Below are 86,750 nucleotides of genomic sequence, written 5' to 3'. Positions count from 1 at the left end.
GCGGGGGATGTGCTTGGGGTTGTCGGTTGGGGGGGCCCCGCGGGGGGGTTCCGCGCGGGCCGCGGCCCCCGCGTCAGCGGCGTACGCCCCGGTGCAGTGCCACGACTCCACCAGTGAGGTTGCGCCAGGCGACGTCGGACCAGCCGGCCTTCTGCAGCAGGCCGGCGAGGCCCGCCTGGTCGGGCCAGGCGCGGATCGACTCGGCGAGGTAGACGTACGCGTCGGGGTTGGAGGACACCGCGCGGGCGACCGGCGGCAGGGCGCGCATCAGGTACTCGGTGTAGACCGTGCGGAACGGCGCCCACGTCGGCTGGGAGAACTCGCAGATCACGACGCGTCCGCCGGGCCTGGTCACCCGGTACAGCTCGCGCAGCGCCTCCTCCGTCGCCTGGACGTTGCGCAGCCCGAAGGAGATAGTCACCGCGTCGAAGGTCTCGTCGCGGAACGGCAGCTTCGTGGCGTCGCCCGCGGTGAAGGGCAGCCAGGAGTTGCGCTTCTTGCCCTCGCGGAGCATGCCGATCGAGAAGTCGCACGGCACGACGTACGCGCCGGTCGCGGCGAACGGCAGCGAGGAGGTCGCCGTGCCCGCCGCGAGGTCGAGGATCTTCTCGGCGGGCCGCGCGTGCACCGCCTTCGCGACCTCCTTGCGCCACAGCCGGGCCTGGCCGAGCGAGAGCACGTCGTTGGTGAGGTCGTACTTCGCCGCCACGTCGTCGAACATCGAGGCGACTTCGTGCGGCTGCTTGTCCAGGGATGCTCGGGTCACCCGCCCATTCAAGCAGCCCGGCACCCCTCGTTCCGCAGCGGCGTACGACGGCTTCGACCTTTTGGGTCCGTCGTCACTCAGTACCGGGGTGAGACGGCCGGACAACGGAGAGGGGCGCGGATGTCCGTCACACGCGGCCGGGACCCGGCTCGTGATGCCGGCTTCGGGGATTTCGCCCGGGCCGACCAGCGACCCCTGTACCGGGGGTCGACATCAGGAGGAGCGGAACACCAGCCGCCCGCCGAGGACGGTCGCGACGCAGCTGCCCGCGCCCGCGGCGACGAGCTGCTCCGCGTCCCGGACCGCGAAGACCGCGAGGTCGGCGGGGGCGCCGACGGCCGGTGCCCCGGCGAACGCGTCCGCCGGGGCCCGTACCCCCGCCAGCGGGTCCAGGGAGACGGGGACGTCCATGGCGCCCGTACGCGGGGCGTGGACGCGCAGGCCCGAGCGGACGACCACGGTACGCACGGCGGGGCGGGTGAAGGTTCCGGCGACGGCGGTCGTGCCGTGGCGCAGCATCCGTTGCAGTCCTCGGCGGGCGCTGGCACCCCAGCGGGCGTCGTCCATGCCGAGTGCGGTGACCGCGTCGCCGGTCAGCGGTTCGGTGCCGAGGACGTCCGCCTCCCGGGGGTCCGGGTGGTAGGCCGTCTCCAGCAGTGCCGTGGCGGTGACGTTGACCAGGCCCGGGGTGATCAGGCCGGACCAGCGCCGCACCCTGGCCTGCGGGCGGGCCGCGGCCAGTTCCGCGTACGGGCCGACCGCGACGACCACCCCGCCGTCCACGGCCACGGCGTCCGCCCCTTCCGGGGCGCCGAGTACGGCGTCGGCGGCGTGGATCGTCAGCAAGACGGACCTAGTTGGCGCTGAGGAGCTTGAGCTCCGGGTGGGCCGTGCCGCCCTTGATGGCGGTGGACGAGATGTGCGAGGCGACGCGCTCGTCGACCGGGTCGTTCGCCGGGTCGTCGTGCACGAGGAGGTGTTCGTACGTCGTGGCGCGCTGGGCGGGGACCCGGTCCGCCTTGCGGATCAGGTCGATGATCTCCATGCGGTTGGAACGGTGCCTGGCACCGGCGGAGGAGACGACGTTCTCCTCCAGCATGATCGAGCCGAGGTCGTCGGCGCCGTAGTGCAGGGAGAGCTGGCCGACCTCCTTGCCGGTGGTCAGCCAGGAGCCCTGGATGTGGGCGACGTTGTCGAGGAAGAGCCGGGCGATGGCGATCATCCGCAGGTACTCGAAGAGCGTGGCCTGCGTCTGGCCCTTCAGCTTGTTGTTCTCCGGCTGGTACGTGTACGGGATGAACGCGCGGAAGCCGCCCGAGCGGTCCTGTACGTCACGGATCATGCGCAGGTGCTCGATGCGCTCGGCGTTGGTCTCGCCGGTGCCCATCAGCATGGTGGAGGTCGACTCGACACCGAGGCCGTGCGCGATCTCCATGATCTCCAGCCAGCGCTCGCCGGACTCCTTGAGCGGGGCGATCGCGGTGCGCGGCCGGGCGGGCAGCAGTTCGGCGCCGGCGCCCGCGAAGGAGTCGAGGCCGGCGGCGTGGATCCGCTGGATGGCCTCCTCGGCCGAGACCTTGGAGATCCGGGCCATGTGCTCGATCTCGGAGGCGCCCAGCGAGTGGATGACCAGCTGCGGGAACGCCTTCTTGATCGCGGAGAAGTGCGTCTCGTAGTACTCGACGCCGTAGTCCGGGTGATGGCCGCCCTGGAACATGATCTGGGTGCCGCCCAGTTCGACGGTCTCCGCGCAGCGGCGCAGGATGTCGTCGAGGTCGCGGGACCAGCCCTTGGCCGTGTCCTTCGGCGCCGCGTAGAACGCGCAGAACTTGCACGCGGTGACACATACGTTGGTGTAGTTGATGTTGCGCTCGATGATGTACGTGGCGATGTGCTCCGTACCCGCGTAACGGCGGCGGCGTACGGCGTCGGCCGCAGCTCCCAGCGCGTGCAGCGGTGCCGACCGGTAGAGGTCGAGCGCCTCCTCCGGGGAGATCCGCCCACCCTCGGCGGCGCGTTCGAGGACGGTCTGAAGGTCGGCCTTCTCGGTCACCGGGCTGTCACCTTTCGGTGGTTTTACAACGAATCCACGGACCGATCCAGCCTACGCCAGCCCCCGTCGGGCTCAGTCGCCGGACCGGGTGAGCGTGCCGTGGGGCTTTCCGGCGGCCTCCTCGTCCGACTGGTAGGCGAGGGTGCCTTCCGGTGTCAGGGTGAAGGTGAGGTCGGCGGGTTCGCCCGTGCACAGGCCCGTGCTGCTCGCCCTGTCCGGGTCGAGGCGCTCGCGGATCTTCGCCACCCGGCCGGTGGCGGAGGCGAGTTCACCGATGCTGTGGCAGGTGACGGTGGTGCCGAGGACGGTCAGCGACACCTGCATCCGGGCCACGTCCGATCCCTTGCGGCCCTGGGTGAACACCGCGGTCAGCGTGCCGTGCGGGGCACCGCTCCGTTCGGTCACCGGGCCCTTCCAGGTGCCGGTGAACGCCGCCGGGAGCGCGCCCCCCTGACCCGCCGTCGCACCCGGCGAGGGCCTCCCCGAACGGGTGGGTCCGGGCGGTGTCCCCGCCGCGTTCTCGTTCTTCTTCGCGTCGTCGCCGTCCGGCAGCAGGCCCGACAGCACCCCGCTGCCCACGGTCACGGCGGCGAGGGCGCCGGCCACGGCAAGCGCCACGGTGCAGCTCACCCGCCGGCCACGGCGGGCACCGGGCGAGGAGTCGGCGTTCACGGTTACGGAGAGCCGGGGGTCGGGGGTACGCGGCCCGGGCACGCCACCACCGGGACCACCCGGACCGCCCGGGCCACCGGTCGACGGCGGGACGGTCGGCCGGGGCGGCACGGCGGCGATCGGCGGCCCGAACACACCGAGCACCGGATTTCCCAGCGAGGCGTTACTGAACGGCACCGGACCGGACTGCTCCGGGTCGTCCTGCGGCTCCAGGTCCAGCAGCGCCACGGCCGCCCGGCTGACCTCACGCACCAGCGAGTTCGGCAGCCAGCCCGAAGCCACCATCGCGGCGGCGCCACCCGGCGCGAGCTGCCGGGCCAGGTCCGCCGGACCGGGCCGGCCGGCGGGGTCCTTCGCCAGACAGCCGGCCACCACCTCACGCAGCTCGCCCTCCAGATCACCCAGCTCCGGTTCCTCGTGCACCACCTTGTAGAGGAGTACGGCGGAGGAGTCACCGGGGAAGGGGGCGCTGCCCGTCGCCGCGTACGCGAGGACCGCGCCGAGCGAGAAGACGTCGGCCGCACCCGAGATGTCCAGGCCGCGGATCTGCTCGGGCGCCATGTAGCCCGGCGAGCCGACCGAGACTCCGGTGGAGGTGAGCGAGACGGTGGCGCCGGTGGCGCGGGCGATGCCGAAGTCGATCAGCCGGGGACCGTCGAGGGCGAGCAGCACGTTGGACGGTTTCACGTCCCGGTGGATGAGGCCCTCGGCATGGACGGCGGCCAGCGCCTCGGCGAGGCCGGCGCCCAGGGTCCGCACGGCGTACTCGGGCAGAGGCCCGTGCGTGGTGACGGCCTGCGACAGCGGGGGGCCCGCCACATAGCCGGTCGCCACCCACGGCACGGGGGCGTCCGGGTCGGCGTCCAGGACCGGGGCCGTCCACTGCGCACCGATCCGCCGGGCCGCCTCGACCTCGCGGCGGAAGCGGGCGCGGAACTGCTCGTCGAGCGCGAAGTGCGGATGCACGACCTTGACGGCGACGGTGCGTCCGCCCGCGCTGCGCCCCAGATAGACCCGGCCCATCCCGCCCGCACCGAGCCTGCCGAGGAGCCGGTAGGCGCCGATGGTGCGCGGTTCGCCGGCTTCCAGCGGCTGCATATGGACTCCCCCTGTGGACCGTCCCGACCTGCGAACCGAAGCCTAGGCGCATGGGTCACCCGGTCACAGGGAAACGTTCTGCCGATTTCACCCCTATAGGGAACGAACGGCGGTTTTCGCCACCGCGAAAGGCGTGAATGTGTCGTTGATCCGGTCGATACCGGGGCGCGCGCGGGACTCCCGCCGGAGGCCGCCCCCTATTCGGCGTCCCGGTACACCCCACGGACGCGTATCGCTTTCGTTCCATTCACCGGAAGGGAATGCCCCGGCCCGCCCCGGGCGCTAAGGCGATAAACATCCGGAGGGTCCGGGATTCCCCCATTCCCGGCCCGGGCCATTACCCCCGTACCGTCCCGTCGTACGGGGAGGGCCGCACCGTCAGCCGCCGAGCAGTTCGACCTTCACGTCGGCGGGGAAGCCGGTCGTCGCGCCGGTCCGCCGGGCGAACTCCCGCACACCCTTCAACTGGTCAGGTCCGAAGCGGAAGTCGAGCGTCGTGAAGTACCGCTCCAGGAGCTCGGCGTCGAACGCCTCCCAGCGCGCCGCCTGCTCCGCCACCTTGGTGACCTCCTCCAGGGAGACGTCCCGCGAGGCCAGGAACGCCTCGTGGACCTTGGTCACGTACTCGGGATGGGCGGCCAGATAGTCCTTGCGGGCCGCCCAGACGGCGAAGACGAACGGCAGCCCGGTCCACTCCTTCCACATCTGCCCGAGGTCGTGGACCTGGAGGCCGAGGCGGGGGGCGTCGTGCAGATTGGCGCGGAGCGCGGCGTCCCCGATGAGGACGGCGGCGTCCGCCTCCTGCATCATCAGGCCGAGGTCGGGCGGGCAGGTGTAGTAGTCGGGCTCGACCCCGTGCCGCTCGGAGAGCAGCAGCTGCGCCAGGCGTACGGAGGTGCGCGAGGTCGAACCGAGGGCCACCCGGGCCCGGTCGAGCTGTTCCAGCGGGAGCTGGGACACGATCACGCACGACATGACGGGGCCGTCGCAGCCGACCGCGATGTCGGGGAAGGCGACCAGGTCGTCGGCGTTGCGCAGGAACTCGACCAGCGTGACGGGGCCGATGTCGAGCTCGCCCCTGATCAGTTGCTCGCTGAGCCTCTCCGGGGTGTCCTTCGAGAGCTCCAGGTCGAGCAGGGTCCCGGTCCGTGCCAGTCCCCAGTACAGCGGGAGGCAGTTGAGGAACTGGATGTGGCCGACGCGCGGCCGGCTGCGACGGTCGTCGCCTTCGACGGGAGAGACGGTTGAATTGTCCACATCGCGAGGCTAGACCCGTGCCGGCCGGGCGGCACCGGCGGGGCATCCCGGGCACTGCCCCGAGACGGCCGCAGCCCCCTCCCGGAGTCCCTCTCCGCAAGCCCGTCCGTGCCTCTAATCAAACATCCGGGTGAAGTGATCTTTGCCCCTACCGCTCCCCGCAGAGTGCGTGCTAGGCTCGCCGCAAGTTGCAGTTTGGTTTCCCTTGCAGTACAGAGCCTGCGGAGCATGTAACCCGCAGGCTTTTGTAGTTTTCAGACTTGTTTGCAGGTTCTGGAGCAGGGCAACCCTTTGGCCCAAGGAGGGCTTATGGCTACCGGAACCGTCAAGTGGTTCAACGCTGAAAAGGGCTTCGGCTTCATCGCCCAGGACGGCGGCGGCCCGGATGTCTTCGTTCACTACTCCGCGATCAATGCGTCCGGGTTCCGCTCCCTCGAGGAGAACCAGGTCGTGAACTTCGACGTCACTCAGGGACCCAAGGGTCCGCAGGCTGAGAACGTCACCCCGGCCTAGTTGCCCGGGTCGGTCGATCGCGGCCGGCATAGCAGTACCCAAGGAGCCCCGCTCCTCCGCCTCGGCGGGGAACGGGGCTCCTGCCTTTTCTCCTGCACGGGGGTCGGGCGCCCCCTTTCTCCGGCTCGGGCGCCTTCTCGGCTCAGACGCGTTCTCCGGCTCAGGCGCGTTCCCCGGCTCAGGCGCGTTCCCCGGCTCAGGCGCCCCGGACCGCCATGGCCGCCCTCGCCGTGCCAGGCCGGGGGCCCTCTTGACCTTCACACCGTGTGAGGCCCTGCACTGGGAGACATCATGTTCACCATCGGAGACTTCGCCAGGTACGGGCGGGTGTCGGCCCGGATGCTGCGTCATTACGACGCCATCGGGCTCCTGCGCCCCGACCGCACCGACCCCGTCACCGGGTACCGCTTCTACGGCGCCGCCCAGCTCGCCCGCCTCAACCGGGTCATCGCTCTCAAGGACCTCGGCTTCACGCTCCAGCAGGTGCGGTCCATCCTCGACGAGCAGGTCGGCCCCGAGGAGCTGCGCGGGATGCTGCGGCTGCGGCACGCGGAGCTGGAGGCGGCCGTGGCCGCCGCGGCGGCCCGGCTGGCACAGGTCGAGGCGAGGCTCCGGTCTATCGAGAGCGAGGGACACATGTCCGGAGACGATGTCGTCATCAAGCACGTGCCGGCGGTACGGGTCGCGGAGCTGACCGGGACCGCGGCGAGCTATGAGCCACAGGCCATCACCCCGGTGATCGGCCCGCTGTACGACCGGTTGTTCCCGCTGCTGGAGGCGGCCGGGATCAGCCCGACGGGGCCGGGTGTCGCACGCTACGAGGACGACCCGGCGGGTGAGGGCGCGATCACCGTGCACGCGGGGGTGACGGTCTCCGCACCGGCCGGTCCGGTCGGTGACACGGGCGTCACGGTGGTCGACCTGCCCGCGTTCGAGGCGGCGACCATCGTCCACCGCGGCGCGATGGACGAGATCCTCACCGCCGAGCAGACACTGGCCCGCTGGCTGGACAGCAACGGATACCGCTCGCTGGGCTACACCCGGGAGGTCAACCTGGAGTGCCCAGCGGACCGGGACGCGTGGGTGACGGAACTCCAGGAACCGGTGGCGAGGGCCTGACGCGGGCGGACGGGGGCCTTCTCCGTTCGGGAGGCCCCCGTCCGCTCCCCCTCACGCCCCCGCCCACAGCCCTTCGTCGGTCAGCCCCAGCAGATCGATCGCGTTGCGGCGCACGATCCGGTCCACCACGTCCGCGTCCAGGTGCGCCATCTGCGACTCCCCCACCTCGCGGGAGCGGGGCCAGGTCGAGTCGGAGTGCGGGTAGTCCGTCTCGTACAGGACGTTGCCGACGCCGATCGCGTCGAGGTTCTTCAGCCCGAAGGGGTCGTCGAAGAAGCAGCCGAAGACGTGCTCCGTGAACAGCTCGGACGGCGGCCTGTGCACCTTGTCGGCGACGCCGCCCCAGGCCCGGTTCTCCTCCCAGACCACGTCGGCGCGTTCCAGGATGTACGGAATCCATCCGATCTGGCCCTCCGCGTACATGATCCGGAGGTTGGGGAAGCGTTCGAACTTGCCGCTCATCAGCCAGTCGACCATCGAGAAGCAGCAGTTGGCGAAGGTGATGGTGGACCCGACGGCGGGCGGGGCGTCGGCCGAGGTGGACGGCATCCTCGACGACGAGCCGATGTGCATGGCGATCACCGTCCCCGTCTCGTCGCAGGCCCGCAGGAACGGGTCCCACTCGTCCGTGTGGATGGACGGCAGCCCGAGGTGCGGGGGTATCTCGGAGAACGCGACCGCGCGCACGCCCCGCGCGGCGTTGCGCCGGACCTCGTCCGCCGCGAGCCGGGCGTCCCAGAGCGGTACGAGGGTGAGCGGGATGAGCCGGCCACGCGCGTCGGGGCCGCACCACTCCTCGACCATCCAGTCGTTGTACGCCCGCACGCCCAGCAGCCCCAGTTCACGGTCCTTGGCCTCGGTGAAGGTCTGGCCGCAGAAGCGCGGGAACGTCGGGAAACAGAGCGCGGACTGGACGTGGTTGACGTCCATGTCGGCCAGCCGCTCGGGCACCGAGAACGAGCCCGGACGCATCTGTTCGTACGTGATGACTTCGAGCCTGATCTCGTCGCGGTCGTAGCCGACGGCGGTGTCCAGCCGGGTGAGCGGGCGGCGCAGGTCCTCGTACACCCACCAGTCACCGACCGGCCCGTCGTCCCCCTTCTCACCCATGACGGGCGCGAACTTGCCGCCCAGGAAGGTCATTTCCCTGAGCGGCGCCCGGACGATCCGCGGACCGGAGTCCGCGTACCTGGACGGGAGCCGGTCCCGCCAGACATGAGCGGGCTCCACTGTGTGGTCGTCCACCGAGATGATCTTCGGGAAGGTCTCCATGTGCTCCACGGTAGCGCCGATCTGACGAACCGTCAGCTTTTTCTACGGCACTCCGGTTCCCAATCGTTGTCGAGGGGTTGTGCAGAGCGTCACCCATTGCTGACGACTCGGCCCAGAACAAGGCAGACTGTTGACCGCGATACCAGTGGTAAGGAGCGATCCGGATGCACGCCGCAGATCAGCACACGGGCGGGCATAACCGAACAGGCGCGATCGGGCAGGACCGGCGGGCAAGCAGGACAGGGGGCATCAATGGACCGTGATCACGGGCCACGCGTGCGCGTTCCGGAGCAGCGTGCACCGCAGGGCGGGGAATCCGGCACCGCACTGCGCTTCGCCGTACTCGGACCCGTACGCGCCTGGCGCGGCGGGGAGGCGCTGCCCTCCGGTTCGCCCCAGCAGCGCGCCCTCCTGACGGCACTGCTCCTGCGCGACGGCCGGACGGCCACCGCGGCGGAACTCATCGACGCGTTCTGGGGCGAGGACCCGCCCTCCCAGGCGCTGGCCACCATCCGGACGTACGCCTCCAGGCTCCGCAAGATCCTCGGCCAGGACACCCTGATCAGCGAGTCCGGCGGGTACGCGATCCGGATCGGCCGCGACGCCCTCGACGTCACGCTCGCCCAGGATCTGGCCGCCGATGCGGAGAAGGCCCGGACCGCCGGGGACCGGCACCGGGCCCGCGCGCTGATCAACAAACTCCTGGGCCTGTGGGACGGCGAGGCGCTCGCCTCCGTACCCGGCCCATACGCCGAGAACCAGCGCACCCGGCTGGAGGAGTGGCGCCTCCAGCTCACCGAGACGCGGCTCGATCTGGACCTGGAGCTCGGCTGTCACGCGGAGGCCGTCTCCGAGCTGACCGCCCTCACGGCCGCGCACCCGCTGCGGGAGCGGCTGCGCGAGCTGCTGATGGTCGCCCTGTACCGCAGCGGCCGGCAGGCCGAGGCGCTTGCGGTGTACGCCGACACGCGCCGGCTGCTCGCCGAGGAGCTGGGCGTCGACCCGCGCCCCGAGCTGGCCCAGCTCCAGCAGCGCATCCTCACGGCGGACGAGGAGCTGGCCCGCCCCGCCGATGATCCGGCCCCGGCGCCCGCCGCGGTCCGCCCCGCCCAGCTCCCGGCCACCGTCCCGGACTTCACGGGCCGCGCCTCCTTCGTACGGGAACTGGGCGACCGCCTCGCCACCGCCGAGGCGTCCGTCATGGCCGTCTCCGCGCTGGCCGGTATCGGGGGCGTCGGCAAGACGACCCTCGCCGTGCACGTCGCCCACGAGGCCCGCCCGCACTTCCCGGACGGACAGCTGTACGTGGACCTCCAGGGCGCCGGTGGGCGGGCCGCCGAGCCGGAGACGGTCCTCGGCGCGTTCCTGCGGGCGCTGGGCACCCCGGACTCCTCGATCCCGGACTCCCTCGACGAACGGGCCGCGCTGTACCGCTCCACCCTGGACGGCCGCCGCATCCTGGTCCTCCTGGACAACGCCCACGACGCGGCCCAGATCCGCCCCCTGCTCCCCGGCACGGCGGGCTGCGCGGCCCTCGTGACGAGCCGCGTCCGCATGGTCGACCTGGCGGGCGCTCATCTGGTGGACCTGGACGTCATGTCCCCCGAGGAGGCCCTGCAGCTCTTCACCCGCATCGTCGGCGACGAACGCGTCAACTCCGAGCGCGAGGCGGCCCTGGACGTGGTCGCCGCCTGCGGCTTCCTCCCCCTGGCCATCCGCATCGCCGCCTCCCGCCTGGCCGCCCGCCGCACCTGGACGGTCTCGGTCCTCGCCGCCAAGCTCGCCGACGAGCGCCGGCGCCTGGACGAACTCCAGGCGGGCGACCTCGCGGTGAAGGCCACCTTCGAACTCGGCTACGGCCAGCTGGAACCGGTCCAGGCCCGCGCGTTCCGCCTCCTGGGCCTGGCGGACGGCCCGGACATCTCCCTGGCCGCGGCAGCGGCCCTGCTGAACCTTGAGGTGCACACGGCGGAGGACCTGCTGGAGTCCCTGGTCGACACGAGCCTGCTGGAGTCGGCGGCCCCGGGCCGCTACCGGTACCACGACCTGGTACGGCTCTACGCGCGTGCATGCGCGGAACGGGACGAGCAGCCGCCGGTCGAGCGGGAGTTGGCGCTTTCGCGACTGCTGGACTTCTATCTGGCGACGGCGGCGGGGGTGTACGCGCTGGAGCGGCCGGGGGACCGGCTCGTGGACCACCTGGAATCGACGGAGTACGAGGGCCTGTCGTTCGCGAACCGGCACGCGGCCCTGGACTGGCTCTACGCCGAGGCCGGTCCGCTCCTCGCCTGCGTCCGCCAGTCGACCGGGCCGGGCACCCTGCGCCGGGCGGTCGATCTCCTCTGGGCGGCACTCGATCTCGGAGAGTCCGGGGCCAACTCGAAGCAGTACGAGTCCACCGCCTTCGCCGTGCGGGACGCCGCTCGGGCCTGTACGGACCGGCGCACCGAAGTCCGGGCACTGGTCACCCTGACCGATGTGCACCACACGTCGGGGCGTTTCGACCAGGCCGAGCAGGAAGCGGAGGAAATCACGCGACTCGTCGAAGCCGAGCGCGATCCGCTGCCCGGTTGCTGGGCTCCCAACGCCCGTGGAATCATGGCGCTCTACCAGAGCCGCCACGATGACGGCGAGACCTATCTGACCCAGGCCATCGAGAGCTTCCGTCGCATCCAGGACCGTCCCGGCGAAGCCAGCGCCCTGTGCAACCTCTCGCGCATCCATCTGGCAACCGGGCGGACGAGCAGCGCGGTGTCCCTCGCCCAGCAGGGCATAGACATCTACGACAGCATGGGCCACGCCCTCCGGAGCGCGAACGGTCGCTATGCGCTGGGCATGGCGCTCACGCAGAGCAAACAGTTCACCGACGCCACGGACCGGCTTCTGGAAGCCCTGGACGTCTTCAGGGAAAGCCGCCAGCGCCTCTGGGAGGGGATGACGCTCTTCCGGCTGGCCGAGGTCGACCTGGCCGCCGGCAGGTCGGCCGACGCCGCCACCATGGCCGAGCAGGCTCTGACCGCGCTGCGGGGTATCGGTGGCGAATGGCGCCGGGGGAACGTACTCACCGTGCTCGGGCGCGCCCTTGACAACATCGGGCAGTTCGGACGCGCTCAGGTCTGCTGGCGCGAGGCTCTGGGGATCTACGACGGACTCGGTTCGAACGAGGCCGGCGATGTCCGCGCCCTGCTCTCGTCCGTGGCCTCGGTAGCACCCGCGTAGGGCCGCAACGGACGGCGTTCATCGTTCGTTTATCGCGAACCGCCACTCTCATGCATGTCAGTCCGTCGCGTCGGGGGGCAGACGGGGTGGCCGAAAGGCCGTAGCACTATGGTGAACGGCCCTGGGAGGCCCGTCCGGCAGTCCACGGGGGAACAGCCGGGCGGGCCTCGCCCAACCAATACGAAGTACGCCAACGGGAGCAGATCATCATGGCTGATGCGACGAAGAAGGACCCGGTAGTCAAGCCGACGGACATGCACGCCACGGGCGGCGACGCCGACCAGATCACCACCATGGACATGCACGCCACAGGCGGGACGATCAAGCCTCTGGACATGCACGCGACGGGCGGCGAGGCGACGACCAACGACATGCACGCCACGTCCGAGCCCGCGAAGTAGCTTCTTTCCGGCGGGGGTACGGGGGAGCGGCCGCGGCGGCGCGGAGGGGGAGCCGTCGCGGCCGCTGCGTGTCTCCCTGCGGTTCACGCACGCGCGCCACCGTACGGCCGGTCGGTCCGGCCACCCGGGACCGCGCGGTCTCCCGACCCGCGCCTACCCCCTCCCCCGCAGTTCCCCCTTCAGGACCTTGCCGCTCGCGTTCCTCGGGAGCTCGGCCACGAACTCCACCGTCCTCGGGACCTTGTAGTTCGCCATCTCGCGCCTCGACCAGGCGATCAGGTCGTCCGCCGTGAGCGTGGTGTCCGGGCGGCGGACCGCGTACGCCTTGCCGACCTCGCCCAGTCTCGGGTCCGGGACTCCGATCACCGCCACGTCCGCCACATCCGGGTGCAGGCCCAGGAGTTGCTCGATCTCGGCCGGGTACGCGTTGAAGCCGCCGACGATGAACATGTCCTTGACGCGGTCCGTGATGCGGAGGTTTCCCGAGTCGTCCAGGACGCCGATGTCGCCCGTGCGGAGCCAGCCGTCAGGGGTGATCGTGGCGGCCGTCGTGTCCGGGTCCTCGAAGTAGCCCGCCATGACGTTGAAGCCCCGGACCAGCACCTCGCCGGGGGCGCCCGGGGCCGCCAGGACGCGGACCTCCGTGCCGGGGATCGCGCGGCCGGACGTGGAGGCGATGACGTCCGCCGGGTCGCCGGTGCGGCACATCGTGACGATGCCGCTCGCCTCGGAGAGGCCGTACGCGGTGAGGACCGTCGCCGTGCCGAGCTCGGCTCGCAGGCGTTCGACCAGTTGGAGGGGGACCACCGCCGCGCCCGTGACGACCAGGCGGAGGGTCGAGAGGTCGTGGGTGGTGCGGGACGGGTGGTCCAGGAGGGACTGGTGGAGGGTGGGCGGACCCGGCAGCACCGAGATGCGTTCGGCGACGATGTTCGCGAGGACCGTGTCCACGTTGAAGACCGGCTGCGGGACCATCGTCGCCCCGCGCATGAGGCAGGCGATGATCCCCGCCTTGTAGCCGAAGGTGTGGAAGAACGGATTCACGATGAGGTAGCGGTCGCCCTCGCGGAGACCGGCCAGCTCGCTCCAGATCGCGTAGCACCGCAGCGTCTGGGCGTGGGTGATGACCGCGCCCTTGGGGAGGCCCGTCGTGCCCGAGGTGTAGATGATGTCGGAGGGGGCGGCGGGCGTGATCGCGGCCGCCCGCTCCCGTACCGCCTCCGGTGATATCCCCTCCCCCGCGGCCAGGAAGTCCTTCCAGGTCAGGTAGTCGTCCGGGGCGCTGTCCGCCAGCACCACCACCCCGGCCAGGTCCGGGAGTCCGACATCCGCCCGGCGCAGGGACGCCACGTACGACGTGCCCAGGAACGTGCCGGTGACGAACAGCAGCTTCGCCCGGCTCCGTCGCAGGATGTGCGCCGCCTCCGTGCCCTTGAAGCGGGTGTTGAGCGGGACGAGGACGGCGCCCGCGGTGACCGCCCCGAGCGCAGAGACGATCCAGTCCAGGGTGTTCGGCGCCCAGATCGCGACCCGGTCGCCCGGCTCCACGCCGGAGGCCATGCACGCGGCGGCGGCCCGTTCCACGCGTTCGCCGAGTTCCGTGTACGAGACGCGGGCGCGGCCCTCGACGACCGCCTCGCGGTCCCCGTACCGCTCGGCCGCCGCCCGTACCAGCTGCGGGATGGTGGACCATTCCTCGTCGCCGCGCATCGCCTGTCCTCCCCGCCGAACCGCACAGTAGCTGACTATCCGTCAGATTAGCTGTAGCCTCTGGCGCTGTCAGCAGTCATGACGGTCCCGGAGGTGGCGGTGGCGACGCTCAAAGACGTGACAGCGATAGCCGGCATAGGGCAGACGGCCTTCGCGAAACAACTCCCCGAGAGCGAGAAGGTGCTGGCCTGCCGGGCCATCGTCGCCGCCCTCGACGACGCGGGGATCGCGGCCTCGGAGGTCGACGCCTTCGCCTCGTACACGATGGAGGAGACCGACGAGGTCGAGATCGCCAAGGCCATCGGCGCAGGTGACGTGACCTTCTTCAGCAAGGTGGGCTTCGGGGGCGGCGGCTCGTGCGCGACCATCGCGCACCTCGCAGCCGCCGTCGCCACCGGGCAGGCGAGCGTGGGGGTCGCCTGGCGGTCACGGAAGCGCGGCTCGGGGCCCAGGCCCTGGAAGAACACCGCCGTCCAGTTGCCGGCCCCGGCCCAGTGGACCCGGCCGTACGGGCTGCTGCGGCCCTCGGACGAGATCGGGATGCTCGCGCGGCGCTACATGCACGAGTACGGGGCCACCCGCGACCACCTGTTCAACGTCGCCCTCGCCTGCCGCAACCGCGCCAACCAGAACCCGGACGCGGTGATGTACGAACGGCCGCTGACCCGCGACATGTATATGACCTCCCGCTGGATCAGCGAACCGCTCTGCCTCTTCGACAACTGTCTGGAGACGGACGGGGCGCTCGCCTGCGTCATCGTCTCCGCCGAACGCGCCCGCGACTGCCAGCAGCAGCCCGTCTACATCCACTCCGTCGCCCAGGGGCTCCCCGCCCAGCACCACGGGATGGTCAACTACTGGAACGACGACCCGCTCACCGGGCCCGCCTGGACGGCGGCCCGACAGCTGTGGAAGCAGGCCGACTTCGGCCCCGGTGATGTCGATGTCGCCCAGATCTACGACGCGTTCACCCCGCTCATCCCGCTCTCCCTGGAGGGTTACGGCTTCTGCGGGCGCGGTGAGGGTGCCGCGTTCACGGAGGGCGGCGCGCTGGAGAGCGGCGGGCGGCTGCCCATCAACACGGGCGGCGGCGGACTGAGCGAGGCGTACGTGCACGGCTTCAACCTCATCAACGAGGGCGTGAAGCAACTGCGCGGCGTCTCCACCGCCCAGGTCCCCGACGCCGCGACCTGCCTGGTCACCGCCGGGGAAGGCGTCCCCACCTCCGCCGTCCTGCTGAGGAGCTGACATGTCGGACAGCCTGCTGTCGCCCGTCGTCGACGAGGACGGGGCGCCCTTCTGGGAGTACGCCGCCCTCGGTGAACTCCGGGTCCAGGCGTGCGCCGCCCCCGGCTGCGGCGAGCTCCGCTTCCCGCCCCGGCCCTGCTGCCCGCGCTGCCAGTCCTTCGACAGCGAGTGGCGGCCGATGAGCGGGCGCGGCCGCATCTGGTCGTACGTGGTCCCCCATCCGCCCCTGCTGCCCGCGTACGCCGAGCAGGCCCCGTACAACGCCGTCGTCGTCGAGCTGGCCGAGGCCCCGAAGATCCGGCTGGCCGGGAACGTGGTGAGCGGCCCGGACGCGGCGCTGAACTCGGTCGATCCGGGGAGACTGCGGATCGGGGCGGCGGTGAAGGCGGTCTTCTGCCCGGCCGGACCCGATGCCCCCGGCGTGACCGTGGTCCGCTGGCTGCTGGAGCGGTGAGCGGCGGTGCTGCGTACGGAGACGGATCACGGGACCGGGGTCGCGCTGGTCACCCTCGACCGGCCGGAGAAGCTCAACGCGATCGACCTCGCGACGGCGGACGAACTCCCCGCGCTCTGGAGGGCGTTCCGCTACGACGAGGGCGTACGGGCCGTCGTCCTCACCGGGGCGGGCGGGCGCGCCTTCTGTACGGGGATCGACCGGGGGGCGGAGGTTTCGCAGCCCCCTTCCCCGTACGCGATCGACGATCCGCTGATCGCGATCGGGCCGAAGGCGAACGATCTGTGGAAGCCCGTGATCGCGGCGGTGGAGGGGATGGCCTGCGGCGGGGCGTTCTATCTGCTGGGCGAGGCGGACTTCGTGATCGCGTCCGAGGAGGCGACGTTCTTCGACCCGCACACGACCTACGGCATGGTCAGCGCCTACGAGGCGATCTCGATGGCGCAGCGGATGCCGTTCGGTGAGGTCGCCCGGATGTCACTGATGGGGACCGCCGAACGGGTCACGGCCCGGCGTGCGTACGAGACCGGGCTGGTCAGTGAGGTCACACCGGCCGGCGGGGCGGTGGACGCGGCGCTGCGGGCGGCGGCCGTCATCGCCTCGTACCCGACGGCCGCCGTCCAGGGCACGGTACGGGCGGTGTGGTCGGCGAGGGAGGCGGCGCGGACGCAGGCGCTGGCCCACGCCCCGCATCTGATCGCCCTCGGGAATCTGGCGCCTGAGCGGCAGACGGAGCTGTTCGAGAAGCGGGGCGGAGGTGGGCCCGGGGGCGGGACGTATCGACTGCGGTGAGCGGGCGCCCCGGTCAGGGGCGGGCTTCCGCCGTGACCTTGCACTTCTTCACCTTGGACACCTTGCGGGGGCTGTCCATGCGCACGGTGAGGCTCGTGACGTCGCCGTACGCCAGCTCCGCGGTGGTCTCACCCGTGTCGACGGTGTTGCCGAGCGCGTCCAGGAAGGTCACCTCGACGTCGTACGTCTTCGCCGTGCCGGACGCCGTGGACCTGAGCTGGATGACGGACGAGGTGACGGCCTTGCGCTTGCCCTTGCGGGCCTGGGCGCAGCGGATGACCCGCACCTCGGGAGCGCCCGAGGCAGTGGAGACCGGGGTGGGCGTGCCGTAGCCGCCGCCCGAGGAACTGCTGGAGGAGTCGTCGTAGGAGCTGTCGTCGTAGTCGTAGTCGTCGTTGCTCTTCTTCGAGCTGGAGCAGCCCCCACCGCCCGATCCGCTGCTCTTGCCGCTGCGGCTCTTGCCGCCACTGCCCTTGCCTCCGCTGCTGGAGGTCGAGAAGCCGGTGAGCGCGAGCACCACCACGACCAGTACCGCCGCGAACCTCATACGTCGCCGCATCATCGATGCAGCCCCCCTTGGGTTGGTGACACGTCCTTCGGCCGTCGAGCGGACCGCGCGACGCCATGACGCACAGCATTCCGGACAGGACCGGCAGGCCGGTCATGACCCTGTCACGGTCTTGTCATCGTGTGCGCCGCCGGGCCCCCGGCGCGGTGATCGGCTCCGGTCGCGGGTGGGTTCGGCCCGGCGTAGCGTCGGTTTTCGGGGAGGTGCGTACGCCGTTCGGCGTGCGCCGCGCGCGCCCGCATCTCGCGCAGCCCGCGCAGGCCGCAAGCTCCGCGGGAGGCCCCTCATGATCCGCAACGTCATCGGCTCCGTCGTCGCTCTCGTCGGGGCGGCGGCAGCTGTCGTGAGCCCCTTCCGTGCCTGGTACGAGGGCCGGCTGGGGCGCCACTACCGCATCCAGGACCTCTTCGAGGGCATCACCGATACCGGGGCCGCGGTCATGGGCTCGATCCTGTTGCCGTTCCTCTTCGCCGCGGTGGTGGCCCTGGTCGGAGTGGTGCTCCGGTCGCGGCTCGCGGTGGCGTTCGCGGGTGTGGTGGTGCTGGGCTTCACCGTGCTGTGGATGGTCCGCCAGGGGCAGGCGGCGGGCGGCCTGACGGTGGGCGGGGAGGGTTCCGGCGTCCAGACGGGAGTGGCGATCGCGGGGGCGGGCGGACTGCTGCTGCTGCTGGGTGCGGCGTTGATGTCGGGGCGGCGGGCCCGGCCGCGTACCGACCGCACGGCGCCCTATCCTCCGCCGGGGTCGGACCATCCGGACACCTGGCCGCCCACGCAGGAGCCGGGGCCGGCCGCACAGACGTCGCCCTGGCCGGAGCGGGAGGCGGACCCGTACGTGGGACCGGATTCGCGCGACGACCAGGAGACCCGCTCGTATCCCACGCAGGGTGAGGGGCCCGACCGGCGACGCCCCCCGAACCCTTGACGCCCGCCCCTCGACGCTTCCGTCCCCGGCCCCCGGCCGGGCCGGGGCGGGCCCCTAGGCCCGTGCCCGGTTGCCCGTACCCGTTCCCTTCAGGGCGTCCAGCGCGTATACGCAGCGGTCCTTGCTGCACGCGTACACGACACCCGCCTGCGCCACCGGCGACCCCGTGATCTCGCCGCCCGTGGCGAGCTTCCAGCGGAGCTGGCCGCCCGCCGCGTCCAGCGTGTAGAGCACGTGGTCCGCGGAGCCGAAGTGCACGCGTCCGTCCGCGACCACCGGCGCGCCCACCACGTCGCCGCCGGCCGCGAACCGCCACTTCGGCGTGCCCGTCACCGCGTCCAGCGTGTACAGCGCGCTGCCACTGCCGACGTGGACGTTCCCCGCCGCCACCAGCACCGGCTCGATGGACTGGCGGGCCTCCGTCGCGATCCGCCAGCGGTCCTTGCCCGTCGAGGCGTCGAGCGCGTACACCGTGCCGAGGTAGTCCGCGAGGTACACCCCTCCCCCGGTCACCGCGGGCCCCGGGGCGAACGCGGGCGGGGAGAGGAAGACGGCAGGCGACTCGAAGTGCCACCGCACATGGCCGGAGACCGAGTCCACCGCCAGCACCCGGGTCCCCGCCGACACGTACACACAGCCGTCCGCCGCGGGCGCCACCCGTACCGGCACACCGCCGCAGGACGCCGCGTCACCGATCGGGTACGACCACCGCTCACCACCGGTACGGGCGTCGAGGGCCCGCAGCCGGGCGTCCTGCCACAGATACACCGTGCCGTCGTGTATCGCGGGCCCGGCCTCCGGCGTCTCGAAGTCCGTCTGGACGCCCGAGGTCGCCCACAGCTTCTCGCCGCTGGACGCCTCCCACGCCTGGACCCCGCCGCCCCGCGTCCCGGTCACCACCGTGCCCCGGTCCGCCTTCAGGGAGTACACCCAGGCATCCGTCTGCAGGCGCCACCGCTCGGCACCGGTGGCCGCGTCGAGCGCGTACAGGGACGGTCCGTCCGAACCGTGTATGCGGCCGCCGTCGACCGCCATCGCCCAGGCCACGTCCCGGGTCTTGAACTGGCGTCTCCCGTTGCCCACATCCAGCGCGTGGACCTCGAACGACGTCACGTACAGCAGGTCACCGGAGACGACCGGCGTGCCCCACACATCGTTCGACATGCGGAAACGCCAGGGCCGCCAGCGGTCCGGCGCGGCGGGTGCCGCATCCGGCGGGGGCGCGGGGGCGGGCACCGGGGCGGTCGGCGGGGTGGCACCGTTCAGCCCGGCCGGCGGGCGCACCCAGCCGGTGGCCGGATCGGCGTGCGCCGCGGCCGCGCCGCGGACCTCGCCGGGCCGCAGCCCAGGGCCGATCGGCACCTTCGCACCGGCCAGCTGTACGGGACCGCCGCCGGGCGACGAGGCGGGGGCCTGGCCGGGCGACGGGGAACGGAGGTCGGCGCCGCTGCGCCAGGCCGTGTCCCAGTCCGCGCCGTGCGCCGGCTGCGGCGGATTCGGCGGCGGCGGTGGCGCGGCCACCGGCGCGGCGTGCGCCGGAGCGTGCGCGGGGACCGGGGCCGCCGGGGCGATCGTGCGGCCACCGCCGCGCCGCTGCTCGATCATCGCGGTGGCCCGGTGCGGCAGCCACGCCGACGCCGTACCGCTGTCGTCACTGCCGGAGGCGAAGAGGTGCGGGGCGAGCTGGGCCTGCAGATCGGCCGGGCTGGGCCGCCGGGTGGCGTCCATCTGCATGCAGGACTCGATCAGCGGCCGCAGATCGTCGGGCAGGCCCTCCGTGTCGGGGCCCTCCCTGAGCAGCATGAACACCGTCTCGACGGGGTTGGCGCCGTGGAACGGCGCATGCCCGGTCGCCGCGAACACCAGCGTCGAGCCGAGCGAGAAGACATCGCTGGCCCCGGTCACGCTCCGGGAGTCCCGTGCCTGCTCGGGGGACATGTAGGCGGGGGTGCCGACCGCCACGTTCGTCATGGTCAGCCGGGTGTTGGAGACACCGGACGCGATCCCGAAGTCGATCACACGGGGGCCGTCCTCGACGACCAGCACGTTGGACGGCTTCAGGTCACGGTGGACGAGGCCTGCGCCGTGGATGGACTGGAGCGCCTCGGCGATCCCGGCCGCCAGCCACCGCACCGCCTGGGTCGGCATCGGCCCGCACTCATTCACTATCTCTTCGAGCGAGGGGGCGGGGACGTAGGCGGTGGCCAGCCACGGCACCGCCGCTCGCGGGTCGGCGTCCACCACGGCGGCCGTGTAGAACCCGCTGACCGCCCGGGCGGCCTCCACCTCACGCGTGAACCGGACCCGGAACAGCTGGTCCTCGGCGAGCTCCGTGCGCACCGTCTTGATCGCCACCCGCCGGCCCGACGCCGAGCGCGCGAGATAGACCAGCCCCATGCCGCCGGCGCCGAGTCGTCCCAGCACCTCGAACGGGCCGATCCGCCTCGGGTCGTGCTGCGTCAGCTGCTCCACCACTTGCCTGCCACCTCCCCGTACGGACCTCAAGAACAGAAGCCCGCGAAATCCCGCCATGTGCAGCGTCTCACCACTGGGCACCACCTGGCGGTGCGCACCCCGATTCTTCCTGTCCCAGGCCCCGGTTGCGAACCCGGGAGCGGATCGGGGTGTCCTATGTCACTTCATCCGGTACCGGGACACGGGGGATGCGGGGCGGGGCGTGTCGGACCACTCAGGGCAGGAGTTCGGTCGGCTGGAGTACGGCGAAGGCGGCGCCCTGGTCGTCCTGGACGACCGCCATCCGCCCGTACGGGATGTCGAACGGCGGTGTGGTGACCCGGCCGCCCAGCTGGACGACGGTCCCGGCGGCCCGGTCGCAGTCGGCGACGGCGAAGTAGCTGAGGAAGTAGCTGGGCATCACGGCGGGGAAGGCGTCCGTGATGACACTGCGCCCGCCGACCGCCGTATCGGGCCCCGCCTCGCTGCCCGCGGGCGACCACATCCGGTAGTCGATGCCCGGCTCGGCGGTGCCGGCCGCGCCCCCGGCGGACTCCTCCAGATCCGTCCCCAGGAAGCCGAAGACCCGCTCGTAGAAGGCATCCACGGCTTCCGGCCGACGGGTGTAGACCTCGGTCCAGCAGAAGGCACCCGGCTCGTTCTGCTTCTCGAAGCCCGCCCGGTCGCCCGCCTGCCACAGCCCGAAGACCGCGCCACCCGGGTCGGCGGCCTGGGCGAGGACTCCGGCCCGGCCCGCCCGCACGGGGTCGGTGATCACCTGGCCGCCCGCTTCCCTGATGAGGGCCACCGTGGCGGTGATGTCGTCGGTGGAGAAGTAGATGCCCCAGGCCGTCGGCATCCGGCCGTCCTGTTTGGCCGCGAGCGCGGCGACGAGTCTGCCGTCGCTGAAGGCGTCGGCGAAGGGCATGCCGTCGCCCGCGCGGAAGGTCCAGCCGAAGAGCCCGCCGTAGAAGCGCTTGCCCGCTTCGAGGTCGGAGAGCTGCACATCCACCCAGCACGGCACGGAGTGCGCGAATGCGGCCATGGGCCCGGGTCCTTCCGTAGCGGTGACGCCCGTCACAGTCAACGTAACGGCGGGCGCGGCGCAGCGCGCCCTGACGCACCCATATAGAACATTTGCCCTAATCGTGAAGGCCCTGTGCCCGGCGTGGACGAAGTTGTCCACCGAAGTTGTCCACAGGCTGTTGATAACACTTATGCCGCGCACACGACGGTGCGGTGACCCGCGGCCTCGCGCCTGGCCGAAAATCCACCACGCACCCCTCCGGTCCTGCGGCGTTCCCCATTTGCAGTCGGCCGAATCGCGCTCCGATCACCCCTCGGTAAGCTGACTGCATGACAGGACAAGTACGCACCGTCGACGGCCGCGTGGCCGGTCGACGCGGTCAGGCGACGCGGCAGAAGCTGCTCGACTGCCTCAGCGAGATGCTCAGCTCCTCGCCGTACCGGGACGTCAAAGTCATCGACGTCGCCCGGAAGGCGGGGACTTCACCCGCGACCTTCTACCAGTACTTCCCCGACGTCGAGGGCGCCGTCCTCGAAATCGCCGAGGAAATGGCCAAGGAGGGTGCCGGGCTGACCCAACTGGTCGCCGGCCGCTCCTGGGTCGGCAAGGCCGGCTGGCACACCTCCGAGGAACTGGTCGAGGGATTCCTCGACTTCTGGCGCCGTCACGACGCCATCCTCCGGGTGGTCGACCTCGGCGCGGCCGAAGGCGACAAGCGGTTCTACAAGATCCGCATGAAGATCCTGAACTCGGTCACCAACTCCCTTACGGACTCGGTGAAGGAGCTCCAGGCCAAGGGCAAGGTCGACAAGGACGTCAGTCCCGCGGCGATGGCGGGCTCTCTGGTCGCGATGCTGGCCGCAGTGGCCTCGCACCAGAAGGGCTTCACCACCTGGGGCGTCAAGCAGGCCGAACTCCGCCCCAATCTGGCCCTGTTGGTGCATCTGGGCATCACCGGCAAGAAGCCGACGAAGTAGGCGCGGCGCCGGATCTCCCTCACACGCTGGGCGCTCAGCCGCAACCCGGGCACCCACGTCGTCCTGTCTCACCGACGGCGGACCACAGCTGGGCCTGTGGTCCGCCGTCGGCGCCTGCGGCCTCGACGACGCACCGCGCGAGGCCCCGGCTGACCGGACCAGGCCCCGGCGCTCCAGATCCCCATCGCTCAGCCCCGGCGTTCAGCCCCGGCCCTCAGTTCCGGCGTTCAGTCCCGGCCCTCAGCTCCGGCCCTCCAGCCGGAACAGCCGGATCTCCCGCTCGATCCTCGCCTGGTACGTCGCGTACGGCGGCCAGAACCTCAGTGCGGCCTCCCACACCTCGGCCCGCTCCGCCCCCTGGAGCAGTCGTGCGCGCACCGGGACGTCCCGGCCCTTCCAGCTGACGACCGCGTCGGGGCAGCCGAGCAGATTGGCGGTCCAGGCCGGATGCCCCGCACGGCCGAAGTTGCTGCCCACCAGGATCCAGCTCTCGGGCGGCCCCTCCTGCGGCATGCAGGCCAGCGGAACCGTCCTGAGCTGCCCGCTCCTCGCCCCCCGCACGGTGAGGACGAGGCCCGGCAGCATCTGCGCGCTGAGCAGCACCCTGCCCCGGGTGAGCCGGTGCACCGTGCGGTCCATGACGGGGATGACGTGCGGGGCGATCCTCGCGAAGGCGCGGGTCGAGGAGACCCTCTGGACCAGCCGGACCCCGGGCGCCATCAGACGGCCACCTCTGCCCCGGCGCCCCCGGCCAGGAACAGCCCGGCCTGGTGCGCCGCGCGGTCGCGCAGCCGGTGGACGGGTCCGAAGAGCAGTTCGTCGGCGGTGGCCCGCTTGAAGTAGAGGTGCGCCTCGTGTTCCCACGTGAACCCGATGCCGCCGTGCAGCTGAATGGCCTCCCCGGCGGTGATCCGCAGCGCCTCAAGTGCCTGCGCGAGCGCCAGACCCGCGGCCGTCGGGTCCCAGGTCGCGTAGTACGCGGCCGAGCGGGCCGCCTGCACCCGTACGTACCCGTCCGCGAGGCGGTGCTTCACCGCCTGGAAGGAGCCGATCGCCCGGCCGAACTGCTCCCGGGCCTTCACGTACTCGACGGTGCGTTCCAGCGCGCTCGCCGCCGCCCCCGCCGCTTCCGCCGCGAGCACCGCCGCGGCCGTGCGCCCCGCCGCCGCCAGGGCCGCGGACGTCTCGTCGGCGCTGTCCACGCCGAGGAGTTCGGCCTCGGTGTCCCGCAGTTCGATACGCCCGAGCGGCCGTGTCTCGTCCATCGAGGTCTGCCTGGTGCGGACGAGTCCGGACGCCGTGTCCGTACGCACGAGGAAGAGGAGCGTACGGCTGCGCGGGAAGCCGCCCGTGTGCGCGGCGACCACGAGCAGTCCGGCGCTGTGGCCGTCCAGGACCTGTGCCGCCTCGCCGTACAGCCGCCAGCCCTCCTCGCCGCTGGCCGGTCTCGCCTGGACGCCGCCGGCCCGGCCGCCGCCCGCCCATTCGCCGCCCGTGTCGCCTCCGGCTTCGTCGCCGGTGAGGCCGAGGCCAGTGGAGAGGCCGGTGCCGGGGACGGCGAGGGTGGCGGTCAGCTCTCCCGCGGCGATGGCCGGCAGCAGGGCGGTGCGCTGGGCCTCGGTGCCGAGTGCGGTGATCAGGGGGGCGGCGAGGGCGGCGGTGGCGAGGAGCGGTGAGGGCAGGAGGGCCCGGCCGGTCTCCTCGCAGGCGAGGGCGAGCTCGGCGGTCCCGCAGCCGACACCGCCATACGCCTCGGGGGTCGCGAGCCCCGGCAGTCCGAGCTCGCGGGCGAGCCGGCGCCACAGGACCGCGTCGTACCCCTCGGCGGTCCGTACGGCGGCCCTGACCTCGTCGGGGCCGCAGTGTCTGGCCAGCAGTTCGCGCAGCGTGCGGCGGATCTCGTCCTGTTCCGCGGTGAAGGCGGCGTCCATCGTCGGGCTCCTTCCCCTCGGTCAGGGACCTGCGCCCCGACCTGACGGGCCGTCATGCTAGGCGTGAAGGTCCGAAAAACACAGAGCCGCGCGCGCCCGTCGCGCACGCAAACCCCTTGCCACGCACCTCATCTGATGTACCGTCAGATTCATGTCACCCTCCCTCTCCACCGCCCCGCGCCGGGTCGCCGCAGTCGGAATAGCGCTGGCGGACTGCGGACGCGCCGACGAGGCCACCCCGTACGCCCTGCACGCCCAGGCCGCCCGCCGGGCACTCGCCGACTCGGGCCTGGACCGGTCCGTCATCGACGGTTTCGCCTCCGCGGGGCTCGGGATGCTCGCACCCGTCGAGGTCGCCGAGTATCTCGGCCTCACTCCCACCTGGGTGGACTCCACGGCGGTCGGAGGTGCGACCTGGGAGGTCATGGCGGCCCACGCGGCGGACGCCATCGCCGCCGGCCACGCCAACGCCGTCCTGCTGGTCTACGGATCGACGGCGCGCGCCGACATCAGGGCTGGGCGCCGGACCTCCAGTCTGTCGTTCGGGGCACGCGGCCCCCTCCAGTTCGAGGTGCCGTACGGGCACTCACTGATCGCCAAGTACGCGATGGCCGCACGCCGCCATATGCACGAGTACGGGACGACACCGGAGCAGCTGGCCGAGGTGGCGGTCCAGGCGCGTGCGAACGCCGCGGCCAACCCGGACGCGATGTTCCGGGACCCGATCACGGTGGACGAGGTCCTATCGGGGCCGATGATCGCGGACCCGTTCACCAAACTGCACTGCTGCATCCGCAGCGACGGCGGATGCGCGGTCCTGCTGGCCGCCGAGGAGTACGTACCGGACACGGCGAAGGCCCCGGTGTGGATTCTCGGAACGGGTGAGTACGCCTCGCACTCCACGATGTCCGAGTGGGAGGACTTCACGGTCTCCCCCGCGGCGGTCTCGGGCCGGCTGGCCTTCGAGCGGGCCGGGGTGCGGCCCGCCGACATCGACCTCGCCGAGATCTACGACGCGTTCACCTATATGACGCTGGTGACGCTGGAGGATCTGGGTTTCTGCGCGAAGGGCGAGGGCGGGGCGTTCGTGGAGAGGGGCCGGACGGGTCTGACCGGAGAGCTCCCGGTGAACACGGACGGCGGCGGCCTTTCGGCCTGCCATCCGGGGATGCGGGGCCTGTTCCTGCTGGTGGAGGCGGTACGGCAGCTACGGGGTGAGGCGGGCGAGCGGCAGGTGCGCCGCGCGGGCGGACGGCTGCCGGAACTGGCCGTGGCCTCGGGGACGGGCGGCTGGTTCTGCTCCTCGGGGACGGTGGTGCTGGGGCGGGGATGAGGAGGGCGAGGGCGGGGACGAGGATGCGGGGAGGGGGACGCGCGGCCCGGCGGGGTCCCCCTGCGGTGGAATGACCCCATGCCCGATTCGCACAGCACCTTCCTCGACCTGCTCCACACCCAGCGCGTGTGGGACATCGACCTCCCCTCCTTCGACCCGGCCACCGCGCCCGCCGACCCCGTCGCCCTCTTCCACACCTGGTTCGCCGACGCGGTGGCCGCCGGGCAGCCGGAGCCGCACACCATGTCCCTCGCCACCGTCGACGAGGAGGGCCGCCCCGACGTCCGGACGCTGATGCTGCACGACGCGGACGAGCGCGGCTGGCACTTCGCCTCGCACGCCACCAGCACGAAGGGCCACCAGCTCGCCGCCCGCCCGTATGCCGCGCTCGGCTTCTACTGGCCGGCGCGGGGGCGTCACGTACGGGTGCGGGGACCGGTCGCCACGGCGAGCCCGGCGGAGAGCCTGGCCGATCTGCACGCCCGCTCGACGGGGGCACTGGCGTCGGCGCTGGTGGGACGGCAGAGCGAGGTCCTGGAGACGCGGGACGAGCTGGTCCGGGCCTCCGAGTCCGCCTGGCAGCATGCCCGGTCCGTCCCGGACGCGGAGGTGCCGAGCTGGACCCGGTACGTGGTCGAGCCGCAGGAGGCCGAGTTCTTCCAGGGCGACGCGCGGCGCCGGCACGTGCGGCTGCGCTACCGCCGGGACGGGCGTCCGGACGGCGGGGCATGGGTACGGGAGCTTCTCTGGCCCTGAGCCGCGCACCCTCGGCGACCTCGGATCATTTATTCGAATTAAACATAAAAGGGGCAGTATAGGAGGCAGGTGAGCCGAGGGAGGCACCCATGGCACGAGCCCGTTCCCGCTACGCCCCGGACCGCGGCCTGACCACGCGCATGGTGACGACGATGTTCTTCATCGGCCTGCTGTACGTGGTCTTCGTCGGCGTGCTCCTGGCGGCCCTGCGCGGCTCCTGGCCGCTCATCCTGATCATCACGGGTGGTCTCTTCGTCGCCCAGTTCTGGTTCAGCGACCGCATCGCCGCGTACGGGATGGGAGCACGGGAGGTCACCCCCGAGGAGGCGCCCGAGCTGCACGGCACCATCGACCGGATCTGCGCCCTGGCCGATATGCCGAAGCCCCGGGTGGCGATCGCGCAGAGCGACGTGCCGAACGCCTTCGCCACCGGCCGCAACGAGAAGACGGCCCTGGTCTGCGCCACGACCGGGCTCCTGCGCAGGCTCGAACCGGAGGAGCTGGAGGGCGTCCTCGCCCACGAGATGTCGCACGTCGCGCACCGGGACGTCGCGGTGATGACGATCGCCTCGTTCCTCGGCGTCCTCGCGGGCGTCATCACCCGGATCGCGCTCTGGGGCGGCTTCGCGCGCAACAGCCGCGGCAGCGACCCGGCGGGCATCATCGTGCTGCTCATCCCGCTGATCAGCGCCGTCGTCTACGCCCTGAGCTTCCTGCTGACCCGACTGCTCTCCCGCTACCGCGAACTCTCCGCCGACCGCACCGCCGCCCTCCTCACGGGCCGCCCCTCGGCACTCGCCTCGGCCCTGACGAAGATCAGCGGCCAGATGGCCCGGATACCGACGGAGGACCTGCGGAAGGCGGAGCCGTACAACGCCTTCTACTTCGTCCCCGCGTTCGCCTCGAAGGAGAGCCTCGGGCGGCTCATCTCCTCCCACCCGACGCTCGAACAGCGCCTCGACCAGCTCGCCCGCATCTCCGCCGACCTGTCCCGGCCTTAAGGAACGTCCATGGGCATCCTCGACACCCTCCTGGGCCGCAGCAAGCCGGTCCGCCCCGACCTCGACCAGCTCTTCGCCGTCCCCTCCGCCGCGCTGACCCTCCAGGCGGGCACGGGCTTCGCCCCCACAGGCCTCGGCTCCGTCTGTTTCGCGGGCGTGGAGGGCGGCGGCTTCGCCCGCCTCCAGGAGGACGTACGGGAACTGCTCGACGCGGACACCGGCCGGGGCGGAATCCCGGTGGAGTTCAGCCGGGACGCGTACGGCTACACCTGGCTGCTCGCCCGTCAGCCGCCCGACGACACGGCGGCCCTGGTCAACGACCTGCACGCGGTCAACACCCTGCTCCAGGACGGCGGCTTCGGCCCGCACCTGCTGTGCTCGCTGATCGGCTTCCACCACCCGGACGGACGCGGGCTCGCCCTGGTCTACCTCTACAAACGCGGCACGTTCTACCCGTTCGCGCCCCTGCCCGGCGCGGCCGAGAAGCGCGACAACCAACTGGAGCTCCAGGCGAGAGCGGTCCTGGGCGACGACCTGAGAGTGGAGAAGGACCTGGCCCGCTGGTTCCCGGTCTGGGGAGCCCCGGGCCTCTGACCGGCCGGCCGGTGGTGGCCGACGGTCAGGCCGTGGCCCTGGGACCGGGCGCGGGGACCGTGAAGACCGGGACCGATTCCCTGCCCTCCTCGTGGCGGAAGGCGACCACCAGCGGCATGCCGATCGTCAGGGCCGACGCCTCGCAGTCCACGAGCTCCGTCATCATCCGCGGGCCCTCGGCTAGGTCGACGACCGCCGCGGTGTACGGGACCCGGGCGCCGAACGGCGGCAGGTCGTTGCGGTGGACCACGGACCAGGTGTAGAGCGTCGCGTGGCCGCTCGCGCGTTCCCAGGTGACGTCCTCGCTCCAGCAGCGGGGGCAGAACTCGCGCGGGTAGTGGTGGGCCCGGCCACAGGCGCCGCAGCGGCGCAGCAGCAGGCGACCCTCCGCCGCGGCGCCCCAGTAGGGGCGGGTGAAGGCGTCCGGCTCCGGGAGGTCGTAGCGCGCCGCTTCCACCCCGGGCCTCGCAGGAGCGCCAGGAGTGGCGGGAGTGGCGGGAGACGGAGGATTCGCGGGAGACGGAGGAGTGGCGGGAGTCACAGGAAGAGTCCGATCGCCTCGTCGAGGGACCAGGTCTGCCAGGACATGGCGAAAAGCGCGACGAGCGAGATCAGCGCCATCATCGCGTTCTGCCCCTGCTCGGCCCAGTCATGGATCATCAGCACCAGATAGAGGAGGTTCAGGAGCAGCCCCCCGACCAGGGCGACCGGTGTGAGGAATCCGGCGATCAGCCCGATCCCCAGGGCGAGTTCGGCGTAGACGACGACATACGCCACGAGCCGGGGGCGGGGTTCGACCACGCGCCGGAATCCGGTGCGGACCACCGGCCAGCGGTGCTTCCCTGCGACGTCCGCCGCCCAGGCGATGCCCGTGCCGCGCTCGAACCAGCCCTTCCTGTCCTTGTGGCGCCAGCTCTCCAGCCACCACAGGCCGAGCCCTATGCGCAGGACGGCGAGCCACTCGGCCCCACCGAGCATGATCGTCCGCATCGGCGCTCCTTCCGGTCACGGCCAGGCAATCTGACGGTACGTCAGTTCACCTGATCAGGACCGTCTCGCGCAAGAGGTGGCCCCGTGATCAATTCGCAACCGATTCCGGCCTTGACCGAGACCCATCAAGTGAGCGCGCGATTACGCTCCATAACCATGCCCGACAGCCCGTCCACCCCCCGCAGCCCCGCATCCGCCTCCGTATCCGCCGCCGCCCAGGCCGGTCCGACCGACCGCACCGACGACCGGCCCGTCTACGTCGTCGGCGGTGGTCCAGGCGGTCTCGCCGTCGCGGCCGCCCTGCGCGAACAGGGCGTACGGGCCGTCGTGCTGGAGAAGTCCGACAGCGTCGGGGCCTCCTGGCGCCGCCACTACGACCGGCTGCGTCTGCACACCACCCGGCGCTGGTCCGCGCTGCCGGGCCTGGCGATGCCCCGCCGGTTCGGGCGCTGGGTGTCCCGCGCGGACGTGGTGCGCTACCTGGAGAAGTACGCAGAGCACCACGCGCTCGAAGTGGTCACCGGCGTCGAGGTCTCCCGTATCGAACGGGCCGCCGACGGTACCGGCTGGCAGCTGACAGCGAGCGGCGGCCGGGTCCTGACCGGGCGGGCCGTCGTCGTCGCCACCGGCTACAACCACACGCCGCGCGTCCCGGACTGGTCCGGGCGCGACACGTTCACCGGCGAGCTGCTGCATGCCTCGGAGTACCGCAACCCCACCCCGTACGCAGGCCAGGACGTCCTCGTCGTCGGGATCGGCAACACCGGGGCGGAGATCGCCGTGGACCTGGTGGAGGGCGGCGCTTCCCGGGTACGGATCGCGGTGCGCACCGTTCCGCACATCGTCCGCCGTTCCACCGCCGGCTGGCCCGCGCAGGCGACCGGCATCCTCGTACGGCGGCTGCCCGTACGGCTCGTGGACCGGGCCGGCGGGGTCATGGCGAAACTCGCCGTACCCGACCTGTCCGCCCAGGGACTGCCACGGCCCGCTACGGGCCTGTACTCCCGCGTCAAGGACGGCGCGATCCCGGTCCAGGACGTGGGCCTGATCGACGCGGTGAAGACGGGCCGGGTGGTGCCGGTGGCCACCGTGGCGTCCTTCGACGGGGACACGGTGGTCCTGGCCGACGGCACCCGGATCACCCCGGACACCGTGATCGCCGCGACCGGGTACCTGCGGGCCCTGGAGCACCTGGTCGGCCACCTCGGCGTTCTGGACGAGCGGGGACGGCCGGTGGTGCACGGGGGGCGTACGCCGAAGGACGCGCCGGGCCTGTACTTCACGGGGTTCACCAACCCGATCAGCGGCATGTTCCGCGAAATGGCCCTGGACGCCCGCAAGATCGCCAGGAGCGTGGCCGGCTCGGGCTGACGGCGGGAAGCCGCGGAACACCCGGCAGGGTCTCGCCTACGCCTACGCCCACGTCCCCTTCGCCGCGACGCGTCGCGCCCACGGGGCCAGGTCCGCCGGTTCGCGGCCGAGCACCTGCCGGACTCCGTCACCCAGGGCCGCCGTATGACCCGCCCGGTGCACGGCGAACATCCCGCTCAGGAGGTCCACCATGGCCTCCGGCCAGCCCTGGCCCAGGAGTTCGGCGCGGTACGCGTCCGGGGTCAGCTCCTCGTAACGGATCGGGCGTCCCGCCGCCCGGGCGATCGTCTCCGTGGCCTCCGCGAACGTCAGCGCGCGGGGGCCCGTGAGCTCGTAGGTCCGGCCCGCGTGACCGTCGCCGGTGAGGACGGCCGCCGCGACCCCGGCCACGTCCTCGGCGTCGACGAAGGGCTCGGGCATCGCACCGATCGGCAGGGCCAGGCGGCCCGCCTTGAGCGGCGCGAGCCACAGGTCCTCGTCGAAGTTCTGGAAGAAGTTGCTCGGCCTGATGACCGTCCACTCGGCGCCGGACCCCCGTACCGCCGCCTCGCCCGCCAGCATGCCCTGCCCGAAATCGTCCCCGGCCGCCTCGGTGCCGTGCCCGGACAGCGCCACGAAGCGGCGGACGCCCGCGCGCGCGGCCTCCGCGACGAACTCCCGGACGGCGACCGGGTCCTCGGGGGCCACCAGGTAGACGGCGGACGCGCCGCTCACCGCGGGCTCCCAGGTCGCAGGGACCGTCCAGTCGAAGGTCACCTCACCGGAGCGCGAAGCCGCCCGGACGCGGGCCGTACCGGTCTCGCGCAGCTTCCTGACGACCCGGCGGCCGGTCTTCCCGGTCCCGCCCAGGACGAGGATGTCGGAGGTGAGGGATCGCGTGCTCCGCGGGGGCTTCGTCGCCTTCGTCGTCATGGGCCGAGTCCATCGCGCCGCGGGGCCCGGAACCATGGCCGTCCGTCCGCCGTGCATAGGAGATCGTCCGCGTCGCCCGTTCGTCTGCCTATCGTTGCGCCATGGATGTGTTCGATGAACTGCTGGGCGGTGTCCGGGGCAGGGGCGCGGTGTTCGGCCGCTCGGTGCTGTGGGCGCCGTGGTCGCTGCGCTTCACGGACGGCGCGTATCTGACCCTGTGCGTGCCGCTGCGGGGAGCCGGGTGGATCGTTCCGGAGGGCGGAGCACCGCTGCGGGTGGAGGTCGGGGAGGCCGCGATCGTACGGGGGCCGGCGCCGTTCGTCTTCACCGACGACCCGGAACCCGCGGCGGGTGCCGCGGTACGGGACGTGCGCTGGTCCGGGGGCCTGGGCGGTGAGCAGGTCCCCCTGGGGGAGATCGACGCGCCCACCGTCCTGATGGCGGCCGCCTACGACGTACAGGCCGCTGTGCCGCAGCGGCTGCTGCGCGTTCTGCCGCCGGCTCTGGTGGTCGCGGACGAGCACGACTGCACGCCGATGCGGGACTACCTGGAGGCGCAGATCGCCGGGCCGGGACCGGGGCGGCAGATCGTGCTCGACCGGCTGCTGGACTGGATGCTGGTGTGCACGCTGCGCGACTGGTTCGACCGCCCGGAGGCCGAGCCGCCCAGGTGGTACGGGGCGCTCGGTGACGAGGTGGCGGGGCCGGCGCTGCGTGCGATGCACGAGGACCCGGCCCACCCGTGGACGACGGCGGAGCTGGCCGACCGGGCGGGGGTGTCGCGCACGACCCTGGCCAAGCGGTTCACGGAACTCGTCGGGGAGGGCCCGGTGGCGTATCTGACGGAGTGGCGGATGACGCTGGCCGCGGATCTGCTGGCCCGTCCCGAACTGACCGTGGCGTCGGTGGCGCGGCGCGTGGGGTACGCGGACGCGTTCGGCTTCAGCGCGGCCTTCAAGCGGCTGCGGGGCGAGAGCCCGAGCGCGTACCGGCAGCAGACGGCCGCGACCCCGCTGCCCCGGAACCGGGAGGCTCCGGCGGGCTGATCCCCAGGGCCGGACCCGAAAGGCGGGGGCGCCGCCCGCGCCCCCGCCCGCCTGCCTTCGGTACGGCCCGTCAGCGCTGCCAGGCCCCGCCCGCCGCCGCGTCCCGGACGAAGTCGGTGAAGTCGCGGGGCTCGCGGCCCAGTGCGCGGCGCACCCCGTCCGCGACCGCGGCCTCCCGGTGCGTACGGATCGGCTTCAGCGCGTCGGTCCACAGCCCCGCCTCGGCTTCCGGCATCCCCTGGGCGACCAGGCCCGCCAGGAACTCCTCCTCGCCGGCCGGCACGTACGTGGACCGGATGCCGGTCGCCTTCTCGATCTCGGCGAGCGCTTCGCCGATGCCGAGCGCCCGGGGGCCGGACAGTTCGTACACCTCGCCCGCGTGGCCGTCCTCGGTCAGTGCGGCGACGGCCACCTCCGCGATGTCCTCGGCGTCGACGAAGGCGGCGGCGCCGTCCCCGGTGGGCAGCGCGAGTTCACCGGCGTTCACGTCGTCCAGGAAGACGCCCTCGCTGAAGTTCTGGGCGAACCAGCCGGGCCGCAGGATCGTCCAGGCCACGTCCGCGGCCCGTACCGCGGCCTCCGCCTCCATGTGCGGCCCGTTGCCGTCGTAGGAGGCCCCGAAGTAACCGGGGACGTCCACGCCGCGGGCGGAGAGCAGCACCAGTCGCCGCACCCCGCTCGCCACGGCCTCCTCCACCAGGGCGGGCACCGGGGAGGGCGAGGCGTCGAGCGGGACGATGTAGGCGGCCGTGGCCCCGGCGAGGGCGGGCCGCCAGCTGGCACGGTCCGCCCAGTCGAACGGGGTCTCCCCGGAGCGCGAGGCCGCCCGCGTCTCCACCCCCTGTGCACGGAGCCGGGCCACGACGCGGCGCCCGGTCTTGCCGGTGCCGCCGATCACCACTACGGATTCGTTTGTCATGATCCGAGCGTGCATCGGGGCACCGGCCCGCGCCCATGTCCCACCGTCCGGGATGGATGTCCGGACGTCCGGCGCCGCCCGCTGCGCCGCGGCGGCCTACGCCTTGGGCGTCGGGTTCACGACGACCTTGGCGGTGTTGTTACGGGTGTTCGGGTCGAACGGGAACACGGGCAGGCCCGGGCTCTCGGGGCGCAGGTGGACGCGGCCCTTGGCGTCCGGGACGACCTCGTCGATGCGCAGCTGGAAGGCGAAGGAACGCTTCGCGGTCTCCGACACCCAGTACGGCATCGCGCAGGAGTAGCGCGGGGCGCCCAGGCGCTGCGGGTGGTGTCCGCCGGACAGCGTCCGGGCCTCGCAGCCCTCGGGTGCGCCGGTGACGGTCACGCCCTTCGGGACGGTGAAGTCGACGACCGCGGCGGAGTCGCCGGAGCCCAGGTTGCCGACCCAGGCCGGACCCCTGTTACGGAAGGTGAGCGTGGCAGCGACCGTCTCACCCGCGGCGCCCGCGACCCGTGCACCGCGTACGGCGAAGTCCGCCGTACTGGCCGCCTCGAAGGCGACGATGCCGTAGTTGTCCTCGCCCGAGAGGTCCGTGGCGCCGGCGCCGGGCTCGACGCTGATGTCCAGCCGCTCGTTCATCGCGTGCGAGGCGAGTGCCAGATCCAGCCCCTCGGGGAGCGCGAACGACTCACCCGGCTCGATGACCTGGCCGAACGTGCAGTCCACGTGAGTCATGGGCGCGTAGTCCCCGCCCGTTTCCCGGTAGGCGCACTCGGGGTGCCGTGCGGCGAAGCCGAGCCCGTACGAGGCGGACATGCGGAGGGAGAAGCCGTCCGACCTCTCGTTGCCCTTGTTCGTCACCGACAGCGGGACATCGTGGACGGCGCCCGGGAGGGTGTCCGTGACCGGGGCGAGCCCGCCGAGGGCGAGGTCCGGGCCGGACGCGACCGACAGGGTCGTGTCGAACGAGTCCAGCGGGGCCCGCATCTCGCCCTCCGGGCCGGTCGCGACGGCGGAGTAGACGATCCGGCCCCGGGCTCCGGCGGCGGCGCCGTCCGCGGCGCGGACCGTCAGGTGCACCTGCGGGGTGTAGTCGCCCCAGCCGACGGGGACCTGGGGAACGCTGCACAGGGCCGTGGTGCCGCTCGGCACGCAGTTCTCGGGCCAGGTCACTTCGGCGATCCCGGCGATGCCCGTGATGTCGACGGTGAGACGGCCGTCGGTGACGGTGTAGTTCTCGTTGTCGTGGGTGAGTCCGATGTCGAGCCGTCGCTCCTCCGGCGCACCGCCGGCCGTTCCGAGCGGCAGGCTCAGTTCGCTCGGAGCGTTGATCCACAGCGTGTCACTGGCGGCGGCCGCGGGGGTGGCGAGGCCGCCCACCAGGAGCGCGGCGGCCGCGGCGGCGCAGGTGCCGAGGTAGACGGAACGTCGGGTCGGGACAGGTCTCATGAGATCCCCCATGGGTAGTGCTCTGACGGGCAGTGCCGAAAGCCGGCACCCGTTGGACGAGCAAGGACCGCGTGAGGTTGTAGGGGGAATGGATCTCTCCCGCCCTCCGGACGGGACGGCCCGGACGCCCGCCCACACCCCGCGCTGCCGCCCGTCTCCCGCAGCCTTTGCCTGCACACCCATTCCTGACGGGCCGTCAGTTCAGTAACCTGACAAGGCGTCAGCTATGGAACGTGGGGCTCGGACACCTCCGTGGCTCCCGGTCGGACACGTCGAGCAGGAGTGGGCGGAACGATGCTTGGATCGACTCACGGCACCCTCACCACACACTTCCGCGCCAGGGTGGACGCCTGCGGCGAAGAGCCGCACGCGGCCGTCCACAGCACGGCGACAGCGACGGCGGAGGGCGGTCTCGACGTCAGCGGACGGCCGCTGCACGCGCCCGTGCCCGACCTGGACCGGTTCTTCCGGCCCGAGTCCGTCGCCGTCGTCGGCGCGTCCGACACCGAGGGGCGGCCCAATACCGGGATCACCCGCCAGCTCGTCGCCTGGGCCGGGCGGGTCGGGGCGCGGCTCCATCCGGTGCATCCCACGCGGGAGTCCGTCTTCGGAATGGCCTGCTCCCCCTCCGTCGCCGACCTGCCGGAACGGGTCGATCTGGCCGTGCTGCTCGTCGCCGACCCACTGCCCCTGATCGATGAACTGGCCGCGTCCAAGGTGAAGTTCGCCGTCGCCTTCGCCTCCGGCTTCGCCGAGACGGGCGCGGAGGGGACGGCCGCCCAGGCGCGACTGTCGGCCGCGGTCGAGCGGTCGGGCCTGCGGCTGCTGGGGCCGAACACGAACCTCAACGCCTTCGAGTCGTTCCGGGAGGACCTGGAAGGCCCCGCGATCGCGCTGATCACCCAGTCCGGGCACCAGGGCCGCCCCGTCCACACGCTTCAGGAGCTGGGCATCCGGCTCTCCCACTGGGCGCCCACCGGCAACGAGGCCGACCTGGAGACCGCCGACTTCATCTCGTACTTCGCCGGGCGCCCGGAGGTCGGGGCCATCGCCTGCTATGTCGAGGGGCTCAAGGACGGCCGCTCCTTCCTGCTCGCCGCCGACCGGGCCGCGCGCGCCGGTGTGCCGGTCGTGGCGGTCAAGGTGGGGCGTACGGAGACGGGGGCCAGGACCGCCGCCTCCCACACCGGCAAGCTGACCGGCACCGACGTGGTGGTGGACGCGGCGATGCGCCAGTTCGGTGTGATCCGGGTGGACGGGCTCGACGAACTCCAGGACACCGCGGCCCTGCTGGCCCGGGCGCGCCCGCCGCGCGCCGACGGTGTCGTCGTGTACTCGATCTCGGGCGGCACGGGGGCGCACTTCTCGGACCTGGCGACCGGCGCCGGACTCTCCCTGCCCACCCTGTCCGAGGAGAAGCAGCGCGAACTGCACACCTGGATACCCGGCTACCTGAATGTGGCGAACCCGGTCGACAACGGCGGTCACCCCGTCGGCGACTGGCGCGGCCGGAAGATCATCGACGCGATCCTCGCCGACCCGGACGTCGGCGTGCTGATCTGTCCGATCACCGGCCCGTTCCCCCCGATGAGCGACCGGCTCGCCCAGGACCTGGTGGACGCGGCGGAGGCCACGGACAAGCTGATCTGCGTGGTGTGGGGCTCGCCCGTCGGTACGGAGGAGGCGTACCGCACCACCCTCCTCGGCTCGTCCCGGGTCGCCACCTTCCGCACCTTCCGCAACTGCATCGGGGCCGTGAAGGCGTACCTGGACCACCACCGCTTCACCGCCTCCTACCGCTCGCCCTTCGACGACGCGCCACGCACGCCGTCGCCCTCGTTCCGCAAGGCGCAGGCCCTGCTGCGCCCCGGCCACCAGTTGAGCGAGCACGCCGCGAAGCAGCTCCTCCGGGCGTACGGCATCCGCGTACCGCGCGAGCAGCTGGTGACCAGCGCGGCGGCGGCGGTCCGGGCGGCGGCGCTCGTCGGCTACCCGGTCGTCATGAAGGCGTCCGGCACCCGGCTCGCGCACAAGACCGAACTCGGCCTGGTCAAGGTCAAGCTCACCTCCGCGAGCCAGGTCCGCGACGCCTATCGCGAGCTCACCGACATCGCCCGCTTCGAGTCCGTCGGCCTGGACGGCATCCTGGTCTGCCAGATGGTCGAGCGGGGCGTCGAGATGATGGTCGGCGTCACCCAGGACGCCCTGTTCGGGCCGACCGTCACGGTCGGGCTCGGCGGTGTCCTCGTGGAGGTCCTGCACGACACGGCGGTCCGGGTGCCGCCCTTCGGCGAGGACCAGGCGCGGACGATGCTCGGCGAACTCCGCGGCCGGGCCCTCCTGGACGGCGTACGCGGCGGCCCGCCCCTCGATGCCGACGCGCTCGTCGAAGTGATCCTGCGGGTGCAGCGCATGGCCCTGGAACTGGGCGACGACCTCGTGGAGCTCGACATCAACCCCCTGGTGGTCCTCGGGCGCGGCCAGGGCGCGGTGGCGCTGGACGCGCTCGCCCTCTGCCGCTGAGCCGGCGCCCACCCCCGTGAAGGAGCTCCCCCATGCCGCCCTCCCCCGACGCGTCCCAAGCATCCGATCCCGTGGGCTCGGTACTCCACCGCACCGGCAGCGGGGTCTCGTGGATCACCCTCAACCGCCCGGAGGCGATGAACGCCGTCACCTGGGACCAGCGCGAACGCGTCATCTCGCTGCTCGCCGGCGCCTCCGCCGACCCGGGGGTGCGGGCCGTCGTCCTCACCGCCACCGGCCGAGGCTTCTGCGCGGGCGCGGACCTGCGCTCCGGCCCGGCGACGGGCGGGGAGCGGGTCGCGGGTGATGTCGCCCGTACGATCCGGCTCGGCGCGCAGCGGCTGATCGCGGCGGTGCTGGACTGCGAGAAGCCGGTGATCGCCGCCGTGAACGGCACGGCGGCCGGGCTCGGCGCGCACCTCGCGTTCGCCTGCGATCTGGTGCTGGCCGCCGAATCGGCGAAGTTCATCGAGGTCTTCGTACGCCGCGGCCTCGTCCCGGACGGCGGCGGCGCCTACCTGCTCCCCCGCCTGATCGGCCCCCACCGCGCCAAGGAACTCCTCTTCTTCGGCGACGCGCTCCCGGCCCTGGACGCGGAGCGCCTGGGCCTGGTCAACCGGGTCCTCCCGGACGCCGAACTGACGGCAACGGCCCAGGAGTGGGCGCAGCGCCTGGCCGCAGGCCCGACCCGCGCCCTGGCCCTCACCAAGCAACTGGTGAACGCCTCCCAGGACACCGACCGGGCAACGGCGTTCGCCGCGGAAGCGATGGCCCAGGAGGTCAACATGACCACGCACGACGCGCAGGAGGGAGTGCGCAGCTTCGTGGAACGCCGCCCGCCCACGTACCTGGGGCGGTAGACCCGCCCCCACACCCCGCCCAGGCCGACCGGGCGCAGGCAGCGGCGGGGCCCGAGGGCCCCGGCTTTGTACCCGCCGGGATGGTGTGTCAGACCACGGCGAGCCGGTCCACCAGCAGCTCCACCCTCGGCTCGGCGTCCTCCGGTGGCAGCCGTCCCGCTCGGGTCAGGGTGGCCAGCCCGTGCAGGGCCGCCCAGAACACCTCGGTGAACAGTCCCGGGTGGACGCCGTCCCCGGCGACCTCGCCGAGGCTCTCCAGCAGGGCGGCGAAGGCGTCCTTCAGAGGTTGTGGGGTGTCCTCGTTCGCGAAGGCCAGGCCGCCGTCGAGCTGGAACATGGCGTCGTAGACCGCCGGGTTGCGTATCGCGAAGTCGAGGTAGGCGCGGGCCAGGGCGGTGACCCGGGCGCGCGGGCCGTCCGCGGCGCGGGTCGCGGCTCTCAGCGCCGCGGCCATCTCGGCGGCGCCTTCGAGGGCGACGGCGCCGATGATCTCCCGCTTACCGCGGAAGTGGCTGTAGAGGACGGGCTGGCTGTACTCGATGCGCTCGGCGAGCCTGCGGGTGGTGACCGCGTCCCAGCCCTGCTGCTCGGCGAGTTCGCGGGCCGTCGCCACGATGAGGCGCTCGCGCTCCACCCGTTCGCGCTGCTTGCGTTCCTGTACCGACATGACTCGATCCTAGCATCGCTAGACAAGCGAGCTACAGCAGTACTAGCGTTGCCTCGTCACCTAGCGGCGCTAGATCCCAGGAGGGGTCATCATGCTCAACGCACTCGAAGTCATCACCACCGTGGTCGTCGGCGTGATGGTGGGGGTGGAATTCTCCGTCGCCTTCGTCATCAACCCGATCCTCAACGCACTCCCCGAGGACAGCGGCCAACTCGGCCGCGCCCACGGAGGGCGGATGCTCGGCGCCGTGATGCCGGTCTGGTACATCGGCTCGCTCATCCTCGTCGCGGTCTGGGCCACCACCGGATGGCACCACCACGGCACCGGCCTCGTCGTCACCGCCGGCGGGCTGCTGCTCCTCAGCGTGATCATGTCGATCCTGCTGCTCGTCCCGATCAACAACCGGAACAAGACGTGGACCCCCGACAACCGGCCCGAGGACTGGAAGGAGCAGATGAACCGCTGGGACCGCTTCCACTACGTCCGCGTCGCCGTCATCATCGCCGCCTTCACCCTGCTGGTCGCCGCCCTCTGACCCCGCGGGCCGACACCGCGCACGCGGCGCACAATCCCACTCCCCGGGCGGCAGATGGCCCCGAAATCCCGACATCCAGGAATCGGCATCCAGGAACGCGGCTGCCGCTCAGAGCCCGCATCCGCGATCCCGGCCGGCACCTTCCCAACTGACGATGCGTCAGTTTCAATGGGGAGGTGATGGGACACGCAGGCATGGCCGCAACCGCAGTCCGGTACCTCCGCTCCGTCGGCGCCGCCACGGTCGCCGGACCGGCGGCGCCCGTCGAGCCACTGCCCCGGCCCGACCTCAGAGCCATCGGCGCCGACGAGCGTCCGCCCGTCGGGGCGGGCGAATTCCGGCGGGTGCTGGGGCACTTCGCGAGCGGGGTCACGGTCGTCACCGCGCACGGACCCGACGATCCGGACGGCCCCGCCGGCTTCGCCTGCCAGTCGTTCGCGTCCCTCTCCCTCGACCCGCCGCTCGTCACGTTCATGGTGGCCCGTACGTCGACGACCTGGCCGCGCATCGCCCGCGCCGGGGCCTTCTGCGTCAACATCCTCGGCGCGGACCAGGGCTCCCTGTGCCGGGGGTTCGCGGTGAGCGGGGCGGACAAGTTCGCCGGGGTCGCGTACCGGGCGGCGCCCGCGACCGGATCACCGCTCCTGGACTCCGTACCCGCCTGGATCGACTGCCGCATCCACGCCGTCCACACGGGCGGCGACCACCTCATCGTCGTGGGGCGAGTGGAAGCGCTCGGCACGTCCGGGGAGAGCGCCGGTCCACTGCTGTTCCACCAGGGGAAGTTCGGCGGATTCAGGGGCTGACGCCGACCGGCACCGAGGAGCCCTGTCGCCGCCGGATCATCAGCGCCATCATGGCCGCCGTCGCGCACAGCGCCCCCGCCGCGTACCAGACCACGTCGTACGAGCCGAACGCATCGCGGGCCACACCACCGAGGAAGGCCACCGCCGCCGCTCCGACCTGGTGCGAGGCGAGGACCCAGCCGAAGACGATCGCGCTGTCCTCGCCGTACTGCTCACGGCACAGGGCCAGCGTCGGCGGCACCGTGGCGACCCAGTCCAGACCGTAGAAGACGATGAAGAAGATCATCGGCGGGTGCACCGACGGCGCCATCAGCATCGGCAGGAACAGCAGCGAGACACCGCGCAGCGCGTAGTAGACGGCCAGCAGGCGGCGGGCGTCGAAGCGGTCGGTGAGCCAGCCGGAGAAGATCGTGCCGATCACGTCGAAGATCCCGATGACGGCCAGGAGCGAGGCGGCGGCGGTGATCGGCATGCCGTGATCGTGGGCCGAGGGCACGAAGTGGGTGCGGATCAGGCCGTTCGTCGACGCCCCGCAGACCGCGAACGTGCCCGCGAGCAGCCAGAACGGGCCCGTGCGCGCGGCGTCGAAGAGGACCCGCACGGTCCGGGCCGCCGCCCCGCGGGCGGGCGCGGGCTTCTCCACGTACGTGCCGCCGTACGGGGCGAGGCCCACGTCGGCCGGGTGGTCACGCATCAGGAGCCAGACGAACGGGACGACGACCAGCGCGGCGAGGGCGACGGTCACCGAGGCGGGCCGCCAGCCGTGCTCGTCGACGATCCAGGCGCACAGCGGCAGGAAGACGAGCTGGCCCGAGGCGCCGGCCGCGGTGAGGATGCCGGTGACCAGCCCGCGCCTGGCCACGAACCAGCGGTTGGTGACCGTCGCGGAGAACGCCATCGCCATGGAGCCCGTGCCCAGTCCGACCAGCAGCCCCCAATAGATCATCAGCTGCCAGGACGCCGTCATCCAGACCGAGGCCAGTGCCCCCGCGGCGACCGCGCTCAGCGCCACCACGACCACCCGGCGGATTCCGAACCGGTCCATCAGCGCGGCGGCGAACGGTGCGGTGAGCCCGTACAGCGCCATGTCGATGGAGACCGCGAAACCGATCTCCCCGCGCGACCAGCCGAACTCCGTGTGGAGCGGGTCGATCAGCAGACCGGGAAGGGAGTTGAAGGCCGCGCCGCCGATGATCGTCACGAAGGTGACGGCGGCGACGATCCAGGCGCGGTGGATACGCCGACGGGAGTCGCGGGCGGGCTTCACCGCGTCGGCTACGGGGGCCGTGGGGTCGGTTGTCTGGGTCACGTCACCCAGCATCGGGCCGGGCCCGCAGGCTTACGAGTGGCCCGGCGGACACGGTTCGCAGGGATCGGGCCATGACCGGTGTGGGGGAGGCGGGCGCGGGCGGCGCAACAAGACCTGAAGGGCCCGGCGCTCACCCGGCCGTACGACGGCGCGCCGCCCACGCGTGCACGCACCCGGCGCCGGCCGCCCCCACTCCGTACCAGAACAGGTCCGGGGCGTTGAAGGTCGAGCCGAGCACCAGGCGGGCGGCCGTACTCCGGGCCGACAGCTCCGCCGGCACGTGGGTCAGCTGCGCGAACTCCACGGCCCAGCTGAAGGCCAGAGCCGTCCCGGCCGCCACCAGCGGTCCCACCCGGGGCGCTATCAGCACCACGAGTGCGTAGATCAGGACCGTGTACAGCGCGTCCCCGGCGTACTTCGTCCCGTCCCCGCCCGCCACCGCCCGTACACCGAGCCCGGCGGCCACGGTCAGCGCCGCCGCCCCCGCAGACACGAGCCGCGAACGTCCCACCCCGGTCACCCGGTCCACTCCAGTCACCGATCCGCCCCCGTCACCCGATCCGCTCCAGCCGTCCGGCCCGCCGTGCCACCAGCGGCACGGCGGGAATGCAGACGCTGTCTGCGGGCTTCTCCATCACAGCGGTGACATGTATCAGCTTTTGGTCTATACCAGCTAGCAGGGAGGGAGTTCGCATGCCGCACCGCATCGTCGTCCTGGCTCTCGACGGGCTGCTCCCGTTCGAACTGGGCATCCCCCAGAGGATATTCGGCCGCACCCTGTCCGGCGGACCCGACGGCGGCCCCCGGAAGCTCTACGAGGTGGTGACCTGTTCCGTCCGCCCGCCCGGCATCGTCCGCACGGACGCGGACTTCACGATCACCGTCGAACACGGACCGGAAGCCCTCGCGGACGCCGACACGGTGATCGTCCCGACGTCGTACGGGCTCGGCCCCGTCTTCACGGAGGGCAGGCTCACCGAGGAGCTGGCCGCCGCGTTCGCGTACATCAGGCCCGGGACCCGCATGGTCTCCATCTGCACCGGCGGCTACGTCCTCGCCGCCGCCGGATACCTCGACGGCCGGCCCGCCACCACGCACTGGTCGTCCGCCGACCACTTCCAGAGGCTGTTCCCGCAGGTCAAGGTCGACCCGGACGTCCTGTTCATCGACGACGGGGACGTCCTCACCTCCGCCGGGGTCGCCGCCGGAATCGACCTCTGCCTGCACATCGTGCGCCGCGACCACGGCGCCGCCGTAGCCACCGAGATCGCCCGCCGCACCGTCGTACCTCCGCACCGGGACGGCGGACAGGCGCAGTACATCCACCGCCCCGTCCCCGAACCGCAGTTCGCGACCACGACCGCCGCGCGCGCCTGGGCCCTCGACCGGCTGGAGCGGCCCATCCTGCTGCGCGACATGGCGCAGCAGGAGTCCATGAGCGTGCGGACGTTCACCCGCCGCTTCCGCGAGGAGGTCGGCGTCAGCCCCGGCCAGTGGCTGACCCTGCAACGGGTGGAACGGGCCCGCGGTCTCCTGGAGTCGACGGACCTGTCCATCGACCAGGTGGCCCGGGACTCCGGCTTCGGCACGGCGACCTCGCTGCGCCAGCATCTGCAGGCGACGCTGGGTGTGCCGCCGACGGTCTACCGCAGGACGTTCCGCTCGACGGCCGGTTCCCCGGCAGCGGGAGAACCGCGGGCCGAGCCCCGGGCCGCCCCCTAGAACACCAGCACCCCGCGCGCCACCCGCCCGTGGTGCGCGTCGTCCGCCGCCTTGGCGAAGTCCTCCACCGGGTACGTCTCCGTCACCAGTTCGTCGAGCAGCAGCCGGCCCTCGCGGTACAGGTCCGCGTAGAGCGCGATGTCGCGCTGCGGGCGCGACGAGCCGTACCGGCAGCCCAGGATCGACTTGTCCAGGTACATGGACGAGACCAGGAACGACGCCTCCGCCGTCGCCGCCGGGACCCCCAGCAGGACCGCCTGCCCGTGCCGGTCCAGGAGGTCGATCGCCTGGCGGATCAGCTCGGTACGGCCCACGCACTCGAAGGCGTGGTCGGCGCCGGCCGGCAGGATGTCGCGCACGCCGTCCGTCGAGGTCAGGAAGTGCGTCGCGCCGAACTGCCGGGCGACCGCCTCCTTCGCCGGGTTGGCGTCGACCGCGACGACCGTCAGCGCGCCGGCGATCCGGGCGCCCTGGATCACATTGAGTCCGATCCCCCCGGTGCCGATCACGAGGACCGTCTCCCCGCGGTCGACCTTCGCCCGGTTGAGTACGGCTCCGACTCCCGTCAGCACCCCGCAGCCGATCAGGGCCGCGGAGGTGAGCGGCAGGCTGTCCGGGATCTTCACCGCCTGGACGGCGCGGACCAGCGTACGTTCCGCGAAAGCCGAGTTGGAGGCGAACTGGAAGAGCGGCTTGCCGCCCCGGGAGAACGGCCGGCCCGGCATCCCGATCGCCTTCCGGCACATCGTGGGCCTGCCCCGGTCGCACTGCGCGCACGCCCCGCAGCTGGCCAGGGTCGACAGCGCCACATGGTCACCGGGCTTCACATGGGTGACTCCCGCGCCGACCGCATCGACCACACCCGCGCCCTCGTGCCCCAGGACCACCGGCACCGGGAACGGAATCGTCCCGTCGATCACCGACAGGTCGCTGTGGCACAGCCCCGCGGCGGCCACGGCCACCAGCACCTCTCCGGGCGCCGGGTCACGTATCTCCAGATCGTCGACGACCTCGGTCCGCGTGCCGTCGAAGACGACGCCCCTCATCCGGTCTCCCTCGGTAGGCCGAGCACCCGCTCGGCGATGATGTTCCGCTGGATCTCGTCCGAGCCGCCGTAGATGGTGTCGGACCGGGTGAACAGGAACAGGCGCTGTACGTCGTCGAGTTCGTACGGGGACTCCGCCGACCAGGTACGGGGGCCGACGGCGCCGGCCGCTCCCCTGACCTCCACGGCCAGTTCGCCGAGCCGCTTGTGCCAGCCGCCCCAGAGCAGCTTGGCCACGCTGGGGGCGCCGGGGCCGCCCGCGCCGCAGAGGGTGCGCAGGGCGTTCCAGCGCATGGTCCTCAGCTCGGCCCACTGCGCGACGAGACGAGCGCGCAGGACGGGATCGGTGACGGCGCCGCCGTCGACGGCGGCCCGGAGCACACGGTCGAGCTCGGCGGCGAATCCGATCTGCTGGACGAGGGTGGAGACACCGCGCTCCAGGGCCAGCAGGCCCATGGCGACCTTCCAGCCGTTGCCCTCGCCGCCCACGGCCTCCACGGCCCGCGCCCCGTCGAAGAAGACCTCGTTGAACTCACTGGTCCCCGACATCTGGCGGATCGGCCGCACCTCCACGCGGCCCGGCTGGTCCATCTCGACCAGGAGGAACGACAGCCCGTGGTGGCGGTCCGAACCGCGTTCCGTCCGCGCGAGGACGAAGCACCAGTCGGCGTCCACGGCGAGCGAGGTCCAGGTCTTCTGACCGGTGACGGCGTACCCGCCGCGCCGGGTGTCCCGCACGGCCGCCGTCCGTACGGCGGCCAGGTCCGATCCGGCGCCGGGTTCGCTGTACCCCTGGCACCAGAGCGCCTCGCCCCGGGCCACGGGGGGCAGGTGGCGGTGGCGCTGCTCCTCGGTGCCGTACGCGATCAGCGTGGGGGCGAGCAGGTTCTCGCCGATGTGGCCGACGCGGGCGGGGGCGGCGGCGCGGGCGTACTCCTCGGCCCAGACGACCTGCTGGGCCGGGCTCGCGCGCCGGTTGCCGTAACCGGGCCCGGTCTCCTCCCACCCGAGCCCGATCCACCCGTCCCGCCCCAGCTCGCGCTCCCACGCCCGGCCGGTGCCCGGCCCCTTGTGGGCCTCCAGCCAGGTGCGGGCCTGCGCCCGGAACGCGTCGTCCTCGGGCCCGAAGCGGAAGTCCACGGTGCGCCTCCTGTCGTCATCGTGCGCGGGTGCGGACTCCGGGGCAGCGCCCCGGGTCAGGTGTTCGGCCGGGTGCCCGCGGCCGCGGCCGCCGCCATCTCCTCCAGCCGCGCCAGCATCGGCATCGGGTCGACCCCCACCGTCCCCGGCAGGAAGTCCGCGATGCGCTCGGGCGTCCACGCCCCCTCCGCGTACCCGGCCCGCAACTCCCTCGGCTGGGCCCACACCGCGATCTTCGGACCGGCCACGGTGTACACCTGGCCCGTGATCCCCTCCGCGCGCGCCCGCTCGCTCAGCAGGTAGACGACGAGCGCGGCCACATCCTCCGGCTCCCCGATCTCCTTGAGCTCCATGGGGACGTTCGCGGACATCCGGGTCCGCGCGACCGGCGCGACGGCGTTCGCCGTGACCCCGTACCTGTGCAGGCCGAGCGCCGCGCTCCGTACCAGCGAGATGATCCCGCCCTTCGCCGCGCTGTAGTTGGCCTGCGCCACGCTGCCCTGGTGGTTTCCGCTGGTGAAGCCGATCAGCGTGCCGCCGCCCTCCTGCTTCCGCATCACCGCCGACGCGGCGCGGAAGACCGTGAACGTCCCCTTGAGGTGCGTGGCGACCACCGGGTCCCACTCCTCCTCGGACATGTTGAACAGCATCCGTTCCCGCAGGATCCCGGCCACGCACACGACCCCGTCGATGCGCCCGTACCGCGCGAGTGCCGTGTCCACGATCCGCTGGCCGCCCGCCATCGTGGAGATGTCGTCGGCGACCGCGACGGCTTCCCCGCCCGCCGCCTCGATCTCCTCGACGACGGATTCGGCGATCTCGCTCGTGGGTTCGCCGCCCTCGACGGAGACCCCGTAGTCGTTGACGACGACCCTCGCCCCGTCGGCGGCGGCCGCCCGTGCGACCGCCCGCCCGATGCCGCGTCCGGCGCCCGTGACGGCGACCACCTTGCCTGCCAAGAAGTTCCCCATGCCCGGCCCCTTCCCGCGGTTTCTGACGGACCGTTAGATTTTATGGGCAGGCGGATACCCCGGCACAAGCCCCAGGAGGCCCCCATGTCCTTGCCACCCGAGTTCCACGCCCTCGCGAATCGGGTGAACAACTGGGGCCGCTGGGGCGCCGACGACGAGACCGGGACACTCAACCTGATCACCGCCGGGGTCGTCAGGGAGGCCGCGGCCACCGTCCGCACGGGCCGCCGGGTACCGCTCGCGCTCCCGCTCCAGCAGGACGGGGTGCAGAGCGGACTGATCCCGGGACGGGTCAACCCGCTCCATACGATGGTCCAGATCAACCAGGAGCTCTTCGGCCCGGGAACCGTCGCCACCAGCGACGACGCCGTGACCATGGGCCTCCAGGCTGCCACCCACTGGGACGCGCTCACCCACGCCTCGTACGGCGGGAAGATCTACAACGGGCGTCCTGCCGACACCGTCACCGCGCACGGCGGAGCGCGGTTCAGCTCGATCGCCTCCGCACCGCCGCTCGTCTCGCGCGGGGTCCTGCTGGACGTGGCCCGCGCCCACGGCGTCGACCTGCTGCCCGGCGACCACGCCGTGACGCCGGAGGACCTGGACGCGGCGGAGGAGTTCGCGGGCGTCCAGGTCCGGGCCGGTGACATCGTGCTCGTACGGACGGGGCAGATCCAGGTGTACCTGGCGGGCGACAAGCACGCGTACGCCTATCCGTCACCCGGTCTCTCGGTGCGTACGCCCGAGTGGTTCCACGCGCGGGATGTGGCCGCGGTGGCCAACGACACCCTGACCTTCGAGATCTTCCCGCCGGAGATCGAGGATCTGTGGATGCCGGTGCACGCCCTCCATCTCGTCGACATGGGCATGCTCCAGGGTCAGAACTGGAATCTCGAACCCTTGTCCACAGCCTGTGCGGAGGACGAGCGTTACGCGTTCCTGCTCTGTGCGATGCCCGAACCGTTCACCGGTGCCACCGGCACTCCCGTCGCGCCGGTCGCCGTCCTCTGAACGCCGAACGGCGCTGCGGGGACCACCACGGGCACGGCCGGGACCACGGAAGCCGCGCGGGCCGGCAGGGGCATGCCGCTGTCGACCTCGCACCAGATCTGCTTCCCGGCGCCCTCCGGCTGCCAGCCCCAGCGGTCCGCGAGGCCGTCCACCAGCTCCAGGCCGCGGCCGTTGGTGTCATCGCCTTCCGCGTGGCGCGGCTGCGGCGGACAACCGCTGGCGTCGGCGACCTCGACGCGGACCGTCCCGACCGCTCCGGCCGAGCCGAACAGCATCCGCAGCACGGCCGGACAGCCGGTGTGGACGACCGCGTTGGTGACCAGCTCCGAGATCAGCAGAATGAGCGTCTCCGCGAGCGGCTCGTCGTCTCCTATTCCGGACCCGACCAGCCTCGACCGCGCCCATCTGCGGGCCCGCCCCACTTCCGCGGGATCCGGCCCGACCTCCAGCTGAACCTGAAGCACCTGCACCGCTCACACCATCCGAACCGGCGGACACATCGCCTCGCGCCTCCTCAGGGTCACGGAACGTGATTCCCTTGCGAGACAGCATGGTTGACGTACAGTCACCGCAACAAGCGCTTCGGGCATATTCCAGCGCGAAGGAGTACGCGTGCTGCATACTGTGCGACGCGCATTGCGGGGAGTCGAACAGGAGCGCGCCGGCACCGCGGGAATCGCTTCCCGGCCAGGCCCGGCACAGCTCCTCGGACCGCGAGCAGGGCACCGCACCCGAACCGGAGTCGCCGCAAAGGCAACACCCGGATCGTCCGGTTCCAGAACCACTCGCATCCAACGGAGCGTACCCGAGCCCGGCGCCGACTCCGGCCGGTGACGAATCACGCAAAGGACACAACCCGGTATCGACGCAGACCGGCTGCACTGCGTGACAGCGCACCCCATAGCCCGGCCAAGATCCACCGGGCGCCCCTCAGCCCCGCCCCGCCTGCTGCGCGGCGCCCAGATCGTGCGCCAGAGCCTCTTCCGCTTCCGCCGCCGTCAGCCACCTTCCGGAGCGCAGCCAGGCCCGCTTCAGATGGAGGTGGACGTCTGCCTCCCAGGTGAAGCCCATGCCGCCGTGCACCTGGAGGCAGTCCCGGGCATTGCCCACGGCGGCCTCGTCGGCCAGGAGCTTGGCGCCCGCCACCTCGACCGGGTCCCCGGTCACGGCCGCCGCGTACACGGCGGCGCGGGCCAGTTCGGTACGGACCAGCATCTGGGCGCAGAGATGTTTGACCGCCTGGAAGGAGCCGATCGCCGCACCGAACTGTTCACGTGCACGGGCGTGTTGAACCGCCATTTCCGTGGTCCGGGCGGCGCTTCCGAGCTGTTCGGCGGCGGTGAGCAGGGCGCCTTCGTGCCGCAGGGTGCGCGGCGACAGCGCGGGCAGCGGCACCGTGCCGGTGACGGTCCCGGCCGGCCGGTACAGCGCCGTGAGCGGGTCGAGGGACCGCACGGCTACGGCCGTCCGCACGACGTCCCGCAAGGACTCCCCTGCCGCCAGGGAGACCACCTCCCCCAGCACCAGGAGCGCGTCCGCGCCCGCGAGGTCCGCGACCGGACCGCTCCGGTCCACGACCGTGACCACGGCCCGCCCCTCCGCGGCGCCCTTCACCACCCCGGCGGCCAGATGCGTGGCGACGAGGGGCCCCGGCAGCAGCGCCCTCCCCACTTCCTCGAACAGCAGTACGGATTCGGGCAGCCCGAGCCCCACCCCGCCCTCGGCCTCCGGCAGCCGCAGCGCGAAGAACCCGGCCGCGCCGAGCTCCGCCCACAGCCCCCGGTCGACACCTTCCCCGCCCTCCACGGCGGCCCGCATCCGCTCCCTGCCGAACCGGCCGGTGAGCAGCTCCCGCACGCCCGAGCGCAGGGCCCGCTGGTCCTTCGACAGCGAGAAGTCCACAAGCGATCAGCGCCCCTTCGGCAGGCCGAGTATCCGCTCGGCGACGATGTTCCGCTGGATCTGCGAGGTGCCCGCGGCGATCGTGTACGAGAGCGAGGAGAGCCGGTCCAGCACCCATTCCCGGTCCAGGTCACCGGCGTCCGCACCGAGCACCTCGGCCGCCGCCTCGTACAGCTCCTGGCGCGCCTGCGAGTAGCGCAGCTTGAAGACGGAGCCCCCGGCGCCCGGCACACCTCCGCCGCGCTGCGCCTCGCTGACGTTCCACTGGGTGAGCCGCCACAGGGCCCGGAATTCGGCGTTCAGCCTGCCGAGCCTCCGGCGCAGTACGGCGTCGTCCCACCGCCCCGCCGCACGGGCCTCGGCGGCCAGGGCCGCCAGCGTGCGCCGGCAGGCGACGACCTCGCCGGCGAAGGCCGTACCCCGCTCGAAGGAGAGGGTGACCATGGTGACCCGCCATCCGTCGTTCTCCTCGCCGACCCGATGGGAGACGGGCACCCGGACCTCGTCCAGGAACATCTCGGCGAATTCGGTGGACCCGGCGAGCGTCCGCAGCGGGCGGACGGTGACGCCGGGAGCGTCCATGGGCATCGCGAGCCAGCTGATCCCCCGGTGCTTCGGCGCGTCCGGGTCCGTACGCACCAGCAGTTCGCACCAGTCGGCGACCTCCGCGTGCGACGTCCAGATCTTCTGGCCGCTCACGACGTAGTGGTCGCCGTCGCGCACCGCGCGGGTCCGCAACGCCGCCAGGTCGGAGCCGGCTTCCGGTTCCGAGAAGCCCTGGCACCAGATCTCCTCGCCCCGCAGGACCGGCGGCAGCCAGCGGGCCCGCTGCCCCGCGGTCCCCTCCGCCGCGACGGTCGGCCCCGCGTGCAGCAGCCCGACGAAGTTCGCCCCGACATAGGGGGCCCCGGCCTTCTCCGTCTCCTCCAGGAAGATCAGCTGCCGGGTCGGCGTCGCCCCCTGCCCGCCCGCGTCGACGGGCCAGTGCAGACCCGCGTACCCGGCGTCGTACAGCATCCGCTGCCAGGTCGTGTCGTACGCCCTTCGCGCCGGCCAGTCGTCGGGCGAGGGCTTCGGCGGCAGCCCGGGGAGCGCACCGGCGAGCCAGGCGCGCAGCCGCGCACGGAAGTCCCGCTCCTCCTCGCTGTACGACAGATCGGTCACCGGTCGAGGTCCAGACCGAGCATGCGGATGGCGTTTCCGCGCATCAGTTTGTGGACGGTCTCGTCGTCCAGTCCCTTGACGTGGTCGAGCGCGACCTCCTTGGTGTGCGGGAACGTCGAGTCGACGTGCGGGTAGTCCGTCTCGAAGGTCGCGTTGTCCCGCCCCACGACGTCGAGGGACGCCACTCCGTGCTTGTCGCGGAAGAAGCAGCAGAACATCTGCCGGTAGTAGTACGTGGAGGGCGGCTCGGGGATCAGGTCGCGTACCCCGCCCCAGGCCCGGTGCTCCTCCCACACGTCGTCGGCGCGTTCGAGCGCGTACGGGATCCAGCCCATCTGGCCCTCGCTGTAGGCGAGTTTCAGCGTCGGGAACTTCACCAGCACCCCGCTGAACAGGAAGTCCATCATCGAGGCCATCGCGTTGTTGAAGGAGAGCGCGGCCTGCACGGCGGGCGGGGCGTCGGGGGAGGCGGCGGGCATCTGCGAGCTGGACCCGATGTGCATGTTCACGACCGTGCCGGTCTCCTGGCAGACCGCGAAGAACGGGTCCCAGTAGCCGGTGTGGATCGACGGCAGCCCCAGGTGGGTGGGGATCTCGGAGAAGGTCACCGCCCGCACCCCGCGCGCGGCGTTGCGCCTGATCTCCGCCACCGCAAGGCCGATGTCCCAGAGCGGGATGATGCACAGCGGGATCAGCCGGCCTCCGCTGTCGCCGCACCACTCCTCGACCATCCAGTCGTTGTAGGCGCGGACGCAGGCGAGCGCGACCTCCTTGTCGTGCGCCTCGGCGAAGGTCTGGCCGCAGAAGCGCGGGAAGGTCGGGAAGCAGAGGCTCGCCTCGACGTGGTTGAGATCCATGTCCTTGAGCCGTTCGGCCGGGTCCCAGCAGCCGCGCCGCATCTCCGCCCGGGTGATGCCCTCCAGCGTCATGTCGTCGCGGTCGAAGCCGACGGCCGCGATATTGCGCTTGTACGGGAACTTGAGGTCCTCGTAGATCCACCAGTCGGTGGGGGGTCCGTCCGGGTCCATCGTGATGACGTACCTGCCTCCCGTGTACGCCAGCTCGCCGATGCCGGCGGTGAGCGGTTGCGGCCCGCGTTCGCGGTACCTGGCGGGCAGCCAGGTCGAGAAGAGGTGTGGCGGTTCGATCACGTGGTCGTCGACGCTGACGATCCGAGGCAGTTCCGTCATGGCGTTCCCTTCGGCGCACTCGGCACGTATCTGATGGTCCGTCAGATTCAGATACGGCTCTCAGGCTAGCCCCGCACCCCTGGACCGACAAGGCGCGGAGTCCTACGCTCTCCGCACTATCTGACTATCCGTCAGCTACGAGGGGACCGTCGTGACCGATACCGCACACGCCCTGGGCGCCTCCCGCACCTTCTGGGAACTGATCGAGCGCCGGGCCGCCCTGACCCCGGACCGCCCCGTCCTCCTCCAGGACGACCGCACCCTGACCTTCGGCGAGCTCCGGGAGCGGTGCGAACGCGTCGCCGCCGGTCTCCACGGGCTTGGGGTGCGGCCCGCCAGCGTCGTCGCCTGGCAGCTGCCGACCCGGCTCGAAACGGTGCTGCTCTCCTTCGCGCTCACCCGCATCGGAGCCGTACAGACCCCGGTGATCCCCTTCTACCGGGACCGCGAGGTGGGCTTCGCGCTGCGCGAGTCGAAGGCCGGGTTCTTCGCCGTACCCGGCACCTGGCGCGGCTTCGACCACACCGCGATGGCCCACCGGCTGGCGGCGGAGCTCGAACGGCCCCCGCGGATCTTCGAGGCGTACGCGTCACTGCCGGACGGCGACCCCGCCGTACTGCCGCCCCCGCCCGCCGACGGCACGGTGCCGCGCTGGATCTACTGGACCTCGGGCACGACGTCCGACCCCAAGGGAGTGCTGCACACCGACCGCAGCCTCATCGCGGGCGGCTCCTGCCTGGCCCACGCGCTGCGGCTGACGGCGGAGGACATCGGCTCGGTCGCGTTCCCCTTCGCCCATATCGGCGGACCCGACTACGCCGTGATGCTGCTGCTCTACGGCTTCCCCGCCGTGCTCTTCGAGCAGTTCGCACTGCCCGGCGCGCTGGCGGAGTACCGGCGCCGCGGAGTGACCGTGGCCGGTGGCTCGACCGCGTTCTACTCGATGTTCCTGACCGAGCAGCGCAGGACCCCGGGCCGCCCGCTCGTCCCCAGCCTGCGTCTGCTCGCGGGTGGCGGGGCGCCCAAGCCGCCGGAGCTCTACCACGCGGTCGTCCGGGAGATGGGGGTCCAGCTGACCCACGGCTACGGCATGACCGAGGTCCCCATGATCACCATGGGTGCCCCGGACGACACGGCGGAGAACCTCGCCACGACGGAGGGCCGTCCGCCCGCGGGCATGGAGATACGGATCACGGACGAGGAGGGCAAGCCCCTGCCGCCCGGCACGGACGGCGAGGTACGGCTGCGGGGCGAGGCGGTCTGCCAGGGGTATCTGAACCCGGGGGCCGCCGCACCGGCCTTCGACGCCGAGGGATTCCTGCTCACCGGTGACATCGGCCACCTCCGGGAGAGCGGACATCTCGCGCTGACCGGAAGGATCAAGGACGTCATCATCCGCAAGGGCGAGAACATCTCCGCCAAGGAGATCGAGGACCTCCTGCACGCCCACCCCGGGGTGGGCGACGCGGCGGTGATCGGCCTGCCGGACCCGGAGCGCGGGGAACGCGTCTGCGCCGTCGTCGAGCAGCCGGCCGGGGCCGCGCCGCTGACCCTGCCGGAGCTCACCGGCTTTCTGCGCGCCCGGGGTCTGTCGGTCCACAAGCTGCCGGAGCAGCTGGAAGTGCTGGAGGAGCTCCCCCGCAGCGAGGCCCTGCGCAAGGTGCTCAAGTACAGGCTGCGCGAAAGGTTCGGGTGAGCATCCGCCCGGGGGCGGCCGGCGCCCAGGGGCGGGACCGGACGTGCCCCGCCCCTGTCGCCTGCGGCTACCCGTCCGGAAGGATCACCGTGAAGTACGTGGCGAACGCGCCGACCGCCTCGGCCTCCGCCACCCGCCCGTCCTGGTCGGTGTCCAGCTGCTGCGCGGCGACACGCGCGGTCTCGGCGTCGGCACCCAGCACCCGCAGCGCCCGCTCGACGGCCGCCACCGAGGCCGCCCCGTCGTTCTCGTTGTCGGCGACGGCGATCGCCGCGCGCAGGAAGGGGCGGGCGATCTCCGCGAAGCGCTCGGGGTTGTCACGCAGCCGCTTCACCGCCCCGCCGACGAACTCCTCACGGGTGACGCGCTGGTCCCCGTCCACGTCCGCGATGCCCGCCATGCCCTGCCAGAACGCCTCGGCCCCGGTGTAGAGCGACTGGCCCTTGTCGCAGCGGGCCGTCGTACCGAACTCCTTGAGCAGCCGTGCCGCTGCGGCGTTGAAATCGGCGCGATCGATATAGCCATTGCCGTCCTGGTCGAAGGCGGCGAAACGGTGCGCGATCTTGCGCTCGTACTCTGCGCTGTCCATGCGGGGAGCGTACGACGCCCACAGGCGTGCCGTGTCACTAACGCGGGCTACCGGTGTTACAACATGGTCTTGAATCGGGGTGTCAGGCCGAGAGCGGATGGGCTTCGTCCACGACGGCCGCGGCCGCGTCGGGGTAGACCTCGAAGAGCCTGCGCACTCCCAGCGCCCCGAGCACCTTGTTGACGTGGGAGCCGTCCTCCGCCCCGCGAGCCGGGAGGACCAGGCGCAGCCGGCCTCCGCAGGACTTCATCAGACGGCGGGAGGCGATCAGCACGCCGACGCCGCTGGAGTCGCAGAAGAACACACCGGTGAGATCCAGCACCACATCGTGCTGCCCCTCGGCCACGGCCCCGTGGACGGACTGGCGTACGACGGGTGAGCTCACGAGATCGAGTTCGCCGCGTATGCGCAGCACCGTCCACGTGCCCTGTTCGGATTCGTCCACCTTCAGCGTCACGCGACTGGACCTCTCGTTCAGGGGAGCCCGGCGATCCGGAAGTTTCAGTTCCTTATCGCGGCTGCCCATCTCTACCACCACGAAACGCCGAGCGGGCACAGTTTCCCTATCATCCGCTGCCGCCGCGGGGGGCGTACTTGGGCCTACTTGAGGCAAAGGCCCGTCCTGGAGGGTGCGCGCGACTACATTCGACGTGACGAGGGGTACAAGGGCTGGGGGATTCATGGCAAAGGACGCACCACCCCGCTGGGACCGCAGGATGCAGCAGCGGCTGGCACGTGGCGAGGCGGCGGCGCTCGGCGAGCTCTACGACCGTTTCGCCTCACTCGTCCACAGTCAGGCCCACCGGATGCTGGACGACGAGGACGCCGCCGACCTGGTGACCCGCGAGGTCTTCGGCTACGTCTGGGAGAACCCGGACGCGTACGACCCGAAGCAGGGCTCGATGAGGTCCTGGGTGGCCCGTCTCACCCACCGCCAGTCCGTGCGGCGCCTGCGAAACGCGGAGCTCTCCCCGTACGGGGCCGCCGGGGGCGACGAGGACGCACCGGGTCCCGAGGACCTGGAGGAGCGGGTCCGCAGGGCCACGGCGGCGGCCCGCGCCGACTACATCGTGGCGTCGATGCCCGCACCCCTGCGCGCCGCTCTGCAGCTCGCGTACATCCAGCGCAGGGACTACCGCCAGACCGCCGCCGACCTCGGAGTCACCGAGGACGAGGCCAGACGACGGCTGCGGCTCGGCCTCCAGCTGCTCTCCACGGCGAACACCCGCCCGCTGGAGGGGTCCTCCCCGCCCGGATACGGACGGTCCCTGTGAGCGGCGACGCATCCGACGGTCACGACGGCGGCGGCCGCGAGGGCGAGGGGCGGGACGAGGAGGTGCGGGGCGCCCGGCGCATACCCGGCCCGCGGGCCGCCGCCGACGACTTCGACCTCGCACCCTCCCTGCCCCCGCTCCCCGAGCCGCCCGTCACACCGGCCTCCGACACTTCCGCCCCCTCGCCTCCCTCGCCTCCCTCGCCTCCCTCGCCTGCCGAAGAGCACGCACCAGCTCCGACACCGGAACCGGAACCCCCCGTGGCACCACCGTCCGCGCCCGCCCTCTCCCACCGGGTCCTCAAGGCCCTGCTGGGCGCCTGGGCCCTGGCCGCCTGCTCCGCCGAGGAGACCGCGGCCGTCGAGGAGCACCTCACCGGGTGTGCGCCCTGCGCGGACGAGGCCCTGCGGCTGCGCGACGCGGTGGGCCTCCTGCACACGGACCGCAGCCTGGACCTCGACCCGCTGCTGCGCTCCCGGGTCATCGAGGGCTGCCTGGGCCGCCGCCCGGCCAGGATCCCGGTTCCCGTCTGGGCCGCTCCGTACGACGCGGAGACCGCCCGGCTCGACGCCCTGCTCAGCGACATCGGCGACTCGGAATGGCACGCCCCGGTCCGGCTGAGGTGGTTCGAGGGCGAGCGCGCCGTCAACCGCAAGACGACGGTCGCCGGAGTGATAGGGCATCTGATGACCGTCGACGGCCTGGTCTCCACGGCTCTCGGCCTCGATGATCCGATCGGCAGCGGTGAACGCTCCCGGTCGCCGGCCGAGCGGACCGAAACATACTGGGCAGCCGCTTATCGGCCACTGACCAGGGCCGTACGCGGACCCTGGCGCGAGCAGAGCCACACCCTCATCAGGACCGTCTCCTTCGCGGGCCGCGGCGTCGCGGAGCGCTCCGTCCCGTACGGGGACTTCGCCCTCCCGCTCCAGGACTCCATGCTCGACCGGGCCTTCGAGTGCTGGGTGCACGGCGGCGACATCGCGGCGGCGGTGGACTATCCGTACGAGGCGCCGTCCCCGACGCACCTCCACCGGATGATCGACCTGTCCGCGCGGATGCTGCCGGCCACTCTCGCCGAGCGCCGCCGCACGGGCCTGGCGGGACCGGCCCGCCAGCTCGTCACGGCCGGCTCCCCGGGCCGCTCGCTCCATCTGGAGGTCGAGGGCCTCGGCGGCGGCGACTGGTACATCGCGCTGGACTCGCCGGCCGCGGTCGGCTCCCCCGACCACACGGTCGCGCAGGTGGCGCTCGACGGTGTGGAGTTCTGCCAGCTCGTCGCGGGCCACATCTCACCGGTGGAAGCGGCGGCGGGCCAGGAGGGGGACCGCGAGGCGATCCGCGACGTGCTCTCCGCGGCGGCGTCGCTCAGCCGCCTGTAGCGACCCGGCGGTTTACGGAAAGACCACCGTGCGGCGGCCGTTCAGCAGGATGCGCCGCTCCGCGTGCCACTTCACGGCACGCGCCAGCGCCTGGCACTCCACGTCGCGGCCCACGGCGACCAGCTCGTCCGGCGTGACACCGTGACCGACCCGCTCGACCTCCTGCTCGATGATCGGCCCCTCGTCGAGGTCGGCCGTCACGTAGTGCGCGGTCGCGCCGATCAGCTTCACACCGCGCGCATGCGCCTGGTGGTACGGCTTCGCGCCCTTGAAGCTCGGCAGGAACGAGTGGTGGATGTTGATGATCCGGCCGCTCAGCTGCTTGCAGAGGTCGTCCGAGAGCACCTGCATGTAGCGGGCGAGCACAACCAGCTCGACGCCCTCCTCGCGGACCAGCTCCAGCAGCTGCGCCTCGGCGTCCGCCTTGGTCTCCCTCGTCACCGGGATGTGCCGGAAGGGCACGCCGTACGAGGAGACGAGCTCCGCGAAGTCCGTGTGGTTGGAGACGACGGCCGCGATCTCGACCGGCAGCGCGCCGCTGCTGGAGCGGAACAGCAGGTCGTTGAGGCAGTGCCCGAACTTGCTGACCATCAGCACGATCCGCATCCGGTCCGGGGAGCGGTGGATCTGCCAGTCCATCCGGAACGCGTCGCTGATCGCGGCGAAGCCGGCCCGCAGCTTCTCCGCCGTCACTCCGGCGTCCGCCGTGAAGTGGACGCGCATGAAGAACAGACCGGTGTCGTGGTCCCCGAACTGCTGACTGTCCTCGATGTTGCAGCCGGTCATGAAGAGATAACTCGACACGGCGTGAACGATGCCCTTTTTGTCAGGACAGGAAAGCGTGAGGATGTACTGCTCGGACTCGGCGTCCGAGGCAGCGGCGGGAACGGAGTCGGCAGGCTGCGGCGCGGTCATGCCCGTAGGGTGCCACACCCGCCCCGGCTCAGGCCGATCTGGTCATGATGCGGAGCACGTCCAGCGAGTGCGGCGGAGTGTCCGGGTCCTCGCCGTCGTTCGTGGCGAGCATCACATGGGCCTCGCGGGCGGCTCGTACGGCCTCCGGCCAGCCGTGGTGCTCCAGATAGGCGGACACGGGGGCGTCGGCGCCGACCTGGTGCATGATCCGCAGCACCCGGAGCGCGGCTACGTCCACGAGGGCGGCCTCGCCGGAGTCGCGGAAGATCGTGCCGATGTACTTCTCGGCGGACCAGTTGTCCAGCCAGGTGTCCTCGACCAGGCGGTACACGGCGTCGGTGACGTCCCCGTACCCTTCCCGGCCGGCCAGCCAGCACTCGTGGTGGAAGACGGGGTCGGAAAGCATGTGCAGCGCCGAGCGCACGTTGCTGCGCCAGCGCCACCATGGCATGTCATTGAGCGGCATGCCGCCCATGGTGGAGGAGCGACGGCCGCGACGGGAAGTGTTCTCCGAACCTTGCTGCACGGTGGTCGATCGTACGTTCCCTTTGCCTGTGTGCGTACGGCCCCCCGTAATTCACCTGGACGTCACCGAGCGTTGCACGCAGCACACTGCGGCGTTACCCCGGGCGCGGAAATGTTCATGCCCATGACCGGACGGCGATGCCTCATCCCACTCCGCCCCTTCCGACTCCTCACCGCCACGGCCGCTGCCGGGGCGCTGCTCACCTCCGGCTGCGGCGTGCTCCCCGGCTCCTCCGGGGGCTCCAAAGAACCCGTGACCGTGATGACCTGGGCCCCTGACCGCTCGCCGGACGGCTCGCCCCAGGCGATGGCGGGCGTCTCGGCCATGGCGACGGCGTACGCCCGCTCGGTCAACGAGGAGGGCGGCATCAACGGGCACGAACTGCGCGTGATCACCTGCGACGAGGGCGACACCCTGCTCGGCGCGGGACGGTGCGCCCGCGAGGCGGTCAAGCGGGACGCGGCGGCGGTGGTCGGCTCGTACAGCCGTCACGGGCAGGCGTTCATGGCTCCGCTGGAGGCTGCCGGAATCCCGTACATCGGCGGCTACGGGGCCTCCACCGAGGAATTCACGAGCTACAACTCCTACCCGGTCAACGGCGGCCAGTCGGCGCTGCTGGCCGGCAACGGCAAGCAGCTGGCGGCCGGTTGCGAGCAGGTCTCCCTCGTACGGCCCGACTCGATCAGCGGCGACGGCATGCCCCCGCTCCTCAACACCAGCCTCGCCGAGTCCCGTCGGCCCAAGTCCGTCGACATCCTGGCGCCGGAGGAGGCGACTTCGTACGACGACCAGGCCGCCCAGGCGCTGGAGAAGTCCGGCGACGGCTGTGTGACGGCGGTGCTCGGCGACCGTACGGAGACGTTCTTCGACTCCTTCCGCCGGCTCGAACCGGAGGGCAGCCGGGTACGCGTCTCCTCCGTCCTCGGCAGCGTCGGCCAGCCGCTCATCGACCGCACGGGCGGGCGGAACAGCCCGTTCGAGGGCGCGTACGTCACCGGCTGGTACCCGGACTCGAACGACTCCCGCTGGGCCGAGATGCGCCGGGTGATCCGCGAGTACGCGTTCGCCGACAACCGGGTCGACCCGGAGGACACCGGCGTGCAGACCACCTGGATCGCGTACACGGTGCTGAGGGCGGTCATCGAGGAGATCGACGAGCGGCGCATCACGGCCGGCAAGGTCTCCGCCAGCCTCAACCAGGGCACCGAGGTGGACACCGGCGGGCTCACTCCGGTGCTGCGCTGGCGCTTCAAGGACATGCTCGGCACGTCCGCGTACCCGCGCATCATCAACGGGCAGGTGACGTTCCAGGTGGTGCGCGACGGCCGCCTCGTCGCCGAGAGGAAGGGCTTCGTGGACGTCTCGGAGACCCTGTCGGACGCCCGCAGCGTCGGCTGACCCGGACAGAAGTACCTCGGCACGCCGGCAGGCCCGGCTCCGGATGTCCGGAGCCGGGCCTGCCGTCACGGCGTCAGAGTTCCTGCGGGCTGCGCTTCGTCAGCCCGTACTTCGTCGCGATGGAGTTCCACAGTCCGGACGCCTGCCGCTTGGCCGTGGTGGCCTCGCCGCTGCGCACGGTGGCCTGCGCCGTCTCGTCGGTCGACCTGGCGTGGCCGCCCTTGCAGATCTTCTTGTTGTTCTTGGCCTGCACGGCCCAGGCGGCGTAGTGGTCGTCGGCCGAAGCGGACGCCTGCCACGCCTTCGTCAGCGAGGACGACAGCTCGGTGTGCTGCGGCAGCTTGTCGACGGAGAGGTCCTTGAGCCGGGTCACCAGATCGCGGCGCTGCTGGGCCGCGCCCTTCAGATCGCTCGCGGCCTGGTCAAGCGCCTGGCACGACTTGATCTTCTCGACCGCGCTGATCACGGCCGCCCGGCTGTTGTTGCTGTCGGCGAGCAGCTTGTCGAGCGCCTGCGCCTGCGGCTCGGCGGGGTCCGCCGCCGGCTGCGCGCTGGGCTGCTCGGCCGCTGAGCTCTGCGAGGCCACCGGCTGCTTGTCGTCCGGCTTGCCGTCGCCGCCGCTCATCAGGGCACCCGCCCCGAGTCCGATGACGGCGCAGCCCACGACGACCGCGGCGATCAGCGGAACGTGCGCGGACCGCTTGCGCCGCGGCTCGTGGTCCCGCTCCGGTTCGTGCATGCCCTGGGCGGCCTGGATGCCCTGTAGGCCGGACTGGTAGCCCTGGGGGCCGTGCGGCGGGTGTTGCTGGTGCTGCTGCGGGTGCTGCTGCTGCTGCTGCGAGGGATCGAAGTGCGGCATCTGCTGCGTCGCGCCCGAGGGCGCCTCGCTGCGGAACAGGTTGTCGAACTCGGCGGGCGGCGGCCGCTCACCGGGCGTCCCGGGCCTGATCCCGTACGGTGCCCCACCGGGCACCGGGGGTATGAGCTGGGTCGCGTCGGCCTCACCCGGCGCCGCCTGCCCCAGGAACTGCGTGGACTCGGCGGGGCGCTCCGGCGGCAGGCCGCCGGGCCCGGAACCGCCGGGCACGGGCGCGATGAACTGCGTGGCGTCCGCGTCCCCGCCGGACCCCGGTGCGAGACCCGGCACGGCCTCCGGCGGCAGCGGCTGGGCGTACGGCAGGGGCTGCGACGGATTCTGGACGTGCGGCTGGGCCTGATAGGCACCACCGGGCTGGGGCTGGGCCTGGTACGGGCCCTGCTGCGGCGCGTACGGGCCCTGCTGCTGATACGGGCCCTGCTGCTGGTACGGCCCCGGCTGCGGGGCGTACTCCCCCGGCTGGGGCTGCGAGGGCACGTTCCCGTACGGACCGGGCTGCCCGACCGCGTACTGCTGCGCGGGCGGCAGCTGCCCGTCCTGCCGGGCCGGCGGCAACTGCCCGGGCGCCTGGGCGCCCGGAAGCTGCGGCTGACCGTCATGGGGCCCCCAGGGCGATCCCCACGGCTGCCCTCCCGCGGGGACGGCCTGATCGGCCGGCCCTGGCGCGGGCGGGCCCACGGTCCAGGGGGCACCACCCTCCGCGGGCAGCACGACACCTTCGTGCGTGGGCCGTACAGCAGGGGGCTGCTGTTCGTCGCCCTGTCCGCTCTGCGTCACCGGGACTCCTACGTGTCAACCTACGGAATCGTCGGCTCACGCTATCGGGTGGTTGCCGCACTCCGCCAAGCGCGTGATGCCGCTCACCACCCCTTCACACGGGAGCCCGCACCCCGCCGTCCGGGATCGCCCCGGCGGACGGCCCGTCGCACCCGCCGCTCAGGCCGCCTGGAGCTCCAGCCGGGCACCGAATTCACGGACCGCGGGCTCGTCCCCGTACGGCACGAGCCGCTGCTGGAAATCATCGAGATACTCCGCACCCCGGCTGGAACGCACCGTCGCCAGCAGCTCCACCGCCCGGCTTCCCGTGTGACACGCCTGCTCCACCTCCCTCATCTGCACCTGCGCGGTCGCCAGCAGCACGAGTCCGATGCCCCTGCGCCGCGCCCTGGTCTCCGGCAGCGCGGCCAGCGCCTCCGCCGCCCGGCGGGCGGCCGCCTCGCCCTGCCCCAGATCGCGGTGGCAGTGCGCCAGTTCGTCCGCGAGGTACCCCGCGTCGAAGTGCGCGATCCACGGCGGGTCGTCACCGCTGTCCGACTCCGCGTGCTCCAGCGCCGTCAGCGCGCGGCCCGCCACCGCCTGGCAGGTGCGGGCGTCGCCCAGCAGCGCGTGCCCGCGCGCCTCCGCGGCGAGGAACATCGCCTCGGCCCGCGGGGTCACCCGGCCCCGCGCGCCCTCCTGTGCGGCCCGTGCCAGCTGCGCGATCTCCCTCGGATTGCCGAGCTGCGCGGCGAGATGACTCATCGAGGCGGCCAGCACATAACCTCCGTAGGCCCGGTCGCCCGCCGCCTGGGCCAGCCGCAGCGCCTGGATGTAGTACCGCTGGGCGAGCCCCGGCTGACCGGTGTCCACCGCCATGTACCCGGCGAGTTCGGTCAGCCGTGCCACGGCGCCGAACAGTTCCCGGCCGACCGATTCGCGGTACGCCCCCGAAAGCAGCCCGGACACCACGCTGTTGAGGTAGTGCACCAGGACCGGGCGCACATGTCCGCTGCCGAACCGGTGGTCCAGGTCGACGAGCGCGGCCGTCATCGCCCGTACCGCCTCCACATCGGGCATACCGACGCGGGCACCCGCGGTCCGGGCGACCTGCGGGTCGGCGCCCGAGATCAGCCAGTCGCGGCTGGGTTCGACGAGGGCGGAGGCGGCCACCGCCGATCCGGCGAGCAGATCGCGCCGCCCCACGTCGCTGCGCCACAGCTCGCAGACCTGCTCGACCGCGCCGAGCACGGTCGGGGCGAACTGGAGGCCCACGCCCGAGGCGAGGTTCTTGCCGTTGGCCATGCCGATCTCGTCGATCGTGACCGTACGGCCGAGCTTGCGGCCGAGCGCCTCGGCGATGATTCCCGGTGCCCTGCCCCGTGGTTGCTGCCCACGCAGCCACCGGGCGACGGACGTCTTGTCGTAGCGGAGATCGAGCCCGCGCTCGGCTCCGACCATGTTGACGCGGCGGGCGAGGCCCGCGTTGGAGCAGGCCGCTTCCTGGATGAGCGTCTGGAGCCGTTCGTTCGGCTGGCGGGCGACGAGAGGTCTGGCTGCCATGTTTCCCCCTGAGACCGCAGTGATCGGTGAAGGGATCACTGCCCGGCACATATACAAGAAATGCGCATATTCATCGGCATTCGGTACGAGCTGTCGCGGTTTCTCGGCACGGGTCATCGCACAGTCCTGTATGTGGCTACCCGCACATCGATGCACCGCCGCACGCGCGCCCCCGTCCATGCCTCGATGCGCCCCATATGCGGGATCGATGCACCGTGACCGGGTTCGCCACGCCCGTAACCCCGGGTGGTGGCGGCAGTTGTGCTGTTCGTGGAAGAGCCCATCGGAGTCACGGAAACCGCACAGGTCCCCCAACAGCGAGGTGAGCAGCTGCTCGACGCCGCAGTGCGGTATGCGGAAGAGCGGCACTGGGACGTGTTCCCGGGCACCTGGCTCGAAGCCGTCGAGGGGATGGAGCGATGTTCGTGCGGGGACACCGGCTGCGCCGCGGCGGGAGCCCACCCCACCCGTCCGGACTGGGCGGGCCAGGCGACGGGCAGCGCGGCGGCGGCCCGCCGGATGTGGTCCAAACAGCCGACCTCCTCGATCCTCCTGCCGACCGGGCGGACCTTCGACGCGATCGACGTCCCGGAGTCGGCCGGATTCCTGGCACTGGCCCGGATGGAGCGGATGGCGCTGACCCTGGGGCCCGTCACCTGCACCCCCGACCGCCGGATGCTGTTCTTCGTCCTGCCCGGGGCCGCCGCGAAGGCCCCCGACCTCGTACGGAACCTCGGGTGGGACGCCGACACCATCGATCTCGTGGGCCGCGGCGACGGCCATTACGTGGCCGCTCCGCCGACCCGTCTCGGCGGGCGGGGAGCGGTGCAGTGGGCCCGGCGCCCCACACCCGCAAACCGGTGGCTGCCGGACGCGGAAGAGCTGATCAGCCCGCTCGCCTACGCCTGTGCGCGTGAGGCGGCCGACGCCAAGGCGCGCCTTTCGTAGGGTGGTCCCCACCATCGGGGACATCGAAAGGCAGTGCTATGCCTGACCGGGCAGACGCAAGAGCTGAGAGCACGACCACGGCGGACGGAACGCCGTCCGCCCACACGGCGGTTGAGGCGGACCGGGCGGATGGGGCGGGCGGCGCGCGGACAGCGCCGCCCGCTGTCCGCGTTCAGGGTCTGTGGAAGCGGTTCGGGGAACAGACCGCGGTCGCCGGAATCGATCTGGAGCTGCCCGCGGGCAAGTTCATCGGACTCGTGGGCCCCAACGGCGCGGGGAAGACCACCACGCTCTCGATGGTGACCGGCCTGCTCCGGCCCGACATGGGGAAGATCGAGGTCGGCGGCCACGACGTGTGGCTGGACCCGGTCGAGGTGAAGTCCCGGATCGGCGTGCTCCCGGAGGGGCTGCGCCTCTTCGAACGGCTCTCGGGACGCGAACTCCTGGCGTACATGGGCCGTTTGCGCGGGCTGCCGGGTGCCGAGGTCGACAAGCGCGCCACCCAGCTGCTCGACGTACTGGATCTGGCGGGCGCGCAGCACAAGCTGGTCGTGGACTACTCGACCGGTATGCGGAAGAAGATCGGGCTCGCCGCCGCGCTGCTGCACAACCCGGAAGTGCTCTTCCTCGACGAGCCGTTCGAGGGTGTCGACCCGGTGTCCGCCCAGACGATCCGCGGGGTGCTGGAGCGGTACACGCGGTCCGGCGCGACCGTCGTCTTCTCCAGCCATGTGATGGAGCTGGTCGAGTCGCTGTGCGACTGGGTCGCCGTCATGGTGGCGGGCCGCATCCGCGCCCAGGGCACGCTCGCCGAGGTACGGGGCGACGCGCCCTCCCTCCAGAGCGCCTTCCTCGAACTGGTCGGCGCGGGCGGCCGTGTCTCCGGGGACTCCCTGGACTGGCTGGGCGGCACCCGATGACCGTGCTCGACGCCCCTGCGGGGACCGCCGCTCCGGCCGGCCCGAGCGAGGGGATCGTCTCGGTCTTCGTACGGCTCAAGCTGACGCTGCTGCGCAACGGACTGCGCCAGTCGTCCGGCCGGAAGGCCGCGTACATCTCGTCGATGGTGTTCGCGCTGCTGCTGGCCGTCGCCCAGGTCATAGGGCTGGTCGCACTGCGGGGCAACGCCCATGCGACCGCCCTCGTGGTGCTGCTGACCGGAGTGCTGGCGCTCGGCTGGGCCGTGATGCCGCTGTTCTTCCCGAGCGGCGACGAGACCCTCGACCCGAGCCGTCTGGTGATGCTGCCGCTGCGGCCCCGCCCGCTGATCGGCGCACTCCTGGTGGCCTCGCTGGTCGGCATCGGGCCGCTGTTCACGCTCTGCCTCGCCCTCGGCTCGGTCATCGCCGTGGCGCACGGCGCGGCGGCCGCGGTGACCGGGGTGGTGGCGGTCCCGCTGACGCTGCTGGTCTGTGTCGCGCTGGCGCGGTCCGTCGCCACGGCCAATGTCCGGCTGCTGACCTCCCGCAAGGGCCGCGACCTGGCGGTCCTCAGCGGGCTGGTGATCGCGGTGGGCCTCCAGTTCGTCAACTTCGGTATGCAGCGCATCGGCCGGGCCGGGGGTCTCTCCTCCCTGGAACCGGCGGCGGACGTCGTGGGCTGGCTGCCGCCCGCCTCGGCGATCGGCGCGGTGGGTTCCGTGTCGGAGGGGGCGTACGGACGGGCCGCCCTGCAACTGCTGATCTCCGTGCTGGCGCTGGTCGTCCTGGTGTGGCTGTGGGAGCGGAGTCTCAGCAAGCTGATGACGGCGCCGGACGGCTCCACGCTCGCGGCGGCCGAGCCGGCCCGCACGAAGTCCGGAACGAGCCGCTCCGGACTCTTCGCGCTGCTGCCGGAGGGGCGCACGGGGACGGTGATGGAGCGCAGCCTGCGGTACGTGGCACGGGACCCGAAGACGAAGGCCACCTGGGTGACGGCGCTGGCCGTCGGCCTGATCGTGCCGCTGCTCAACGCCCTGCAGGGCACCGGCTCGGTCTACCTCGCGTGCTTCGCGGCCGGAATGCTCGGCATCCAGATGTACAACCAGTTCGGCCAGGACACCTCCGCGTTCTGGATGGTGTCCCTGACGATCTCCTCGACGCGGGACGCCTACGAGGAACTCCGGGCACGTGCCCTGGCGTTGCTGCTGATCACGCTGCCGTACACGGTCCTGGTGACCGTGCTGACGTCTGCGGTGCTCGGCGGCTGGGAGGCGCTGCCGGAAGTGATGGGGCTGTCCTTCGCCGTACTGGGCGCGATGCTGGCGACCGGTGCACTGGCCTCCGCGCTGTATCCGTACTCGATCCCGCAGGACGGCGCGTTCAAGAACGTGGCGCCGGGACAGGCGGGGCTCGCCTGGATCTCGATCCTCGGCGGGATGGTCGCGTCCGCACTGCTCTGCGCACCGGTGATCGCCCTCACGATCACCCTGCACGTGAGCGATCTGCGGGGCTGGCTGTGGCTGCTGCTGCCGGTGGGCGCGGCGTACGGGGCACTCGTCGCGTGGACAGGGGTACGACTGGCCGCCCCTCGCACGGCACGCCGGCTCCCGGAGATCCTGGCCGCGGTCAGCAAGGGCTGACCACGGCCGGCGAGCCGGGTTCGGGGTCTCGGCGGCGGCGGGGGGTACGGGGGCGGCGGGGGTCCGGTACGGCAGGCCGCGCGGAAGCGGTGGGGGGTTACGACAGCCGTACGGGGAATTCCGGGGAGGGTTACGACGAGACCGGTTCGCGGTTGTCGCGGGTGTCCTCGGCGAGCTGCTCGAGGAAGGGTTCCACGGCGGCCCGCCAGCCCTCCGGCCGGTCGTAGTGGACGAGATGACCGGCGTCCGCGACCTCCGCGTACTGCCCGAGCGGCAGGACGCGCACCATCTCCTGGGCCTCCGCCCGCCCCAGCTCGCCGTCGATGCCGCGCAGCACCAGGGTCGGGCACCGGACCTGGGCCAGCTCGTCCCAGTGCGCCTCGAAGACCCAGGTCGCCCGGGACTCCAGCATCCGCTCGCGGGAGAACACGGGCCCCCAGCCGTCGGCCCGCTCCGTCATCACCTCGGCGAAGAACTCGCCGCGGGCGGGGTTGGGCCGCTCCACCCAGGGGTCGTCCTCGCCGAACCACTTGCGTACGTCGGAGAGGGTCGCGAAGGGGACGGGCCAGGCGTCGAACCAGTCCTCCCACTCCCGCTGGGAGGCGGCCCCGAGGGCCGAGGCCCGCATGTCGCAGATGACGAGGGCCCGGACGAGATCGGGGCGCTTAGCGGCGAGCTGCCAGGCGGTGAGGGCGCCCATCGCATGTCCGATGAGGGTGACGGGGGCGAGGCCGAGCTGTTCGATCGCGGCCTCGGCGTCCCCGACGTAGGCGTCGCGGTCGTACGGGCCTTCGGCCGGCTGCTCGCTGCGGCCGTGCCCTCGCTGGTCGAGCCCGTACGCCCGGTGGCGCTCGGCCAGCCAGCGAGCCGTGGAGGCCCAGTGGGCGGCCCGGCCCATCAGCCCGTGGAGCATTAAGATCCCGGGCGCTCGCGCCGCCTCCGCGTTCTCCTTGGGCGGATCGGCGAACTCCCACGCCGCGAGTCGTACACCGTCGTATCCCGTCACATCGATGCGCCGCACCATAGCCCTGGCACCCCCTCTTCTCGTTGCCGATCACCGCGTGGTCGCGTCACGCCAGGCTATCGAACTCTTATTCGAAAACCGGGTTCGGGCGCACAACACCCCTCGTTCGAGTGACCACCCCCGAGGATTGGCGTCGGCCGCCTTGGGGAGATCTTCTCCGGGGGGCGGGCCGCTCGGGGAAAACGGTCCGCCGAAGCCGACCTCGAGAGCTCGGGGCTCCAGGTCGGCACAGGGGAGGACGGGCCCCGGCGCCATCGAGCGCCGGGGCCCGCCCCTGTTGCGGAGCGAATCCTTCCGGCGCCGCGCACCACGGCGCGGGTACGCACGGGGGCGGCCGGGAGACCCACCGGGGCCGGGGTGCTCACCGGAGGCCGGGCGCTCTCCAGGGGCCGGGCGGGACGGCATGCCGACATCGGCGCCGCAGTTCGTACTCGTGCTCGTGCTCGTACGAGAACGCGGGCGTCCATGGGCGTGGCCGACACCTTTCGGTGCACATGCCAGTACGACGGGCGCATTCCCTGCTCCCTCCCCGACCGCGCGGCCCGGATCGATCCGATCCGGCCGACACCCTCAGGTCATATGCCTGGCCACAGCCTGGCACGCGATTCGTCCGGGCGCTGCAATTCCGGACGGAAAACAGAAAGCGGGCGTTACGGTCCGGTCACCGAACCTCCGGCAAACCGTCGCCGTATCGCCACGCCACCGCTTTCGGGACGCTCCCGGCGCCCCTTCCTCACCTGGTCAGCGCTTCGCGACGAACACGTGCGAAGCGACCTCGTCGTCCAGTTCGGCCGCCTCGCCGCTGGAACCGACCAGCACGCCACCGGGCGACGCCGTCACACTGACCACCGAGCCGGGCTGCACGCCCGCGCGCCGCAGCGTGTACATCAGCTGGGCGTCGGTCTGGATCGGCTCACCGATCCGGCGCACCACCACGGTCTTCCCGTCGGAGCCCGGGTCCAGCTCGGACAGGCTCACCATGCTGTCGTCCAGGAACGGATCGGCCTCGGCCTTCTCGCCCAGCTCCTCCAGACCCGGGATCGGATTCCCGTACGGAGACTCGGTGGGGTGCCGCAGCAGCTCCAGCACCCGGCGCTCCACCGCCTCACTCATCACGTGCTCCCAGCGGCACGCCTCCGCGTGGACCTGCTCCCACTCCAGGCCGATCACGTCGACGAGCAGACACTCGGCGAGCCGGTGCTTGCGCATGACGCGGGTGGCGAGACGGCGGCCCTCCTCGGTCAGCTCCAGATGGCGGTCGCCCGCGACCTGGACCAGTCCGTCGCGCTCCATGCGCGCCACCGTCTGGCTGACCGTCGGACCGCTCTGGTCCAGCCGTTCCGCGATCCGGGCGCGCATGGGGACCACGCCTTCCTCTTCGAGCTCGAGGATGGTGCGGAGATACATCTCCGTGGTATCGATCAGTCCGGACATACGTGCCCCTCGATGCTGTGACATGAAGTCGTCGTGCGATGGCCCTGACCCAATTCTGACGCATACCGCTGACAACCGTGCCGCGCCGGCCGAACGGCCCGCGTCGCGGGCCCCTGTGCGGTATTGACAGGCCACTGGTCCAGACCGCAACGTGATCGGCGGCACGGACATTCCATCCCGCTGAAAGGGCCCCCTCGATGAGCGACAGCACGTTGGCCGGTCAGTTCTTCGACGCAGCGATCGGCCTGCTGGAGCGCGTGCGCGACGAGGAGGCCAAGAGCATCGCCGCCGCCGGTGCCGCGATCGCCGACACCGTCGCCGCGGGCGGCCGGCTCTTCGCTTTCGGTGCCGGACACTCCTCGCTCGCCGCGCAGGACGTCGTGTACCGGGCGGGTGGCCTCGCCCTGATGAACCTGCTCGCCGTGCCCGGCACCGTGGGCGTCGACGTCATGCCGGCGACGCTGGGCTCCGCGCTGGAACGGGTGGACGGGCTGGCCGGAGCGGTGCTGGACTCCAGTCCCGCGCGCTCGGGCGACCTCCTCGTGATCATCTCGCTCTCCGGGCGCAACGCGCTGCCGGTGGAGATGGCCCAGAACGCGCGCGCGCTCGGGCTGACGGTCATCGGGGTCACGTCGGTGGCGTACGCCGAGGGGACGAGGTCCCGGCACGCGTCGGGCGGATTCCTGCGCGACCACTGCGACATCGTCCTCGACAGCAAGATCCCGATCGGTGACGCGGAACTGACGGCGCCGGGCGTCGAGGCACCGTTCGCACCCGCGTCGACGGTGGTCACCAGCGCGGTGATGCAGGCGATGATGGCGGCCGCCGCGGAGGGGCTGGTGGCCCGGGGGATCGAGCCGCCGCTGCTGCGGTCGGGGAACGTCGACGGCGGGCACGAGTGGAACGGGCGTGTGATGACGCAGTACGCGGACCGGATCTTCTACCGCCACTGAGCGGTGCGGGGGCTCGGCGGGAAGGGCGCCGGCGGCCAGGTGCACGGGTCCGTCCTCAAGCACCGGACGGGCCTGATCCGGCACCCGGCGGGTCGGTTTCCCCGGGGAGCAGGCGGGCCAGGTCCACGGCCGAGGCGACCCGCGCGGCCACCGTCTCCGCGTAGGTCGCGTCCGGACGCTCGAAGGCGGTGCGGTGAGCCGTGCGCAGGAACGTGACCACTCCCAGCGTCCGGCCCCGGCTGCGCAGCACAGCGCACAGGGCGTGGACGGAGTCCCGGGGCCACTGACGCTCCCGCGCCCACTCCTCGGCGCCGGCTCCCGCGCTCGCCCGTACCGAGCCCTCGCGGTCCAGCGACTGGAGGGCCGGGTGCCCCGTCGCGTACCGCACCGGGACCGATCCGCCGGAGACCGGCAGGCAGGGGCCGGGGCCGTCGGCGGGCGTCGAGAGCGTACGTACGGGGCGGGGGGCGCCGTCGTCCGCCAGCAGGTCCACCACCACGTGGTCGGCGAATCCGGCCAGGGCGTAGTCCAGCGTGGACGTCGCGGCCTCCATCGGGTCCTCGCACTCGGCCGCCGAACTCGCGGCCCTGTGCAGCTGGTTCGACCGGAACCGCAGCCGGTCCGCCTCCTGTCCGGCCAGCTTCGCCTCCGTCACGTCCTGGAACAGCCAGCCGACTCCGAGCGGAACCGGCTCCTCCGCGAGCGGTGAGGCGAGCCGCAGGAAGCCGTTGCGCCAGCAGCGGCGCCGCTGCCCCTCCGGCGTCCGCAGCGTCACCCACAGCTCGGCGGGCGTGGGCGGCGGCCCCTCGGCCAGGACGTGGTGCAGTGAACCCTCCAGGTCCTCCACGCCCTGCACGATCAGCTCGCCCAGCGGGCGCCCCAGCAGCGAGGTGCGGCCTCCGCCGAGCGCGCGGGCCGCATGGGCGTTGACGACGGTCGGGCGCAGATCGACGTCGACGAGGACCACACCCCACGACGCGTCGTCGAACAGGGCCTCGCTGAGCGCGATCGCCCGCTCCAGGTCGATCTGCGCGTGCACCTCGCTGAACGCGCAGTACACCCCGGCGGGCTTGCCGTCGGCGCCGCGCACCCCGGCCGACTGGGTCCGCACGAGCACCCGCCCGCCGTCCTTGCGCAGCAGAGCGAACTCGTGGACCTGGCGGCCGGGGGCGTCCATGGCGGCCAGCAGCCGCCCCTGCACGTCTCCCGCGTCCGCGCTGCGCACCGCCCAGCCGGCGAATCCGCTCCGGCCCACGGCCTCGTCGGCGGTCCAGCCGAGAATCCGCTCGGCCTCACGGTTCCAGTGGGTGATCGTGCCGTCCGCGTCGAAGGCGCACAGCGCGGCGTCCATACCGTCGAGCAGAGCCGCGAGCAGCTCCGACCCGGGCTCCGGAGCGCCGTCGGACCCGAGGGCGTCGGTGGTTTCACTGCTGCTGGAAGCGTTCATCACGTACCCCCTGCAGGAGGCGTTCGCCATTGCCGCACGTCACACCATTCAACTCGAACGTGACCCACGGCACACCCCCTTCCCGGAAATTCGGGAAATCAGGAAGCCGCGCTAATTCGGTTGTGCGGAGCCGGGGGCGTTTCCTACGGTGGACGTACACGTCGAAAGGAGGTGATCCGAAAAGTGCAGTCTTATCGGATTCGTGAGGTGGCTGCGGGCTGACAGCCCGTCGTCGCACACTGTGCACCTCGGCAGGCTGTCTGCCGAAAACCAAGCAGTCACCGACCCGCAGGCTCGCCGGTAAGTCCGGCCGGCTCCTCCGCGAGGAGGGACCAGAGCCTGCGGGTTCCTGCGTTTCCGGGCGGGGACGCGGGCGCCCTACGGGCAGAGGCGTTCCACGTGCCAGGCGGCCGGGTTCTCGGTGGAGCGTACGTAGCGCAGGCGGTCGTGGAGGCGGTTCGCGTGGCCCTGCCAGAACTCGATCGACTCCGGTACGACGCGGAAGCCGCCCCAGTGCGGGGGCGCCGGGACCTTCTCGCCCTCCGGGTAGCGGGCGGCCAGTTCCTCGTAGCGCTCGACGAGTTCCGTGCGTGAGCCGATCACCGTGGACTGTTCGCTCGCCCAGGCGCCCAGCTGGGAGCCATGGGGGCGGGTGCGGAAGTAGGCGACCGTCTCCGCGCGGCTCACACGGGCCGCGCTGCCGGTGACGATGACCTGGCGGGCCATGGGGTGCCAGGGGAAGAGCAGCGAGACGTACGGGTTGGCGGCCAGTTCAAGGCCCTTGCGGGAGCCGTAGTTCGTGAAGAAGACGAAGCCCCGGGCGTCGTACTGCTTGAGCAGCACGGTGCGGGAGGACGGGCGGCCCCCGGGTGTGGCCGTGGAGACCACCATCGCGTTCGGCTCGTGGAGCACACCGCCCGCTGCGACCTGGCTGAACCAGTGGGCGAACTGGTCCATCGGGTCGGCGGCGAGGTCCTTCTCGACGAAGTCCTCGGAACGGTAGTGCTCGCGCATCACGGCCGGATCGGTGGTGCAATCGTGACGAGGGGTGTGAGCGGAGGAGGGTGAGGAGTCTGGGGTGGGCACGGGGCCATCCTGCCGCAGGGGCGGAGTGTGCCCGGCGGGGAGGGGCCGTAACCGTCCACCGGGGAAATGGGGCCCTGTGCCGGATGTCACGCTTCCCCGCATCGTGGGAACCCGCCAATATCTTGGGGCAGGCCCCTGTGGCCTTCGTACAGCCGACGTTTTCGAAACCCGTCGCCGCACAGCCGCCGAACCAGCCGCCGAACTGAGGGAGCCGCCCCATGTCCGCCTTCGTACCCGGACTCGAGGGAGTCGTCGCGTTCGAAACGGAGATCGCCGAACCGGACAAGGAAGGCGGTTCGCTCCGCTACCGCGGTGTCGACATCGAGGACCTCGTCGGTCAGGTCTCCTTCGGCAATGTGTGGGGTCTGCTGGTGGACGGGGCGTTCAACCCCGGCCTGCCGCCCGCCGAGCCGTTCCCGATCCCCGTGCACTCCGGTGACATCCGGGTCGACGTGCAGTCGGCCCTGGCGATGCTCGCGCCCGTGTGGGGCCTGAAACCGCTGCTGGACATCGACGAGCAGACCGCGCGCGACGATCTGGCGCGGGCCGCGGTGATGGCCCTGTCGTACGTCGCCCAGTCGGCGCGCGGGCAGGGGCGCGCGATGGTGCCGCAGAGCGAGATCGACAAGGCGGAGTCCGTCGTCGAGCGCTTCATGATCCGCTGGCGCGGTGAGCCGGACCCCAAGCACGTCAAGGCCGTCGACGCCTACTGGACCTCGGCAGCCGAGCACGGCATGAACGCCTCCACCTTCACCGCCCGCGTCATCGCCTCGACCGGCGCCGACGTGGCGGCGGCGCTGTCCGGCGCGGTGGGCGCGATGTCGGGTCCGCTGCACGGCGGTGCCCCGTCCCGGGTCCTCGGCATGATCGAGGAGATCGAGCGGACCGGCGACGCCACGGCGTACGTGAAGCAGGCCCTGGACAAGGGTGAGCGGCTGATGGGCTTCGGGCACCGCGTGTACCGGGCGGAGGACCCCCGGGCCCGCGTCCTGCGGCGTACGGCGAGGGAGCTGGCCGCGCCGCGCTTCGAGGTCGCCGAGGCGCTGGAGAAGGCCGCGCTGGAGGAGCTGCACGCGCGGCGCCCCGACCGGGTCCTGGCGACGAACGTGGAGTTCTGGGCCGCGATCGTGCTGGACTTCGCGGAGGTCCCGGCGCACATGTTCACGTCGATGTTCACCTGTGCCCGTACGGCGGGCTGGTCGGCGCACATCCTGGAGCAGAAGCGCACGGGCCGGCTGGTGCGTCCGTCGGCCACGTACATCGGTCCGGGCTCGCGCAGCCCGCGGGAGATCCCGGGGTACGAACAGCTCGCGGACCTGGGGAACTGAGCGGGCCCGCCGCACGCGGACTGTTCAGTCCAGTACGCCGTCCAGCAGGGCCGCCCACTGGGTGACGACCCTGCGGCGGCGTGCCGCGTCGTCGGTGAGCAGGTTGGCGAGGCCGAGGCCGCGGGCCATGTCGAGGAGCCCCTGGACCGTCTCGCGTACGCCCGGCTTCTCCTCGTCGGCGCCGAGGAGTCCCACGGCGATGCGATGGGTCTCGCGGCCGACGCGGGCTTCGAGTTCGGTGACGCGGGGGCGGAGCTGTTCCTCGTTGGACGCGGCGACCCAGAGCTGGAGCGCGGCGCGGAAGAGCGGGCCGGTGTAGAGGTCGACGAGGGCGGCCACGACCTCCGTGCGGCCCTGGACGGGCAGGGCGCGCAGGGCGGCGGAGCGTTCCTCGGCGACGTACTCGACGGCCGCTGTGAACAGGTCCTCGCGGGTCGGGAAGTGGTGCTGGGCCGCGCCGCGCGACACCCCGGCGCGTTCGGCGACGACGGAGACCGTGGAGCCCGCCCAGCCGTGTTCGGCGAGGCAGGCGACCGCGGCTTCGAGGAGGCGCAGGCGCGTGGCGCGGCTCCGGTCCTGCTTCGGCGTCTTCGGGGGTGTCACAACACCCATGCGGGGTCCCGTCGTTCGAGGAAGGCCGTCATCCCTTCCCGTGCCTCGGCGGAGGTGAAGAGGGCTGCCGAGCGGGCGATGAGGTCTTCGGCGTGCTGGTCGAAATTCTTCAGCACAGTAGCCGTGACCAGCTCCTTGGACGCCCGCAGCCCTTGCGGCGAGGCGCGGCGCAGTCCGTCCAGTACCGGTTCGAGCGCCTTGTCCACGTCCTCCGCCGCCAGGGTGACGAGGCCGGTGCGGGCGGCCTCCGCCGCGTCGAAGCGTTCGCCGGTGAGGAAGTAGCGGGTGGCGGATGCCGGGTCCATGCGGGCCAGGAGCGGCATCGAGATCACGGCGGGGGCGAGGCCGAGGCGGGATTCGGTGAGGGCGAACGAGGCGCCGGGCCCGGCCACCGAGATGTCGCAGGCGCTCAGCAGCCCGAGGCCGCCGGCCCTGACATGTCCGGTGACCCGGGCCACGACCGGTTTGGGCAGGGCGACGATCCGGCGCATCAGCGCGACGAACGCGGCCGGGTCGGGGGGTCCCGTCAGGTCCGCTCCGGCACAGAACGTGGTGCCGGTGTGGGTGAGGACGACCGCCCGTACGGTGTCGTCGGCCGCGCACGCGTCCAGGGCTTCGCCGAGCGCGCCGACGAGCCGCGCGGAGAGCGCGTTGCGGTTCGCCGGTGAGTCGAGCGTGAGGGTGGTGATGCCCTGGACGTGCGTCGGATCGGCGAGGGTCATGCGGTGCTCTCCTTGTCGGGGGCGGGGCCGGGGGTGGCGGGGTCTGCCGTGGCGGTCTTCTCGCGGTCGCGCAGTTCGCGCCGCAGGATCTTCCCGGAGGCGGCGCGCGGTACGGCGTCGATGAACTCGGCCCGCCGGACCTTCTTGTACGGGGCGACGCGCTCGGCGACGTACTCCATGACGTCCTGCGCCGTCAGTGTCTCCTCGCCGGGCCGGCGCACCAGGTACGCCTTGGGGACCTCGTTGCCATCGGCGTCGTACACGCCGATGACCGCGGCGTCGGCGATCCGTTCGTGGCTCAGGAGCAGTGCCTCCAGTTCGGCGGGGGCGACCTGGTAGCCCTTGTACTTGATCAGTTCCTTCACCCGGTCGACGACGAACAGCCAGCCGTCGTCGTCGACGCGTCCGATGTCCCCGGTGTGCACCCAGCCGTCGCTGTCGATCATGTCGGCGGTGGCTTCGGGGCGGCCGAGGTAACCCTTCATCACCTGCGGGCCGCGGATGAGCACTTCGCCGTCGGTGCCGGTTCCGGCGTCCTTGCCCGGATCGTCGAGGGCCACGATGCGCATCTCGGTGCTGGGGAGCAGCTTCCCGACCGCTCCGGGCGGCGGGTTCTCGGCGGACAGCGGGACGACGTGGGTGCCGGGCGAGAGCTCGGTCATGCCGTACGCCTGGCGCACGGGCGGCAGTCCGAGGCGGGCGGAGCAGGCGGTGGCGAGGCCGGCGTCCAGCGGGGCGGCGCCGCTGACGATGTACTCCAGCGAGGACAGGTCGTACTCCCCTACGGAGGGGTGCTTGGCGAGGGCCAGGACGATCGGCGGGGCCACGTACAGCCCGCTGATGCGGTGCTTCTGGATGGCGCCGAGGAACTGGGCGAGGTCGAAGCGGGGCAGCACCACGACGGTGGCGCCGAAGCGCAGCGGGGCGTTCATCAGGGCGGTAAGACCGTAGATGTGGAAGAAGGGCAGCACGGCGAGGATGCTGTCGCCGGGGCCCATGGGTATGAAGGGGCGGAGCTGTTCCAGGTTGGTGGCGATGGAGCGGTGGGTGAGCATGACGCCCTTGGGGGCGCCGGTGGTGCCGGAGGAGTACGGGAGGGCGGCGACGTCCTCGACGGGGTCGATGTCCACCTGTGGTTCCGGGGCGGTGGAGCCGAGCATGTCGAGGACGGAGGTGTGCCCCTCGGCCTGGTCGCAGACGAAGATCTCCCGGACGGAACCGGCGAGCGCCGCCGCCTTGCGCGCGGTGTCCAGGAGCGGGGACACGGTGACGATCCAGCGCGCCCCGGAGTCGCCGAGCTGCCTGGCGAACTCCTCGGCGGTGGCGAGCGGGTGGACGGTGGTGACGGTGGCCCCGGCCCGGGTCGCCCCGTAGAAGACGGCCGGGTAGGCGATGGTGTTGGGGCTGTGCAGGGCGAGGACGTCGCCCTTGCGCAGCCCCGCTTCGGCGAGGGCCGCCGCGATGCGCCGGTGGAACGTGTCGAGCTGGGCGTACGTGACCGTCAGACCGTTCGTCCCGTCGACCAGGGCGACGGTGTCGCCGAATGCGGCGGCCTGGCCGAGTACGGCTTCGTGGATGGGCACTTCGAGGGCCGGAACGTCTGCGTACTCGCTACTGAACACCATGGCAGTTCCCTTCGACCGATGTTACGACGGGCGTTTCTACGGGTGCGAAGTGCCAGAATCGCGCCTGCCGTACGGCTTGGGGAACCCCTGGACGCGACTGTCACGGTCAGTACGACTTGGGCAGCCCCAGCGACTGGTGCGAGACGAAGTTGAGGATCATCTCCCGGCTGACGGGCGCGATCCGGGCGACACGGGCCGCCGTGACGAGCGAGGCGAGGCCGTACTCGCGGGTGAGGCCGTTGCCGCCGAGGGTGTGGACGGCCTGGTCGACGGCCTTCACACAGGCTTCGGCGGCGGCGTACTTCGCCATGTTCGCGGCCTCGCCCGCGCCCATGTCGTCGCCCTCGTCGTAGAGCCGTGCGGCCTTCTGCATCATCAGCCGGGCCAGTTCCAGCTCGATGTGCGACTGGGCGAGCGGGTGGGCGATGGCCTGGTGGGCGCCGATGGGGTCCTTCCACACCTGCCGGGTGCGGGCGTAGTCGACGGCGCGGGCGATCGCGTACGTGCCCATGCCGAGGGCGAAGGCGGCGGTCATGATGCGCTCGGGGTTGAGTCCGGCGAAGAGCTGGAGCAGCCCCGCGTCCTCGTCGCCCACGAGTGCGTCGGCGGGCAGCCTCACGTCGTCGAGGACCAGCTCGAACTGCTTCTCCGGCGCCTGGAGTTCCATGTCGATCCGCGCGCGCTGGAATCCGGGTGCGTCGCGCGGCACGATGAAGAGGCAGGGCTTGAGCTTGCCGGAGCGGGCGTCCTCGGTGCGTCCGACGATGAGGGTCGCCTCGGCTATGTCGACGCCGGAGACGAAGACCTTGCGCCCGGTGAGCACCCACGTGTCGCCGTCCTTGCGGGCGGTGGTGGTGATGCGGTGGGAGTTGGACCCGGCGTCGGGTTCGGTGATGCCGAAGGCCATGGTGATGCTGCCGTCGGCGAGTCCGGGGAGCCACCGCCGCTTCTGGGCGTCGGTGCCGAAGCGGGCGATGACGGTGCCGCAGATGGCCGGGGAGACGATCATCATCAGCAGCGGTGAGCCGGCCGCGCCCAGCTCTTCGAGCACGATGGACAGTTCGGCCATGCCGCCGCCCCCGCCGCCGTACTCCTCGGGGAGGTTCACTCCGAGGTAGCCGAGCTTGGCGGCCTCGGCCCACAGTTCGCGGGGGTGCTCGCCCTCGCGGACGAGGGAGGTCATGTACGCGCGGCCGTAGCGCTTGCCGAGGGCGGCGACAGCGGCGCGCAGGGCCTGGTGCTCTTCGGTTTCGAGGGCGGCGCTCATACGTTCTCCTCCGGTGCTGCGGGTTCGGTGACGACGGCGAGCAGTGCACCGACCTCGACCTGGTGGCCGGGGGCGGCGTGGAGCGCGGTGAGGGTGCCGGAGGCGGGAGCGAGGATGCGGTGCTCCATCTTCATGGCCTCCAGCCAGATCAGGGGCTGCCCGGCCTCGACGGCCGAGCCGGGCGCGAGCCCGTCCGCGAGGCGGACGACGGTGCCGGGCATGGGCGCGAGCAGCGAGCCGGGTTCGGTGCGTTCGGTGGGGTCGGTGAAGCGGGGCAGGGCGGTGAAGGTGTACGAGCCGGTGGCGGTGTCGACGTACACGCGGTCCTGGTGGGTGGTGACGGTGAAGTGCCGGGTGACCCCGCCGGTTTCGAGCGTGACGCGGTCGGGGCGAGTGGCGACGACGCGTACGCCCTCGGCCTCCCCCGCCGGGACCTGGCCGTGGCGGGTGGTCCGGTAGGCGGCTTCGGTCTCGGTGCCGTCGGGTTCGCTGCGGTAGCGCTTCGACCGGGGCTGCGAGGGGACGTTGCGCCAGCCGCCGAAGCGGGCGGGGCCGGGGTTCGCGCCTTCGGAGCCGCGGGCCGCCGCGTCCGCGAGCGCGGCGGCGAGGGCGGGGAGTTCGAGGCCCTCGGAGGGCTGGGTGAGGGCGTCCAGGTGGCGGTCGTAGAAGCCGGTGTCGAGGCGGGCGGCGGCGAAGTCCGGGTGGCGCAGGGAGCGTACGAGGAGCCGGCGGTTGGTGGCGGGACCGTGGATGCGGGCGCGTTCCAGGGCGCGGGCGAGGTGGCGTACGGCTTCGGCGCGGGTAGGGGCGTGGGCGATGACCTTGGCGAGCATGGGGTCGTAGTGCACGCCGATCGTGTCGCCGCCGGTGTATCCGGTGTCGAGGCGCAGCCCGGGTTCCTCGGGCACGTCGAGCGTGAGCAGTGCTCCGGTCTGCGGCTGCCAGTCACGGGCCGGGTCCTCGGCGTAGAGCCGGGCCTCGACCGCGTGGCCGCGCGGCTGCGGGGGCCCGTCGGCCGGCAGCGGTTCGCCCTCGGCGACGCGCAGTTGCAGGGCGACGAGGTCGAGCCCGAACACGGCTTCCGTCACCGGGTGTTCGACCTGGAGGCGGGTGTTCATCTCCAGGAAGTACGGGCGCCCTTCGGCCGATACGAGGAACTCGACCGTGCCGGCCCCGAGGTAGCCGACGGCCCGCGCGGCGGCGACCGCGGCATCGTGCAGCCGGGTCCTGAGCGCGTCGTCGAGTCCCGGCGCGGGCGCTTCCTCGATCACCTTCTGGTGGCGGCGCTGGAGCGAGCAGTCACGTGTGCCGAGCGCCCAGACGGCGCCGTGCCCGTCGGCCATGACCTGGACCTCGACGTGCCGGCCGCGTTCCACGTACGGCTCGGCGAAGACCTCGCCGTCCCCGAACGCGGCGGCGGCCTCCGCCGAAGCCGCGGTCAACTCGGCTTCCAGCGCCCCGAGTTCCCGTACGATTCGCATGCCGCGCCCGCCGCCGCCCGCCGCCGCCTTGAGCAGCAGAGGTAGATCGTCGCCGGTGGCGGCCGCCGTGTCCACGGGGGCGAGGAGCGGCACGCCGGCCGCCGCCATCAGTTCCTTGGCGCGGGTCTTGGACGCCATCAGCTCGATGGCCTTGACCGGCGGCCCCACCCAGACGAGCCCGGCGTCCTGCACGGCGGCGGCGAATCCGGCGTTCTCGGAGAGGAAGCCGTACCCGGGGTGCACGGCGTCGGCGCCCGCGGCGAGTGCGGCGGCCACGACGAGGTCGCCGCGCAGATACGTATCGGCCGGGGCGGCCCCCGGCAGGCGTACGGCGGTGTCCGCCTCCCGTACGTGGAGGGCGTCGGCGTCCGCGTCCGAGTACACGGCGACGGTGGAGATGCCCAGCTCACGACAGGTGCGGAAGATCCGGCAGGCGATCTCGCCCCGGTTGGCGACAAGGAGGGTGGTGATCACGTTCGTCCTCACATCCGGAAGATGCCGAAGCCGCCGCGGGCGCCCTCGACCGGTGCGGTGTGGATCGCGGACAGGCACATCCCAAGGACGGTCCTGGTGTCGCGCGGGTCGATGACCCCGTCGTCGTACAGCCGCCCGGACAGGAACATCGGCAGGGACTCCGACTCGATCTGCCGTTCCACCATGGCGCGCAGCCCCGCGTCCGCCTCGTCGTCGTACGGCAGTCCCTTGGCGGCGGACGAGGCGCGGGCGACGATCGAGAGCACGCCCGCGAGCTGCTGGGGTCCCATGACGGCGGACTTGCTGCTCGGCCAGGCGAACAGGAAGCGGGGGTCGTAGGCGCGCCCGCACATGCCGTAGTGCCCGGCGCCGTACGAGGCGCCCATGAGCACCGACAGATGAGGCACCCGGGAGTTCGACACCGCGTTAATCATCATCGCGCCGTGCTTGATGATGCCGCCCTGCTCGTACTCCTTGCCGACCATGTAGCCGGTGGTGTTGTGCAGGAAGATCAGCGGGATGTCGCGCTGGTTGGCGAGCTGGATGAACTGGGCGGCCTTCTGCGACTCCTCGCTGAACAGCACGCCCTGCGCGTTGGCGAGGATGCCGACGGGGTAGCCGTGCAGGCGCGCCCACCCGGTCACCAGGCTGCTCCCGTACAGCGGCTTGAACGCGTCGAAGTCGGAGCCGTCGACGAGCCGGGCGATGACCTCGCGCGGGTCGAAGGGGACCTTCAGGTCCCCCGGCACGATCCCGATCAGCTCGTCCTCGTCGTACGTGGGCGGCTCTGCCGGTCCCGGATCGCCGTGCGCCTTGCGCCAGTTGAGACGGGCGACGATGCGCCGGGCCTGCCGGACCGCGTCCTGCTCGTCGACGGCGTAGTGGTCGGCGAGGCCGGACGTACGGGCGTGCATCTCCGCGCCGCCCAGCGATTCGTCGTCGCTCTCCTCGCCGGTCGCCATTTTCACCAACGGTGGACCACCGAGGAAGACCTTCGACCGCTCTTTGATCATCACGGTGTGGTCGGACATGCCGGGGACGTACGCACCACCGGCGGTCGAGTTCCCGAAGACGACGGCGACGGTCGGGATGCCGGCGGCGGACAGCCGGGTGATGTCGCGGAACAGCGCCCCGCCGGGGATGAAGATCTCCTTCTGCGAGGGGAGGTCCGCGCCTCCGGACTCGACGAGGCTGACGCAGGGCAGCCGGTTGGCGAAGGCGATCTCGTTGGCCCGCAGGGCCTTCTTGAGCGTCCAGGGGTTGGAGGCCCCGCCGCGCACGGTCGGGTCGTTGGCGGTGATCAGGCACTCGACGCCCTCCACCACCCCGATCCCGGTGACGAGCGAGGCGCCGACGGCGTAGTCGCTGCCCCAGGCGGCGAGCGGCGACAGCTCGAGGAACGGGGTGTCCGGGTCGACCAGCAGCTCGATCCGCTCCCGGGCCAGGAGCTTGCCGCGCTTCCTGTGACGGGCCACGTACTTCTCGCCACCGCCCGCGAGGGCCTTGGCGTGCTCGGTGTCGAGCTCGGCGAGCTTCGCGAGCATGGCCTCGCGGTTCGCGGCGTACTCGGGACCGGTGGTGTCGAGTGCGGTGGGCAGGACGGTCATGCGTTCACCTCCGTGGGGTCCAGCAGGGATGACGTGTCCAGCGATGACGTGTCCAGCAGGGATACGGGGACGGGCAGGCACCGGGACCGCAGCCACTCCCCCACCGCCTTGGCCTGCGGGTCGAAGCGGGCCTGCGCGGCGACGCCTTCGCCCAGGAGTCCGTGGACGACGAAGTTCAGCGCGCGGAGCCGCGGCAGGACATGGCGTACGACGGTGAGCGGCCCGGTCTCCGGCAGCAGCTCCTTGAAGCGCTCGACGGTCAGCTCGTGGGCCAGCCAGCGCCAGGCGTCGTCACCGCGCACCCACACCCCGACGTTGGCGTCGCCGCCCTTGTCGCCGCTGCGGGCACCGGCGATCCGGCCGAGCGGGACGCGTCGTGTCACCTCCACGGGGAGCGCGGGAGGTAACGCGGGCTCCGCGACCGGGGCCAGCACCCGCGTCTCCGCGGGGCCGGCCACCCTCACCCGGCTGCCGTCCGGCAGGACGGCCAGGTGTTCCACCTCGGCGGCGGGTACGAAGTCGGCCTCGAACACCCCGTAGGGCGCGCCCTTGCCGGGCGGGGCGGTGACGTGGAATCCGGGGTAGGAGCCAAGCGCCAGCTCGATGGCGGCGCCCGACACGGCACGGCCGACCGCCTCGGCGTCCTGGTCGCGGACGACGAGCCGGAGGAGTGCGCTGGCCGTCTCCTCACTGCCGGCGTCGGCGTGGTCCGTGCGGGCCAGTTCCCACCGCACCTCGGCGGGCCGTGCGCCGGACCGGGCGAACGCGTCGTCGAACTGGTCCCGTACGAGCTGCGCCTTGGCCTCGACGTCGAGGCCGGTGAGGACGAAGACGACCTCGTTGCGCCAGCCGCCGAGCCGGACGAGCCCGGCCTTGAGGGTGGGCGGCGGGGCCTCGCCGCGCACCCCGGAGATCCTGACCCGGTCCGGTCCGTCCTGCGTCAGCCGTACGGTGTCGAGCCGGGCGGTCACGTCGGGGCCCGCGTACCGGGCTCCGCCGGTCTCGTACAACAACTGCGCGGTCACCGTGCCGACATCGACGACACCGCCCGTACCGTCGTGCTTGGTGATGACGGACGACCCGTCGGCGTGGATCTCGGCGAGCGGGAAGCCGGGCCTGCGGACGTCGTGGTCGCCGAAGAACGCGTAGTTCCCCCCGGTGGCCTGCGTCCCGCACTCCAGCACGTGCCCGGCGACGACGGCCCCCGCGAGCGCGTCGTAGTCCTCGGGCCCCCAGCCGAAGTGGGCGGCTGCTGGCCCGGTGACGAGGGCTGCGTCGGTGACCCGCCCCGTGACGACGATGTCGGCCCCGGCCCGCAGACACGCGGCGATCCCGGCACCGCCGAGGTAGGCGTTGGCGGCGAGGAACCCGTCCGGTACGGGGAGGCCGTCGCCCTCGACGTGGGCGACGCGCACCGGCACGCCCACCTTCTCCGCCAGTTCCCTGACCGCGTCGGCCAGTCCGGCCGGGTTGAGGCCCCCGGCGTTGGCCACGATCTTCACTCCCCGCTCGTGCGCGAGCCCGAGCCCTTCCTCCAGCTGCCGCAGGAAGGTGGTGGCGTACCCCCGCCGCGGGTCCTTGAAGCGGCTGCGGGCCAGGATCAGCATCGTGAGTTCGGCGAGATAGTCACCGGTCAGGACGTCGAGGGGGCCGTCGGTGAGCATGTCGCGTACGGCGTCGAAGCGGTCGCCGTAGAAGCCGGAGGCGTTCCCGATCCTGAGCGGTCGCGCCTGCGGGCCCATCAGCGGTCCTCCCGCGCCGGGCGTCCCGGCCCCGCCGGACCGGCGAACGCCTGCGCGATGTCCAGCCATTGGCCGGCGTCCGCCCCGACGGCCCGGACCGCGAGGTCGGCGCGGTGGGCGCGCTGGGTGACGAGGAGGCAGAAGTCGTACAGCGGCCCGGTGACCCGCTGCGGGGCACCCTCCGGCCCGTACGCGATCAACTCCCCGTCCGGCGCGGCGAGTTCCACCCGGAACTCCTCTTCGGGCGCCTTCATCCCGCGCACGAAGTAGGCGTAGTCGCGGGCCCGCACACCGATCCGCGCCACATGCCGCAACCGGCTGGTCGGCGCCCTGGTGACCCCGAGGGCGTCGGCGACGTCCTGGCCGTGCGCCCAGGTCTCCATGAGCCGGGCGGTCGCCATGGAAGCCACCCCCATCGGCGGCCCGTACCAGGGGAACCTGCTCCCGGGCGCGGCCGCCCGCAACGCCTCCTGGAGCCGGCGCCGCCCGTCCCGCCAGCGGTCGAGCAGCGCGTCCGGCGCCAGCGTGCCCACCAGCTCACCGGCGGCCCGGTCGACGAAGGAGTCGGGGTCGGCCATCGCCGTCCCGACCTCACCGGCGAAGGCGTCCGCGTCGGTGACGGAGAGGACGGTGACCTCGTCGGTCCAGGTGAGATGCGCGATCTGATGAGCAACGGTCCACCGCTCGGCGGGCGTGGGCAGGGACCACCCCTCACCACTCAGCCCGGCCACCAGCGCGTCGAGTTCTTCACTCTCCTCGCGCAGATCGTCGAGCACGGACACGGCTGCGGCATCGGACACGGTGCACTCCCTCGGGGCGTGGCTGTGTGCCCAGGAGCATGTCAGCGAGCGCATAAACAAGCAAGCGTGCTTGCATTATTTTTCAGGCGCTCCCCAACAGACGGCCCGTACCGGCTCGCCGGGCTCGCGGACGCGGTGGGCGTGGCGCTCGCGGACCGGTACGGGACCAACCGCATCTTCACGCTCGGCCAACGGGGCTTCCGGGCGATCACCCCCTGACGCCCGGTCTCACAGCGTTCCGCATCCTGCCCACAGACGCCTGAGCCAGGGCCTGCGGACTACTCTCCCCGTTCGCCCTCGGCCTGGGACGGTTCCGTCCGCGGAACCTCCTTGTGCGTTTCGGGGCGGTTGCGCTCGGTGGGGTCGTCGCGTTCGCCCTCGGCCTGCGAGGGGGTGTGGGCGTACAGCCCGTCGGGCTCGGTGGACTCCATGACTGACCTCCTTCGCCCCCTCCCCATCGTGCTCCTCGGAGGCGGCCTCGTCGCGGCGACGGGGTGCGACGCTCAGACGTCCGCCTTGCGGCGCGCACCGCCCGTCTGACTGCGTACCGCGCCCATGCTCGCGCCGATGACCAGGGCGATGGCCAGGGCGTCGGTGCTCGACAGGGCCTGGTCGAGGATCAGGAAGCCCGCGGCTGCCGCGATGGCCGGTTCCAGGCTCATCAGGACCGCGAAGGTGGAGGCGGGGAGGCGGCGCAGGGCGATGAGTTCGAGGGTGTACGGGAGGACCGAGCTCAGCAGGGCGACCGCGGCGCCCAGCGCGATCGTGGACGGGACGAGGAGTTTCGAGCCGGCGTCCAGGATGCCCAGGGGCAGGGAGAGGAGGGCGGCCACGACCATCGCCAGGGCCAGGCCGTCCGCCTGCGGGAAGCGGCGGCCGGTGCGGGCACTGAAGACGATGTAGACCGCCCAGAGGACGCCCGCGCCGAGGGCGCACGCCGCGCCGACCGGGTCCAGGCCGCCGAGGCCCCCTCCGCCGCCGAGCAGGAAGACACCGGCGACCGCGAGGGCCGCCCAGACCAGGTTGACCAGGCGGCGGGAGACGATCACCGAGAGGGCGAGCGGCCCCAGGACCTCCAGGGTGACCGCGACGCCCAGCGGAATCCGTTCGAGTGCCTGGTAGAAGAGGACGTTCATGCCGCCCATCGCGGCACCGAACGCGAGGACCGTGCCCCAGTCGGCCCGCGAGTGGCCGCGCAGCTTGGGCCGGCACACGAGCAGCAGCACGACGGCGGCGGCGACGAGCCGCAGGGTGACGACGCCGAGGGCGCCCGCCCTCGGCATCAGCAGGGCCGCGACCGCAGCGCCGAACTGGACGGAGAGGCCGCCCGCGACCACCAGCGCGACCGGGCCGAGGGCCACGCCCCGACGGCCGCCGGGGCCCCGCTTCCCGGGCCCGGGAAGTGCGGAAACCGCCTCGGGTACGGAGACTGCTGCGGCCGGTTCTGCGGCACTGCGCGGGACGTCCACTGGGTCCGGCCTTCCGAAAGAGAGGTCAAGTGCACTTCATTGCACTGATCGATCCAAGATACTGCACTCAAGAGGGGGAGCTCATCTCTTCACCGTAGAGAGGTGGGCGGTTCGCGTGAAATGCCGTCTGCGCTCCGGTTATGCTCCGCACGCATGAACCCGGGACCCGCCGTCGGCCACACCATCGAACTCCGGCACCTGCGCGCCTTCCTCGCCGTCGCGGACGAGGGCAACGTGACCCGCGCCGCCGCCCGCCTCCATCTCACCCAGCCGGCCGTCTCCCGCACCCTCGCGGCCCTGGAGAAGCACCTGGGCCTCCGGCTCGTCGACCGCTCCACCCACCACCTCGCCCTCACCGCTGAAGGCACCGCCTTCCGCGACAAGGCCGCCGCGGCCGTCGCCGCCTTCGACGAGGCGCTCGACCCGGACCGGCTGCGCCACTGGCCACTGCGGATCGGCCACGCCTGGTCCGCCTTCGGCCCGTACACCACCCCGCTGCTCAGGGCCTGGCAGGAGCGCCACCCGAAGACCCCCCTCGAACTGCTGCGGATCGACGACCGCACGGCGGGGCTGACCCGGGGCGAGGTCGACGCGGCGCTGCTGCGGGGGCCGGTCGGGACGCCGGGGCTGGTCACCGAGGTGCTGTTCACCGAGGACCGGGTCGCCGCCGTGACCGCGGACGGACCGCTCGCCGCCCGCACGTCACTGACCCTCGCCGACCTGACGGACGGCCCGGTCGTCCTGAACACCGTCTCCGGCATCACCACCCCCGACCTCTGGCCCCCGCACGACCGGCCCGCCGCCACCCTGACCGTCGCGAACACCGACGACTGGCTGACCGCCATCGCCGCGGGCCGCGGTTCCGGGGTCTCCGCCGCGTCCACCGCCGCCATGCATCCGCACGCCGGGGTCGCCTACCGGCCGCTCGACGACGCCCCCGCCGTCCCGGTCCTCCTCGCCCGGCGGGACGCCCCCGGGCACCCCGCACTGCCGGAACTCGTCACCCTGGTCCGTGAAATCGTCGGCGGCACCCAGAGGTGACGGCGGGGGCGGCGGAGGGTCAGGTCTCCAGCCCCTCCGCCAGCACCTCCGCCAGGTGCCTGGCGCGCCTGCCCGCCAGCTGGTCCAGCTGGGTGCGGCACGAGAAGCCGTCCGCCAGCAGCTCCGTACCGGATGCCGCTGCCCGTACGGACGGCAGGAGTTGCTCCTCCGCGCACGCGACCGACACCTCCCAGTGGCCCCGTTCGAAGCCGAAGTTGCCGGCGAGGCCGCAACAGCCGCCGCTCAGCTCTCCTGTGAGGCCGGCCCGCTCGCGCAACCGGCGTTCGGCCGCGTCGCCGAGGACCGCGTGCTGGTGGCAGTGCGTCTGACCCGCCACGGGCCGGTCCAGGCGCGGCGGGGTCCAGTCGGGCACGTACTCCTCCAGGTACTGGGCGAGGGTACGGACCGACGCGGCCAGTCCGGCGGCGCGCGGGTCGTCGGGAAGCAGCTCGGGCAGGTCGGTCCGGAGCGTGGCGGCGCAGCTC

Annotated in this window: 80 protein-coding genes (1 of these 80 running past the window's edge); 32 read left to right on the top strand and 48 right to left on the bottom strand. The window is 72.2% G+C overall.

Annotated elements, in window-relative coordinates; genetic code table 11:
* Positions 1-73 precede the first annotated feature (73 nt).
* The 5 genes from ACFWSK_RS03840 to ACFWSK_RS03820 all read right to left on the bottom strand — a co-directional run bounded on the left by ACFWSK_RS03840 (position 74) and on the right by ACFWSK_RS03820 (position 5,846).
* Positions 74-766 carry a demethylmenaquinone methyltransferase gene (locus ACFWSK_RS03840; protein WP_383781537.1) on the bottom strand — a complete coding sequence of 231 codons (693 nt, stop codon included), beginning with the start codon at positions 764-766 and terminating at the stop codon, positions 74-76.
* A gap of 213 nt (positions 767-979) precedes the next feature.
* A complete protein-coding gene (locus tag ACFWSK_RS03835) occupies positions 980-1,612 on the bottom strand; it encodes a hypothetical protein (RefSeq protein ID WP_383781534.1) in 633 nt (210 codons plus the stop codon).
* 7 nt (positions 1,613-1,619) lie between these two features.
* Entirely contained in the window at positions 1,620-2,819 is a 1,200-nt protein-coding gene (mqnC, locus tag ACFWSK_RS03830; protein WP_383781531.1) for a cyclic dehypoxanthinyl futalosine synthase, read from the bottom strand.
* A gap of 72 nt (positions 2,820-2,891) precedes the next feature.
* The gene (locus ACFWSK_RS03825; RefSeq protein WP_383781528.1) at positions 2,892-4,589 is read right to left on the bottom strand and encodes a serine/threonine-protein kinase; all 1,698 of its coding nucleotides are present in this window, start codon (positions 4,587-4,589) and stop codon (positions 2,892-2,894) included.
* 378 nt (positions 4,590-4,967) lie between these two features.
* Positions 4,968-5,846, bottom strand: a complete 879-nt coding sequence (locus tag ACFWSK_RS03820; RefSeq protein WP_383781525.1) for a menaquinone biosynthetic enzyme MqnA/MqnD family protein — start codon at positions 5,844-5,846, stop codon at positions 4,968-4,970.
* A 309-nt stretch (positions 5,847-6,155) separates the two neighbouring features.
* Between ACFWSK_RS03820 and ACFWSK_RS03815 the strand changes: the two genes are divergently transcribed.
* Complete coding sequence (locus ACFWSK_RS03815) at positions 6,156-6,359, top strand: cold-shock protein (protein ID WP_003967102.1); 204 nt, start codon at positions 6,156-6,158, stop codon at positions 6,357-6,359.
* 291 nt (positions 6,360-6,650) lie between these two features.
* On the top strand, positions 6,651-7,478 hold the full coding sequence (locus ACFWSK_RS03810) for a MerR family transcriptional regulator (protein ID WP_383781522.1): 828 nt from the start codon (positions 6,651-6,653) through the stop codon (positions 7,476-7,478).
* Between the two features lie 51 nt (positions 7,479-7,529).
* Here ACFWSK_RS03810 and ACFWSK_RS03805 read toward each other — a convergent pair whose 3' ends face one another.
* Positions 7,530-8,750 (bottom strand): amidohydrolase family protein, encoded by a 1,221-nt coding sequence (locus tag ACFWSK_RS03805; protein WP_383781518.1) that lies wholly within the window; start codon positions 8,748-8,750, stop codon positions 7,530-7,532.
* Between the two features lie 252 nt (positions 8,751-9,002).
* On the opposite strand from ACFWSK_RS03805, the gene ACFWSK_RS03800 reads away from it, so the two are divergent.
* Both ACFWSK_RS03800 and ACFWSK_RS03795 read left to right on the top strand, forming a co-directional pair.
* Entirely contained in the window at positions 9,003-11,969 is a 2,967-nt protein-coding gene (locus tag ACFWSK_RS03800; protein WP_383781516.1) for a BTAD domain-containing putative transcriptional regulator, read from the top strand.
* Between the two features lie 209 nt (positions 11,970-12,178).
* On the top strand, positions 12,179-12,370 hold the full coding sequence (locus tag ACFWSK_RS03795; protein WP_383781514.1) for a hypothetical protein: 192 nt from the start codon (positions 12,179-12,181) through the stop codon (positions 12,368-12,370).
* Positions 12,371-12,523: 153 nt separating this feature from the next.
* Here the strand turns inward: ACFWSK_RS03795 and ACFWSK_RS03790 are convergent, their stop codons facing one another.
* Positions 12,524-14,080: a FadD3 family acyl-CoA ligase gene (locus ACFWSK_RS03790; RefSeq protein ID WP_383781511.1), complete on the bottom strand. Its 1,557-nt coding sequence runs from the start codon at positions 14,078-14,080 to the stop codon at positions 12,524-12,526.
* Positions 14,081-14,179: 99 nt separating this feature from the next.
* Here ACFWSK_RS03790 and ACFWSK_RS03785 point away from each other — a divergent pair, with 99 nt between their 5' ends.
* Genes ACFWSK_RS03785 through ACFWSK_RS03775 form a run of 3 tightly spaced genes read left to right on the top strand, consistent with a single transcriptional unit; the run spans position 14,180 to position 16,574 of the window.
* Complete coding sequence (locus tag ACFWSK_RS03785; protein ID WP_383781913.1) at positions 14,180-15,328, top strand: lipid-transfer protein; 1,149 nt, start codon at positions 14,180-14,182, stop codon at positions 15,326-15,328.
* Between the two features lies 1 nt (position 15,329).
* Positions 15,330-15,782 carry a Zn-ribbon domain-containing OB-fold protein gene (locus ACFWSK_RS03780; RefSeq protein ID WP_383781508.1) on the top strand — a complete coding sequence of 151 codons (453 nt, stop codon included), beginning with the start codon at positions 15,330-15,332 and terminating at the stop codon, positions 15,780-15,782.
* Between the two features lie 6 nt (positions 15,783-15,788).
* Positions 15,789-16,574 carry an enoyl-CoA hydratase/isomerase family protein gene (locus ACFWSK_RS03775; protein WP_383781506.1) on the top strand — a complete coding sequence of 262 codons (786 nt, stop codon included), beginning with the start codon at positions 15,789-15,791 and terminating at the stop codon, positions 16,572-16,574.
* Positions 16,575-16,587: 13 nt separating this feature from the next.
* On the opposite strand, the gene ACFWSK_RS03770 is transcribed toward ACFWSK_RS03775, so the two are convergent.
* Positions 16,588-17,136, bottom strand: a complete 549-nt coding sequence (locus ACFWSK_RS03770) for a hypothetical protein (RefSeq protein ID WP_383781503.1) — start codon at positions 17,134-17,136, stop codon at positions 16,588-16,590.
* Between the two features lie 292 nt (positions 17,137-17,428).
* Between ACFWSK_RS03770 and ACFWSK_RS03765 the strand changes: the two genes are divergently transcribed.
* The gene (locus tag ACFWSK_RS03765) at positions 17,429-18,064 is read left to right on the top strand and encodes a hypothetical protein (RefSeq protein ID WP_383781500.1); all 636 of its coding nucleotides are present in this window, start codon (positions 17,429-17,431) and stop codon (positions 18,062-18,064) included.
* Positions 18,065-18,118: 54 nt separating this feature from the next.
* On the opposite strand, the gene ACFWSK_RS03760 is transcribed toward ACFWSK_RS03765, so the two are convergent.
* The gene (locus tag ACFWSK_RS03760) at positions 18,119-20,539 is read right to left on the bottom strand and encodes a PQQ-binding-like beta-propeller repeat protein (protein ID WP_383781498.1); all 2,421 of its coding nucleotides are present in this window, start codon (positions 20,537-20,539) and stop codon (positions 18,119-18,121) included.
* A gap of 214 nt (positions 20,540-20,753) precedes the next feature.
* Positions 20,754-21,563 (bottom strand): VOC family protein, encoded by an 810-nt coding sequence (locus ACFWSK_RS03755; RefSeq protein WP_383781495.1) that lies wholly within the window; start codon positions 21,561-21,563, stop codon positions 20,754-20,756.
* Positions 21,564-21,874: 311 nt separating this feature from the next.
* Here ACFWSK_RS03755 and ACFWSK_RS03750 point away from each other — a divergent pair, with 311 nt between their 5' ends.
* Positions 21,875-22,522, top strand: a complete 648-nt coding sequence (locus ACFWSK_RS03750; protein WP_383781493.1) for a TetR family transcriptional regulator — start codon at positions 21,875-21,877, stop codon at positions 22,520-22,522.
* 240 nt (positions 22,523-22,762) lie between these two features.
* Here ACFWSK_RS03750 and ACFWSK_RS03745 read toward each other — a convergent pair whose 3' ends face one another.
* Positions 22,763-23,242, bottom strand: a complete 480-nt coding sequence (locus ACFWSK_RS03745; RefSeq protein WP_383781491.1) for a nitroreductase family deazaflavin-dependent oxidoreductase — start codon at positions 23,240-23,242, stop codon at positions 22,763-22,765.
* The gene (locus ACFWSK_RS03740) at positions 23,242-24,453 is read right to left on the bottom strand and encodes an acyl-CoA dehydrogenase family protein (protein ID WP_383781488.1); all 1,212 of its coding nucleotides are present in this window, start codon (positions 24,451-24,453) and stop codon (positions 23,242-23,244) included. The genes ACFWSK_RS03745 and ACFWSK_RS03740 overlap by 1 nt, the downstream gene beginning before the upstream one ends.
* Positions 24,454-24,604: 151 nt before the next feature.
* On the opposite strand from ACFWSK_RS03740, the gene ACFWSK_RS03735 reads away from it, so the two are divergent.
* The 4 genes from ACFWSK_RS03735 to ACFWSK_RS03720 all read left to right on the top strand — a co-directional run bounded on the left by ACFWSK_RS03735 (position 24,605) and on the right by ACFWSK_RS03720 (position 28,137).
* The gene (locus tag ACFWSK_RS03735) at positions 24,605-25,786 is read left to right on the top strand and encodes an acetyl-CoA acetyltransferase (RefSeq protein WP_383781486.1); all 1,182 of its coding nucleotides are present in this window, start codon (positions 24,605-24,607) and stop codon (positions 25,784-25,786) included.
* 78 nt (positions 25,787-25,864) lie between these two features.
* Positions 25,865-26,542, top strand: coding sequence for a pyridoxal 5'-phosphate synthase (locus ACFWSK_RS03730; protein WP_383781483.1), 678 nt, complete (start codon positions 25,865-25,867; stop codon positions 26,540-26,542).
* A gap of 89 nt (positions 26,543-26,631) precedes the next feature.
* Positions 26,632-27,543, top strand: coding sequence for a zinc metalloprotease HtpX (htpX, locus tag ACFWSK_RS03725; protein ID WP_383781480.1), 912 nt, complete (start codon positions 26,632-26,634; stop codon positions 27,541-27,543).
* Positions 27,544-27,552: 9 nt separating this feature from the next.
* A complete protein-coding gene (locus tag ACFWSK_RS03720) occupies positions 27,553-28,137 on the top strand; it encodes a hypothetical protein (protein ID WP_383781477.1) in 585 nt (194 codons plus the stop codon).
* Between the two features lie 25 nt (positions 28,138-28,162).
* Here the strand turns inward: ACFWSK_RS03720 and ACFWSK_RS03715 are convergent, their stop codons facing one another.
* Together ACFWSK_RS03715 and ACFWSK_RS03710 are read right to left on the bottom strand one after the other, a co-directional pair.
* Positions 28,163-28,594 carry a Zn-ribbon domain-containing OB-fold protein gene (locus tag ACFWSK_RS03715; RefSeq protein WP_383781474.1) on the bottom strand — a complete coding sequence of 144 codons (432 nt, stop codon included), beginning with the start codon at positions 28,592-28,594 and terminating at the stop codon, positions 28,163-28,165.
* An 80-nt stretch (positions 28,595-28,674) separates the two neighbouring features.
* Positions 28,675-29,127, bottom strand: coding sequence for a DoxX family protein (locus ACFWSK_RS03710; protein ID WP_383781472.1), 453 nt, complete (start codon positions 29,125-29,127; stop codon positions 28,675-28,677).
* Between the two features lie 156 nt (positions 29,128-29,283).
* On the opposite strand from ACFWSK_RS03710, the gene ACFWSK_RS03705 reads away from it, so the two are divergent.
* On the top strand, positions 29,284-30,498 hold the full coding sequence (locus ACFWSK_RS03705) for a flavin-containing monooxygenase (protein WP_383781469.1): 1,215 nt from the start codon (positions 29,284-29,286) through the stop codon (positions 30,496-30,498).
* 42 nt (positions 30,499-30,540) lie between these two features.
* Here ACFWSK_RS03705 and ACFWSK_RS03700 read toward each other — a convergent pair whose 3' ends face one another.
* Positions 30,541-31,410 (bottom strand): NAD(P)H-binding protein, encoded by an 870-nt coding sequence (locus tag ACFWSK_RS03700; protein WP_383781466.1) that lies wholly within the window; start codon positions 31,408-31,410, stop codon positions 30,541-30,543.
* 101 nt (positions 31,411-31,511) lie between these two features.
* On the opposite strand from ACFWSK_RS03700, the gene ACFWSK_RS03695 reads away from it, so the two are divergent.
* Positions 31,512-32,456 (top strand): AraC family transcriptional regulator, encoded by a 945-nt coding sequence (locus tag ACFWSK_RS03695; protein WP_383781464.1) that lies wholly within the window; start codon positions 31,512-31,514, stop codon positions 32,454-32,456.
* A gap of 70 nt (positions 32,457-32,526) precedes the next feature.
* Here ACFWSK_RS03695 and ACFWSK_RS03690 read toward each other — a convergent pair whose 3' ends face one another.
* The gene (locus tag ACFWSK_RS03690; RefSeq protein ID WP_383781462.1) at positions 32,527-33,375 is read right to left on the bottom strand and encodes an NAD(P)H-binding protein; all 849 of its coding nucleotides are present in this window, start codon (positions 33,373-33,375) and stop codon (positions 32,527-32,529) included.
* Positions 33,376-33,471: 96 nt separating this feature from the next.
* Positions 33,472-34,824, bottom strand: a complete 1,353-nt coding sequence (locus ACFWSK_RS03685; protein WP_383781460.1) for a hypothetical protein — start codon at positions 34,822-34,824, stop codon at positions 33,472-33,474.
* 294 nt (positions 34,825-35,118) lie between these two features.
* Here ACFWSK_RS03685 and ACFWSK_RS03680 point away from each other — a divergent pair, with 294 nt between their 5' ends.
* Positions 35,119-37,347: an acetate--CoA ligase family protein gene (locus ACFWSK_RS03680; RefSeq protein ID WP_383781458.1), complete on the top strand. Its 2,229-nt coding sequence runs from the start codon at positions 35,119-35,121 to the stop codon at positions 37,345-37,347.
* Positions 37,348-37,379: 32 nt separating this feature from the next.
* Entirely contained in the window at positions 37,380-38,207 is an 828-nt protein-coding gene (locus ACFWSK_RS03675) for an enoyl-CoA hydratase/isomerase family protein (RefSeq protein WP_383781455.1), read from the top strand.
* 88 nt (positions 38,208-38,295) lie between these two features.
* Here ACFWSK_RS03675 and ACFWSK_RS03670 read toward each other — a convergent pair whose 3' ends face one another.
* Positions 38,296-38,874 carry a TetR/AcrR family transcriptional regulator gene (locus tag ACFWSK_RS03670; RefSeq protein WP_383781452.1) on the bottom strand — a complete coding sequence of 193 codons (579 nt, stop codon included), beginning with the start codon at positions 38,872-38,874 and terminating at the stop codon, positions 38,296-38,298.
* Positions 38,875-38,965: 91 nt separating this feature from the next.
* Here ACFWSK_RS03670 and ACFWSK_RS03665 point away from each other — a divergent pair, with 91 nt between their 5' ends.
* Complete coding sequence (locus tag ACFWSK_RS03665; RefSeq protein WP_383781449.1) at positions 38,966-39,409, top strand: anthrone oxygenase family protein; 444 nt, start codon at positions 38,966-38,968, stop codon at positions 39,407-39,409.
* 194 nt (positions 39,410-39,603) lie between these two features.
* Positions 39,604-40,215, top strand: a complete 612-nt coding sequence (locus ACFWSK_RS03660; protein WP_383781446.1) for a flavin reductase family protein — start codon at positions 39,604-39,606, stop codon at positions 40,213-40,215.
* On the opposite strand, the gene ACFWSK_RS03655 is transcribed toward ACFWSK_RS03660, so the two are convergent.
* Together ACFWSK_RS03655 and ACFWSK_RS03650 are read right to left on the bottom strand one after the other, a co-directional pair.
* Entirely contained in the window at positions 40,205-41,536 is a 1,332-nt protein-coding gene (locus tag ACFWSK_RS03655) for an MFS transporter (RefSeq protein WP_383781444.1), read from the bottom strand. The genes ACFWSK_RS03660 and ACFWSK_RS03655 overlap by 11 nt on opposite strands.
* Before the next feature lie 118 nt (positions 41,537-41,654).
* Positions 41,655-42,017, bottom strand: coding sequence for a DUF2809 domain-containing protein (locus tag ACFWSK_RS03650; RefSeq protein WP_383781441.1), 363 nt, complete (start codon positions 42,015-42,017; stop codon positions 41,655-41,657).
* Between the two features lie 200 nt (positions 42,018-42,217).
* On the opposite strand from ACFWSK_RS03650, the gene ACFWSK_RS03645 reads away from it, so the two are divergent.
* On the top strand, positions 42,218-43,246 hold the full coding sequence (locus tag ACFWSK_RS03645; protein WP_383781438.1) for a GlxA family transcriptional regulator: 1,029 nt from the start codon (positions 42,218-42,220) through the stop codon (positions 43,244-43,246).
* Here the strand turns inward: ACFWSK_RS03645 and ACFWSK_RS03640 are convergent.
* From ACFWSK_RS03640 to ACFWSK_RS03630, 3 genes are read right to left on the bottom strand one after another with little or no spacing between them, the layout of a single operon-like run.
* Positions 43,243-44,292: a Zn-dependent alcohol dehydrogenase gene (locus tag ACFWSK_RS03640; protein WP_383781435.1), complete on the bottom strand. Its 1,050-nt coding sequence runs from the start codon at positions 44,290-44,292 to the stop codon at positions 43,243-43,245. The two genes, ACFWSK_RS03645 and ACFWSK_RS03640, sit on opposite strands and share 4 nt — an antisense overlap.
* Positions 44,289-45,431, bottom strand: coding sequence for an acyl-CoA dehydrogenase family protein (locus ACFWSK_RS03635; RefSeq protein WP_383781433.1), 1,143 nt, complete (start codon positions 45,429-45,431; stop codon positions 44,289-44,291). Before ACFWSK_RS03635 ends, ACFWSK_RS03640 begins: the two co-directional genes overlap by 4 nt.
* Positions 45,432-45,487: 56 nt before the next feature.
* Positions 45,488-46,402: an SDR family oxidoreductase gene (locus ACFWSK_RS03630; protein ID WP_383781430.1), complete on the bottom strand. Its 915-nt coding sequence runs from the start codon at positions 46,400-46,402 to the stop codon at positions 45,488-45,490.
* Positions 46,403-46,486: 84 nt separating this feature from the next.
* Between ACFWSK_RS03630 and ACFWSK_RS03625 the strand changes: the two genes are divergently transcribed.
* Positions 46,487-47,413: a cyclase family protein gene (locus ACFWSK_RS03625; protein ID WP_383781428.1), complete on the top strand. Its 927-nt coding sequence runs from the start codon at positions 46,487-46,489 to the stop codon at positions 47,411-47,413.
* Here the strand turns inward: ACFWSK_RS03625 and ACFWSK_RS03620 are convergent.
* The 4 genes from ACFWSK_RS03620 to ACFWSK_RS03605 all read right to left on the bottom strand — a co-directional run bounded on the left by ACFWSK_RS03620 (position 47,332) and on the right by ACFWSK_RS03605 (position 51,669).
* Positions 47,332-47,883, bottom strand: coding sequence for an ATP-binding protein (locus ACFWSK_RS03620; protein ID WP_383781425.1), 552 nt, complete (start codon positions 47,881-47,883; stop codon positions 47,332-47,334). The genes ACFWSK_RS03625 and ACFWSK_RS03620 overlap by 82 nt on opposite strands.
* Before the next feature lie 460 nt (positions 47,884-48,343).
* The gene (locus tag ACFWSK_RS03615; RefSeq protein WP_383781423.1) at positions 48,344-49,315 is read right to left on the bottom strand and encodes an acyl-CoA dehydrogenase family protein; all 972 of its coding nucleotides are present in this window, start codon (positions 49,313-49,315) and stop codon (positions 48,344-48,346) included.
* A gap of 6 nt (positions 49,316-49,321) precedes the next feature.
* Positions 49,322-50,479, bottom strand: a complete 1,158-nt coding sequence (locus ACFWSK_RS03610) for an acyl-CoA dehydrogenase (RefSeq protein WP_383781420.1) — start codon at positions 50,477-50,479, stop codon at positions 49,322-49,324.
* Positions 50,476-51,669: an amidohydrolase family protein gene (locus ACFWSK_RS03605; protein ID WP_383781417.1), complete on the bottom strand. Its 1,194-nt coding sequence runs from the start codon at positions 51,667-51,669 to the stop codon at positions 50,476-50,478. The genes ACFWSK_RS03610 and ACFWSK_RS03605 overlap by 4 nt, the downstream gene beginning before the upstream one ends.
* 151 nt (positions 51,670-51,820) lie before the next feature.
* Between ACFWSK_RS03605 and ACFWSK_RS03600 the strand changes: the two genes are divergently transcribed.
* A complete protein-coding gene (locus tag ACFWSK_RS03600; protein WP_383781415.1) occupies positions 51,821-53,365 on the top strand; it encodes a class I adenylate-forming enzyme family protein in 1,545 nt (514 codons plus the stop codon).
* Positions 53,366-53,432: 67 nt separating this feature from the next.
* Here the strand turns inward: ACFWSK_RS03600 and ACFWSK_RS03595 are convergent, their stop codons facing one another.
* Positions 53,433-53,954, bottom strand: coding sequence for an EF-hand domain-containing protein (locus ACFWSK_RS03595; RefSeq protein ID WP_383781412.1), 522 nt, complete (start codon positions 53,952-53,954; stop codon positions 53,433-53,435).
* 82 nt (positions 53,955-54,036) lie between these two features.
* A complete protein-coding gene (locus tag ACFWSK_RS03590; protein WP_383781410.1) occupies positions 54,037-54,411 on the bottom strand; it encodes an STAS domain-containing protein in 375 nt (124 codons plus the stop codon).
* A 223-nt stretch (positions 54,412-54,634) separates the two neighbouring features.
* On the opposite strand from ACFWSK_RS03590, the gene ACFWSK_RS03585 reads away from it, so the two are divergent.
* Positions 54,635-55,228, top strand: a complete 594-nt coding sequence (locus tag ACFWSK_RS03585) for an RNA polymerase sigma factor (RefSeq protein WP_383781408.1) — start codon at positions 54,635-54,637, stop codon at positions 55,226-55,228.
* Entirely contained in the window at positions 55,225-56,610 is a 1,386-nt protein-coding gene (locus tag ACFWSK_RS03580; RefSeq protein WP_383781405.1) for a zf-HC2 domain-containing protein, read from the top strand. Before ACFWSK_RS03585 ends, ACFWSK_RS03580 begins: the two co-directional genes overlap by 4 nt.
* A 12-nt stretch (positions 56,611-56,622) precedes the next feature.
* On the opposite strand, the gene purU is transcribed toward ACFWSK_RS03580, so the two are convergent.
* Positions 56,623-57,525 carry a formyltetrahydrofolate deformylase gene (gene purU, locus ACFWSK_RS03575; protein WP_383781403.1) on the bottom strand — a complete coding sequence of 301 codons (903 nt, stop codon included), beginning with the start codon at positions 57,523-57,525 and terminating at the stop codon, positions 56,623-56,625.
* A 28-nt stretch (positions 57,526-57,553) separates the two neighbouring features.
* Positions 57,554-58,000 carry a hypothetical protein gene (locus tag ACFWSK_RS03570; protein WP_383781910.1) on the bottom strand — a complete coding sequence of 149 codons (447 nt, stop codon included), beginning with the start codon at positions 57,998-58,000 and terminating at the stop codon, positions 57,554-57,556.
* 174 nt (positions 58,001-58,174) lie between these two features.
* Between ACFWSK_RS03570 and ACFWSK_RS03565 the strand changes: the two genes are divergently transcribed.
* On the top strand, positions 58,175-59,449 hold the full coding sequence (locus tag ACFWSK_RS03565) for an ABC transporter substrate-binding protein (protein WP_383781400.1): 1,275 nt from the start codon (positions 58,175-58,177) through the stop codon (positions 59,447-59,449).
* Between the two features lie 73 nt (positions 59,450-59,522).
* On the opposite strand, the gene ACFWSK_RS03560 is transcribed toward ACFWSK_RS03565, so the two are convergent.
* Together ACFWSK_RS03560 and ACFWSK_RS03555 are read right to left on the bottom strand one after the other, a co-directional pair.
* On the bottom strand, positions 59,523-61,103 hold the full coding sequence (locus ACFWSK_RS03560) for a hypothetical protein (protein ID WP_383781398.1): 1,581 nt from the start codon (positions 61,101-61,103) through the stop codon (positions 59,523-59,525).
* A 159-nt stretch (positions 61,104-61,262) separates the two neighbouring features.
* Positions 61,263-62,645, bottom strand: coding sequence for a transcriptional regulator (locus ACFWSK_RS03555; protein WP_383781395.1), 1,383 nt, complete (start codon positions 62,643-62,645; stop codon positions 61,263-61,265).
* Positions 62,646-62,906: 261 nt separating this feature from the next.
* Between ACFWSK_RS03555 and ACFWSK_RS03550 the strand changes: the two genes are divergently transcribed.
* Genes ACFWSK_RS03550 through ACFWSK_RS03540 form a run of 3 tightly spaced genes read left to right on the top strand, consistent with a single transcriptional unit; the run spans position 62,907 to position 66,153 of the window.
* Positions 62,907-63,593, top strand: a complete 687-nt coding sequence (locus ACFWSK_RS03550; RefSeq protein WP_383781907.1) for a bifunctional DNA primase/polymerase — start codon at positions 62,907-62,909, stop codon at positions 63,591-63,593.
* Between the two features lie 38 nt (positions 63,594-63,631).
* Complete coding sequence (locus tag ACFWSK_RS03545; protein ID WP_383781393.1) at positions 63,632-64,513, top strand: ABC transporter ATP-binding protein; 882 nt, start codon at positions 63,632-63,634, stop codon at positions 64,511-64,513.
* Positions 64,510-66,153, top strand: coding sequence for a transporter (locus ACFWSK_RS03540; protein ID WP_383781391.1), 1,644 nt, complete (start codon positions 64,510-64,512; stop codon positions 66,151-66,153). The genes ACFWSK_RS03545 and ACFWSK_RS03540 overlap by 4 nt, the downstream gene beginning before the upstream one ends.
* Positions 66,154-66,283: 130 nt before the next feature.
* Here the strand turns inward: ACFWSK_RS03540 and ACFWSK_RS03535 are convergent, their stop codons facing one another.
* Positions 66,284-67,177 (bottom strand): alpha/beta fold hydrolase, encoded by an 894-nt coding sequence (locus ACFWSK_RS03535; RefSeq protein ID WP_383781389.1) that lies wholly within the window; start codon positions 67,175-67,177, stop codon positions 66,284-66,286.
* A gap of 741 nt (positions 67,178-67,918) precedes the next feature.
* Positions 67,919-68,611, bottom strand: coding sequence for a metal-dependent transcriptional regulator (locus tag ACFWSK_RS03530; protein WP_383781386.1), 693 nt, complete (start codon positions 68,609-68,611; stop codon positions 67,919-67,921).
* Positions 68,612-68,808: 197 nt separating this feature from the next.
* Here ACFWSK_RS03530 and ACFWSK_RS03525 point away from each other — a divergent pair, with 197 nt between their 5' ends.
* Positions 68,809-69,564, top strand: coding sequence for an SIS domain-containing protein (locus tag ACFWSK_RS03525; RefSeq protein WP_383781383.1), 756 nt, complete (start codon positions 68,809-68,811; stop codon positions 69,562-69,564).
* 55 nt (positions 69,565-69,619) lie between these two features.
* Here ACFWSK_RS03525 and ACFWSK_RS03520 read toward each other — a convergent pair whose 3' ends face one another.
* Positions 69,620-71,011: a PAS domain-containing protein gene (locus ACFWSK_RS03520; protein ID WP_383781380.1), complete on the bottom strand. Its 1,392-nt coding sequence runs from the start codon at positions 71,009-71,011 to the stop codon at positions 69,620-69,622.
* Between the two features lie 378 nt (positions 71,012-71,389).
* Positions 71,390-72,025, bottom strand: a complete 636-nt coding sequence (gene pdxH / locus ACFWSK_RS03515) for a pyridoxamine 5'-phosphate oxidase (protein ID WP_383781905.1) — start codon at positions 72,023-72,025, stop codon at positions 71,390-71,392.
* A gap of 290 nt (positions 72,026-72,315) precedes the next feature.
* Here pdxH and ACFWSK_RS03510 point away from each other — a divergent pair, with 290 nt between their 5' ends.
* Positions 72,316-73,425, top strand: coding sequence for a citrate synthase 2 (locus tag ACFWSK_RS03510; protein WP_383781377.1), 1,110 nt, complete (start codon positions 72,316-72,318; stop codon positions 73,423-73,425).
* Between the two features lie 24 nt (positions 73,426-73,449).
* Here the strand turns inward: ACFWSK_RS03510 and ACFWSK_RS03505 are convergent, their stop codons facing one another.
* The 8 genes from ACFWSK_RS03505 to ACFWSK_RS03470 all read right to left on the bottom strand — a co-directional run bounded on the left by ACFWSK_RS03505 (position 73,450) and on the right by ACFWSK_RS03470 (position 83,755).
* Positions 73,450-74,037 carry a TetR/AcrR family transcriptional regulator gene (locus tag ACFWSK_RS03505; RefSeq protein WP_383781374.1) on the bottom strand — a complete coding sequence of 196 codons (588 nt, stop codon included), beginning with the start codon at positions 74,035-74,037 and terminating at the stop codon, positions 73,450-73,452.
* A complete protein-coding gene (locus ACFWSK_RS03500; RefSeq protein WP_383781372.1) occupies positions 74,025-74,759 on the bottom strand; it encodes an enoyl-CoA hydratase family protein in 735 nt (244 codons plus the stop codon). Before ACFWSK_RS03500 ends, ACFWSK_RS03505 begins: the two co-directional genes overlap by 13 nt.
* Entirely contained in the window at positions 74,756-76,384 is a 1,629-nt protein-coding gene (locus ACFWSK_RS03495) for a 4-coumarate--CoA ligase family protein (protein ID WP_383781370.1), read from the bottom strand. Before ACFWSK_RS03495 ends, ACFWSK_RS03500 begins: the two co-directional genes overlap by 4 nt.
* 106 nt (positions 76,385-76,490) lie before the next feature.
* A complete protein-coding gene (locus ACFWSK_RS03490) occupies positions 76,491-77,651 on the bottom strand; it encodes an acyl-CoA dehydrogenase family protein (RefSeq protein WP_383781367.1) in 1,161 nt (386 codons plus the stop codon).
* Positions 77,648-79,606 carry a biotin carboxylase N-terminal domain-containing protein gene (locus tag ACFWSK_RS03485; RefSeq protein ID WP_383781902.1) on the bottom strand — a complete coding sequence of 653 codons (1,959 nt, stop codon included), beginning with the start codon at positions 79,604-79,606 and terminating at the stop codon, positions 77,648-77,650. Before ACFWSK_RS03485 ends, ACFWSK_RS03490 begins: the two co-directional genes overlap by 4 nt.
* Positions 79,607-79,614: 8 nt before the next feature.
* A complete protein-coding gene (locus ACFWSK_RS03480) occupies positions 79,615-81,213 on the bottom strand; it encodes an acyl-CoA carboxylase subunit beta (RefSeq protein ID WP_383781364.1) in 1,599 nt (532 codons plus the stop codon).
* Complete coding sequence (locus ACFWSK_RS03475; RefSeq protein WP_383781361.1) at positions 81,210-82,955, bottom strand: acyclic terpene utilization AtuA family protein; 1,746 nt, start codon at positions 82,953-82,955, stop codon at positions 81,210-81,212. The genes ACFWSK_RS03480 and ACFWSK_RS03475 overlap by 4 nt, the downstream gene beginning before the upstream one ends.
* Positions 82,955-83,755, bottom strand: coding sequence for a TIGR03084 family metal-binding protein (locus ACFWSK_RS03470; protein ID WP_383781359.1), 801 nt, complete (start codon positions 83,753-83,755; stop codon positions 82,955-82,957). Before ACFWSK_RS03470 ends, ACFWSK_RS03475 begins: the two co-directional genes overlap by 1 nt.
* Before the next feature lie 66 nt (positions 83,756-83,821).
* Here ACFWSK_RS03470 and ACFWSK_RS03465 point away from each other — a divergent pair, with 66 nt between their 5' ends.
* On the top strand, positions 83,822-83,974 hold the full coding sequence (locus ACFWSK_RS03465) for a hypothetical protein (RefSeq protein WP_383781356.1): 153 nt from the start codon (positions 83,822-83,824) through the stop codon (positions 83,972-83,974).
* A 59-nt stretch (positions 83,975-84,033) separates the two neighbouring features.
* On the opposite strand, the gene ACFWSK_RS03460 is transcribed toward ACFWSK_RS03465, so the two are convergent.
* Positions 84,034-84,186, bottom strand: coding sequence for a hypothetical protein (locus ACFWSK_RS03460; RefSeq protein WP_383781353.1), 153 nt, complete (start codon positions 84,184-84,186; stop codon positions 84,034-84,036).
* Positions 84,187-84,258: 72 nt separating this feature from the next.
* Positions 84,259-85,224, bottom strand: a complete 966-nt coding sequence (locus ACFWSK_RS03455; protein ID WP_383781351.1) for a DMT family transporter — start codon at positions 85,222-85,224, stop codon at positions 84,259-84,261.
* 153 nt (positions 85,225-85,377) lie between these two features.
* Here ACFWSK_RS03455 and ACFWSK_RS03450 point away from each other — a divergent pair, with 153 nt between their 5' ends.
* Complete coding sequence (locus ACFWSK_RS03450) at positions 85,378-86,265, top strand: LysR family transcriptional regulator (RefSeq protein ID WP_383781348.1); 888 nt, start codon at positions 85,378-85,380, stop codon at positions 86,263-86,265.
* A gap of 19 nt (positions 86,266-86,284) precedes the next feature.
* Here ACFWSK_RS03450 and ACFWSK_RS03445 read toward each other — a convergent pair whose 3' ends face one another.
* Positions 86,285-86,750, bottom strand: the 3' end of a protein-coding gene (locus ACFWSK_RS03445) for an FAD-binding and (Fe-S)-binding domain-containing protein (protein WP_383781344.1). The gene runs 2,339 nt beyond the window's last position; only the last 466 of its 2,805 coding nucleotides appear in the window; the start codon falls outside the window, past its right edge; its stop codon occupies positions 86,285-86,287.

Source organism: Streptomyces sp. NPDC058620, from assembly GCF_042717135.1.
Taxonomy (GTDB): domain Bacteria; phylum Actinomycetota; class Actinomycetes; order Streptomycetales; family Streptomycetaceae; genus Streptomyces.
The sequence above is the reverse complement of the archived record's forward strand: the minus strand, read 5'-3'. Positions and strand labels throughout refer to the sequence as shown.

Bases quoted from the DNA above. Each gene is read 5' to 3' on its own strand.
- ACFWSK_RS03825 (WP_383781528.1), bottom strand. From the start codon at position 4,589: ATGCAGCCGCTGGAAGCCGGCGAACCGCGCACCATCGGCGCCTACCGG.
- ACFWSK_RS03815 (WP_003967102.1), top strand. From the start codon at position 6,156: ATGGCTACCGGAACCGTCAAGTGGTTCAACGCTGAAAAGGGCTTCGGC.
- ACFWSK_RS03810 (WP_383781522.1), top strand. From the start codon at position 6,651: ATGTTCACCATCGGAGACTTCGCCAGGTACGGGCGGGTGTCGGCCCGG.
- ACFWSK_RS03805 (WP_383781518.1), bottom strand. From the start codon at position 8,750: ATGGAGACCTTCCCGAAGATCATCTCGGTGGACGACCACACAGTGGAG.
- ACFWSK_RS03800 (WP_383781516.1), top strand. From the start codon at position 9,003: ATGGACCGTGATCACGGGCCACGCGTGCGCGTTCCGGAGCAGCGTGCA.
- ACFWSK_RS03795 (WP_383781514.1), top strand. From the start codon at position 12,179: ATGGCTGATGCGACGAAGAAGGACCCGGTAGTCAAGCCGACGGACATG.
- ACFWSK_RS03790 (WP_383781511.1), bottom strand. From the start codon at position 14,080: ATGCGCGGCGACGAGGAATGGTCCACCATCCCGCAGCTGGTACGGGCG.
- ACFWSK_RS03780 (WP_383781508.1), top strand. From the start codon at position 15,330: ATGTCGGACAGCCTGCTGTCGCCCGTCGTCGACGAGGACGGGGCGCCC.
- ACFWSK_RS03770 (WP_383781503.1), bottom strand. From the start codon at position 17,136: ATGATGCGGCGACGTATGAGGTTCGCGGCGGTACTGGTCGTGGTGGTG.
- ACFWSK_RS03765 (WP_383781500.1), top strand. From the start codon at position 17,429: ATGATCCGCAACGTCATCGGCTCCGTCGTCGCTCTCGTCGGGGCGGCG.
- ACFWSK_RS03755 (WP_383781495.1), bottom strand. From the start codon at position 21,563: ATGGCCGCATTCGCGCACTCCGTGCCGTGCTGGGTGGATGTGCAGCTC.
- ACFWSK_RS03750 (WP_383781493.1), top strand. From the start codon at position 21,875: ATGACAGGACAAGTACGCACCGTCGACGGCCGCGTGGCCGGTCGACGC.
- ACFWSK_RS03745 (WP_383781491.1), bottom strand. From the start codon at position 23,242: ATGGCGCCCGGGGTCCGGCTGGTCCAGAGGGTCTCCTCGACCCGCGCC.
- ACFWSK_RS03740 (WP_383781488.1), bottom strand. From the start codon at position 24,453: ATGGACGCCGCCTTCACCGCGGAACAGGACGAGATCCGCCGCACGCTG.
- ACFWSK_RS03735 (WP_383781486.1), top strand. From the start codon at position 24,605: ATGTCACCCTCCCTCTCCACCGCCCCGCGCCGGGTCGCCGCAGTCGGA.
- ACFWSK_RS03730 (WP_383781483.1), top strand. From the start codon at position 25,865: ATGCCCGATTCGCACAGCACCTTCCTCGACCTGCTCCACACCCAGCGC.
- htpX (WP_383781480.1), top strand. From the start codon at position 26,632: ATGGCACGAGCCCGTTCCCGCTACGCCCCGGACCGCGGCCTGACCACG.
- ACFWSK_RS03720 (WP_383781477.1), top strand. From the start codon at position 27,553: ATGGGCATCCTCGACACCCTCCTGGGCCGCAGCAAGCCGGTCCGCCCC.
- ACFWSK_RS03710 (WP_383781472.1), bottom strand. From the start codon at position 29,127: ATGCGGACGATCATGCTCGGTGGGGCCGAGTGGCTCGCCGTCCTGCGC.
- ACFWSK_RS03705 (WP_383781469.1), top strand. From the start codon at position 29,284: ATGCCCGACAGCCCGTCCACCCCCCGCAGCCCCGCATCCGCCTCCGTA.
- ACFWSK_RS03700 (WP_383781466.1), bottom strand. From the start codon at position 31,410: ATGACGACGAAGGCGACGAAGCCCCCGCGGAGCACGCGATCCCTCACC.
- ACFWSK_RS03695 (WP_383781464.1), top strand. From the start codon at position 31,512: ATGGATGTGTTCGATGAACTGCTGGGCGGTGTCCGGGGCAGGGGCGCG.
- ACFWSK_RS03690 (WP_383781462.1), bottom strand. From the start codon at position 33,375: ATGACAAACGAATCCGTAGTGGTGATCGGCGGCACCGGCAAGACCGGG.
- ACFWSK_RS03685 (WP_383781460.1), bottom strand. From the start codon at position 34,824: ATGAGACCTGTCCCGACCCGACGTTCCGTCTACCTCGGCACCTGCGCC.
- ACFWSK_RS03680 (WP_383781458.1), top strand. From the start codon at position 35,119: ATGCTTGGATCGACTCACGGCACCCTCACCACACACTTCCGCGCCAGG.
- ACFWSK_RS03675 (WP_383781455.1), top strand. From the start codon at position 37,380: ATGCCGCCCTCCCCCGACGCGTCCCAAGCATCCGATCCCGTGGGCTCG.
- ACFWSK_RS03670 (WP_383781452.1), bottom strand. From the start codon at position 38,874: ATGTCGGTACAGGAACGCAAGCAGCGCGAACGGGTGGAGCGCGAGCGC.
- ACFWSK_RS03665 (WP_383781449.1), top strand. From the start codon at position 38,966: ATGCTCAACGCACTCGAAGTCATCACCACCGTGGTCGTCGGCGTGATG.
- ACFWSK_RS03660 (WP_383781446.1), top strand. From the start codon at position 39,604: ATGGCCGCAACCGCAGTCCGGTACCTCCGCTCCGTCGGCGCCGCCACG.
- ACFWSK_RS03655 (WP_383781444.1), bottom strand. From the start codon at position 41,536: ATGCTGGGTGACGTGACCCAGACAACCGACCCCACGGCCCCCGTAGCC.
- ACFWSK_RS03645 (WP_383781438.1), top strand. From the start codon at position 42,218: ATGCCGCACCGCATCGTCGTCCTGGCTCTCGACGGGCTGCTCCCGTTC.
- ACFWSK_RS03640 (WP_383781435.1), bottom strand. From the start codon at position 44,292: ATGAGGGGCGTCGTCTTCGACGGCACGCGGACCGAGGTCGTCGACGAT.
- ACFWSK_RS03630 (WP_383781430.1), bottom strand. From the start codon at position 46,402: ATGGGGAACTTCTTGGCAGGCAAGGTGGTCGCCGTCACGGGCGCCGGA.
- ACFWSK_RS03625 (WP_383781428.1), top strand. From the start codon at position 46,487: ATGTCCTTGCCACCCGAGTTCCACGCCCTCGCGAATCGGGTGAACAAC.
- ACFWSK_RS03605 (WP_383781417.1), bottom strand. From the start codon at position 51,669: ATGACGGAACTGCCTCGGATCGTCAGCGTCGACGACCACGTGATCGAA.
- ACFWSK_RS03595 (WP_383781412.1), bottom strand. From the start codon at position 53,954: ATGGACAGCGCAGAGTACGAGCGCAAGATCGCGCACCGTTTCGCCGCC.
- ACFWSK_RS03585 (WP_383781408.1), top strand. From the start codon at position 54,635: ATGGCAAAGGACGCACCACCCCGCTGGGACCGCAGGATGCAGCAGCGG.
- purU (WP_383781403.1), bottom strand. From the start codon at position 57,525: ATGACCGCGCCGCAGCCTGCCGACTCCGTTCCCGCCGCTGCCTCGGAC.
- ACFWSK_RS03570 (WP_383781910.1), bottom strand. From the start codon at position 58,000: ATGGGCGGCATGCCGCTCAATGACATGCCATGGTGGCGCTGGCGCAGC.
- ACFWSK_RS03565 (WP_383781400.1), top strand. From the start codon at position 58,175: ATGACCGGACGGCGATGCCTCATCCCACTCCGCCCCTTCCGACTCCTC.
- ACFWSK_RS03555 (WP_383781395.1), bottom strand. From the start codon at position 62,645: ATGGCAGCCAGACCTCTCGTCGCCCGCCAGCCGAACGAACGGCTCCAG.
- ACFWSK_RS03545 (WP_383781393.1), top strand. From the start codon at position 63,632: ATGCCTGACCGGGCAGACGCAAGAGCTGAGAGCACGACCACGGCGGAC.
- ACFWSK_RS03540 (WP_383781391.1), top strand. From the start codon at position 64,510: ATGACCGTGCTCGACGCCCCTGCGGGGACCGCCGCTCCGGCCGGCCCG.
- ACFWSK_RS03535 (WP_383781389.1), bottom strand. From the start codon at position 67,177: ATGGTGCGGCGCATCGATGTGACGGGATACGACGGTGTACGACTCGCG.
- ACFWSK_RS03530 (WP_383781386.1), bottom strand. From the start codon at position 68,611: ATGTCCGGACTGATCGATACCACGGAGATGTATCTCCGCACCATCCTC.
- ACFWSK_RS03525 (WP_383781383.1), top strand. From the start codon at position 68,809: ATGAGCGACAGCACGTTGGCCGGTCAGTTCTTCGACGCAGCGATCGGC.
- ACFWSK_RS03520 (WP_383781380.1), bottom strand. From the start codon at position 71,011: ATGAACGCTTCCAGCAGCAGTGAAACCACCGACGCCCTCGGGTCCGAC.
- pdxH (WP_383781905.1), bottom strand. From the start codon at position 72,025: ATGCGCGAGCACTACCGTTCCGAGGACTTCGTCGAGAAGGACCTCGCC.
- ACFWSK_RS03510 (WP_383781377.1), top strand. From the start codon at position 72,316: ATGTCCGCCTTCGTACCCGGACTCGAGGGAGTCGTCGCGTTCGAAACG.
- ACFWSK_RS03505 (WP_383781374.1), bottom strand. From the start codon at position 74,037: ATGGGTGTTGTGACACCCCCGAAGACGCCGAAGCAGGACCGGAGCCGC.
- ACFWSK_RS03500 (WP_383781372.1), bottom strand. From the start codon at position 74,759: ATGACCCTCGCCGATCCGACGCACGTCCAGGGCATCACCACCCTCACG.
- ACFWSK_RS03495 (WP_383781370.1), bottom strand. From the start codon at position 76,384: ATGGTGTTCAGTAGCGAGTACGCAGACGTTCCGGCCCTCGAAGTGCCC.
- ACFWSK_RS03490 (WP_383781367.1), bottom strand. From the start codon at position 77,651: ATGAGCGCCGCCCTCGAAACCGAAGAGCACCAGGCCCTGCGCGCCGCT.
- ACFWSK_RS03480 (WP_383781364.1), bottom strand. From the start codon at position 81,213: ATGACCGTCCTGCCCACCGCACTCGACACCACCGGTCCCGAGTACGCC.
- ACFWSK_RS03475 (WP_383781361.1), bottom strand. From the start codon at position 82,955: ATGGGCCCGCAGGCGCGACCGCTCAGGATCGGGAACGCCTCCGGCTTC.
- ACFWSK_RS03460 (WP_383781353.1), bottom strand. From the start codon at position 84,186: ATGGAGTCCACCGAGCCCGACGGGCTGTACGCCCACACCCCCTCGCAG.
- ACFWSK_RS03450 (WP_383781348.1), top strand. From the start codon at position 85,378: ATGAACCCGGGACCCGCCGTCGGCCACACCATCGAACTCCGGCACCTG.